This window comes from Mesorhizobium sp. M2A.F.Ca.ET.043.02.1.1, assembly GCF_003952405.1.
GTDB lineage: Bacteria > Pseudomonadota > Alphaproteobacteria > Rhizobiales > Rhizobiaceae > Mesorhizobium.
This window is the reverse complement of record NZ_CP034445.1, coordinates 1,861,118-1,971,927: the sequence shown is the minus strand read 5'-3', so window position 1 is coordinate 1,971,927 and position 110,810 is coordinate 1,861,118. Positions and strand designations below refer to the sequence as shown.

At 64.4% G+C, this 110,810-nt stretch carries 116 protein-coding genes and 1 pseudogene (2 of these 117 running past the window's edge); 53 read left to right on the top strand and 64 right to left on the bottom strand.

All coding sequences use genetic code 11. The annotated features are described in order from the left end of the window. Both EJ068_RS09365 and EJ068_RS09360 read right to left on the bottom strand, forming a co-directional pair. A protein-coding gene (locus EJ068_RS09365; protein WP_127252052.1) for a mandelate racemase/muconate lactonizing enzyme family protein crosses the window boundary here: on the bottom strand, positions 1–475 show its 5' portion. 695 nt of this gene lie to the left of the window's left edge; only the first 475 of its 1,170 coding nucleotides appear in the window; its start codon is at positions 473–475; the stop codon falls past the left edge of the window. A 57-nt stretch (positions 476–532) separates the two neighbouring features. Further along, positions 533–1,420, bottom strand: coding sequence for a sugar phosphate isomerase/epimerase (locus EJ068_RS09360; protein WP_042640703.1), 888 nt, complete (start codon positions 1,418–1,420; stop codon positions 533–535). 399 nt (positions 1,421–1,819) lie between these two features. Here EJ068_RS09360 and EJ068_RS09355 point away from each other — a divergent pair, with 399 nt between their 5' ends. The 3 genes from EJ068_RS09355 to EJ068_RS09345 all read left to right on the top strand — a co-directional run bounded on the left by EJ068_RS09355 (position 1,820) and on the right by EJ068_RS09345 (position 5,282). Then, positions 1,820–2,875, top strand: a complete 1,056-nt coding sequence (locus EJ068_RS09355) for a sugar phosphate isomerase/epimerase (protein ID WP_126064313.1) — start codon at positions 1,820–1,822, stop codon at positions 2,873–2,875. A 141-nt stretch (positions 2,876–3,016) separates the two neighbouring features. Next, the gene (locus EJ068_RS09350; RefSeq protein WP_127252051.1) at positions 3,017–4,204 is read left to right on the top strand and encodes a Gfo/Idh/MocA family oxidoreductase; all 1,188 of its coding nucleotides are present in this window, start codon (positions 3,017–3,019) and stop codon (positions 4,202–4,204) included. Between the two features lie 226 nt (positions 4,205–4,430). Beyond that, positions 4,431–5,282: a sugar phosphate isomerase/epimerase gene (locus EJ068_RS09345; protein WP_127252050.1), complete on the top strand. Its 852-nt coding sequence runs from the start codon at positions 4,431–4,433 to the stop codon at positions 5,280–5,282. A gap of 227 nt (positions 5,283–5,509) precedes the next feature. On the opposite strand, the gene phnE (EJ068_RS09335) is transcribed toward EJ068_RS09345, so the two are convergent. The 12 genes from phnE (EJ068_RS09335) to phnG form a co-directional block, all read right to left on the bottom strand. Continuing rightward, the gene (gene phnE, locus EJ068_RS09335) at positions 5,510–6,877 is read right to left on the bottom strand and encodes a phosphonate ABC transporter, permease protein PhnE (protein ID WP_127252049.1); all 1,368 of its coding nucleotides are present in this window, start codon (positions 6,875–6,877) and stop codon (positions 5,510–5,512) included. 1 nt (position 6,878) lies between these two features. Then, a complete protein-coding gene (phnE, locus tag EJ068_RS09330; protein ID WP_127252048.1) occupies positions 6,879–7,835 on the bottom strand; it encodes a phosphonate ABC transporter, permease protein PhnE in 957 nt (318 codons plus the stop codon). A 57-nt stretch (positions 7,836–7,892) separates the two neighbouring features. Next, positions 7,893–8,801 (bottom strand): phosphonate ABC transporter substrate-binding protein, encoded by a 909-nt coding sequence (phnD, locus tag EJ068_RS09325; protein ID WP_127252047.1) that lies wholly within the window; start codon positions 8,799–8,801, stop codon positions 7,893–7,895. 141 nt (positions 8,802–8,942) lie between these two features. Further along, a complete protein-coding gene (gene phnC / locus EJ068_RS09320) occupies positions 8,943–9,800 on the bottom strand; it encodes a phosphonate ABC transporter ATP-binding protein (RefSeq protein ID WP_127252046.1) in 858 nt (285 codons plus the stop codon). Positions 9,801–10,301: 501 nt separating this feature from the next. Further along, positions 10,302–11,012, bottom strand: coding sequence for a DUF1868 domain-containing protein (locus EJ068_RS09315; RefSeq protein WP_127252045.1), 711 nt, complete (start codon positions 11,010–11,012; stop codon positions 10,302–10,304). A 140-nt stretch (positions 11,013–11,152) separates the two neighbouring features. Next, on the bottom strand, positions 11,153–11,770 hold the full coding sequence (locus EJ068_RS09310; RefSeq protein WP_127252044.1) for a DapH/DapD/GlmU-related protein: 618 nt from the start codon (positions 11,768–11,770) through the stop codon (positions 11,153–11,155). Then, positions 11,767–12,474: a phosphonate C-P lyase system protein PhnL gene (phnL, locus tag EJ068_RS09305; RefSeq protein ID WP_127252043.1), complete on the bottom strand. Its 708-nt coding sequence runs from the start codon at positions 12,472–12,474 to the stop codon at positions 11,767–11,769. Before phnL ends, EJ068_RS09310 begins: the two co-directional genes overlap by 4 nt. 69 nt (positions 12,475–12,543) lie before the next feature. Then, complete coding sequence (phnK, locus tag EJ068_RS09300) at positions 12,544–13,320, bottom strand: phosphonate C-P lyase system protein PhnK (RefSeq protein WP_127252042.1); 777 nt, start codon at positions 13,318–13,320, stop codon at positions 12,544–12,546. Next, positions 13,317–14,297, bottom strand: coding sequence for an alpha-D-ribose 1-methylphosphonate 5-phosphate C-P-lyase PhnJ (locus tag EJ068_RS09295; RefSeq protein WP_245463387.1), 981 nt, complete (start codon positions 14,295–14,297; stop codon positions 13,317–13,319). The genes phnK and EJ068_RS09295 overlap by 4 nt, the downstream gene beginning before the upstream one ends. Continuing rightward, positions 14,294–15,406, bottom strand: a complete 1,113-nt coding sequence (locus EJ068_RS09290; RefSeq protein WP_127252041.1) for a carbon-phosphorus lyase complex subunit PhnI — start codon at positions 15,404–15,406, stop codon at positions 14,294–14,296. The genes EJ068_RS09295 and EJ068_RS09290 overlap by 4 nt, the downstream gene beginning before the upstream one ends. 1 nt (position 15,407) lies before the next feature. After that, the gene (gene phnH, locus EJ068_RS09285) at positions 15,408–16,019 is read right to left on the bottom strand and encodes a phosphonate C-P lyase system protein PhnH (protein WP_128315903.1); all 612 of its coding nucleotides are present in this window, start codon (positions 16,017–16,019) and stop codon (positions 15,408–15,410) included. Further along, positions 16,019–16,480 carry a phosphonate C-P lyase system protein PhnG gene (phnG, locus tag EJ068_RS09280; RefSeq protein WP_127252039.1) on the bottom strand — a complete coding sequence of 154 codons (462 nt, stop codon included), beginning with the start codon at positions 16,478–16,480 and terminating at the stop codon, positions 16,019–16,021. The genes phnH and phnG overlap by 1 nt, the downstream gene beginning before the upstream one ends. A gap of 134 nt (positions 16,481–16,614) precedes the next feature. On the opposite strand from phnG, the gene phnF reads away from it, so the two are divergent. Next, positions 16,615–17,352: a phosphonate metabolism transcriptional regulator PhnF gene (phnF, locus tag EJ068_RS09275; RefSeq protein ID WP_245463449.1), complete on the top strand. Its 738-nt coding sequence runs from the start codon at positions 16,615–16,617 to the stop codon at positions 17,350–17,352. A gap of 173 nt (positions 17,353–17,525) precedes the next feature. On the opposite strand, the gene EJ068_RS32545 is transcribed toward phnF, so the two are convergent. The 8 genes from EJ068_RS32545 to EJ068_RS09240 form a co-directional block, all read right to left on the bottom strand. Next, complete coding sequence (locus tag EJ068_RS32545; RefSeq protein ID WP_189512684.1) at positions 17,526–17,687, bottom strand: hypothetical protein; 162 nt, start codon at positions 17,685–17,687, stop codon at positions 17,526–17,528. Continuing rightward, positions 17,656–18,453 carry a transposase gene (locus tag EJ068_RS09265; protein WP_129554518.1) on the bottom strand — a complete coding sequence of 266 codons (798 nt, stop codon included), beginning with the start codon at positions 18,451–18,453 and terminating at the stop codon, positions 17,656–17,658. Before EJ068_RS09265 ends, EJ068_RS32545 begins: the two co-directional genes overlap by 32 nt. Before the next feature lie 295 nt (positions 18,454–18,748). Beyond that, positions 18,749–19,765, bottom strand: coding sequence for a zinc-binding alcohol dehydrogenase family protein (locus EJ068_RS09260; RefSeq protein WP_127250056.1), 1,017 nt, complete (start codon positions 19,763–19,765; stop codon positions 18,749–18,751). Between the two features lie 66 nt (positions 19,766–19,831). Next, complete coding sequence (locus EJ068_RS09255) at positions 19,832–20,797, bottom strand: ABC transporter permease (protein WP_127250055.1); 966 nt, start codon at positions 20,795–20,797, stop codon at positions 19,832–19,834. Further along, positions 20,794–22,347 carry a sugar ABC transporter ATP-binding protein gene (locus EJ068_RS09250; RefSeq protein WP_127250054.1) on the bottom strand — a complete coding sequence of 518 codons (1,554 nt, stop codon included), beginning with the start codon at positions 22,345–22,347 and terminating at the stop codon, positions 20,794–20,796. Before EJ068_RS09250 ends, EJ068_RS09255 begins: the two co-directional genes overlap by 4 nt. A gap of 157 nt (positions 22,348–22,504) precedes the next feature. Beyond that, the gene (locus tag EJ068_RS09245) at positions 22,505–23,500 is read right to left on the bottom strand and encodes an ABC transporter substrate-binding protein (RefSeq protein ID WP_127250053.1); all 996 of its coding nucleotides are present in this window, start codon (positions 23,498–23,500) and stop codon (positions 22,505–22,507) included. Between the two features lie 75 nt (positions 23,501–23,575). Next, a complete protein-coding gene (locus tag EJ068_RS32540; RefSeq protein ID WP_189342381.1) occupies positions 23,576–23,746 on the bottom strand; it encodes a hypothetical protein in 171 nt (56 codons plus the stop codon). A gap of 89 nt (positions 23,747–23,835) precedes the next feature. Further along, on the bottom strand, positions 23,836–25,341 hold the full coding sequence (locus EJ068_RS09240; RefSeq protein WP_126081154.1) for an altronate dehydratase family protein: 1,506 nt from the start codon (positions 25,339–25,341) through the stop codon (positions 23,836–23,838). 257 nt (positions 25,342–25,598) lie between these two features. Between EJ068_RS09240 and EJ068_RS09235 the strand changes: the two genes are divergently transcribed. The 6 genes from EJ068_RS09235 to gndA all read left to right on the top strand — a co-directional run bounded on the left by EJ068_RS09235 (position 25,599) and on the right by gndA (position 31,435). Continuing rightward, a complete protein-coding gene (locus tag EJ068_RS09235) occupies positions 25,599–26,534 on the top strand; it encodes a GntR family transcriptional regulator (RefSeq protein ID WP_127250052.1) in 936 nt (311 codons plus the stop codon). Positions 26,535–26,658: 124 nt separating this feature from the next. Continuing rightward, positions 26,659–27,006, top strand: a complete 348-nt coding sequence (locus tag EJ068_RS09230; protein ID WP_127250051.1) for a DUF2946 family protein — start codon at positions 26,659–26,661, stop codon at positions 27,004–27,006. Between the two features lie 90 nt (positions 27,007–27,096). After that, a complete protein-coding gene (locus EJ068_RS09225) occupies positions 27,097–27,651 on the top strand; it encodes a copper chaperone PCu(A)C (RefSeq protein ID WP_245463386.1) in 555 nt (184 codons plus the stop codon). 30 nt (positions 27,652–27,681) lie between these two features. Continuing rightward, positions 27,682–28,200, top strand: a complete 519-nt coding sequence (locus tag EJ068_RS09220) for a YcnI family protein (RefSeq protein ID WP_127250050.1) — start codon at positions 27,682–27,684, stop codon at positions 28,198–28,200. Positions 28,201–28,251: 51 nt separating this feature from the next. After that, complete coding sequence (locus EJ068_RS09215) at positions 28,252–29,880, top strand: copper resistance CopC/CopD family protein (RefSeq protein ID WP_245463385.1); 1,629 nt, start codon at positions 28,252–28,254, stop codon at positions 29,878–29,880. A 127-nt stretch (positions 29,881–30,007) separates the two neighbouring features. Next, positions 30,008–31,435 carry an NADP-dependent phosphogluconate dehydrogenase gene (gene gndA, locus EJ068_RS09210; protein WP_127250049.1) on the top strand — a complete coding sequence of 476 codons (1,428 nt, stop codon included), beginning with the start codon at positions 30,008–30,010 and terminating at the stop codon, positions 31,433–31,435. Here gndA and EJ068_RS09205 read toward each other — a convergent pair. Further along, complete coding sequence (locus EJ068_RS09205; protein ID WP_127250048.1) at positions 31,432–32,475, bottom strand: LacI family transcriptional regulator; 1,044 nt, start codon at positions 32,473–32,475, stop codon at positions 31,432–31,434. The two genes, gndA and EJ068_RS09205, sit on opposite strands and share 4 nt — an antisense overlap. A 385-nt stretch (positions 32,476–32,860) precedes the next feature. On the opposite strand from EJ068_RS09205, the gene EJ068_RS09200 reads away from it, so the two are divergent. The 8 genes from EJ068_RS09200 to EJ068_RS09165 all read left to right on the top strand — a co-directional run bounded on the left by EJ068_RS09200 (position 32,861) and on the right by EJ068_RS09165 (position 40,793). Beyond that, on the top strand, positions 32,861–34,099 hold the full coding sequence (locus EJ068_RS09200) for an ABC transporter substrate-binding protein (protein ID WP_128315351.1): 1,239 nt from the start codon (positions 32,861–32,863) through the stop codon (positions 34,097–34,099). Positions 34,100–34,177: 78 nt separating this feature from the next. Then, positions 34,178–35,071 carry a sugar ABC transporter permease gene (locus tag EJ068_RS09195; protein ID WP_126081162.1) on the top strand — a complete coding sequence of 298 codons (894 nt, stop codon included), beginning with the start codon at positions 34,178–34,180 and terminating at the stop codon, positions 35,069–35,071. Then, positions 35,064–35,996, top strand: coding sequence for a carbohydrate ABC transporter permease (locus EJ068_RS09190; RefSeq protein ID WP_126081163.1), 933 nt, complete (start codon positions 35,064–35,066; stop codon positions 35,994–35,996). Before EJ068_RS09195 ends, EJ068_RS09190 begins: the two co-directional genes overlap by 8 nt. After that, the gene (gene ugpC / locus EJ068_RS09185; protein WP_127250058.1) at positions 35,996–37,093 is read left to right on the top strand and encodes a sn-glycerol-3-phosphate ABC transporter ATP-binding protein UgpC; all 1,098 of its coding nucleotides are present in this window, start codon (positions 35,996–35,998) and stop codon (positions 37,091–37,093) included. Before EJ068_RS09190 ends, ugpC begins: the two co-directional genes overlap by 1 nt. Positions 37,094–37,124: 31 nt before the next feature. Continuing rightward, positions 37,125–37,877 (top strand): sugar phosphate isomerase/epimerase, encoded by a 753-nt coding sequence (locus EJ068_RS09180; RefSeq protein ID WP_127250046.1) that lies wholly within the window; start codon positions 37,125–37,127, stop codon positions 37,875–37,877. Between the two features lie 5 nt (positions 37,878–37,882). Then, positions 37,883–39,025 carry a Gfo/Idh/MocA family oxidoreductase gene (locus tag EJ068_RS09175; protein WP_128314685.1) on the top strand — a complete coding sequence of 381 codons (1,143 nt, stop codon included), beginning with the start codon at positions 37,883–37,885 and terminating at the stop codon, positions 39,023–39,025. 167 nt (positions 39,026–39,192) lie between these two features. Continuing rightward, on the top strand, positions 39,193–40,239 hold the full coding sequence (mgrA, locus tag EJ068_RS09170; RefSeq protein WP_127250044.1) for an L-glyceraldehyde 3-phosphate reductase: 1,047 nt from the start codon (positions 39,193–39,195) through the stop codon (positions 40,237–40,239). 149 nt (positions 40,240–40,388) lie between these two features. Then, a complete protein-coding gene (locus EJ068_RS09165; protein WP_042640862.1) occupies positions 40,389–40,793 on the top strand; it encodes a Fur family transcriptional regulator in 405 nt (134 codons plus the stop codon). Positions 40,794–41,015: 222 nt separating this feature from the next. Here EJ068_RS09165 and polA read toward each other — a convergent pair whose 3' ends face one another. Further along, on the bottom strand, positions 41,016–43,979 hold the full coding sequence (gene polA, locus EJ068_RS09155; RefSeq protein ID WP_189341935.1) for a DNA polymerase I: 2,964 nt from the start codon (positions 43,977–43,979) through the stop codon (positions 41,016–41,018). A 424-nt stretch (positions 43,980–44,403) separates the two neighbouring features. On the opposite strand from polA, the gene EJ068_RS09150 reads away from it, so the two are divergent. From EJ068_RS09150 to EJ068_RS09120, 7 genes are all read left to right on the top strand, one after another. After that, positions 44,404–45,789, top strand: coding sequence for a M20/M25/M40 family metallo-hydrolase (locus EJ068_RS09150; protein WP_128314686.1), 1,386 nt, complete (start codon positions 44,404–44,406; stop codon positions 45,787–45,789). Between the two features lie 147 nt (positions 45,790–45,936). Next, on the top strand, positions 45,937–46,557 hold the full coding sequence (locus EJ068_RS09145) for a ribonuclease D (protein WP_127250041.1): 621 nt from the start codon (positions 45,937–45,939) through the stop codon (positions 46,555–46,557). Positions 46,558–46,634: 77 nt separating this feature from the next. Further along, positions 46,635–46,835 carry a hypothetical protein gene (locus tag EJ068_RS09140; RefSeq protein ID WP_127250040.1) on the top strand — a complete coding sequence of 67 codons (201 nt, stop codon included), beginning with the start codon at positions 46,635–46,637 and terminating at the stop codon, positions 46,833–46,835. Between the two features lie 111 nt (positions 46,836–46,946). After that, on the top strand, positions 46,947–47,201 hold the full coding sequence (locus EJ068_RS09135) for a GlsB/YeaQ/YmgE family stress response membrane protein (RefSeq protein WP_042640778.1): 255 nt from the start codon (positions 46,947–46,949) through the stop codon (positions 47,199–47,201). Positions 47,202–47,228: 27 nt separating this feature from the next. Further along, positions 47,229–47,375 (top strand): hypothetical protein, encoded by a 147-nt coding sequence (locus EJ068_RS09130; RefSeq protein ID WP_126064347.1) that lies wholly within the window; start codon positions 47,229–47,231, stop codon positions 47,373–47,375. A 209-nt stretch (positions 47,376–47,584) separates the two neighbouring features. After that, positions 47,585–49,849, top strand: a complete 2,265-nt coding sequence (locus EJ068_RS09125; RefSeq protein WP_127250039.1) for a transglycosylase domain-containing protein — start codon at positions 47,585–47,587, stop codon at positions 49,847–49,849. 150 nt (positions 49,850–49,999) lie between these two features. Beyond that, a complete protein-coding gene (locus EJ068_RS09120; protein WP_126081172.1) occupies positions 50,000–50,749 on the top strand; it encodes an SDR family oxidoreductase in 750 nt (249 codons plus the stop codon). A gap of 11 nt (positions 50,750–50,760) precedes the next feature. Here EJ068_RS09120 and EJ068_RS33815 read toward each other — a convergent pair. Continuing rightward, positions 50,761–51,679: pseudogene (locus EJ068_RS33815) on the bottom strand (zinc-binding dehydrogenase). Between the two features lie 122 nt (positions 51,680–51,801). Here EJ068_RS33815 and EJ068_RS09110 point away from each other — a divergent pair. Then, positions 51,802–52,608, top strand: coding sequence for a helix-turn-helix transcriptional regulator (locus EJ068_RS09110; RefSeq protein WP_127250038.1), 807 nt, complete (start codon positions 51,802–51,804; stop codon positions 52,606–52,608). A gap of 6 nt (positions 52,609–52,614) precedes the next feature. Here the strand turns inward: EJ068_RS09110 and ybaL are convergent, their stop codons facing one another. Then, on the bottom strand, positions 52,615–54,414 hold the full coding sequence (gene ybaL / locus EJ068_RS09105; RefSeq protein WP_245463383.1) for a YbaL family putative K(+) efflux transporter: 1,800 nt from the start codon (positions 54,412–54,414) through the stop codon (positions 52,615–52,617). A 216-nt stretch (positions 54,415–54,630) separates the two neighbouring features. Continuing rightward, positions 54,631–55,071, bottom strand: coding sequence for a host attachment family protein (locus EJ068_RS09100; protein ID WP_127250037.1), 441 nt, complete (start codon positions 55,069–55,071; stop codon positions 54,631–54,633). A gap of 418 nt (positions 55,072–55,489) precedes the next feature. On the opposite strand from EJ068_RS09100, the gene cysG reads away from it, so the two are divergent. The 7 genes from cysG (at position 55,490) to EJ068_RS09065 (ending at position 62,984) form a co-directional block, all read left to right on the top strand. Beyond that, positions 55,490–56,938: a siroheme synthase CysG gene (gene cysG, locus EJ068_RS09095; RefSeq protein WP_127250036.1), complete on the top strand. Its 1,449-nt coding sequence runs from the start codon at positions 55,490–55,492 to the stop codon at positions 56,936–56,938. After that, on the top strand, positions 56,935–57,237 hold the full coding sequence (locus EJ068_RS09090; RefSeq protein ID WP_127250035.1) for a DUF2849 domain-containing protein: 303 nt from the start codon (positions 56,935–56,937) through the stop codon (positions 57,235–57,237). Before cysG ends, EJ068_RS09090 begins: the two co-directional genes overlap by 4 nt. Before the next feature lie 43 nt (positions 57,238–57,280). Further along, positions 57,281–58,951, top strand: a complete 1,671-nt coding sequence (locus tag EJ068_RS09085) for a nitrite/sulfite reductase (RefSeq protein WP_127250034.1) — start codon at positions 57,281–57,283, stop codon at positions 58,949–58,951. After that, the gene (locus EJ068_RS09080) at positions 58,926–59,690 is read left to right on the top strand and encodes a phosphoadenylyl-sulfate reductase (protein ID WP_042641022.1); all 765 of its coding nucleotides are present in this window, start codon (positions 58,926–58,928) and stop codon (positions 59,688–59,690) included. The genes EJ068_RS09085 and EJ068_RS09080 overlap by 26 nt, the downstream gene beginning before the upstream one ends. A 170-nt stretch (positions 59,691–59,860) precedes the next feature. After that, positions 59,861–60,400 carry a DUF934 domain-containing protein gene (locus EJ068_RS09075; RefSeq protein WP_127250033.1) on the top strand — a complete coding sequence of 180 codons (540 nt, stop codon included), beginning with the start codon at positions 59,861–59,863 and terminating at the stop codon, positions 60,398–60,400. Positions 60,401–60,563: 163 nt separating this feature from the next. Then, positions 60,564–62,171: a GMC family oxidoreductase N-terminal domain-containing protein gene (locus EJ068_RS09070; protein WP_129554517.1), complete on the top strand. Its 1,608-nt coding sequence runs from the start codon at positions 60,564–60,566 to the stop codon at positions 62,169–62,171. Between the two features lie 192 nt (positions 62,172–62,363). After that, positions 62,364–62,984, top strand: a complete 621-nt coding sequence (locus EJ068_RS09065) for a DJ-1/PfpI family protein (RefSeq protein WP_126081180.1) — start codon at positions 62,364–62,366, stop codon at positions 62,982–62,984. A gap of 74 nt (positions 62,985–63,058) precedes the next feature. Here the strand turns inward: EJ068_RS09065 and EJ068_RS09060 are convergent, their stop codons facing one another. Then, a complete protein-coding gene (locus EJ068_RS09060) occupies positions 63,059–63,259 on the bottom strand; it encodes a hypothetical protein (RefSeq protein WP_127250031.1) in 201 nt (66 codons plus the stop codon). Between the two features lie 218 nt (positions 63,260–63,477). On the opposite strand from EJ068_RS09060, the gene grpE reads away from it, so the two are divergent. Both grpE and EJ068_RS09050 read left to right on the top strand, forming a co-directional pair. After that, positions 63,478–64,110, top strand: a complete 633-nt coding sequence (gene grpE, locus EJ068_RS09055) for a nucleotide exchange factor GrpE (RefSeq protein WP_042641032.1) — start codon at positions 63,478–63,480, stop codon at positions 64,108–64,110. A gap of 124 nt (positions 64,111–64,234) precedes the next feature. After that, positions 64,235–64,867: a trimeric intracellular cation channel family protein gene (locus EJ068_RS09050; RefSeq protein WP_126083706.1), complete on the top strand. Its 633-nt coding sequence runs from the start codon at positions 64,235–64,237 to the stop codon at positions 64,865–64,867. A gap of 70 nt (positions 64,868–64,937) precedes the next feature. On the opposite strand, the gene EJ068_RS09045 is transcribed toward EJ068_RS09050, so the two are convergent. The 6 genes from EJ068_RS09045 to EJ068_RS09020 all read right to left on the bottom strand — a co-directional run bounded on the left by EJ068_RS09045 (position 64,938) and on the right by EJ068_RS09020 (position 71,860). Further along, on the bottom strand, positions 64,938–65,813 hold the full coding sequence (locus tag EJ068_RS09045) for a GNAT family N-acetyltransferase (RefSeq protein WP_042641035.1): 876 nt from the start codon (positions 65,811–65,813) through the stop codon (positions 64,938–64,940). A 195-nt stretch (positions 65,814–66,008) separates the two neighbouring features. Next, positions 66,009–68,282: a PAS domain-containing sensor histidine kinase gene (locus tag EJ068_RS09040; protein WP_127385996.1), complete on the bottom strand. Its 2,274-nt coding sequence runs from the start codon at positions 68,280–68,282 to the stop codon at positions 66,009–66,011. A gap of 113 nt (positions 68,283–68,395) precedes the next feature. Further along, positions 68,396–69,385, bottom strand: a complete 990-nt coding sequence (locus EJ068_RS09035) for an MDR family oxidoreductase (RefSeq protein WP_126081182.1) — start codon at positions 69,383–69,385, stop codon at positions 68,396–68,398. Positions 69,386–69,442: 57 nt separating this feature from the next. Further along, complete coding sequence (gene lspA, locus EJ068_RS09030; RefSeq protein WP_127249532.1) at positions 69,443–69,925, bottom strand: signal peptidase II; 483 nt, start codon at positions 69,923–69,925, stop codon at positions 69,443–69,445. 23 nt (positions 69,926–69,948) lie between these two features. Beyond that, positions 69,949–70,806 (bottom strand): RNA methyltransferase, encoded by an 858-nt coding sequence (locus tag EJ068_RS09025; RefSeq protein WP_127249531.1) that lies wholly within the window; start codon positions 70,804–70,806, stop codon positions 69,949–69,951. Between the two features lies 1 nt (position 70,807). Further along, a complete protein-coding gene (locus EJ068_RS09020; RefSeq protein ID WP_127249530.1) occupies positions 70,808–71,860 on the bottom strand; it encodes a class I SAM-dependent rRNA methyltransferase in 1,053 nt (350 codons plus the stop codon). A gap of 108 nt (positions 71,861–71,968) precedes the next feature. Between EJ068_RS09020 and EJ068_RS09015 the strand changes: the two genes are divergently transcribed. From EJ068_RS09015 to EJ068_RS09005, 3 genes are all read left to right on the top strand, one after another. Continuing rightward, positions 71,969–72,679: a YafY family protein gene (locus EJ068_RS09015; RefSeq protein WP_128315244.1), complete on the top strand. Its 711-nt coding sequence runs from the start codon at positions 71,969–71,971 to the stop codon at positions 72,677–72,679. A 70-nt stretch (positions 72,680–72,749) separates the two neighbouring features. Beyond that, positions 72,750–73,130 (top strand): VOC family protein, encoded by a 381-nt coding sequence (locus EJ068_RS09010; protein ID WP_127249528.1) that lies wholly within the window; start codon positions 72,750–72,752, stop codon positions 73,128–73,130. Further along, positions 73,127–73,564 carry an EVE domain-containing protein gene (locus tag EJ068_RS09005; RefSeq protein WP_127249527.1) on the top strand — a complete coding sequence of 146 codons (438 nt, stop codon included), beginning with the start codon at positions 73,127–73,129 and terminating at the stop codon, positions 73,562–73,564. The genes EJ068_RS09010 and EJ068_RS09005 overlap by 4 nt, the downstream gene beginning before the upstream one ends. Here EJ068_RS09005 and EJ068_RS09000 read toward each other — a convergent pair. From EJ068_RS09000 to sppA, 4 genes are all read right to left on the bottom strand, one after another. Further along, positions 73,557–74,519, bottom strand: coding sequence for an ornithine cyclodeaminase family protein (locus EJ068_RS09000; protein ID WP_127249526.1), 963 nt, complete (start codon positions 74,517–74,519; stop codon positions 73,557–73,559). The genes EJ068_RS09005 and EJ068_RS09000 overlap by 8 nt on opposite strands. 18 nt (positions 74,520–74,537) lie before the next feature. Continuing rightward, on the bottom strand, positions 74,538–74,870 hold the full coding sequence (locus EJ068_RS08995; protein WP_095819479.1) for a DUF1049 domain-containing protein: 333 nt from the start codon (positions 74,868–74,870) through the stop codon (positions 74,538–74,540). A gap of 118 nt (positions 74,871–74,988) precedes the next feature. Beyond that, the gene (locus EJ068_RS08990; protein WP_027165368.1) at positions 74,989–75,273 is read right to left on the bottom strand and encodes an integration host factor subunit beta; all 285 of its coding nucleotides are present in this window, start codon (positions 75,271–75,273) and stop codon (positions 74,989–74,991) included. Between the two features lie 78 nt (positions 75,274–75,351). Continuing rightward, positions 75,352–76,308, bottom strand: a complete 957-nt coding sequence (gene sppA, locus EJ068_RS08985; protein WP_127249525.1) for a signal peptide peptidase SppA — start codon at positions 76,306–76,308, stop codon at positions 75,352–75,354. A gap of 293 nt (positions 76,309–76,601) precedes the next feature. Here sppA and lptC point away from each other — a divergent pair, with 293 nt between their 5' ends. The 6 genes from lptC to ptsN all read left to right on the top strand — a co-directional run bounded on the left by lptC (position 76,602) and on the right by ptsN (position 81,849). Further along, a complete protein-coding gene (lptC, locus tag EJ068_RS08980) occupies positions 76,602–77,315 on the top strand; it encodes an LPS export ABC transporter periplasmic protein LptC (protein WP_127249524.1) in 714 nt (237 codons plus the stop codon). Next, the gene (locus tag EJ068_RS08975) at positions 77,302–77,898 is read left to right on the top strand and encodes an LptA/OstA family protein (protein ID WP_126081191.1); all 597 of its coding nucleotides are present in this window, start codon (positions 77,302–77,304) and stop codon (positions 77,896–77,898) included. The genes lptC and EJ068_RS08975 overlap by 14 nt, the downstream gene beginning before the upstream one ends. Then, a complete protein-coding gene (gene lptB, locus EJ068_RS08970) occupies positions 77,898–78,716 on the top strand; it encodes an LPS export ABC transporter ATP-binding protein (protein WP_042641058.1) in 819 nt (272 codons plus the stop codon). Before EJ068_RS08975 ends, lptB begins: the two co-directional genes overlap by 1 nt. Before the next feature lie 189 nt (positions 78,717–78,905). Next, positions 78,906–80,432 (top strand): RNA polymerase factor sigma-54, encoded by a 1,527-nt coding sequence (gene rpoN, locus EJ068_RS08965; protein WP_127249522.1) that lies wholly within the window; start codon positions 78,906–78,908, stop codon positions 80,430–80,432. A gap of 303 nt (positions 80,433–80,735) precedes the next feature. Continuing rightward, a complete protein-coding gene (gene raiA / locus EJ068_RS08960; protein WP_127249521.1) occupies positions 80,736–81,323 on the top strand; it encodes a ribosome-associated translation inhibitor RaiA in 588 nt (195 codons plus the stop codon). Between the two features lie 61 nt (positions 81,324–81,384). Then, on the top strand, positions 81,385–81,849 hold the full coding sequence (gene ptsN / locus EJ068_RS08955; protein WP_042641064.1) for a PTS IIA-like nitrogen regulatory protein PtsN: 465 nt from the start codon (positions 81,385–81,387) through the stop codon (positions 81,847–81,849). 191 nt (positions 81,850–82,040) lie between these two features. Here ptsN and EJ068_RS08950 read toward each other — a convergent pair whose 3' ends face one another. Then, a complete protein-coding gene (locus EJ068_RS08950; protein WP_126081194.1) occupies positions 82,041–82,298 on the bottom strand; it encodes a DUF1150 family protein in 258 nt (85 codons plus the stop codon). 63 nt (positions 82,299–82,361) lie between these two features. Then, positions 82,362–82,787 carry an Hsp20 family protein gene (locus tag EJ068_RS08945; protein ID WP_127249520.1) on the bottom strand — a complete coding sequence of 142 codons (426 nt, stop codon included), beginning with the start codon at positions 82,785–82,787 and terminating at the stop codon, positions 82,362–82,364. Positions 82,788–82,928: 141 nt separating this feature from the next. Between EJ068_RS08945 and EJ068_RS08940 the strand changes: the two genes are divergently transcribed. Beyond that, entirely contained in the window at positions 82,929–83,870 is a 942-nt protein-coding gene (locus EJ068_RS08940) for a nucleoside hydrolase (RefSeq protein ID WP_127249519.1), read from the top strand. 152 nt (positions 83,871–84,022) lie between these two features. Here EJ068_RS08940 and EJ068_RS08935 read toward each other — a convergent pair whose 3' ends face one another. From EJ068_RS08935 to EJ068_RS08890, 9 genes are all read right to left on the bottom strand, one after another. After that, the gene (locus tag EJ068_RS08935; protein ID WP_127249518.1) at positions 84,023–84,637 is read right to left on the bottom strand and encodes a LysE family translocator; all 615 of its coding nucleotides are present in this window, start codon (positions 84,635–84,637) and stop codon (positions 84,023–84,025) included. 93 nt (positions 84,638–84,730) lie between these two features. Next, positions 84,731–86,182 carry an amidase gene (locus tag EJ068_RS08930; protein ID WP_127249517.1) on the bottom strand — a complete coding sequence of 484 codons (1,452 nt, stop codon included), beginning with the start codon at positions 86,180–86,182 and terminating at the stop codon, positions 84,731–84,733. A gap of 2 nt (positions 86,183–86,184) precedes the next feature. Then, positions 86,185–87,090, bottom strand: a complete 906-nt coding sequence (locus EJ068_RS08925) for a ribokinase (protein ID WP_127249516.1) — start codon at positions 87,088–87,090, stop codon at positions 86,185–86,187. A 195-nt stretch (positions 87,091–87,285) separates the two neighbouring features. Then, the gene (locus EJ068_RS08920) at positions 87,286–87,765 is read right to left on the bottom strand and encodes a hypothetical protein (RefSeq protein ID WP_189342061.1); all 480 of its coding nucleotides are present in this window, start codon (positions 87,763–87,765) and stop codon (positions 87,286–87,288) included. Then, on the bottom strand, positions 87,743–88,294 hold the full coding sequence (locus EJ068_RS08915; protein ID WP_127249514.1) for a hypothetical protein: 552 nt from the start codon (positions 88,292–88,294) through the stop codon (positions 87,743–87,745). Before EJ068_RS08915 ends, EJ068_RS08920 begins: the two co-directional genes overlap by 23 nt. Beyond that, on the bottom strand, positions 88,261–88,653 hold the full coding sequence (locus EJ068_RS08910; protein ID WP_126081201.1) for a hypothetical protein: 393 nt from the start codon (positions 88,651–88,653) through the stop codon (positions 88,261–88,263). The genes EJ068_RS08915 and EJ068_RS08910 overlap by 34 nt, the downstream gene beginning before the upstream one ends. A gap of 38 nt (positions 88,654–88,691) precedes the next feature. Next, positions 88,692–89,162 carry a hypothetical protein gene (locus EJ068_RS08905; protein ID WP_126081202.1) on the bottom strand — a complete coding sequence of 157 codons (471 nt, stop codon included), beginning with the start codon at positions 89,160–89,162 and terminating at the stop codon, positions 88,692–88,694. A 238-nt stretch (positions 89,163–89,400) separates the two neighbouring features. Beyond that, complete coding sequence (locus tag EJ068_RS08900) at positions 89,401–90,306, bottom strand: methylated-DNA--[protein]-cysteine S-methyltransferase (protein ID WP_127249513.1); 906 nt, start codon at positions 90,304–90,306, stop codon at positions 89,401–89,403. A gap of 305 nt (positions 90,307–90,611) precedes the next feature. Next, positions 90,612–91,106 (bottom strand): DUF2244 domain-containing protein, encoded by a 495-nt coding sequence (locus tag EJ068_RS08890; RefSeq protein WP_126081204.1) that lies wholly within the window; start codon positions 91,104–91,106, stop codon positions 90,612–90,614. Positions 91,107–91,129: 23 nt separating this feature from the next. Here EJ068_RS08890 and nth point away from each other — a divergent pair, with 23 nt between their 5' ends. After that, positions 91,130–91,936 (top strand): endonuclease III, encoded by an 807-nt coding sequence (gene nth / locus EJ068_RS08885; protein WP_127249512.1) that lies wholly within the window; start codon positions 91,130–91,132, stop codon positions 91,934–91,936. Between the two features lie 117 nt (positions 91,937–92,053). Here nth and EJ068_RS08880 read toward each other — a convergent pair whose 3' ends face one another. After that, complete coding sequence (locus tag EJ068_RS08880; protein ID WP_126081206.1) at positions 92,054–92,509, bottom strand: DUF2214 family protein; 456 nt, start codon at positions 92,507–92,509, stop codon at positions 92,054–92,056. Between the two features lie 277 nt (positions 92,510–92,786). Between EJ068_RS08880 and EJ068_RS08875 the strand changes: the two genes are divergently transcribed. Further along, positions 92,787–93,341, top strand: a complete 555-nt coding sequence (locus EJ068_RS08875) for a GNAT family N-acetyltransferase (RefSeq protein ID WP_127249511.1) — start codon at positions 92,787–92,789, stop codon at positions 93,339–93,341. Between the two features lies 1 nt (position 93,342). Here the strand turns inward: EJ068_RS08875 and EJ068_RS08870 are convergent, their stop codons facing one another. The 8 genes from EJ068_RS08870 to EJ068_RS08835 form a co-directional block, all read right to left on the bottom strand. Next, positions 93,343–95,829 carry an EAL domain-containing protein gene (locus tag EJ068_RS08870; RefSeq protein WP_127249510.1) on the bottom strand — a complete coding sequence of 829 codons (2,487 nt, stop codon included), beginning with the start codon at positions 95,827–95,829 and terminating at the stop codon, positions 93,343–93,345. 280 nt (positions 95,830–96,109) lie between these two features. Beyond that, positions 96,110–96,508, bottom strand: coding sequence for a DUF1801 domain-containing protein (locus EJ068_RS08865; RefSeq protein ID WP_126081209.1), 399 nt, complete (start codon positions 96,506–96,508; stop codon positions 96,110–96,112). Positions 96,509–96,586: 78 nt separating this feature from the next. Beyond that, complete coding sequence (locus EJ068_RS08860) at positions 96,587–97,030, bottom strand: DUF1801 domain-containing protein (RefSeq protein ID WP_127249509.1); 444 nt, start codon at positions 97,028–97,030, stop codon at positions 96,587–96,589. Further along, on the bottom strand, positions 97,030–97,263 hold the full coding sequence (locus EJ068_RS08855) for a hypothetical protein (protein ID WP_126081211.1): 234 nt from the start codon (positions 97,261–97,263) through the stop codon (positions 97,030–97,032). The genes EJ068_RS08860 and EJ068_RS08855 overlap by 1 nt, the downstream gene beginning before the upstream one ends. Positions 97,264–97,302: 39 nt before the next feature. Next, on the bottom strand, positions 97,303–97,695 hold the full coding sequence (locus EJ068_RS08850) for a VOC family protein (RefSeq protein ID WP_127249508.1): 393 nt from the start codon (positions 97,693–97,695) through the stop codon (positions 97,303–97,305). 87 nt (positions 97,696–97,782) lie between these two features. Then, on the bottom strand, positions 97,783–98,187 hold the full coding sequence (locus tag EJ068_RS08845; RefSeq protein ID WP_127249507.1) for an SRPBCC domain-containing protein: 405 nt from the start codon (positions 98,185–98,187) through the stop codon (positions 97,783–97,785). Continuing rightward, positions 98,184–98,507 carry a metalloregulator ArsR/SmtB family transcription factor gene (locus tag EJ068_RS08840; RefSeq protein ID WP_126081213.1) on the bottom strand — a complete coding sequence of 108 codons (324 nt, stop codon included), beginning with the start codon at positions 98,505–98,507 and terminating at the stop codon, positions 98,184–98,186. The genes EJ068_RS08845 and EJ068_RS08840 overlap by 4 nt, the downstream gene beginning before the upstream one ends. Positions 98,508–98,587: 80 nt before the next feature. Beyond that, complete coding sequence (locus EJ068_RS08835; RefSeq protein ID WP_127249506.1) at positions 98,588–99,340, bottom strand: IclR family transcriptional regulator; 753 nt, start codon at positions 99,338–99,340, stop codon at positions 98,588–98,590. Between the two features lie 206 nt (positions 99,341–99,546). Here EJ068_RS08835 and EJ068_RS08830 point away from each other — a divergent pair, with 206 nt between their 5' ends. The 5 genes from EJ068_RS08830 to EJ068_RS08810 all read left to right on the top strand — a co-directional run bounded on the left by EJ068_RS08830 (position 99,547) and on the right by EJ068_RS08810 (position 104,721). Beyond that, complete coding sequence (locus tag EJ068_RS08830; RefSeq protein WP_127249505.1) at positions 99,547–100,524, top strand: tripartite tricarboxylate transporter substrate-binding protein; 978 nt, start codon at positions 99,547–99,549, stop codon at positions 100,522–100,524. 108 nt (positions 100,525–100,632) lie between these two features. Then, on the top strand, positions 100,633–101,169 hold the full coding sequence (locus EJ068_RS08825) for a tripartite tricarboxylate transporter TctB family protein (RefSeq protein WP_127249504.1): 537 nt from the start codon (positions 100,633–100,635) through the stop codon (positions 101,167–101,169). A 4-nt stretch (positions 101,170–101,173) separates the two neighbouring features. After that, on the top strand, positions 101,174–102,697 hold the full coding sequence (locus EJ068_RS08820) for a tripartite tricarboxylate transporter permease (protein WP_127249503.1): 1,524 nt from the start codon (positions 101,174–101,176) through the stop codon (positions 102,695–102,697). Positions 102,698–102,703: 6 nt separating this feature from the next. Next, positions 102,704–103,888, top strand: coding sequence for a CoA transferase (locus EJ068_RS08815; protein ID WP_127249502.1), 1,185 nt, complete (start codon positions 102,704–102,706; stop codon positions 103,886–103,888). Next, positions 103,885–104,721 carry a citryl-CoA lyase gene (locus EJ068_RS08810; protein WP_127249501.1) on the top strand — a complete coding sequence of 279 codons (837 nt, stop codon included), beginning with the start codon at positions 103,885–103,887 and terminating at the stop codon, positions 104,719–104,721. The genes EJ068_RS08815 and EJ068_RS08810 overlap by 4 nt, the downstream gene beginning before the upstream one ends. 6 nt (positions 104,722–104,727) lie before the next feature. On the opposite strand, the gene EJ068_RS08805 is transcribed toward EJ068_RS08810, so the two are convergent. Beyond that, the gene (locus tag EJ068_RS08805) at positions 104,728–105,195 is read right to left on the bottom strand and encodes an NUDIX hydrolase (protein ID WP_127249535.1); all 468 of its coding nucleotides are present in this window, start codon (positions 105,193–105,195) and stop codon (positions 104,728–104,730) included. Positions 105,196–105,443: 248 nt separating this feature from the next. After that, positions 105,444–105,749, bottom strand: a complete 306-nt coding sequence (locus EJ068_RS08800; RefSeq protein ID WP_127249500.1) for a hypothetical protein — start codon at positions 105,747–105,749, stop codon at positions 105,444–105,446. A 202-nt stretch (positions 105,750–105,951) separates the two neighbouring features. On the opposite strand from EJ068_RS08800, the gene EJ068_RS08795 reads away from it, so the two are divergent. Beyond that, the gene (locus EJ068_RS08795; RefSeq protein ID WP_127249499.1) at positions 105,952–106,530 is read left to right on the top strand and encodes an invasion associated locus B family protein; all 579 of its coding nucleotides are present in this window, start codon (positions 105,952–105,954) and stop codon (positions 106,528–106,530) included. Between the two features lie 49 nt (positions 106,531–106,579). On the opposite strand, the gene EJ068_RS08790 is transcribed toward EJ068_RS08795, so the two are convergent. The 4 genes in view from EJ068_RS08790 to kdpB are tightly spaced (at most 53 nt apart) and all read right to left on the bottom strand, a layout consistent with a single transcriptional unit that may run on beyond the window. After that, complete coding sequence (locus tag EJ068_RS08790) at positions 106,580–107,281, bottom strand: response regulator transcription factor (protein WP_127249498.1); 702 nt, start codon at positions 107,279–107,281, stop codon at positions 106,580–106,582. Further along, positions 107,278–110,001, bottom strand: coding sequence for a sensor histidine kinase KdpD (locus tag EJ068_RS08785; RefSeq protein ID WP_129554994.1), 2,724 nt, complete (start codon positions 109,999–110,001; stop codon positions 107,278–107,280). The genes EJ068_RS08790 and EJ068_RS08785 overlap by 4 nt, the downstream gene beginning before the upstream one ends. Positions 110,002–110,054: 53 nt before the next feature. After that, positions 110,055–110,618: a potassium-transporting ATPase subunit KdpC gene (gene kdpC / locus EJ068_RS08780; protein WP_127249497.1), complete on the bottom strand. Its 564-nt coding sequence runs from the start codon at positions 110,616–110,618 to the stop codon at positions 110,055–110,057. Between the two features lie 12 nt (positions 110,619–110,630). Continuing rightward, positions 110,631–110,810, bottom strand: the final stretch of a protein-coding gene (kdpB, locus tag EJ068_RS08775; protein WP_128315065.1) for a potassium-transporting ATPase subunit KdpB. Its footprint extends 1,914 nt past the window's final position; the window shows 180 of its 2,094 coding nt (coding positions 1,915–2,094); its start codon lies beyond the right edge, outside the window — the gene reads right to left on this strand; its stop codon occupies positions 110,631–110,633.

The following is a 110,810-nucleotide window of genomic DNA, read 5'->3' as shown; positions in this document are numbered from 1 at the left end:
CCCAGCCGCCCGAAGCGTAGGCCTGCATGCGCTCGACCTTGCGGCCGCCGAGCAGCCGCCATACGGGCTGCCCGAGCGACTTGCCGAGGATGTCCCACAGCGCGATGTCGACGGCGCTGATCGCCGCCACGCTCATGCCGCGCCGCGCCAGCTGCGGCATCGCATGGCCGGCATGTGCCGCCGTCTCGTGCCGCACGCCGTTATAGAGCATTTCCCAGATGATGCCGATGTCGGCCGGATCGCGGCCGATGAGTTGCGGACCGATCTCGTGATTGAGCATATGGACGAGCGCGCCATAGCTGCCGGCGCTGCCGGCGGCGTTCTTGCCTTCGCCCCAGCCGACCAGGCCGTCGTCGGTCTCGATGCGCAGAATGGCGGCGTCGAACGTCGTCACCTGCCCGAAGTCGCTGCGATGCTGCCTCGCGACTTCGATCGGGACACGGACCCACCAGGCCTGAACGCTTTTGATGCGCATATTTTCCCTTCGGCCCCTCCGCCCGCCAGGCGGAAGGGACAAGCTTTGATCGGAGGTCTACTTGATCAGCGGCAGCAGCGTTTCGGCGGTTATGCGCATCTGGTCGGTGTAGAATTTCTCCGTAAGCACGCTGGAGCCGTGGTCCTGGATGAATTTGAGCTGCTCGGGCGAGATGTCGACCGGATTGCGTTCGACCATCTCCGGATAAGGCGCGGCGGGCGTGCGGTCGACGGGGGCGACGAACTCGTTGGTCAGCGCGCCGTCATAGCCGACTTCCTTCAGCGTGCGCACGATCTTCGGCCAGTCGATCTGGCCAAGGCCGGCGGCGAAGCGGTTGTTGTCGGCGACATGGAAATCGAACAGGCGCTTTCCGACCTGGCGGATCGCGTCATAGACGTTAAATTCCTCCATGTGGATGTGGTAGGCGTCGAGGCAGACGCCGCATTCGGGGCTCACCGCGTCGGCGAGCGCGAGCGCCTGGGCGCCGCGATTGAAGAGATAGGTCTCGAAGCGGTTGAGCGGTTCGATGGCGATCCGGACGCCGACCTTCTTGGCATGGGTGAAGCATTCGCGCGTGGCATCGACCACCCAGCCCCATTCCTCCGCCTCGGTGCCGTCCGGCACCACCTTGCCGACGGTCGCGGGCACCAGCGTGATGATCTCGCCGTCGAGCTCGCTCACCATGGTGAGCACGTCCTTGACATATTGGACGGACCGCTCGCGCTGGCCCTGGTTCTTGGCGGCGAGGTTGCGTTCGCCGAGCATCAGCGTCACCGAACCCCAGCAGCGGATGCCATACTCCTTGAGCAGCGCGCGCGTCTCCTTGGTCTTGTACTGCTCGGGCTCGCCGGAAATCTCGATCGATTCGTAGCCGAACTTCTTGATGCGCTTCAGCGTCACCTCCAGCGGCTCCGCCCGCATCCAATTGTGCGTCGAAAGATGCATGGTCTATCCTTCCCAGAATTCGCCTGTCACATTTTACCCGCGACGCCTCGAACAGAGGCGGCCGCACGTTTCCTCCCCAAGGCGTTGCCAGGTTTTCCTCGAAACTGGTTCGACCAATTGGGCCTGTCATGACGTCTACAGCAAATTTTCGCGCGCGGCAAGAAGTGGGCAGAGGAAGGCGACCGCGCCGGACAATGCTATGATTTAATAAGGTAATTTCGCATTTCCAATTGCGGGTCCGCGGCTTCTTCCAGCTTTTCAGGCGCTTGACCGAACTACGGGATTTGGTAATACCAGAATGACATGGCGTTCAGATGCCGTCAGGACTGACCAAACAGGCTGGCCCTCGCTCCAATTGGCGCTATGCTTGGTCACGAAAACAAGAGAGGGAGGATGCCGATGCCGACGACGATGAAGGGTCCCGGCCTGTTTCTGGCGCAGTTCGCGGGCGATGCCGCACCGTTCAATTCGCTGGCTTCGATCACCAAATGGGCGGCCGGGCTCGGCTACAAGGGCGTGCAGATCCCGACCTGGGACGGACGCCTGTTCGACCTCGCGAAGGCGGCCTCGTCGAAAGCCTATTGCGACGAGGTGAAAGGCATCTGCGCCGACGCGGGCGTCGAGATCACGGAACTGTCGACGCACCTGCAAGGGCAACTGGTGGCGGTGCATCCTGCCTATGACGCGCAGATGGACGGCTTCGCGCCGCCATCGGTGCACAACAATCCCAAGGCGCGCCAGCAATGGGCCGTCGAACAGATGAAGTTCGGCGCCAAGGCGTCGCGCAATCTCGGGCTGAACGCCTCGGTGTCGTTCACCGGCTCGCTGGCCTTCCCCTACCTCTATCCGTTCCCGCAGCGGCCGGCCGGACTGATCGAGGAAGCCTTCGGCGAGCTCGGCAAACGCTGGAAGCCGATCCTCGACGTCTATGAGGACAATGGCGTCGATGTCGGCTACGAGATCCACCCTTCCGAGGACGTGTTCGACGGCGCGACCTTCGAGATGTTCCTCGACGCGGTCGGCGGCCACAAGCGCTGCAACATCAATTACGATCCGTCGCATTTCCTGCTGCAGCAGCTCGACTATCTGGAATTCATCGACATCTATCACGAGCGGATCAAGGCCTTCCACGTCAAGGACGCCGAGTTCAATCCGACCGGACGGCAGGGCGTCTATTCCGGCTATCAGGGCTGGGTGAACCGGGCAGGCCGCTTCCGCTCGCTTGGCGACGGCCAGGTCGATTTCAGCGGCATCTTCTCCAAGCTCACCCAGTACAATTACGATTCCTGGGCGGTGCTGGAATGGGAATGCTGCCTGAAGCATCCCGAGGACGGCGCAGCCGAAGGCGCGCCCTTCATCCAGCACCACATCATCCGGGTGACCGAGAAGGCTTTCGACGATTTCGCCGCCGGCACGACCGACAAAAAGCTGCTGCGGGCGATGATGGGGATTTGACCCGCGAACTTCCCTGGAAGATCGACAGCGGGTCCGGGCGGGGTTGAATTCAAAGCCGCGGCGGACCCTTATACCCCGCCCGACGCCGTGCGTCGGCCCTCCGCAGGGGGAGGGTGAGCAGCCAAGAGGAGAGGACGAAAAATGGTCGGCGCATCGAAGTCGGAAACGGGAGGCGGCCCGATCCGCTACGGCATGGTTGGCGGCGGGCAGGGTGCCTTCATCGGCGCGGTGCATCGCATCGCGGCGCGCATGGACAATGATTTCGTGCTGGTGGCCGGCGCGCTGTCGTCGGACCCGGCGCGTGCCAAGGCTTCCGCCGCCGAGCTCGGGCTCGATCCAGCGCGCAGCTACAGCTCCTACGCCGAGATGGCCAAGGCCGAGGCCAAGCGTCCCGACGGCATCGAGGCGGTGGCGATCGTCACCCCCAACAACGTGCATGTGCCCGCGGCCAAGGCCTTCCTCGAGGCCGGCATCCATGTCATCTGCGACAAGCCGCTGGCAACGTCGCTCGCCGAGGCGAAGAAGCTTGCCGCGCTGGTCGAGAAGACCGGCAAGGTGTTCGTGCTTACCCACAATTACACCGCCTATCCGATGATCCGGCAGGCGCGCGAGATGGTGGCCAAGGGCCAGCTCGGCGACATCCGCATCGTGCAGTCGGAATATCCGCAGGACTGGCTGACCGAGGATCTCGCCGCCACCGGCCAGAAGCAGGCCTCGTGGCGCTCCGATCCCAAGCAGGCGGGCGCCGGCGGCGCGCTTGGCGACATCGGCACGCATGCCTACAATCTTGCCCGCTTCGTGTCCGGGCTGGAGCTGGATTCTCTGTCGGCCGACCTCGATGCCTTCGTGCCTGGGCGCCAGCTCGACGACAATGTCAATGTCATGCTGCGCTTCAAGCCAGTCGGCAACAAGCATCCGGCCAAGGGCATGATCTGGGCAAGCCAGGTGGCGCCCGGCCATGAGAACGGGCTGAAGCTGCGCATCTATGGCTCGAAGGGCGGGCTGGTATGGGTGCAGGCCGACCCGAACTATCTCTGGTACACGCCTTTCGGCCAGCCGAAGCAGCTGCTCACCCGGGCCGGCGCCGGCGCGATGCCGGTCGCGGCGCGTGTGACCCGTGTGCCATCCGGACATCCGGAAGGCTATCTCGAAGGTTTTGCCAACATCTACCAGGAGGCCGCCCGCGCAATCCGGGCGGCACGCAGAAGGGGCGGCAAGCCGGGCAAGGATGTGATTTTCCCGACGATCGAGGACGGCGTCGAAGGCATGGCCTTCATCGAGGCCTGCGTGAAGTCGTCGAAGAAAAATGGGGCGTGGACGAAGCTCTAGGGACGGCTGCGTCGTCTGAGGGGGAGTCCCCCTCACCCGGATTGCCAGCCGAATTGCAAACGCAATTCGGGGCAATCCGACCTCTCCCCGAGGGGAGAGGAGGGCGCCGGCGCCGACGACAACCTCTTTCTCCCCGCCGGGGAGAAGGTGGCAGCGAAAGCGGCCGGATGAGGGGGAGTGCGGCCCGCCAACGCAAATGGCTGGCCGCAAGCGGGGAGGGGTGTCGATGAAAATCGGCATGTGCATGTTCTTGTGGACCACCAGCGTCTCGAAGAAGGATGTGACGCTGTTGAAGGACATCAAGGCGACGGGTTTCGACGGCGTCGAGATACCGGTCTTTGCCGGCGCGCCTGACGACTACAAAAGGTTGGGCGAGATGCTCGACCGCATCGGTCTGGAGCGCACCGCGGTCTCGGCGATGGGCGATCCGGCGATGAACCTGATCTCGCCGGATGCCGCCGCGCGCAAGGCCGGTATCGATTACATGAAATGGGCGATCGACTGCAGCGCGGCGCTTGGCTCCAACACGCTGAGCGGGCCGCTGCATTCGACGCTCGGCGCCTTTTCCGGCAGCGGGCCGACTTCTGCCGAGAAGAAGCGCTCGATCGCCTCGCAGCGCGCCATCGGTGACCATGCCGGCAAGAAGGGCGTGACCATCGGATTGGAGGCGCTCAACCGCTTCGAATGCTATCTGGTCAACACCATGGCCGATCTGTGCGAGCATATCGATGCGATCGACCGGCCGCACATCAAGGCGATGTACGACACGTTCCATGCCAATATCGAGGAGGCCGATCCGATCGGCGCCTATACGAAGCATCGCCGCAATATCGTCCATGTCCACATTTCGGAGAACGACCGCGGGGTGCCGGGGCGCGGCAACATTCCATGGAAGGAGACTTTCTCCGCCATCCGCAAAAGCGGTTATGACGACTGGCTGACGATCGAGTCCTTCGGCCGCTCGCTGAAGCATCTGGCTGCGGCGACGAAGGTGTGGCGGGATTTCGCGGAGAGCCCGGAGGCGGTTTATCGCGAGGGGCATAGGCATATCAGGGACGGGTGGAAGGGGGCGGCTTAGGTGCACCGTCCGATCGGCGTCGCGATCCTTCGCGCCCCCCTCTGTCCTGCCGGACATCTCCCCCACGAGGGGAGATTGGCAGCTCCGTTCGCTCCGCTGAACCTTGCAGCGTCGACGATTGGCGAAAGCCGCGATGACGGCTGATCTCCCCCCAAGTGGGGGAGATGCCCGGCAGGGCAGAGGGGGGCGCTGTCCCGCCGACCTCTCCTTAAAAGGCAGCAGTCCAACTACCCCTGCTCGGCCTGCAGCCGGTTGTAATCATGCAGCGTGCGGCTGAGCCTTCGGCGCAGGAAATTCGAGATGTTGTCGAAGATGAAGACGACGAGCAGGGTCAAAAGCACCATGTAGAAGACGTTGGCCCAGTTCGAATTGGTGCGCATCGCTTCCCACAATTTCAGGCCAATGCCGCCGGCGCCGACGGCACCGATGATGGTGGCGCCGCGGGTGTTCGATTCCCACTGGTAGAGGGTCTGGCTGATGAAGACCGGCACCACCTCAGGCAGCACGCCGTAGCGCTGCACCAATATCTCGTTGGCGCCGGTCGAGAGCACGCCTTCGCGCGGCTTGTCGTCGATGTTCTCCAGCGCCTCGGAATAGGTTTTGCCGAGCGTGCCGATCTCGGTGAAGAAGATCGCGGCGCTGCCGGCCAGCGGTCCCGGGCCGAAGGCGCGGGTGAAGAACAGCGCCCAGATCAACATGTCGACCGAGCGCATGAAATCGAAGAAGCGTTTCAGCACCTGGCTCAGAACGCCGCTCGGCGTGATGTTGCGGGCGGCGAAGAAGGCGAGCGGGAAAGCGACGATGCCGCCGAGCAGCGTGCCGAGGAACGCCATGACGATGGTCTGCAGCAGCTTCGTCCAGACATCACCGTGCTGCCATTGGGCGTTGTTCCAGAAATTGTCGGCGGCCAAAGCGAGGTTCGACGTGCCCGGCTTGAGTTCCGGCCCGGAGACGATCAGCGAGATGACTTCGCTATAGGGTTTGCCGAAGAACGGCGAGCGCGTATCGAAGACGAAATTCGCCCAACCGAGGAAGCGCTTGCGCACCTTGACGCGGTCGACGGTGACGCGCACCTCGCCGGCAAAGCCCAGCTTGGCGACGATCTCGTCATCATGGACGGTGATCCAGTCGGGCATCGGACCAGTGACTATCGGCTTGCCGCCGGTCAGCGCTATGGGCACGGTCAGGCCGTTGGCCGTGATCGTCGCTTTGGTCTTGTCGAAGGTGACGGATTTGGCGTTGCCGTCGATCTGGACGGTGTAAGTGCCGTCGGGATTCTTGATCACCCAATCGGGTTCGGGGTTTTCGCCGAGCGCCGAGAAGCGCGGATATTTCGGCGTGATCTCGGGCTGGTCGAGGCGGAATTCCGGCTGCAGATCGTAGCTGATCCATTGCGACAGGAAGAGCGGCAGGCGCTCCCAGTGCGACTCGCGCAGCACCTGCGGCAAGCTGAAGAACCACAGGGCGTAGCCAAGATAGAGCACCGTGCCCGCAACCAGCAGCAGCGGCCAGAAGCGCTTGTAGGCCGGCCGCTGGAAGATCTGCGGGTGGCGATCTTCGATGGCGCTTAGTTCGTCGGCGGTCATAGCAGCCATGTCAAGCGCTCATCAGGAAAGCCTGCTCGCCGACGAGCTTGCGGCGCAGCCAGGCGGAGAACTGGTCGACGATGATGATGGTGACGAAGAGCAGGAGCACCAGCGCCAGCGTCTTGGCGCCGAAGCCGCGCGAGATGGCAAGCTTCAGCTCCTCGCCGATACCGCCGCCGCCGACCGCGCCCATGATGGTCGAGATGCGCACATTGATCTCGATCCGGAGCAGCGTGTAGGACATGAAGTTGGGCAGCACCTGCGGCAGGTCGGCGAAGCGCACGCGCTCGAACCAATTGGCGCCGACCGCGCGCAGGCCCTCTTCCGGGCGCATGTCGATGTTCTCGTTGATCTCGTAGAAGAGCTTGCCCAGCGCGCCGATCGAATGCAGGCCAATGGCGATGATTGCCGCGACGGGGCCAATCGAGACGATCGCCGCGAACAGGCCGGCAATGACGATCTCCGGAAAGGCGCGCAGCAGTTCCATGAAGCGCTTGACGACGAGCCGCAGGATAGGGCTCGGCGTCAGGTTGCGCGCGGCGATGAAGGAGAAAGGTACGGCGAAGACGAAGCCGATGAAGGTCGAGACCAACGCCACGTTCACCGTCGTCAGCATCAGCTCGAAATATTCGGGGATGTAGAAGCCGCCCCAGATGTAGACCCGGCCGAGCGGGAAGTTGAACTCCTGCGTGCCCTTGTCGCTGGGCGAGGCGATGTCGAACAGCGCACGCCAAACATCGTTCCAGTCCTTCGGGATCAGCCAGCTCAGGAAATCGAGGATATGCGGCAGGCGGTCGAAGAAGTGGCCGGCATTGGCCTCGTCGGCGAACCACATGGTCGCGAACATGGCGACAAGCAGCAGGCCGACGCCAAGCGCGGTGTAGAAGCGGCGCAGCGAGGTCTGGCGCCGCCAGGCGTCGGCCTGCTGGCGGGTCGCATCGGAATGGATCGTTGTCGAAAGGGTCATGATTGTGAATGCAAAAAGGGCGGCGTTTTTTGCGACGCCGCCCTTTTCCTGATGCCTTCAGCCGCCGATAGCGGCTTTGCGGGCTTCGACGATGACGTTGTAGAAGTCAGGCTTCACCGGGACGTAGCCGGTGAAATCGCCGCCTTCGATGCCTTCGAAGCAGGCCTTGTCCTTGGCCGGCAGGGCGGTGAAGAAGGCGGTGAGCTTGGCGGTCATGTCGTCGCCGAGCGCGGTGCGGACAACCAGCGGACCGTTCGGGATCAGGCCCGAGCGCCACACTTCGACGAAGTCGTTCGGGTCGACCGCGCCCTTGGCGACTTCCTTGTGGAAGGTGCCCGAGGTGTAGCCGTTCTTGAAGTCGCCGATGCCCGAGGAGTCGTCCACCGCCACGTCGACCTTGCCGTCGCGCACGGCCAGGATGTTGTTCTCGTGGCCGCCGTTGAACTGGGTCGAGGCGAAGTAGGTCTCGTTGGAAGCGCCAGTGTCCTTCGGAATCTGGGTCAGCGGGATCAGGTAGCCCGAGGTCGAATCCGGATCGGCATAGCCGAGCTTCTTGCCCTTGGCCGACTTGATGTCGGTGATGCCGGAGGTCTTCAGCGCCAGGCCAACCGAATAATAGCCGGTCGAGCCGTCGGTCTGCTTGGTGGTGAGGATCGGGGTGACCGCCTTCGGGTCCTTGAGATAGATGCTGGCGTAGCCGGACGCGCCGAGCTCGGCGAAATCGAGCGTGCCGCCGAGCAGGCCCTGGATGACGCCGTCATAGTCGGCGGCCGGGAAAAGCGAAACCTTCTCGAAGCCGAATTCCGACTTCAGGTGGTCGGCGAGGCACTGATAGTTGCGCAGACGGTCGGTCTCATTCTCGCCGCCGAGGATGCCGACGCGGAATTCCTTGATATCGGCGGCGTGCGCGGCGCTTGCGGCCATGGCGAGCAGCGAAACCGCTCCAAAAACCATCTTCCTGAACATTTGCTCTCTCTCCTGTTGTTCCGGCTGCGCGCCGGCGGCGTTCTGATTTTTCAAGTCTTGCCTTTGACGCTGGCGGGCGATCCGGGTTGCTCTGCCGAAATCCACGATTTGCCCGGACCGACTGGGGGCGGGGCAATGGACTCAGTAGCCAGGGAAGGCGGGTTCGAGCGGTCCGGCGGATGCGATGATCTTCGGCTTGATGGTCACGCTGGTCGACGTGATGGCCTCGGAGATCTCGGCGCCGCTGGCATCGGCGCCGTAGACCATGCGCACGGCGTCGCGATCGAGGTCTTGCGGGGCGCCATCGAAGACGACCTTGCCGGCGGCCATGCCGATGATGCGGCTGCAATAGGCGCGGGCGGTGTCCAGCGTGTGCAGATTGGTGACGACGGTGATGCCTTCGCGCAGATTGATGTCGCGCAGCGAATCCATCACCATCTTGGCGTTGAGCGGGTCGAGCGAGGCGATCGGCTCGTCGGCCAGAAGCACCTTCGGCTGCTGCATCATGGCGCGGGCGATCGCGACGCGCTGCTGCTGGCCGCCGGACAGCGTGCCGGCCGGCTGAAGCGCGATGCGGGCGATGTCGAGGCGCTCGAGCGCGGCGACCGCCTCGGCGCATTCGGTGCGCGTGAACATGCCGAGCAGGTTAGAAACCGTCGAGCGGTGGTTGAGGCGGCCGAGCAGGACATTGGTCAAGACGTCGAGGCGCGGCACGAGGTTGAACTGCTGGAAGATCATGGCGCAGTCGCGCTGCCAGCGGCGCAGCGGCGAGCCCTGCAGGGAGGAGACCTCGGCGCCGTCAAAAAAAATCGATCCCTGGCTGGGATCGATGAGACGATTGATCATGCGCAGCAGCGTGGACTTCCCGGCGCCGGAGCGGCCGATGATACCGACCATCTGACCGCGCGGGATCGAGATGTTGATGTCGCTGACAGCGGTGTTCTTGCCAAATCGTCGGGTTACGCCGCGGATTTCGAGCGTGGCCGATGATGCTGACATGGCAAAACTCCGGTACGTCGCGGTTTCGAGGGTCCGTTAACCTTCGCTAGCGCAGCCCGATGAAGCTGGGGTGTCGGATTGATGTCAGTTTTGTTACGAGTCACAGGCTTGACGGGGTTAATTCCCGGCACAGGGATTTTGATCGGGCCGGCTATGTTTCTGTTGGGCAGCGGCATACCTTGGAGATTGGCTGAAACGCCCATTCCCGTCGTCATCCACGGGCGGAGCAAGGAGCGCAGCAACGCGCGCAGACCCGAGGATCCATTCCGTGACGCATGAGCGCTGCCGCGGAGCAGAATTCTGCTCCGCTGCACGCTTCGATCAGGGTCACGGAATGGATCCCAGGGTCTCCGCGACGCCGCTTCGCGGCTGCTTCGCCCAGGGATGACGAGGTTGGAGGGCTTCAGCCAATCCCCGGCGTTTGTGCTGATTTCACGCAAAGGAACGGTGAAACCTTGCCCGCCGACAAGCGGCAACTTCCACAATCCCTGCGCAGAACCACTAGCCAAGCACCAGCAATTCCTCGAAATGCTTCATGTCCTTGAAGCTGCAAAAGGCCGGAGCCTTCAGCTCGATCACCTGAGCTTCGCGCTTGAGGAATGACAAGCAGTCGTCGAACAATTCCTGCCAGGCCGCGGCCCGCTGGTCGGCGAGGCGGCGGATCTGGTAGGCGAAGGTGATGTGGAAGACATAGGTGTCGTGGTCCGGATGGCGGTAACCGAACGGCACCGAAAGCGCATCGCGCCAGGCTTTCAGGATCCGGCGATCCTCCTCAGTGGCGCCGGCGACGGTGAGGCCCGTCGGCACGACTTCGACAATCTTGACCTTGAAGGGACCGTGGCCCTCGAAGCCTTGCAGGCGCTCGAGATAGAGGCGGGTCATATCGTCGATGCTGGTGTCGAGCGGCACGTCCGACCGCCAGTAGGGAAGGCGACGCCGGTATTCGATGATGCCCTGGAAGAGCGTCATATGCAGGCTGGAGATGGGGGTGAAGGCGAGCCGATCGGCATCCGGCATGGCAAGCATGCGCTCGCGTACCTCGATGATCGCCGCTTCGGAAGGCGAGCCCTTGACCAGATGGCAGACGACCGTGTTGCCCGGTTCAGGGAGGAAGTTGCCGGCTGTGTCGTAACGGGTACCGAGATGCGTGGGCAGAGCCGGGTCGGTACCTTCGAAAAATCCGGCGAGCGAAGGTCTGACTGTGTCGAGCATGGCGATCTCCTGGGGAGATCGGCTCTTGTCCGAGTCATGTGTCAAGGATGTGAATGGTGAATGGTGAATGGTGAATGGTGAATGGTGAGAAAGAAGGGCGTCGTTACCATTCGCTATTGACCATTCACCATTCACCGAAATCAGCCGCCGTATTTCTCCAAAAACGCCTCGGCCGACAGCTCTCGGAAATCGTCGAGCGCGGCGCGCAGTGTTGCATGGTCCCAGTCCCACCAGGCTAAGGCCTGGTACCGCTCGGCGGTGCGGCGGTCGAAGCGCTCGCGGATCGGTTTCGCCGGCACGCCGCCGACGATGGTGTAGGGCGCGACGTCCTTCGACACCACCGCCCCGGCGCCGACCGCCGCGCCGTCGCCGACGGTGACGCCGGGCAGGATGGTCGAGCCGTGGCCGAGCCAGGTGTCGTGGCCGATGGTGACGCGTTTGGCGCGGCGCTGAGCGAAAAACTCGCTTTCATGCTCGGCGTCGTCCCAATAATCCGACGCGCGGTAGGTGAAATGGTGCAGCGTCGGCCGCCAGGTCGGATGGTTTGTGGCGTTGATGCGCACGCTTGCCGCGATGTTGGAGAACTTGCCGATGGTGGCGCACCAGACCGCGCAATCCTGCATCATGTAGGAATAGTCGCCGAGCTCGCATTCGGCGACGCGGCTGCGCTCGGCGATCTCGGTCCAGCGGCCGAGCGTCGAGTTTTCGACCTGCGCCGTCGGATGGATCAGCGGCGCCTCCGAGAGTTTTTTGCTCATGCGGCGATCTTTCCAGGGGCGAAGGCGGTGACGTCGATGACGCGATCGGCGACCGCGCCGCGCACGTCGAGGTCATGGAAGATGCCGAGCAGCGCAACGCCGGCCGCTTTCTTGGCGGCGATGAGTTCGACCACAACATCGCGATTCCGGGCGTCGAGCGAAGCGGTCGGCTCGTCGAGCAGCAGGATCGGATGCTCGGTGATGAAGCCGCGCGCGATGTTGACGCGCTGCTGCTCGCCGCCGGAGAAGGTCGCCGGCGGCAGCGCCCAGAGCTTTTCGGGCAGGTTGAGCTGCGCAAGCAAGGAGCGAGCCTTCGCCCGCGCGGTCTCGCGATCCCCGCCGCGCTCGACCAGCGGCTCGGCGACGACGTCGAGCGCCGAGACGCGCGGCACGGTGCGCAGGAACTGGCTGACATAGCCTATGGTGTGGCGGCGCACGGAAAGCACGGTGCGCGGGCTGGCGGAGGCGAGGTCGATCAACCCGCCCCCATGCTGGACGATGATCTGGCCTTCGTCTACGGCGTAGTTGCCGTAGAGCATCTTAAGGATCGAGCTTTTTCCGGCGCCCGACGGACCGCCGAGCACGGCGCATTCGCCTGCGCGGATCGCGAAAGAGACGCCCGCCACCACCGGCAGCGTGACGCCATCGCGCAGATGCATGGTGAAGCTTTTCGCGACATCGGAAACAACAAGCGGCGTGGCCATGATTAGAGTCCTTTATTTTGCCGCATGGTCTGGTCCGAAAACCGGCTTCCACTTTTCGGGACCATGCGGCTAGACCTGCAAAATCGAAGAAACGAGAAGCTGGGTGTAAGGCGCGCGCGGATCGTCGAGCACGCGGTCGGTGAGGCCGCTCTCGACGACGCGGCCGTCCTTCATCACCATCATGCGCTGCGACAGAAGCCGCGCCACCGCGAGGTCGTGAGTGACGACAATCGCCGCCAGCCCCAGATCGGTGACCAGACCGCGCAACAGGTCGAGCAGGCGCGCCTGCACCGAGACGTCGAGACCGCCGGTAGGCTCGTCCATGAAGACGAGCTGCGGCCCGGTCACCAAGTTGCGGGCGATCTGCAGGCGCTGGCGCATGCCGCCGGAAAAGGCGCGGGGCTCGTCGTCGATGCGGTCCTCGTCGATCTCGACGCGCGACAGCCAGTCAACGGCGGTGGCGCGGATCCTGCCATAGTGGCGGTCGCCGACCGCCATCAGCCGCTCGCCGACATTGGCTCCGGCGGAGACCGTCATGCGCAGCCCGTCGGCCGGGTTCTGGTGGACGAAGCCCCAGTCGGTGCGCATCAGGAAGCGGCGCTCGGCCTCGCTCATGCGGTAGAGCTCGCGCCACTGGCCGTCGCGCATCCGGTAGCTCGCGGTGCCGGAAGAAGGCAGCAGCCGGGTCGACAGGCAGTTGAGCAACGTCGTCTTGCCGGAGCCGGACTCGCCGACGACAGCCAGCACCTCGCCCGGCCAGAGATCGAAGGTGACGTTCTCGCAGCCGACGCGCGAGCCGTAGAATTTGGAGAGCGCTGAAACGCGCAGCAGCGGTTCGTCGGTCATTTCGCCTCCTTACCCTCCCCCTTGTGGGGAGGGTCGGCGCGCAGCGCCGGGGTGGGGGTTGAAGAAAGAGAAGATTGGCCGTTCCCCCCACCCGCGCCTTCGGCGCGACCTCCCCACGAGGGGGAGGTAGAGTCGGCCCGCCGCTTCTCGCAATGGTCGGTGTCCGAGCAGACGAACATGTGGCCGCCATGGTCGTCGAGGATGACCTCGTCGAGATAGACATTCTCGGCGCCGCAGAGCGCGCAGGGCTGGTCGAAGGTCTGCACCTCGAAGGGATGATCCTCGAAGTCGAGGCTGACGACGTCGGTGAAGGGCGGCACCGCATAGATGCGCTTCTCGCGGCCGGCGCCGAACAATTGCAAGGCCGGCGAACGATGCATCTTCGGATTGTCGAATTTCGGCGTCGGCGAAGGGTCCATCACATAGCGGCCTTCGACCTTGACCGGATAGGCATAGGTGGTGGCGATGCGGCCATGCTTGGCGATGTCCTCGTAGAGCTTCACATGCATGAGGCCGTATTCCTCCAGCGCATGCATTTTTCGCGTCTCGGTCTCGCGTGGCTCGAGGAAGCGCAGCGGCTCGGGGATCGGCACCTGGAAGACCAGCACCTGGCCGGCAGTCAGTGGCTGCTCAGGGATGCGGTGGCGAGTCTGGATGATGGTCGCCTTAGCGGTCTCGGTGGTGACGTCGACCTTGGCGACCTTCTTGAAGAAGGCGCGGATCGACACGGCGTTGGTGGTGTCGTCGGCGCCCTGGTCGATGACTTTCAACACGTCGTCGGGACCGATGATCGAGGCGGTGACCTGCACGCCGCCAGTGCCCCAACCATAAGGCATCGGCATCTCGCGCGAGGCGAAAGGCACCTGGTAGCCGGGGATGGCGATGCCCTTCAAAATGGCGCGGCGAATCATCCGCTTGGTCTGCTCATCGAGATAGGCGAAGTTGTAGGTGGCTATGTCGGTCGATTGGGCGTTCATTCGGCGGCCTCCCTTTTCTCTTCAGCCTTGTCCTCATTTTCCCGCGCTTCGTATTCGGCGCGCATGCGGCGCACGAGGCCGAGTTCGGCCTGGAAGTCGACATAATGCGGCAGCTTCAGATGCTCGACGAAGCCGGTCGCCTGCACATTGTCGGAATGCGAGATGACGAATTCCTCGTCCTGCGCGGCTGCGACGACATCCTCGCCGAGTTCGCCCGCGCGCAGCGCCCGGTCGCACAACGCCATCGCCATCGCCTTGCGCTCGCTCTGGCCGAACACCAGGCCATAGCCGCGGGTGAACTGCGGCGGCGCCTTGGCCGAGCCCTTGAACTGGTTGACCATCTGGCATTCGGTGACGCGGATGGAGCCCAGCGGCACGGCGAAGGGCAGCTCCGGCACATCCAGCTCCAGCTCGACCTCGCCGATGCGGATCTCGCCGACAAAGGGGTGGTTGCGCGCATAGCCGCGCTGCGTCGAATAGCCGAGCGCCAGCAAAAAGCCCTCGTCGCCGCGCGACAGCGCCTGCAGGCGGATGTCGCGCGCCATCGGGAATTGCAGCGGCTCGCGGGTGATATCGCCCGGCACATGGTCCAACGGCATCTCGCCATCGGCCTCGATCAGGCCTTCATGGGCGAGGATCGCCGAGACGCGCGGCATGGCCTCCGGCTCGACCGGGCGCTGCGCCGGCGTCTCGACCTCAGCGCCGGCGGCGAGCTCCGGATCGAGCAGGCGGTGGGTGTAGTCGAAGGTCGGGCCGAGCACCTGGCCGCCCGGCAGGTCCTTGTAGGTGGCCGAGATACGACGCTCGACCTGCATCGCGCCGGTATCGACCGGATTGGCGTAGCCGAAGCGTGGCAGCGTGGTGCGGTAAGCGCGCACCAGGAAGATCGCCTCGATCATGTCGCCGCGTGCCTGGACGATGGCCAGAGCCGCCAACTCGCGATCATAGAGCGAGCCTTCGCTCATCACCCGGTCGACGCCGAGCGCCAGCTGCTCGACGATCTGGTCGAGGCGCAGCGCCGGCACCGAGCGGTCGCCGCGGCGGCGGTCGGCCAGCAGGCGGTGGGCATTGGCAATGGCGGCTTCGCCACCTTTCACCGCGACATACATGTCATGCCTCCATCGACTTGATGCGGGTGGTGCGCGGCAGGCAGGCGAGGCTGCCTGGCGCTGCCAGGATGATGTCGACGCCGCGCGGGAAACGCTGGTTGTTCTGCTTCCACTGCTCGACGAAATGGCGCGGCATGCCCGGAGGCGCGATCATCGACGTTTTTTCGATCCCGGGGCCCTCAAGCAGCAGCGACGGGCCCGAAGCGAGGTCGTCGACCAGGAGGATCAGCGTCGTCGAGCGGTCGGGGTATTCCTGCGTGCCTTGCGCAAAACCGTCTAGCGCGGCCATCTCCTTCGGATTGGCGATCAGGGCGAAATGCGCGTCGGCCGGCGTGTTGGCCAAGGGCGCGCCGGTGTGGAAGCCGAGCCAGGCCTTGACCGAAGCTTCCGCCTGCAGCGGCGGATCGAGCCAGAGCGGGGTGTCATTGTCGCAGAGCGAGAGCGCCACGGCCCCGGCCGTCGCCGACAATGGCGCCGGCGGGCGGGTGAGTTGCGGCAGGGCCTGCACGGAGCCTGGGCGCGCCATCGCGTCCATGATGGCGCGGAAGACGGTTTGCGCGTTGAAGACTGGCTCGGCGAAGCCGCCGTCGATCGATTGCGTGGCGATATCCATCAGTCCTCTCCGCGCACCATGGTGAAGAAATCCACTTTCGTGGCCGCCGTCTCGACGCGCCGCGTCTCGCGCGCCGCATCGAGCGCCGCGCGCAAAGGCGCGGCGAGCTTCGTCTCGACTGCTTCACGCTGCGGCGGGTCCTGCCACAGCGCGTCGGCGATTGCGGCGAGCCTGGCCTTGTCCTTGTCGCGGCCGAGCGCGTAGGAATGGCCGACCTGGCCGGAGTGCAGCCGCACCGTGGCGCGGGTGACGGTCGCCTCGCCGACATTGAACGGCGCGCCACCGCCGCCGATGCGCCCGCGTACCGTCACCAGTCCGGTCTCGGGGCCGCGCAAGAGCTCGGCCTCGGAAGGCAGGCCCGCTTCGTTCCACAGGCGCGCGATCTCATCGGCTTCGGCATGCGCCAGCGTCTCCATCAAGGCTTTCCGCCCGGCCTGCTCGCGCGCTTCCTGTCCTCGCATGGCATTGCTCCCTGCATGCGTAAAATTTGTCTATTGATATAGACAACTATACAAATTATACTTATCTGGTAACGGGAGTCCATGACGGGTGGATGACAACCCGGAAAAATGCTTGGGGGCGATGGGTGACCGGACTGGCGAGCAGCATCGAAAGGCGCAACGGCGTGTCGCTGTGGCGGCAGATCGCCGACCGGATCCTGCAGGGGATCGCGAGCGGCGATTTCGCCGAGAACGCGGCGCTGCCGCCCGAAGTCGCGTTGGCGGAACGATACGGCGTCAACCGCCACACGGTGCGTAGCGCCATTGCAGCATTGGTGCAGGAAGGCGTGCTGAAGGCCGAGCAGGGCCGCGGCACCTTCGTCCTGTCGCGCAAGCGGCTGTCCTATCCGATCGGCGCGCGCACGCGCTTCTCGACCGGGCTGCAGGGGCAGACGAGCGAGCGGCATATTGCGCTGTTGTCGTCCTCGACGGAGCCGGCCAGCCGGCGCATCGCCGAGGCGCTGGGCCTTGCCAAGGGCGCGGCCGTCATCCGGCTGGAGACGCGCGGCGAGGCCGACGGTCACGCGGTGTCGCGCGCGACGACCTGGTTCGACGCCAAGCGCTTCGCCGGCATCGAGGCGGCAATGGCGGAAACGGGATCGATCACCGCCTCGCTGAAGCGCTTCGGCGTCAATGATTATCTGCGGCACTCGACGGTGCTGTCGGCACGCCATGCCGACGCCGACGACCTCGCAGCGCTCGATCTGCAGCCGGGCGCCATCTTGCTGGTCACCGTCGCCGTCAACGTCACACTCGGCGGTGAGCCGATCCAGTTCGCGGAGTCGAGGTTCCCGGCGGAGCGGGTGGAACTGAGGCTGTCGGCTGGCGATTAGTCCCGCCCATCATCACTCCAGTGCGATAATCTCGGGGTCGTCATCCACGGGCGGAGCGACGCGAAGCGGAGCGCAGACCCGAGGATCCATTCCGTTACCTCGACCGTGGAATGCGACAGAGCAGAATTCTGGATCGTCGCAGAGCTTCGAAGGTCACGGCATGGCAACTGTGTTCACGCGAATGCGGTTTTGTCGCGCATGATGGCGTTGAGGACGACCAGGAGCTTCCTTGCGACGGCGATGATGGCGAGTTTCTTGGACCCTGAGCGGGCAGCAAGTGCGGTATAGAAGGTCTTGAAGCGCTCACAGGTTCTGATGGCGGTGAGGGCAGCCATATAGAGGGCGCGACGCACGCGTGATCGCCCGCCCTGGATCTGGCTCCTGCGGCTGAGCTTGCCGCTCTTGTTGTCGAACGGGGCAAGGCCGGCGAGCGCGGCGATTCGCCTTGGGTGAGCGCTGGCCGAGCTCGGGCAGGAGCGCCAGCAAAGAGAGCGCGCCGACATTGGAGACACCGGGCACGGAGACCATCAGCGCATGGTCGCGAGCGGTGTCCTGGTTTTGACGAATGACTTCGGCAATCTGGCTCTCGAACGCCTTGATACGCGTGTCGAGGAAGGCGATCGTCTCTTCCAGATCGGCAATGACGGCCTCCTCGAAAGCCTCGGCGAGGTGCTTGTTCAGCGCTGCCCGCATCTCGACCAAATGGTCGCGGTGGCCGGCAAGCGATTGAAGCCGCTCGACTTCTTCGCTCGGCGCCGGCTCGGCCTCAGGGTTATAGCGGCGGCCATAGTCGCTCAGCATCCTGGCATCGAGAGGATCGGTCTTGGCGCGCCGGCGCGTCGACTTCGAATAGTGGTGGGTGTGCGCCGGGTTGTGCCGCGAGAACGGCACGCCGGCCTTGGCCAGCGCATGGCGCAGCAGCCGGTCATGGACACCTGTCGCCTCCATGACGACGAAGTCCCGACTGGGATCAAGGCCTGCCACATAGGCGGCGATCGCATCGGCCTGGTTGTCGATGCGCCGAAGACGGCCGCTTGTCTCATCAAAAAAGTCGAGCCACTGCTTGGAGATGTCGCAGCCGACATAGTTCTGGGCTATCATGTCCACGCCTCTTCCTGTGGTGCGGGGTCTGCTTCGAACAGCCCCGTGCAACTGTTCAGGTTGATGGTTCACCGGTGGGAAGGGACCGGGCCATGCCGAAAGGACGACCACGATCCACTCGGTCTCCTTCCCACCTCAACCATACACCAGAACCAACACACAGGATCCCAGGGTCTCCGCGACGGAGCTGCGCTCCTGCTTCGCCCTGGGATGACGAAGGGGTAGGCGCTTCGGCCAATCACCAAGGCTGTGATTGCCAGATATCCAGGGCCGGAAATCTCTATGCCGGCGTCTCTCACCCCACCTCGATAACCGCCTTGATCAGCCCCGACTTCTCATGCGTCCATCGCGCCAGATCGCGCGGCGTTGCGGCGAGCGTGGTGCGATGGGTGACGAGCTTGCCCAACGGCACGGCGCCGTTGCGGATCGAGGCCGCGACATGCTCGAAGTCGGCCTTGAGCGCATTGCGGCTGCCGACCAAAGTCATCTCGCGCTTGTGGAATTCGGGGTCGGAGAAGGCGATGTCGTCCTTGACTACGCTGACCAGCACCAATGTGCCGCCATGCGCGACATGGGCGAAGGCGGACTGCACCGACGTCGTGTTGCCGGTCGCGTCGAAGACGAGGTCGAACCCTTCGCCGAAGGTCGCCTGCCGCACCAGGTCGGCGGCCGATGCCTTGGAGGTGTCGAGCGGGGCAAAGCCGAGTTCCTTTTCAGCGAAGCCAAGGCGCTCACTGCTCATGTCGAGCAGGCTGACATCCAGGCCGGCGATGCGGGCGAATATCGCCGTGCCGAGCCCGATAGGGCCGGCGCCGATGACCAGTGTACGCTGGCCGGGCTGCCCGAGCGATCGGCGCACCGCATGCGCGCCGATAGCCAGGAATTCCACCGCAGCGGCGTCGGCCAGCGACAGGCCATTCGTCGGGTAAAGGTTCTGCGCCGGCACCAGGATCTCGTCGCACATGGCGCCGTCGCGATGGACGCCCAGCACCTCGATCCTCACGCAGCAATTCGGCTTGCCATGCCGGCAGGCGATGCATTGGCCGCATGAAAGATAGGGGTTGATGATGACCGCCTCGCCGACGGCAAGATCGATGCCTTCTCCCTTCTCGACGATGATGCCGGAAACCTCATGGCCCATGATGCGCGGATAGGCGAGGAAGGGATGCTTGCCTTCGAAGATGTGATAGTCGGTGCCGCAGATGCCGACATGGCTGACGGCGACGCGCGCCCAGCCGGGTGGTGGCGCCCCGGGCGCTGCGCGGTCTTCGAGGACAAGGTCGCCGGGCGAGCGGCAAACGACGGCTTTCATTGAACAGATCCAAAAAGGGCGCCGGCCTCGGTCCGGCCGGGCCGGCGCGTTAGTTTCTGGGAGGAGTCACTTGCCGCGACGGCGCAAGCCGTCGAAGTAGACGATGACGATGATCAGTGCTCCGGTGATGACGCGTTGCCAGAAGGTGTTGACGTTGAGCAGGTTGGCGCCGTTGTTGATCGTCGACAGGATGAAGGAGCCGATCAGCGGCCCGTGCACGGAGCCGATGGCGCCGAACAGCGAGGTGCCGCCGATCACCGACGAGGCGATGGCCTGCAGTTCATAGGTGTCGCCCTGCGTCGGGTTGCCGATGCCGATGCGCGAGGCCAAGAGCACGCCGACGAAGGCGGCGAGCAGACCGGAGAGGATATAGGCCATGAAGATGGTGCGTGGCACGTTGACGCCAGACAGGCGCGCGGCTTCGGCGTTGGAGCCGACCGAGAACAGATAGCGGCCCCAGCGCGTGTGGTGCAGGAAGATGTAGGACGGAATGGCGACGAGGATCACCATCCAGAACAGATAGGGGATGCCGAACAGCGAGCCGCGGGAGAAGGCCTGGAACGGGTCGCTGTTGATCGAGATCGAGTTGCCGTTGGTCATCAGAAGGCCAATCCCGCGTAGCGAGGTCATGGTGGCCAAGGTGATGATGAAGGGCGGCAGGCCCATTTTGACGATGCCGAAGCCGTGGAAGAGGCCGATGGCGACGCCGACTAGCAAGGTGATCAGCACCGCCGCCCAGATCGGCCAGCCGGCATTGATCAGAAGCGCCACCACAACAGTCGTGAAGCCGACCACCGCGCCGACCGACAAGTCGATGCCGCCGGTGATGATAACGAAGGTTTGGCCGACTGCGAGGATGGCGATCAGTGAGCCCTGGCGCAGAAGATTGGTGATGTTGAGGGCCGTGGCGAAGGAGGGCGTGGCGACGGCCAGTACGATCCACATCAGCAGCAGAAGGCCAAGCAGGGTCAGGCCGAAGAGCGCGTTGAAATTGCGCTTGGTTTTTTCGGCGGGGATCGCCTCGGTGCTCATTTTTGTCCTCCCGTTTTTTCTTGTTTCTCGGCCAGCGCCTGACCCAGAATGTCCTCGTGGCTTGCCGTGCGGAACCCATGCGTGGCGACCAGTTTGCCGCGCCGGAACACATGCAGCGTGTCGGCAAGCTCATAGACCTCCGGCAGATAGGACGAGATCAGGATGATGCCGGCCCCCTTCGACAACAGCGTCGAGAACAGGCGGTAGATCTCGGCCTTGGTGCCGACATCGACGCCCACCGTCGGCTCGTCGAAGATGAACAGCTTGGCGCCATGCGCCAGCCATTTGCCGATGACGATCTTCTGCTGGTTGCCGCCTGAGAGGCTGGAGGCGAGCGCGCTGCGTGTCGGCGTCTTGATGCGCAGGTCCGCGATCTGGCGATCGGCTTCGGCCTTCTCCTTGGCGCCCGAGATCAAGGCGTTGCTGGAAATGCGCTTGTAGATCGGCAGGTTGAGGTTCATGCCGACCGACAGGTTGAGGCACAGGCCTTGGTCGCGGCGGCTTTCCGGGGCAAGGGCCATGCCGAGCCTTATGGCGTCATGCTCGGAATTGACCTGGACCTCCTTGCCCTCCCACAGGATCTGGCCGGCCGATTTCCTGTGGCGGCCGTAAAGCGTGGTGACGAACTCGCTGCGGCCTGCGCCGATCAGGCCGTAAAGGCCAACGATCTCGCCGGCGCGGACGGTCACCGAGACATTCTCGAAACCTTTGCCGGAAAGGTTCTTCGTCTCGACGATCGTGGCGCCGGGCGTGAAATGCTCCTTGTGGTAGATCTGCTCGATCGAGCGGTTGATCATCAGCTTGACCAGCTCGGCCTCGTCGGTCTCGGCGATGTTGCGGGTGCCGACCAACGTGCCGTCGCGCAGTACGGAAACGCGGTCGGCAAGCTCGAACACTTCCTCCATGCGGTGGCTGATGTAGATGATGGTGACACCTTCGCCCTTGAGCCTTCGGATCAGCTTGAACAGCTGGTCGGCCTCCTTGCGGGTGAGATAGGCGGTCGGTTCGTCAAAGATCAGGAATTTGGTGCCGCGCACGGTAGCCCTAGCTGCGGCGATCAACTGCTGCTGGCCGATGGTTAGGTCGCCGAGAACGACATGCGCCGGCAGGTCGAAGCCCAGCCCGTCGATGATCTTCTGCGCTTCCTTGACCATGGCGCGTTGCTGCAGCAGGCCGAAGCGGGACTCCTCCTCGCCGAGGAACATGTTGGCGGCGACGGTGAGATGGCGGCAAAGCACCACCTCCTGGTGGACGGCGTTGATGCCCAGCGCCATCGCCTCATGCGGTGTGGCCAAGGCCGCCGGCTTGCCCTCCCAGATCACCTCGCCCGAGGTGCGCGGCATGACGCCGGTCAGAAGTTTTATCAGGGTCGACTTGCCGGCGCCGTTCTCGCCGACGATGGCGTGGATCTCGCCGGCCTTGAAGGCGAGATGCACCGGCTTCAGCGCATGCGTGCCGGGATAGCGCTTTTCCAGCCCGTTGAGCTCGAGGATCGTCCTGCCCGGGGCCAGCGTGGGGGCGGGGTGCAGTTCCTGCGCCGTCGACGTCATGACAATCCTCCCAGATTGGTCTCAACCATTGGGTATGCAGCGATGCGTCTGACGCGCATCTTGGAGTCAAAACCTAGATCAGGCCCGCGGATTTCCAAATCGCCTGACGGATGTTTCCGGGGCGCGAGGCCCCGGAAACGAGTGCAAGCGACACTGCTCAGTTGAGCTTCGGGTTGAGCAGCGCGTCGATCTTGGGATCCTTCATGTTGTCCTTGGTGACGAGGTTGGCGCCGGTGTCGACATTGGCCTCGACCTTCTCGCCCTTCGAGGCAGCCAGAGCGGTCTTGATGCCGTCATAGCCCATCCGGTACGGGTCCTGGACGACAAGGCCGGAGATGACGCCGTCATTGAGGAACTTGATCAGCTTCTCGTCGCTGTCGAAGCCGATCAGCGCCACCTTGCCGCCAAGGTTGTTCTCGGCGATGGCCTGGCCGACGCCCTGCGCCATGATCAAGTTCGAGGCGAAGATGCCCTTGAGGTCCGGATTGGCGGTGATCAGGTCGGTGGCGATGTTGAGGCCGGTGGTGGCCTGGCCGTCGGCGTATTTGTCGGCGACGAGCTCGAGGCCCGGATATTTGGCCTTGATCTGTTCGATGAAGCCCTGCTTGCGCTGCTCGAGCGAGCCGGCGCCGGGAAGGGCCGTGATCAGCGCGACCTTGCCTTCAACCTTGCCGCCATTGGCGGCGCCGATCGCGGCGGCGAGACCGTCAGCGGCGACGCGGCCGCCCTGGACGTTGTCGGTGGTGAGGAAGGAGGTGAAGGCCTTGGAGTCGGCGCCGGAGTCGATGCCGATGACCTTGACCTTGGATGCCGCCTCATCGATCGGCTTGCCAAGCGCCTTGAACTCGGTTGGCGAGATCACGATCGCCGCCGGGTTGCTGGCGACGGCGTTTTCGAGGATCGAGACTTGGCCATTGATGTCGGTCTCGGCCTGGGCGCCGAGCTCCGGCACGTTGATGCCGAGGTCCTTGCCGGCCTTGCGGGCGCCGGCCAGCACGATCTGCCAGTAGAAGGAGGTGGTGTCCTTGACGATGATCGGAATGGTCACGTCGGCCGCCGAGGCGGGTGCGGAATGCATGGCGCCGGCAAGCATCGACGCCGCGGCCAGGGCCACGAAAGCACGGCGGTTGAGAAGGCTGGTCACGAATTTCATTAGGTTCCTCCCTAAGTCGCCTGGTGAAGGTTTCGGAAGCTCCATCTGGATAGGCGCGGCCCAAACAGAACTTTATCAATAAAAAACAGATACCATTTTTTGATAGAGCATTGCCATGGCCGATGCAAGCGGTGTCTGCTGCCGTTTGTTTGATGCGGGTGAGGTCTGTTCTGCCATACCGGCTCCACCTTGGCGGCAGATGGATGCTTCCCGTTCCTCCTTATCGACATGGAACAATAATTCCATTATTATGTCAATATGGAATATTTATTCCCTCACAAGGTCGCAGATGGAAGGCCGGGTTCCCGGCTTCCGCCGCAATATTGACTTTCGGACTAAAGCGTCGCGCCGAGATGCCAGGGCACGAACTCGTTGTCGCCGTAGCCGAACGCCTCGCTCTTGGTCTTGCGGCCGGACGCCGTCTCGATGATCAGCTCGAAGATCTCGCGGCCCATGCCGGCAATGGTCTTCTCACCCGAGGCGATGACGCCGCAATTGACGTCCATGTCCTCTTCCATCTGGTGGTACATGGTCGAGTTGGTGGCGACCTTGATCGACGGCGTCGGCCGGCAGCCGAAGCAGGAGCCGCGGCCGGTGGTGAAGACGATGACATTGGCGCCGCCCGCCACCTGGCCGGTGGCCGAGACCGGGTCGTAGCCGGGCGTGTCCATGAACACCAGGCCGTGGCCCGAAACCTTCTCAGCATAGCCGAAGACGCCGTTGAGCGGGGTCTGGCCGCCCTTGGCGACGGCGCCCAGCGACTTCTCGAGGATCGTGGTCAGGCCGCCGCGCTTGTTGCCGGGCGAGGGGTTGTTGTCGATCGAAGCGCCGTGCTTGGCGGTATGGTCCTCCCACCATTTCACGAAGCCATCGAGCTTGGCGGCGATCTCGGGCGAGGCGGCGCGATAGGCGAGCAGGTGCTCGGCGCCGTAGATCTCGGTCGTCTCCGACAGGATGCCGATGCCACCGACGCCGGCCAGGATGTCGACAGCGGCGCCCAATGCCGGGTTGGCGGTGATGCCCGACATGCCGTCCGAGCCGCCGCATTGCAGGCCGACGACGATCTCGCTGACCGGGATGGGCTCGCGCTTGAGGTGGCCGACTTCCTCGGCGATCTCGGTGAGCACGCCCATCGCCTTCTCGACCGATTTGCGCGAGCCGCCGGCCTCCTGGATGTTGAAATGGCGTTTTCCCGCCGCGACACCCTTCTGGCCGTAGAGGGTGAGCTGATTGACCTCGCAGCCCAGCCCGACCATCATCACGCCGCCGAAATTCGGATGGCGGGCATAGCCCGCAAGCGTGCGGTGCAGAACCATCATGCCGTCACCGGTGCCGCTCATGCCGCAGCCCTGGCCATGGACGATCGGAACGAAACCGTCGATGCCGGGATATTTTGGCAGAATCGTGCGGTTGGCCTCGTCGGCGATGGCGTGGCAGACGGTGGCCGAACAATTCACGCTGGCGATGATGCCGATGAAGTTGCGCGTGCCGGCGCGCCCGTCGGCACGGCGGTAGCCCATGAAGGTGCGCTTGCGGTCGGCTTCGGTGGCGTGCTCGGCCTCGCTCGGCGGAACCACCGGCAGGCGGCCGCTCTCGAACACCAGATTGTGCGAATGGACATGCTCGCCGGGCGCGATGTCCTGGGTGGCGCGGCCGATCGCCTGCGCGTATTTCACCACGGCTTCGCCCGCCGTGATCGGCCTGATCGCAACCTTGTGGCCAGGCTCGATCACCGCGATCGCGGTGGCGCCACCCGGCAGCGCCGTGCCGATCTCGATGCGGCCGTTGGCGACCGCGACATTGTCGGCGGGGGAAAGAAGAATGGTGTTTGCGGGGTTCACGAGCGGCTGTCCTGGGTCATCCTGGGAATGCGGGCGGATTGACATGCGCCCGTTTGGGGGTAATGTCTTTTATCGTGAAAAAACATTTTTGCGTCAATTGTTTTTTCATCAGCGGCGGCTGGCGCCCCTTGTTCGATGCGCGACCGCCCGTTTGGCAAGCCGGCGAAAAACGATTCCGCTTTTCGGGGCCGTGCGCTAGGAGACACCGATCATATCGCGCTTTCGGCTTTCCGCTGCGAGCGTTGGGGGATACAGGCATGTCGAAGAGCAACAACGTCTACAAGGACGCGTTCAACCGCTGCCTGCGGCTGCTCGACGAGACCCAAAGCCTGCCGTCCGAGCCGGAACTCGGCACGCTGCTCGGTGTGAGCCGGACCACTGTGCGCAGCATCCTTTCGCGCATGGAAGAGACCGGGCTGATTGCCTGGAACAAGCGTAACAAGACAGTGCTCAGGGGACCGCTGCCGGAGGATTTCTTCCCCGAGGAAGAGACAGATTCGCTGGCCGAGATCATCGAGCGCTCCTTCATGCGCAGGCTGCTTGCCGGCGGCGCCGAGGCCGGCATGCAGATCAACGAGCTGGAACTGGCGCGCGAGATCGGGGTGGGCACCACCAGCGTGCGCGAATTCCTGATCCGCTTCTCACGCTTCGGGCTCATCGAGAAGCGGCGCAACAGCCACTGGGTGCTGAAGGGTTTCACGCGCGCCTTCGCGCTGGAGCTGACCGAGATCCGCGAGATGTTCGAGCTGCGCTCGGCGGCGGCCTTCGCCGCCCTGCCGGTGGACAGCGCGGTGTGGGCCGATCTCGACCGGCTGGAGGTCGAACATCGCCAGCTTGCCAGCGACATAGCCACGCGCTTCAACGAATTCTCGGAGCTCGACGAGCGTCTCCACCGGCTGATCCACCGCGCCTCGCACAACCGCTTCATCGTCGACTTCTATGACGTGATCGCGATGATCTTCCACTACCATTATCAGTGGAACAAGGCCGAGGAGCGCCAGCGCAACGAAGTCGCGATCCAGGAGCATCTCGCCTATATCGCGGCGCTGAAGTCGCGCGATCCCGCCAAGGTAGACGTCGCCTGCCGCAAGCACCTGAAGTCGGCGCGCCAGACGCTGCTGAGCTCGATTCCCGAGGGACGGCAGGCGCAGCCCGCCGACGGTACGTTGTCAGGCACATTTTCCCGGGCATGAACGGGTATCGCGCCGCGTTGCCGCAGCGCGGTTTTGCCGATTTTCCCGCCTTATCGTCCGTGTTACGGTCGATCGAATTTCCGGGAGAGGCTTTGCGTTGCATATCCGGCTGAGACGATGGAGCATGCCGGCCGCGTTCGTCGCGGCGCTGCTCCTGTTGCTTCAGTCCTCCCTCGGCGCCTTCGCCTTCGGCGCGCCGTCGCAGCTCGATGCCTTCGGCAATGTCATCTGCACGCATGAAGGGGCCGTAAAACTCCCCGGAGGGGATCCGCACCAGCAGCATATGCCGGCCTGTTGCTCGCTCGGCTGCAGCATGGTTTCGCCAGCGCATCTGCCGCCGCCGGAAGCAGGCGCGCTGGCCGGAACCCGGCTTTTAGAGGCGGTCACCTTCCAGCTTCCGGCCTTCCGGCACCAGGATTTCGCCCGCGACCGTTCTCCGGCCAATCCGCGCGCGCCGCCGGCAATGGTCTGATCCGCGGAACCATCCGCGGACCCATTCATCCAAAGACCAGACTGTTCGCGGCCGCAAAGGCGGCGCGATCCTCATATTCATGGAGCACCCATGTCCAATCTTCTACCCCGGGCGCAAGCCTTCGTCCTTCGCGGCACGCGGCAGCTCGACTTCCAGCGGCGTCTCGCCTTCGCCGCGCTTTTCGTTGTTCTTCTCCTGGCGTGCATTCCCGGTGCCCTCGCGCATGAGTTCAAGGTCGGCGACCTCGAGATCGAGCATCCCTGGTCGCGGGCGACGCCGCCCGGCGCCAAGGTGGCCGGCGGCTATTTCACCGTGGTCAACAAGGGCAGCGCGCCCGACCGGCTGCTGTCGATTTCCTCCGACATCTCCGACAAGGCCGAGCTGCATGAGATGGGCGTCAAGGACGGCGTTATGACCATGCGGCCGGTCGAGGGCGGGCTGGAGATCCCGGCCGGCGGCAAGGTCGCGCTGAAGCCCGGCGCCCACCATCTGATGTTCACCGGCTTGAAGCGGCAGCCGAAGCAGGGCGAGAAATTCCCGGCGACGCTGACCTTCGAGAAGGCCGGCAGCGTCAAGGTCGAGTTTGCCGTCGAAGGCATGGGCGAGACCGGCAGTGGCGACATGGACATGGACCACGCCGAATAATCCGCCAAATCGAAATCAGAGGGACAATTCATGATGAAGTATCTTCTGGCGGCGGGCGTGCTTTGCGCGCTCGGAACCAATGCCGCGCTCGCCCATATCACGCTGGAAACGCAGGAAGCGGCTGTCGGCTCCACCTACAAGGCGGTCCTGCGCGTGCCGCATGGCTGCGAGGGCAAGGCGACGACGGCCGTGCGCGTGCAGATCCCCGAAGGCGTCATCGCGGTGAAGCCGATGCCCAAGCCCGGCTGGACGCTGCAGATCAAGAAGGGCAAATACGAGAAATCCTACCAGCTCTATGGCGAGACGCTGACCACCGGCGTGAAGGAAGTGGACTGGAGCGGCGGCAATTTGCCGGACGAATTCTATGACGAATTCGTCTTCCGCGCCTCGCTGGCGGCCGACCTGCCGGCCGGCCAGATGCTCTATTTCCCGGTGGTGCAGGAATGCGGCGACGCCACCGACCGCTGGATCGAGATCCCGGCGGCGGGCCAGGATGAGGACGCCTTGGAAAGTCCGGCGCCCGGCATCAAACTACTGCCGAAGAAATGATCTTTGTTGGCGCGCTCCATCGGGGCGCGCCACCATCTCCTGTAAGACGGCATGAACGCAGCACAATCTTCCCCGACGATGCGCCTGCATACCGGCCCGATTGCCTGGCTGGTGGCACTGCTCGTGGCGATGGCGGTGTTGGCCATGCCCGGGCGAGCCTTCGCGCATGCTGCGCTGGTCGCGACAGATCCTGCCGACGGCGCCTTGCTGGAGCAAAGCCCGGCGCAGTTTTCGCTGATCTTCAGCGAGCCCGTCTCGCCGCTGGTGCTCACTCTTGTGCGGCCGGACGGCTCGCAGCTTGCTTTGACATCCTTCCGTCTCAACGACCAGACGGTTGAGATCGACAATCCCGAAACGCTTAAATCCGGCACGCATGTTCTGAGTTGGCGGGTGGTGTCGGTCGACGGCCATCCGGTCGGCGGTTCGGCGCTGTTTTCCATCGGCGCGCCAAGCGCGGCACCGACCGCGGGCGAAGCCGTGGACTGGACGCTGCGCGCGGCGATCTGGATCGCCAGGTTGTTTTTCTATGCCGGCCTCTTCCTCGGCGTCGGCGGCGCGTTCGCTCTCGCCTTGCTGGCTGGGGACGGGCCCCGCGGCCGGCGCTTTGTCGCCGTGGCCCTCATTTTCGGCCTCGCCGGCGCGCCGGTGTCGCTTGGGCTGCAAGGACTGGATGGGCTTGGCGCCCCGCTCGCGCGCTTTGCAGCGCCGGCCGTCTGGAAGACCGCGCTGGAGACGAACTATGTCTGGACCGTGCTGATCGGCCTGATCGCTCTTGGTCTCGCTTTGCTGTCGCTTGCCGGGCCGTCGGGTCTTCGCAAGCCGTCGGCAGGCGCAGCACTGCTTTGTGTCGGCGGCGCTCTTGCCGCCAGCGGCCACGCCAGCGCCGCCGAACCGCAATGGCTGACGCGGCCGCTGGTGTTCCTGCATGGCACGGCAATCGCCTTCTGGGCCGGCGCGCTGGCACCGCTCGGCCTGGCATTGCGGCGGGAGCCGGCGGAAGCAAAAGTCTTTCTGCGGCGCTTCTCCCGGGCGATCCTGCCGGTCGTCATCCTGCTTGCCGCAAGCGGCATCGTGCTTGGAGTCATCCAGGTGCAAGAGCCGGCTGCGCTGGTCCACACCGCCTATGGCCGCCTGCTGCTGCTCAAGCTGGCGCTGCTGCTCTTCCTGTTCACGCTAGCCGCGGTCAATCGCTGGACGTTGACGGCGCCCGCCGAGGCCGGTGACACGGAAGTGCAGCGACGGCTGGTGCGCTCGATCGGCATCGAGGTGGTGATTGTGCTCGCGATCTTCGGCGTCGCCGCCGGCTGGCGCTTCACCCCGCCGCCGCGCGCGCTGGCGATCGCCGCGGCGCAGCCGGTGTCGATCCATATCCACACGCTGGAAGCTATGGCCGATCTCAGCATCACGCCTGGACATGCGGGCGCGGTCGCTGCGTCGATGGTGATTATGACGGGTGATTTCGGACCGCTCGACGCCAAGCAGGTGACGCTGGTGCTGTCGAAGCCGGATTCCGGCATCGAGCCGATCAAGCGGCCGGCGAGGAAACCCGGCGACGGCACCTGGCGCGTCGATAATCTCGTCATTCCGCTGCCCGGCCGATGGAACGCCCGGCTCGATATCCTCGTTTCGGATTTCGAGGCGGTAAAGATCGAGGCGCCGATCGACATCCGATCCGATTGAGATCCAGTCCATATAGAATACGGCGAGGCGGTTGACGGCGCCGCCAAGGCCCGTCATTCATCTTGCGAAACAGTGGGCATCGCCCGGAACGCGGCCACAACAAGCATTCGAAAGCAGGGAAGAAACGATGGAAAAAGCCGAAATCGGCCTAATCGGCCTTGGCACGATGGGCTCCAACCTGGCGCTCAACATCGCCGAGCACGGGCACCGCATCGCCGTCTTCAACCGCACGCCGTCGCGCACCGACGCCTTTGTCGAGAGCGCCGGTCCGCTGAAGGACATGGTCGTTCCCTGCTACAGCCTGGAGGAGCTTGCCGCGGCGATCCGGCCGCCGCGGCCGATCATCATCATGGTGCTGGCCGGCAAGCCGGTCGACGAGCAGATCGCGGCACTGCGCGGCGTGCTCTCCGACAACGACATCGTCATCGATGCCGGCAACGCCAACTTCCGCGACACAATGCGCCGCTTCTCGGAACTCTCCGGCTCGGGCCTGACCTTCATCGGCATGGGTGTGTCCGGTGGCGAGGAAGGCGCCCGCCATGGGCCCTCGATTATGGTCGGCGGCACTGAAGAATCCTGGAAGCGCGTCGAGAAGGTGCTGACCGCAATTTCGGCCAAGTTCAAGGACGAGCCTTGCGCGGCTTGGCTCGGGCACGACGGCGCCGGCCATTTCGTGAAGACCATCCACAACGGCATCGAATATGCCGACATGCAGATGATCGCCGAGATCTACGGCATATTGCGCGACGGGCTCGGCATGGCGCCCAAGGAGATCGGCAGGGTGTTCGAGGAATGGAACAAGGGCCGGCTCAACTCCTACCTGATCGAGATCACCGCCAAGGTGCTGGCCGCCGACGATCCCAAGACCGGCAAGCCGGTGGTCGATATCATCCTCGACCGCGCCGGGCAGAAGGGCACCGGTAAATGGTCGGTCATCGAGGCGCAGCAGCTCGGCATTCCGGCCACCGCCATCGAGGCGGCGGTCGCGGCGCGCGTGCTGTCCTCGATCAAGGACGAGCGGCAGGCGGCTGAAAAGGCTTATGGCGATATCGGCGTCGAGAAGATTGCCGGCGACAAGGCCGCGCTGCTCAAGGATCTGGAGCTGGCATTGTTCGCCGGCAAGATCGCGGCTTACGCGCAAGGGTTCGCGGTGATGAGCGGCGCATCCAAGGAGTTCAACTGGAACCTGCCGATGCCGACCATTGCCAAGATCTGGCGCGCCGGCTGCATCATCCGCTCGCAGATGCTGGACACGATGGCCGAGGCTTTCGGCTCGGGCAGCGCGTCCACCAACCTCCTGATGGCGCCGGCCTTCATCGCGATGATGAAGGAAGCGCATCCGTCGCTTCGGCGTATCGTGGCAAGGGCGTCCGAGGCCGGCTCGCCGGTGCCGGCGCTGTCTTCGGCGCTGGCCTATTTCGACAGCTATCGCCAAGGACGCGGCACGTCGAACCTCATCCAGGCGCAACGCGACTTCTTCGGCGCGCATGGTTTTGAGCGCATCGGCGAGCAGGGCGCCTTCCATGGCCCGTGGGGGAGCGGCGCGGGGCACTAGCCCCGATAGGGCATGACCTCACTCGGCTTGCTCAGCGACTGCAGCGAGCCGGGTTCCTTGCCTGCAATCCAGCCAAGCACGGCGCGGGCGAGCTCGTAGCCGGCCAGCCGGAAATCCTCGTTGACGACGAGCAGCTCCCGCCGAAATAGGTGCAGCACCTCCGAGGACTGTTTCGACACCACGTCGACATCGCGGCCGAGCTTCAGGCCGGCATCCTCGATGCCAGCGACGACGGCGAGCGTTGCCGCGGCGGCGCTGCTGATGATGCCGTCCGGGCGGTCGTCTCGGCGCATGAGCTGGGCGGTGCGCATCCTGATCTGCTCGATCGTATGGTCGATCGAGACGGTGTTGAAGGGCACCTCCGAGGCGCCGACCTCGCTCAGCGCATCGGCAAAGCCGTTCACCGTATAGCGGAAATAGGTGAGGCCAACCGGGGGCGTCACGAGGGCAAGCCGGTTGCGGCCTTTGGCGGCCAGCGCGCGGACGGCTTCGCCGGCAAAGGCGTAATTGTCGAAGTCGTGATAGGGATGCACCAGCCCCATGTCGGTGCGGCCATGCGTGGCGAAGGGAACGCCGTGCTCCAGCATGTAGCGCGCCCGCGGATCGTTGGGCTGCGTGCGCGATATGATGACGCCGTCGGCCGAGCCCGTCTCGACCAGATAGCGCACCGGGACGAGCGGATCCTGCGAGCGCGAATAGGGCGTGACGATCAGGTGATAGGGCGTGTCGGCGATGACCTCGGTGACGCCGTAGATGATGTCCGAGACGAAGCTCATCAGCTCGTGCTCGGTGTTCAGCACAAGCGAGATGACGTTGGTCTTGCCGGTCCTCAAGCGCACGCCGGCGCGGTTCGGACGATAGCCGATCTGTTTGGCGACGAGCTGGACGCGGCGCCTGGTCTCAGCGCCGATCTCGGGCGCATCCTTCAGCGCACGCGACACCGTCGTGACGCCAAGCCCGGTCATGAAGGCAAGCGTCTTCAGCGTCGGCCGCTCCTTGCCTGACGCGTCGTCGCCCTTCTTCGTTACCCGTCTATCCATTCGTCCCGCCCGCCAGGCGCATAGCAGCCGCGGGGCCAGCCGGCAATCGTGCGGCGTTGACGACTGCGCGACTTCTGCCCGCGGCGAGCGCCAGTATACTGAAACGTTACAGATTGCCAATCTTCGTGATTGGCCGGCAAGGTCACGACCTTTGCAGTCCGCGGGCGGAGATGAACCCAAAGTCCCTGGAATCAAAAAGAAATATCGATCTGGGACCAGTTTTAGCCACGATCAATCACTTTGGCACCAGCTTTGGCGCTTTGAGAGAAGGATTTTGTTCGCGCCTCGAAAAAATCTTAGGCCGCTTTAAGACAAGGGGTTGCCTATGCCGGCCATTTGCCGTATCGAAAATCTGTAACGTTTCAGATTCTGGGAGGAAGCCGAAATGCGATACAAATTCCTGACTGCCGCCTTTGCCGCGACGGTTGCGCTCAACTTTGCCGGTCAGGCGGCCGCGACCGACCTCGAAGTCACCCATTGGTGGACTTCGGGCGGTGAAGCGGCGGCGGTGGCCGAGCTTGCCAAGGCATTCGATGCCACGGGCAATCACTGGGTCGACGGTGCCATCGCAGGCTCCGGCGGCACGGCGCGGCCGATCATGATCAGCCGCATCACCGGCGGCGACCCGATGGGCGCCACTCAGTTCAACCACGGCCGCCAGGCCGAGGAACTGGTCCAGGCCGGGCTGATGCGCGACCTCACCGACATCGCCACCAAGGACAAATGGACCGAGATCGTGCGGCCAAAGAGCCTGCTCGACTCGTGCACCATCGAGGGCAAGATCTATTGCGTGCCGGTCAACATCCATTCCTGGCAATGGCTGTGGCTGTCGAATGACGCCTTCCAGAAGGCCGGCGTGCCGACGCCGAAGGACTGGAATGAATTCGTGGCCGCCGCTCCGGCGCTCGAGAAAGCCGGTATCATCCCGCTCGCGGTCGGCGGGCAGCCCTGGCAGGCATCGGGCGCCTTCGACGTGCTGCTGGCCGCGGTTGGCGGCACCGACGCCTTCCTGAAAGTGTATAAGGACAAGGACGCCAAATTCGCCGCCGGTCCCGAAATCGCCAAGGTGTTCAAGGCGGCGGACGACGCCCGCAAGATGGCCAAGAACACCAATGTGCAGGACTGGAACCAGGCGACCAATCTCGTCATCACCGGCAAGGCCGGCGGCCAGATCATGGGCGACTGGGCGCAGGGCGAGTTCCAGGTCGCCGACAAGACCGCCGGCAAGGACTATACCTGCCTGCCCGGCCTCGGCCTGAATGAGGTGATCGCCACCGGCGGCGACGCCTTCTACTTCCCGCTGCTCAAGGACGCCGACAAGTCCAAGGCGCAGGAAGTGTTGGCCGAAACGCTGCTCGATCCCAAGACCCAGGTCGCCTTCAACCTCAAGAAGGGCTCGCTGCCGGTGCGCGGCGACGTCGACCTCAACACGGCGAACGACTGCATGAAGAAGGGCCTCGCCATTCTCGCCAAGGGCGCCGTCATGCCGTGGACGGACCAGCTGCTCTCGCAGGACAGCCAGAAGCAGAAGGAGGACCTGTTCTCCGAATTCTTCGCCAAGCCCGACATGACGCTCGAAGACGCGCAGAAGCGCTTCGCCGACATCATCGCGTCGGCCGACTGATCGACGGCGCCCCCGCCAACTCCCGACCCCAGCCTATCCGGGGCCGGGAGCCTGACGTCTCATTGCCCGGCTGCCGAGATGAGCAACAGCGAACGCCCGAATCAGCTTTTCCGCAACCTGAACGCCAAGATCGCGTCGATCCCGATGATCCTGACGGCTCTGGTGGTGTTCGTCGGCGGTACGGCCTGGACGGTGCTCTATTCCTTCACCAATTCGAAGCTCCTGCCTCGGCTCAACTTCGTCGGGCTCGACCAGTACCACCGGCTCTGGTCGACATCGCGCTGGCTGGTCTCGATCGAGAACCTCTTGATCTATGGCGCGATCTCGCTGGTGTTCTCGCTGGTCATCGGCTTTCTGCTGGCGGCGCTTCTCGACCAGAAGATCCGCTTCGAGGACACGTTCCGCACCATCTTCCTCTATCCCTTCGCGCTGTCCTTCATCGTCACCGGGCTGGTCTGGCAATGGCTGCTCAATCCGGATTTCGGCGTGCAGCGCGTGGTGCGCGACCTCGGCTGGACAAGCTTCAGCTTCGACCCGCTCTACAATTCCAGCATCGTCATCTACGGCATTTCGATCGCGGCGCTCTGGCAGGGCACGGGGCTCATCATGTGCCTGATGCTCGCCGGCCTGCGCGGCATCGACGAGGATATCTGGAAGGCGGCGAGGGTGGACGGCATCCCCGCCTGGAAGACCTATCTCTTCATCATCATCCCGATGATGCGGCCGGTCTTCATCACCACGCTGGTGATCATCGCCGCGGGCATCGTCAAGGTCTATGACCTCGTCGTGGCGCAGACCAGCGGCGGCCCCGGCATCGCCTCGGAAGTGCCGGCCAAATATGTCTATGACTACATGTTTTTCGCCCAGAATCTCGGCCAGGGTTTCGCCGCCTCGACCATGATGCTGCTTTCGGTGGTGATCGTCATCGTGCCCTGGGCCTATCTCGAATTCGGAGGCAAGAAACGTGGCTGACGTCGCCTCCCTATCCCCCGGCGCCGAAGCGCTCAGGCGCGATGCCGCCGGCCCCAGCGGCCCGAAGCCGCGGCATGTGCTGTCGCGCCGCAACATCTTCCTCTACGGCACGCTGATCGTGGTGGCGCTCTACTATCTTCTGCCGCTCTACGTGATGATCGTCACGTCGCTGAAGGGCATGCCCGAGATCCGCCTCGGCAACATCTTCTCGCCGCCGATGGAGATCACCTTCGAGCCCTGGGTGAAGGCCTGGGCCACCGCCTGCACCGGGCTCAATTGCGACGGGCTGTCGCGCGGCTTCTGGAATTCGGTGCGCATCACCGTGCCGTCGGTGCTGCTCTCGATCGCGATCGCCTCGGTGAACGGCTATGCCCTGGCCAACTGGCGCTTCAAGGGCGCCGACACCTTCTTCATCATCTTGATCGTCGGCGCCTTCATTCCCTATCAGGTGATGATCTATCCGATCGTCATCATCCTGCGCGAGATCGGCATCTACGGCTCGCTGACCGGGCTGGTGATCGTGCATTCGATCTTCGGCATGCCGATCCTGACGCTGCTCTTCCGCAACTATTTCACCTCGATGCCGGAGGAGCTGTTCCGCGCCGCGCGCGTCGACGGCGCCGGCTTCTGGGGCATCTACCTGCGCATCATGCTGCCGATGTCACTGCCGATCTTCGTCGTCGCCATCATCCTGCAGGTGACCGGCATCTGGAACGACTTCCTGTTCGGCGTCGTCTACACGCGCCCCGACACCTATCCGATGACGGTGCAGCTCAACAACATCGTCAATTCGGTGCAAGGCGTGAAGGAATACAACGTCAACATGGCCGCAACCATCCTGACCGGGCTGGTTCCGCTCATCGTCTACTTCGTTTCCGGCAAGCTCTTCGTGCGCGGCATTGCCGCCGGCGCGGTGAAAGGATGATGATGGACATCGCCAATCCCAGCGTTTCGATCCAGGACTTGTCGCTCAATTTCGGCGCCGTCTCGGTGCTGCAGACGCTCAACCTGGATGTCGCCGAGGGCGAGTTCATCGTGCTGCTCGGACCGTCCGGCTGCGGCAAGTCGACCTTGCTCAACTGCATCGCCGGTCTGCTCGACATTTCGGACGGCCGCATCTTCATCAAGGGCAAGAACGTCACCTGGGAAGAACCGAAGGATCGCGGCATCGGCATGGTGTTCCAGTCCTACGCGCTCTATCCGCAGATGACGGTGGAAAGGAACCTTTCCTTCGGCCTGCGTGTCGCCGGCGTGCCGAAGGACGAGATCGCCAAACGCATCGCTCGCGCCGCCGAGATCCTGCAGATCGAGCCGCTTTTGCAGAGAAAGCCCTCGGCGCTTTCGGGCGGCCAGCGCCAGCGCGTTGCGATCGGGCGGGCGCTGGTGCGCGACGTCGATGTCTTCCTGTTCGACGAGCCGCTCTCCAATCTCGACGCCAAGCTGCGTTCGGAATTGCGCGTCGAGATCAAGCTGTTGCACCGCCGCCTGCAGAACACGATGATCTACGTCACCCACGATCAGATCGAGGCGATGACGCTGGCCGATCGCATCGCGGTGATGAAGGGCGGCGTGATCCAGCAGCTCGATGCGCCGCAGACGATCTACAACCGCCCCGTCAACCGCTTCGTCGCCGGCTTCCTCGGTTCGCCGGCGATGAATTTCATCGACGGCAGGCTGGAGAAGGACGGCGGCGACTGGCACTTTGCCGTGGAGGATGTACGCATCCCGCTTGCGACCTATGCCTTCGAGAAGGAGCCGGCGCCAGGCCCCGCAGTGTTCGGCATCCGGCCCGAGCATGTCGCCTTCAACAGCGGCACGGGCTGGCCCTTCGCCGCGACGGCTAATGTCGAGGTCGTGGAGCCCATGGGTTCCGATACGCTGGTGTGGCTGAAACTCGGCGGGCAGAACTTCACCGTGCGCGTCACCTCCGAACGCACGCCGAAGAACGGGGATCCGATCAGCGTCGGCTTCGATCCGATGCGCGCCTCGCTCTTCGACGCTCAAACAGGCAACCGAATTTAATCTCCCAGGACCAACCGAACGGACAGGACAGATGAACTGGTCATTCCAACTCTACAGCGCCCGCAATTTCCAGCCATGGGACAGCGTGGTGAGAATGCTCGGCGAGCTCGGCTACAAGCAAGTGGAGGGTTTCGGCGGCGTCTATGACGACCCGAAAGCCTTCCGCGCCGAGCTCGACAAGAACGGGCTGGCGATGCCGACCGGGCATTTGTCGATCGACGCGCTGGAAAACGACTTCGGCGGCGTGCGCAAGATCGCCGACGCGCTCGGCATCACGCTGCTGGTCTGCCCCTATCTGATGCCCGACCAGCGTCCTTCCGACGCCGCCGGCTGGCGCGGCTTCGGCGAGCGCCTGGCCAAGGTGGGCGAGACGGCGAAAAAGGCCGGCTACGGCTTTGCCTGGCACAACCATGATTTCGAGTTCAAGGCGCTTGCCGACGGCTCGCTGCCGCAGGACCACATCCTGTCCGCCGCACCCGACATCGGTTGGGAAATGGACGTCGCCTGGGTGGTGCGCGGCGGCGCCGATCCGCTGCCCTGGATCGAAAAACACGGCAAGCGCATCGTCGCGGTGCACGTCAAGGATATCGCCAAGCCGGGCGAGGGACTGGACGAGGACGGCTGGTCCGACGTCGGCCACGGCACGATCGACTGGGCGAGCCTTTTCAAGACATTGCGCGCAAAAAGCGCGGCGCAGTATTTCATCATGGAACAGGACAACCCCAACGACATCGAGCGCTATGCCCGTCGCTCGATCGCGGCAGCCAAGAGCTGGCAGGAGTAATCGAAATGGCAGACAAGCTTGGCGTTGGCGTCATCGGCTGCGGCAACATATCGAAGGCATATTTCTCGCTGGCGCCGCTGTTCCGTGGCATCAAGATGCGCGCCTGCGCGGACATCAACATGGATGCGGCCAAGGCACGGGCGAAGGAATTCAAGCTCCGTGCCGAGACGGTCGACGATCTGCTCAAGGACGACGAGATCGACATCATCGTCAATCTCACCATTCCGGCGGTGCATTACGAAGTGTCGAGGCAGGCGCTCGACGCCGGCAAGCATGTCTATTCGGAAAAACCTTTCGTTCTGTCGATCGAGGAAGGACTCGACCTCAAGAAACGGGCCGAGAAGAAGGGCCTGCGCATCGGTTCGGCGCCGGATACGTTCCTCGGCGGCGCGCACCAGCTGGCGCGCGAGCTGATCGACAGCGGCAAGCTCGGCAAGATCACCAGCGGCACCTGTCATGTGATGGGCCACGGCATGGAGCACTGGCATCCCAATCCGGACTTCTTTTTCCAGCCGGGCGCCGGCCCGGTGCTCGACATCGGACCTTACTACGTCACCAACCTGATCCAGCTGATCGGGCCGGTGAAACAGGTGGCGGCCTTCGCAACGACCCCGGCGAAGGTGCGGACGATCAGCTCCAAACCGCGCGCGGGCGAAAAAATCCCGGTCAACACGCCGACCACGATCCATGCGCTGCTCGAATTCGCCAACGGCGCGGTGATAACGCTCAACACCTCCTGGGACGTCTGGAGTCATGGCCACGCGCCGATGGAGCTCTATGGCGAATTGGGCACCGCCTTCGTGCCGGACCCGAATTTCTTCGGCGGCGAGGTACGCTTCACCGACGCGGCCAAGCCGGTGAAGAAGCTGCCGAAATGGAACCACCCGTTCGGCGTGCCGAACGAGATGCACGGCCAGGGCATGATGGCCAATTACCGCACCGCCGGTCTTGCCGACATGGCGATCGCAATCGCCGAAGGGCGGCCGCACCGCTGCTCGATGGAGCTGGCGCTGCACGCCGTCGACGTGATGACCGGCATCCTGCGTTCCGGCGAAAGCGGCAAATACGTCACCATGCAGACGACCTGCGAGCGGCCGGCCGCGCTCGGCGTCAAGGACGCGAAGGCGCTGCTGGCCAAGAAAAACTAGGTGGCAACCCCTCCCCGTTTCGGCGGGGAGGGGGTAAGGGTAGGGGCAAGCATCGATTCAATTGACCCCTGAGCCGAGCATGAAGTCGCCCGAAAACCGCTCCGCACTTTTCGGCTTCATGCTCTAGCGGCGCTCGCGGCGCCGCTTCGATCCCGAGGATTTTTCCCATGCCCTATGTCGCCGCCGAGAACCGCTACGAAAAGATGATCTATAACCGCTGCGGCCGCTCCGGCCTCAAGCTGCCGGCGATCTCGCTCGGGCTGTGGCACAATTTCGGCAACGATACGCCGCACCGGACCAAGCAGGCGATCGTGCGCAAGGCCTTCGACCTCGGCATCACGCATTTCGATCTCGCCAACAATTACGGTCCGCCGCCCGGCTCGGCGGAGACCGCGTTCGGCGAGATCCTGCGCACCGATTTCGCCGCCTATCGCGACGAGATGATCATCTCGACCAAGGCGGGCTACGAGATGTGGGCGGGTCCCTATGGCGAATGGGGCAGCCGCAAATATGTGCTGGCGAGCCTCGACCAGAGCCTCAAGCGGATGGGGCTCGACTATGTCGATATCTTCTATTCGCACCGCTTCGACCCGGAAACGCCGCTCGAGGAAACCATGGGCGCGCTCGACCACGCGGTGCGCTCGGGCAAGGCGCTTTATGCCGGCATCTCGTCCTACAACTCGCAGCGCACGCGCGAGGCGGCCGATATTCTGCGGCAGCTCGGCACCCCTTGCCTGATCCACCAGCCGAGCTATTCGATGCTCAACCGCTGGGTCGAGGAGGACGGGCTGCTCGACACGCTGGAGGGGCTGGGCATCGGCTCGATCGTCTTCTCGCCGTTGGCGCAAGGCATGCTGACCGACAAATATCTCGGCGGCCTCCCCGAGGGCAGCCGCGCATCCCAGGGCAAGTCGCTCAGGCCGGCCTTCATCAACGACAAGTCGATCGCCAACATCAAGGCGCTCAACGCCATTGCCACTCGCCGCGGCCAGACGCTGGCGCAGATGGCGCTGGCCTGGGTGCTGCGCAAGGGCCGCGTGACCACGGCCCTGATCGGCGCCAGCCGGCCGGAACAGGTCGAGGATTGCGTCGGCGCGCTCAAGGCGCTCGAGTTCTCCGATGCCGAGCTTGCCGAGATCGATACTTACGCGCGTGAGTCCGACATCAACCTCTGGGCGGCTTCGGCCGAACGCAAAGGGCCGCCGCGCAAGTAGCGGTTAGCCGGCGAACCGTCTCGCCCGACCTGTGCCTGAGGAGACGCGCTGCGGAAACAGTGGCAAAATCGCTCGTTCGTCGCTATCTCAGGGGAAATTGAAGTCCTTGGCATGCGGTCGCGCGTGCAAGCGTCGATTGGGCGAACAAGATGACGGCAAGAGATGCGCTGACCAAGAACCAGCTCTGCGTGCTCGAGAAGCTCGAGGCGTCCAGCGGGCCGCTCAGCGCCTATACGCTGCTCGACCAGCTGCGCGAGCGCGGTTTCCGCGCCCCGCTGCAGGTCTACCGGGCGCTCGACACGCTGGTGAAGTCCGGTTTCGTGCATCGGCTGGAAAGCCTCAATTCCTTCGTCGCCTGCGCCGAGCCGCACGACCACAGCCATTCGATGACCGCCTTCGCCATCTGCGACAATTGCGGCCAGGTCACCGAGATGTCCGACCACGACGTCGGCCACCGGCTGGACGAATGGGTGCGCTCGACGGGCTTCGCGGCCAAGAAGGCGGTGATCGAGTTTCGCGGCGTGTGCGCGAAGTGCAGGGCCGAGGCTGCGTAAGTATCAGCTAGCCGGTTGACGCCGGCGCGGAGCCCCCCTCTCTGTCCTGCCGGACATCTCCCCCTCAAGGGGGGAGATCAGCCGTAGTCACGGCTTTCGCCAATCTTCAAACGTTGCAAGACGAGCGCCGGCGCCGGAACCGCCAATCTCCCCCCTTGAGGGGGAGATGTCCGGCAGCACAGAGAGGGGGGCGACGGATCGCGGCGCCTCTCGGCATGCCGCCTAATGCGCCTCGTCCCAGTTATCCGCCGCCCGGGCGTCGACATGCAGCGGCACCGACATTGAGACCGCCGGCATCGGCGCGTTTTCCATGACCCGGCGCACGACGGGAATAGTCGCTTCGACTTCCGCTTCCACCGTTTCGAAGATCAGTTCGTCATGCACCTGCAGCAGCATGCGGGCCGAGAGTTTCGCTTTCTCCAGCGCCTCTTCCATATGCACCATGGCGCGGCGGATGATGTCGGCTGCGGTGCCCTGGAGCCTGGCGTTGATCGAGGCGCGCTCGTTGAAGGCGCGGACCGACGGGTTGGAGGATCGTATCTCCGGATAGTGGATGCGCCGGCCGAAGATGGTTTCCACGAAGCCGTTTTCCCGCGCGTAGGCCTTGGTTTCCTCGATATAGTCGCGGATGCCGGGGAAGCGCTCGAAATAGCGCTTGATATAGGCGCCGGCCTCGTCGCGCGGGATCGACAGCTGGTTGGCGAGGCCAAAGGCCGAAATGCCGTAGATGATGCCGAAATTGATCGCCTTGGCGCGCCGGCGCACCTCCGAAGGCATGCCCTCGACCGGCACGTTGAACATTTCCGACGCGGTGATGGCATGGATGTCGGCGCCGTCGGCGAAGGCCTGCTTGAGCTGCGGGATCTCGGCGACATGGGCAAGCACGCGCAGCTCGATCTGGCTATAGTCGGCCGAGACCAGCTTGTGGCCCTTCTCGGCGATGAAGGCGGTCCTGATCTTGCGGCCCTCGGCCGTGCGCACCGGAATGTTCTGGAGGTTGGGATCGGAGGATGACAAGCGGCCCGTGGTCGTCGCGGCGAGCGAGTAGGAGGTATGCACGCGATTGGTGCCGGGGTTGATGAAGCCGGGCAGCGCGTCGGTATAGGTCGACTTCAGCTTGGTGAGCTGACGCCAGTCGACGATCTTGCGCGGCAGCTCATGGCCTTCGGCGGCCAGGTCCTCAAGAAGCTGCGCCGAGGTCGACCACTGGCCGGTCTTGGTCTTCGAGCCGCCTGGCAGGCCCATCCTGCCGAACAAGATGTCGCCGAGCTGCTTCGGCGAGCCGATGTTGATGCGCTCGCCGACGATGCCGTAGATCTCTTCCTCGACGCGGGCGGCGCCCTGCGCCAGTTCGCCCGACAGCCGCGACAGGATCTGGCGGTCGACCGAGATGCCGCGCTGCTCCATGCGGGCAAGCACCGGCACGAGCGGCCGTTCCAGCCGCTCGTAGACGGAAACGAGGCCCTTGGCGGCGAGCCGGGGCTTCAGCAATTGCCACAGCCGCAGAGCCAGATCGGCCTGCTCGCCGGCATAGGCGGTCGCGCGCTCGATATCGACCTGGTCGAAGCCGATGGCGCTCTTGCCCGAGCCGGCGAGCTCCTTCTTCGAGGCCGGCGCGTGGCCCAGCCACTTCTCCGACAGCGAGGCGAGGTCGTGACCGCCGGACGTGCCTGCATCGAGCACGTAGGAGATCAGCATCGTGTCGTCGAATGGTCCGACCTCGATGCCGTGCCGGCTCATCACGACGATGTCATATTTCATGTCCTGCACGATCTTCAGGACCGACCGGTCCTCGAGCGGCGGCTTGAGCAGCGCCAGCGCCTCGCGGACCGGGATCTGGTTCTCCAGCACCCCGCCGCCAAGCAGGTCGCCGTTGCCGTTTCTGTGGGCAAGCGGCACGTAGACGGCGCGACCGGGCGCGATCGCCATGGACAGGCCGATGAGATCCGCCTGCATCGGGTCGGACGAGCTGGTCTCGGCGTCGAAGGCGAGGATGCCAGCGTCGCGGGCTTCGCCGATCCAGGCTTTCAGCGCGGCCGCGTCGCGGATGGCGCCATAGGCCGAAGGGTCTATCTTGCGCGCCGTCGCCTGTTCCAGCCGCAGCGCGGAGAGGAGCGATGGGGTGTCGCCTTGCGGCGGCGCGTCCTCGCCTCTTGTGACAGGCGCGGCGGATTTTGCGTTGCCGTTTGATTGAGGCGCCGGCTGTCGCGGTGGCGCTCCGGCGCCGATATCGGGGCCATGCGCGGCATCGGCTCGTTCGACGATGACGGCGGAAGCCTGGACGTCGCCGATCTCGGTCGCGGTCGCCTCGGCGACGCGTCGCGTCAGCGTGGTGAATTCCATGGTCTTCAGGAAGCCGATCAGCTTCGGGCCGTCCGGCGCGTGCAGCACCAGGTCGTCCAGTTCCTCCTTCAGCGGCACATCGTTCTTCAGCTTCACCAGCTGACGCGAGATGCGCGCCTTGTCGGCATTGGCTATGATGGTCTCGCGCCGCTTGTCCTGCTTGATCTCGGAGGCACGCGCCAGCAGTCCGTCAAGGTCGCCGAACTGTTCCAGAAGCTGCGCCGCGGTCTTCGGCCCGATGCCGGGCACGCCCGGCACGTTGTCGACCGAGTCGCCGGTGAGCGCCTGCAGGTCGATCATCTTTTCCGGCGGCACGCCCCATTTCTCGATCACCTCGGGGATGCCGATCTGGCGGTCCTTCATCGGGTCGTACATGCCCACCGTCGGGCCGACCAACTGCATCAGGTCCTTGTCGGAGGAAATGATGGTGGTGTCGGCGCCGACCTCGCATGCGAGCCGGCAATAGGTTGCGATGATGTCGTCGGCCTCGAAACCCTCCATCTCGATGCAGGGCAGGTTGAAGGCCACGGTCGCCTGGCGGATCAGTCCGAATTGCGGGATCAGGTCTTCCGGGGGCGCCGAGCGGTTCGCCTTGTATTCCGGGTAGAGATCGCTGCGGAACGTCTTCGAGGAATAGTCGAAGATGACGGCGAAATGCGTCGGCACGATGCCTACATTGGTGTTGCGGGCGTCCTGCATCAGCTTCCAAACCATGTTGCAGAAGCCAAGCACGGCGCTGGTCGGCAGGCCGTCGGATTTGCGGTTGAGCGGCGGCAGCGCGTGGTAGGCGCGGAAAATGTAGCCGGAGCCGTCGACGAGGAAGAGGTGGTCGCCTTTTTTCATGCCGGCAGGGATAGCGCGGCCAGCCTTCGCGGTCCATGCCAAAGGCTTCGGAACCCACCGGTTCGGGCAACACCCCTGACAGATCCTGTCCGGCCGGAATTCGGGCGCTCACGGGCATGTTACAAAAGTGTAAGTTTCATGCCCTTGAATCGCCACGTTCACAGACCCAAATACACGTTATCGGCAGTTTTCGCCGAAGTCCGGAGCAAGGCCCGTCCCCCGCCTATCCCGGGCAAACTGCGGCAGCCTATCCCCCCTCTCCGGGCTGCCGCAACGTTTCGAGTAAAGACCGCCGTGGTTCCCCCTCCACCACGGCGGTCTTCTTTTGTGGTGCGGCAGCGATTGCCCGGGTTGGTCCAACAATCACGGCTTTTCGTTTTCGGCGTGGCCCTTTAGGGTCTGGCCAAAATCGAAAGGCAAAAGCATGTCCAGAATCTCCCCCGTCCTTGAGCGTCTCGACCAGAATCTCGATCGGAGCCTGGAGCGGCTGTTCGGCCTGCTCGGCATCAAGTCGATCTCCACCGATCCGGCCTTCGCCGCCGACTGCCGCAAGGGCGCGGAATGGCTGGTTGCCGAGCTCAAGCTGATCGGGTTCGACGCGAGTGTGCGCGACACGCCCGGACATCCGATGGTGGTGGCGCATCACGAGGGACCGGCAGGCGCGCCGCATGTGCTGTTCTACGGCCACTACGACGTCCAGCCGGTCGATCCGATCGAATTATGGGACACCGACCCGTTCGCGCCTTCGATCAAGGAGATCGAGCCTGGACGCAAGGTGATCACCGGCCGCGGCTCGGCCGATGACAAGGGACAGTTGATGACCTTCGTCGAGGCCTGCCGCGCATGGAAGCAGGTGCACGGCAATCTGCCGTGCCGCGTCACCATCCTGTTCGAGGGCGAGGAGGAATCCGGCTCGCCGTCGCTGAAGCCGTTCCTGGAAGCCAACGCCGCCGAGCTGAAGGCGGATTTCGCGCTGGTCTGCGACACCAGCATGTGGAACCGCGAGACGCCGTCGATCTGCGTGTCGCTGCGCGGCATGGTCGGCGAGGAGGTCACCGTCAAGGCGGCCAGCCGCGACCTGCATTCGGGCCTCTATGGCGGCCCGGCCGCCAACCCGATCCGCATCCTGGCCAAGGTGCTTGCCGACATCCACGACAAGGATGGCCACGTCACCATTCCAGGCTTCTATGACGGGGTCGAGGAGACGCCCAGCCAAGTACTGAAATCCTGGGAAGGCCTCGGCGAGACGGCCGAGACCTTCCTCGGACCGGTCGGTCTTTCCATTCCGGCCGGCGAAAAGGGGCGCTCGGTGCTCGAAATGACCTGGGCAAGGCCGACGGCGGAATTCAACGGCATCATAGGCGGCTATACCGGCAAGGGGTTCAAGACGGTGATCGCGGCGGAAGCTTCGGCGAAAGTGTCGTTCCGGCTGGTCCACAAGCAGGACCCGAAGAAGATCCGCGCCGCCTTCCAGGCCTTCGTGCGCGAGCGCATCCCCGGCGACTGCTCGGTCGAATTCCATCCGCATGGCGGCTCGCCGGCGATCCAGCTTTCCTACGACTCGCCGTTCCTGGCCAAGGCCAAGGACGCGCTGTCCGACGAATGGGACAAGCAGGCTATCACCACCGGCGGTGGCGGCTCCATCCCCGTGGTCGGCGATTTCCAGATTTATCTCGGCATGGAATCGCTACTGGTCGGTTTCGGCCTCGACGACGACCGCATCCACTCGCCGAACGAGAAATACGAGCTGACCTCCTTCCACAAGGGACAGCGGTCCTGGGCGCGCATCCTCGATGCTCTGACCCGGTGAGGCGGAAATCGCGCAAGATGTGAGATTCAACTTTCTGTTGATTTTTCTCCGGATCGCGGCGAGGACGAATGACCAGCGCAACGCGCTGCTGCTGCTGACGCATCCCAGGCGATGCGCGGCGCCGCGGGCCGCGATCCGGAGAAGAGAATGACCGATATCCGTTTCCACAAGAACGACCTGCCCGACCTCACCCGCTACAATGTCGGGGCGGTTGCCATCGACACGGAAACGCTGGGTTTGAACCCGCATCGCGACCGGCTCTGCGTTGTGCAGATCTCGCCCGGCGACGGCAGCGCCGACGTCATCCAGATCGCGCCTGGCCAGAAGAAAGCGCCGAATCTCGTCAGCCTGCTTCGCAACCGCGCGGTCACCAAGCTGTTCCATTACGGCCGCTTCGACATCGCCGTGCTCTACAATGCCTTCGGTGTCATGGCGGAGCCGGTGTTCTGCACCAAGATCGCCTCGCGGCTCGTCCGCACCTACACCGACCGCCACGGGCTGAAGGATCTGTGCAACGAATTGCTCGGCATCGGCCTGTCCAAGGCGCAGCAATCCTCGGACTGGGCAGCGGAAACGCTCTCGCCCGAACAGCTCGACTATGCCGCCTCCGACGTGCTCTATCTGCACCGTCTGCGCGAGGTTCTGGCGGCGCGCCTGGCGCGCGAAAACCGCACCAAGGAGGCCGACGCCTGCTTCCGTTTCCTGCCTACGCGCGCCAAGCTCGACCTTATGGGCTGGGCGGAGGAAGACATTTTCGCGCATAGCTGACGGAACCCGGCGCGGCGGCGGGCGTTCTTGCCGGTTCGGCCGGTTCACGGAGCGGGCCGGTTCGTGGAGGGAGTGAGATGGCAGAGCGCAAACCGATAGAAAGCGCGCCGAAGGACGGGTCGAAAGTCACCATTCTGTGGAAGGACGGCGACGGCGTCGTCAATGAATCCGTCGGCCAGTATCGCGATGGCGGCTGGTGGGTCTACACCGACAGCGACACGCAAAAGAAGGTCGATCCGACGAGCTGGCGTCCGGCATCGGGTGACGACGACGAATGAAGCTGGCGCTGGCGAGGCCGGCCGCTTTCCAATAGGTTCCATCCGTCACAGTCGGATGGCCGATTCGGGGGGCGTGGCTTCGTTGGTCCTCCGCTCACTGAGGGATTGGCAATGGGAATTGAAAGCCTGCTCGTTTTCATCATCATCGGCGCGATCGCCGGCTGGCTTGCCGGCCTGATCGTCAAGGGTTTCGGCTTCGGACTGGTCGGCAACATCGTCGTCGGCATCGTCGGCGCCCTGATTGCCGGCTGGATATTCCCAAGGCTTGGCTTTGCCGTGGGCGGCGGGATCCTTGCCGCGATCATCCACGCCACGATCGGCGCGGTGGTCCTGCTGGTGCTGATCAAGCTGGTGAAACAGGCCTGATCTTCCAGCAGGCATCGGGGACGCGCCATGAAGCAGAACATGCTCTATGTCATCATCGGCGCTCTCGTGGTCGTGGTCATTGCGCTCGGCGTCTATGTCTATCGCGAGCAGACCAGGCCGAAAGGCGTCGAGCTCAAGATCGACGACAAAGGAATTTCGATCCAGCAGAATTGATCACGGTGGCCAGCCGCCGGCGCCGTCAGGAGCCAGAGTGCGCCGGATGAGGCGGCTGCTGCCCGCGGCGATCGGTTAGAAGCTGGATTCAGAAAACCCTAACGGTTTTCAAAATCCTGCATAAACCCTGCTTTAACGCGCCTTTAAACCGCCGCATCTACTCTTCAACCCGAACGCCATCGGTACCGGGGACAGACAGACTAGAGCGCATGGCGAACCGCAGGGACAGTCGCATCGAACCGAGCTTCGAGGGATCGCCGCGCGCGAAATCCTCCGAGGGCTTTTCGGTGAGCGAGGAGGATCGCGTCGTGCCGCGCACCCGCAAATCCGCTGCAAAGGGCAAATCCGCCAAGGCGAAATCACGCGGACGTGGCCGCGACCGCAAACGGCGCGGACTGCTCGGCATCGCCACGCGGCTTGCCTACTGGTGCTTCGTGCTGTGCATCTGGGGCGGCATCGCGGCGGCCGGCGTCGTCGTCTATTACGGCGCCAAGATGCCGGCGGCGACGACGTGGTCGGTCCCCGACCGCGCGCCCAACATTAAGATCGTCTCGGTCGATGGCGCGCTGATCGCAAATCGCGGCGCGTCGGGCGGCGAGGCCGTCGGCCTGGACGAAATGTCGCCCTATATCCCCGAAGCGGTCGTGGCCATCGAGGATCGGCGCTTCTATTCGCATTTCGGCATCGACCCCATCGGCCTGTCGCGCGCCATGGTCACCAACCTGCTCGGAGGGCATTTCTCGCAGGGCGGCTCGACGCTGACGCAGCAGCTGGCCAAGAACCTGTTCCTGACGCCGGACCGCACGCTGGAGCGCAAGGTCCAGGAAGTGCTTTTGGCGCTGTGGCTCGAGCACAAGCACACGAAAGACCAGATCCTCGAAATGTACCTCAACCGGGTCTATTTCGGTTCGGGCGCCTATGGCGTCGAGGCGGCCTCGCGACGCTATTTTGGCAAGAGCGCGCGCGACGTGTCGCTTTCGGAGGCAGCCCTGCTGGCGGGGCTGCTGAAGGCGCCGTCGAAGCTTTCGCCGGCGCGCGACCCGAAGGCGGCCGAAGAGCGGGCGCAGCTCGTGCTCGCGGCCATGCGCGAGACCGGCAAGATCGGCGACAAGGAATACAAGACGGCGCTGAGCGCGCCGGCGACGCGCGCGCCGTCCTACTGGACCGGCTCGGAGAACTACGTCGCCGACACGGTGATGGACGAGCTTCCCGACCTGATCGGCGACGTGCGCGGCGACATCGTCATCACTACCACGGTCGACCTCAACCTGCAGAAGCTTGCCGAACGATCGATCCGCCGGCTGATTGACGAGAGCGGCAAGAAGCTCAACGTCACCCAAGGGGCGTTGGTGTCGATCGACGATTCTGGCGCGGTGCGCGCCATGGTCGGCGGCTATGATTATTCGACCAGCCAGTTCGACCGCGCCTCGGAAGCGCGCCGGCAGCCAGGCTCCGCCTTCAAGCCCTTCGTCTATATGGCGGCGTTGGAGGCCGGCCGCACGCCGGACAGCATCCGCAACGATGCGCCGATCAAGATAGGCAAATGGACGCCCGACAATTACGGCGGCAAATATTACGGCAAGGTCACGCTGGCGACGGCGCTCGCCAAGTCACTCAACTCGGTAGCGGCGCAGCTCACCATGGAAGTCGGCCCCGACGCCGTGGTCGAGGCCGCGCATCGCATGGGCATCCAGTCCGACCTGCAGGCCAACACCTCGATCGCGCTGGGCACCTCGGAAGTGACGCCGCTTGAACTGACCTCGGCCTATGTTCCTTTCGCCAATGGCGGCTACAAGCCGGACATCCACTTCATCCAGCGCATCACGACAGCAAACGGCAAGGTGCTCTACGCGGGCAGCACCGGCAGCGCGCCGCGCGTCATCAAGGCCGATATCGTGGGCATGATGAACTCGATGATGACCGGTACCGTCGAGGCCGGCACCGCCAAGAAGGCGGCGTTCAACTGGCCGTCGGCCGGCAAGACCGGCACCAGCCAGAACTCGCGCGACGCCTGGTTCGTCGGCTACACCGCCAATCTCACCACCGGCGTGTGGTTCGGCAATGACGACGGCAGCCCGATGAAGAAGGTTACCGGCGGCGTGCTTCCGGCGCAGGCCTGGCACGAATTCATGGTGGCCGCGCATGAAGGCGTGCCGGTCAGGCCGCTGCCTGGCACCTGGAAGTCGACGCCGTCCGATACGATCGTGCCGGACGAGATCCCCTCGGCGGATGCCTCGCAGCCGTCCGCGCCGCCCGCGGCCGTCGGCCAGTCGCAGCCCGCCGCCCCGCAACCCGTTGCCCAGGCGCCCGCGCGGCAGCCGCGTCCAGCCCAGACGGTCGATGCAGATGGCTTCGACATGCCCAGCGACAGTGAGTCGACCGCCTCGATCAAGCATCCGGTGCCGCCCGGCGATGTCGGCGGACCGAAGAAAAGGCGACAGACCTCGATCCTCGATATTTTGGGCGGGGGTTGAAGCCCGTTCGCCAGATCGGACGGCTCCAGTTTTTTTCCGTCACGATCCCGAAAACCGGAAGCCCCTTTCCGGGATCATCGCTGCGGCGGCAACTCGCCCTCTCGCAATGATTGCCGCCTTCGGCTACATGTCCGGCCGGAGACAAAGTTCATGGCCGAAACCGACAGCAGAAAAACCATCGTGCTTACCGGCGCCAGCCGTGGCATCGGCCATGCGACGGTGAAGCGTTTCTCGCGCGAGGGCTGGCGCGTCATCACCTGCTCGCGCCAGGCCTTCGCCGAGGATTGCCCGTGGCCGGCCGGCCCCGAGGATCACATCAAGGTCGACCTCGCCGACCAGGAAGATGTCGGCATCGCCGTGTCGGAGATCCGCCACCGGCTCGAGGCGCATGGCGGACAGCTGCACGCGCTGGTCAACAATGCCGGCATCTCACCGAAGCTGAAGGACGGCAGCCGGATGAACTCGATCGAGACGCCGATGCATGTTTGGCGCGACGTCTTCCAGGTCAATTTCTTCGCGCCGATCATGCTGGCGAGGGGCCTGTTCAAAGAGCTCGCCGCCGCCAAGGGCTCGATCGTCAACGTCACCTCGATCGCCGGCACGAGGGTGCATCCTTTTGCCGGCACGGCCTATGCGACGTCGAAGGCGGCGCTCGGCTCGCTGACGCGCGAGATGGCGCATGATTTCGGTCCGCATGGCATCCGCGTCAACGCGATCGCGCCGGGCGAGATCGACACGGCGATCCTGTCGCCAGGCACGGACAGAATAGTCGAGACGATCCCGCTGAGAAGGCTGGGCGGCACCTCGGAAGTGGCCGACATCATCTACTTCCTGTGCTCCGGCCAGTCGTCTTACGTGACCGGCTCGGAAATCCACATCAATGGCGGCCAGCACGTCTGACCTGGCTGATTTCAAGCCACAGTGAGGACGGCCTTGCCGCTGAAGCTGCGCTGTCTGAGCGCGTCCAGGGCCTGGCCGATGTCCGTCCACGGCACGGTCATGGCCACGCGGGTTTCCAGCCTGCCGGCCGCGACGAGATCGAGCAGGGCGGCGATGTCGGCGCCGATGGCTGAACCGGATGAGTAATAGGCGAAGGTCTGCAGCTTGGCGCCTTCGCTGGCCAGGAACGAACTGGCGAAACCCTACAGGCGTGAGCTCGCCGCTGCTCGAGCCGAACATGACGATCGTTCCACCCGGGGCGACATGTTCGATCGCGGCGGCGAGGCTCTTGCCGCCGACCGACTCGGTGATCAGCGAAAACGGCCCCTCGGCCAGTTCGATCGACTCGACGACCTGCCCGGCGCCCAGATTGCGAAGGTCATCGTGATGCCGGGTTGAGGCGATCGCCGCCACGGAAGCGCCTTGCTCGCGGGCGATCTGGATCTGGAAACGGCCGACAGCGCCGCTTGCGCCGGTGATCAGGATCCGCTGGCCGGCGAGATCGCCACCATGGCGCAAAGTCCTCAGCGCCGTCGTGCCCGCGACCGGAAGCGTGGCGGCCGAGGCGAAGCCGACCCCGTCAGGTATGACGGCGAGGCGGTCGGTCGGAACAGCGACGTGTTCGGCCCAGCCGGCCTGGTCGACCAAGGCCGCGACGCGCGTGCCCGCGGCCGGGCCTGAGCCGTCGGCCGCCGCGCGTTCCACGATGCCGACGATATCCTGGCCGGGGATCCAGCCGTCGGGGCGGATGGCGAGCAGGCGCAGCTCGCCACGATTCAATGATGTTGCATGAATTGCGACCAATGCTTCGTTCGCATTGCAGTTTGGCTCGTCGGCCTCGGTGAGGTTCAGCCGGCTGGGGCTGTCGGAAGAAATGGCGAGAGCGAGCATGGCCCACCTTTGAATTGACGTCTGAGACGCGATCGATTGCGAGGATATCGTCGCGAACCTATCGACTTTCGTGACTGGAGAATCTAGAGGTAAAGCCAAATGATCGCTAAAAACATTCAATCATGAGACAGCCACTCCGCTGGCCCTGGCTGGATTTCGATGTCGACGACGTGGCCGTGCCGGCGATCGCCGTTGGCGTCGATGTCACCGAGACCAGGGCCGAGGTGCGCGCGCATTGGCATCGCAAGGGGCAGCTCGTCTTCGCGCTCGGCGGCGCCGTCACCTGTCGGGTTCCGACCGGGCTCTGGATGGTGCCGCCGCATTGCGGCGTGTGGGTGCCGAGCCGCATAGAACACAGCAACATCGCGACGGCGAATGCGCGGATTTTCTTCGTCTATATCGAGCCAGGCGCCGCCGACCTGCCGGATCGGTGCTGCACGCTTTCGATCTCGCCGCTGCTGCGCGAAGTGATCATCGAGCTGTCGGAATGCGCGCCGGACGACCCGCGCTGCGACTTCCTGGGAAAGGTCCTGCTCGCCGAGCTGCCGCTCATGCCGGTGCAGCAATTGCATTTGCCGATCTCGGCCGAGCCGCGGCTGCGCCGGATCGCGGAAGCATTGGCCGACAACCCTGCAGATCGCAGCACGCTGGCGGAATGGGCCAACCGGGTGGCGCTCAGCGAAAGCAGCCTGGCGCGCCTCGTCGTCAAGGAGACGGGCCTGAGTTTCGGCCGCTGGCGCCAGCAGTTGCACCTGATCGTGGCGCTCAGGGAACTGTCCGCCGGCGCCAGCGTGCAGCGGGTGTCGGGCGATCTCGGCTATGAATCCGTCACCGCCTTCATCACCATGTTCAAGAAGGCGCTGGGCAAGCCGCCGGCGAAATATCTCAGCGATATCGCGCAGAATGGCGGTTCCGCGTTCAACGCCTGAAAGGCATCAAGCGGGCTGCGGATTGATCGCCATGGCGGGCCCGGACGCACCGGTGTTTTTGCCGGTTACCACCTCGAGGATGCCGCGCGCGATCTGGCGCTCGCCCATGATCACCGTGTCGGCGCCGAGGCTTTTCAGATGCTCGACCTCGGCGTCGGAGTGCGCGCGGGCGATGATATTGCTCGCAGGATTGGCGGCGCGGGCTCGAAGCACGATCTGGCCGGACTCGAAGGCATTGGGGATGGCGAGGATCAGCCGCTTCGCGCCTTCCGGATTGGCGGCCGCGAAGACATCCGCATTGGCGGCATTGCCGGCCACCGTCTCGATGCCGTCGTCACGCAGCTTGGCCAGCGTCTTGTCGGCATCCTCGATCACCAGGAAGGGCAGGGCGGCTTCCTTCAGCGCTACGCCGACGAGGCTGCCGACGCGGCCGTAACCGATCAGGATGGAATGGCCGGCAAGCGCGGTCTTGGGCGGCGGGCCGTCTTCCTTTCCCGGCGTTGCCTGGACCGAAGCAACCTGGCCGGGCTCGGTGGCCGGGCCGATCGGCCTTTGCTCTTCGACAGGTGCCGTCTTGCCGGCGCGCTTTTCCAGCCACGGCTTCATCCAGTCGACAAGGAGGAACATCAGCGGATTGAGCAGGATCGAGAGGATCGCGCCGGCCAGGATCAAGTCGCGGCCCTGCTCGGGCAGCAGTTTCAGGCCGACGCCCAGCTCGGCCAGGATGAAGGAGAACTCGCCGATCTGGGCAAGGCTCGCCGAAATCATCAGCGCGGTGGCGATCGGATAGCGGAAGGCGATGACGATGACGAAGGCGGCGAGCGACTTGCCGACGACGATGATGGCCAAGGTGGCGAGGATCGGCAGGCCGTTGCTGATCAGGCTGAGCGGGTCGAACAGCATGCCGACCGAGACGAAGAACAGCACCGAGAAGGCGTCGCGCAGCGGCAATGATTCTTCCGCCGCGCGGTGGCTGAGCTCGGACTCGCTCATGATCATGCCGGCGAAGAAAGCGCCGAGCGCCAGCGAGACGCCGAACAGCTTCGCCGCGCCGAAGGCGACGCCGAGCGCGATAGCCAGCACCGACAGCCGGAACAGTTCCCGCGAGCCAGTGTGGGCGACATAATGCAGGATCCAGGGAATGACCCGGCGCCCGACGACCAGCATGACGACGACGAAGGCTGCGACCTTGGCCAGCGTGATGCCGACAACGCCCCATATGCCGTAGCTGGCGGGCAGCGAGAGCAGGCTCGTATGATCATCGACCTGCGGCTGGCCGCCGAGCACGCCGGCTAGCGCGGGCAATAGCACCAGCGCCAGCACCATGGCGAGATCTTCGACGATCAGCCAGCCGACCGCGATGCGGCCGCGTTCGGTCTCGATCAGCCGCTGTTCCTGCAGAGCGCGCAAAAGCACCACGGTCGAGGCGACCGAAAGCGCCAGTCCGAAGACCAGGCCGGCGCCCAGCGGCCAGCCGAGCAGCCAGGCAAGCCCGACGCCAAGCAGGGTCGCGAAGCCGATCTGCACGATCGCGCCCGGCACCGCGATGGCGCGGACGGACAGAAGGTCCTTCAGCGAAAAATGCAGGCCGACGCCGAACATCAAAAGGATGACGCCGATTTCAGCGAGCTCGTTGGCAAGGCTGGCGTCGGCGACGAAGCCCGGCGTGTTCGGCCCGACCAGGACGCCGGCGACGAGGTAACCGACAAGCGGCGGGATGCGGAAACGGTTGGCCAAAGCCCCGAAGACGAATGCCAGCCCCAGACCGGCGACGATGGTGGCGATAAGGGGCGTGTCATGCGGCATTGTCTTTTTGCGCGCCTTTCGAAAATTCACGATTTCGGATGGGCGCCCGCCGAGGCCGTCGCCTTCGGCAATATGGTGGACGGAGCGGCGATCATGCAACCGCCGCCGCGCAGAAATCGACCTAGAAACAGGGTGCAAACCGGAAAATCGGCGACGCGCCGACAAAGAGACGGTCGCGGAACGCATTTGGTCCCGAAGCTGCTTTGCCTCGGCCGCTTATGCCGCTTGCAAGAGGGTCTCGATATCGGGAATCGTGTGGTTGGTGAGCGTCTTGGGAATTTCGGCCTGCACCTTCTCGCTCACTTCCTTGTGCAGTTTCTGGCGCATCTCGCCAAGCACCTGCGGCGGCGCGACCAGCACGACCGCGTCGAATGCGCCGCGATGCGCGAGCTTGTAAAGCCGGTCGGCGATCTCGACAGCGAAACGTTCCTTGCCGAGACGGTGCCAATCGGTTTCCTCGACGGCGCTGCGGGGGCCTTCGTTGCTCTGGCGGCCCGGTTTGTCCGTGCCTTGCTCGCGCGTCGCGGGGTTCTCCTGCTCCATCTCGTGCACCACCTCCAGGTTCGGGAACTTGTTGTCGCCCTGGTTGCGCAGGAAAAGCGCCTTTTCACCATCGGCCACGACGACCCACAATCCGTGCTTCAGCTTGATGTTCATGGTGTTCCTCCTTTGCTTGCGGGTTGCCGACCGGTCGAGCCCAGGATCGACAGAACGGATTGCTAGCCAAACGAGCCGCGCAGCAGGATTGTTCCGAGCTGCCGGTGGCGCTCTCATCTGCTCCCGCCTGACGAGACTGGTCGTCGAGCGACAAGGTCGGCTTTAATCTACCAAGTTAGTAGAATTTAGAAAAAACTGTTTTGCCGCATTCCAGAGCCGGTGCTAAAAACGGCGGTAGATCAAGGTGGTTTCTCACGCCGTTCCGGCTCTCTCATTCTCAAAGTAGAATTTTTTTCTCTTGCTCTTCGCGGCTGCGAAAAAGCGATTGCCTGCCGTTCGGCGACGCGCGAGTGATTGCCTTCTGGTTTTTGGCCAGTCCGCGTAAAACTGCCAAACTGTTTCACTATTGCTCGTCGCCATGTCGCCAGCCAACGCCAAGCTCAATGCCTTCCCGGTCTTCATGCGGATCGACGGCGAAGCCGTGGCCATCGTCGGCAATCGCGAAGAGGCGCTTGCCAAGGCCCGGCTGCTCGCCCAGTCGAGCGCGGCGCTGCGCATCATTGCCGACGACGCCGATCCCGACCTGCTCGCCTTCGTCGCCGTGTCCGGTGCCGTTCACGTCGATGCCGCCTATGAGGCGGCGCATCTCCAGGATGTCGCCCTGGTGTTCGCAGCCAGTGGCGACAAGGCGCTCGACCGCCGCGTCGCCGAGGACGCGCGCCGATTGGGCATTCCGGTCAATGCGGTAGACCAGCCGGACGTGTGCGATTTCTTCACTCCGGCGTTGGTCAACCGCGCGCCGGTTGCGATCGCCATCGGCACCGAGGGCGCCGGACCGGTTCTGGCGCAGATGCTGCGCGTCCGCATCGACCGCATGTTGTCGCCTTCGCTCGGCCGGCTGGCGGCGCTTGCCGCGTCGTTCCGCGCCGCCGCGGAGAAACTGCCGAAGGGCAACCGCCGTCGCCGCTTCTGGAGCGATTTCTTCGCCGGCGCGCCGGCCAAGGCCATCGAAACCGGTGACCACGCCCAGGCGCATGGCGCGGCGCTCGAACTCCTGAGCGCGGATGCGCCGGCCGGGGGCCATATCGCGCTGGTCGGCGCCGGTCCGGGCGCGGAGGACCTGTTGACGCTGCGCGCGCACCGCCTGCTGATGGAAGCCGATGCCATCGTCTATGATGCGCTGGTGCCGGAGGCGATCGTCGCCATGGGCCGCCGCGATGCGGAGCGCCTACCGGTCGGCAAGCGCAAGGGCTGCCATTCCAAGAGCCAGGAAGAAATCAACGCGCTGCTGATCGAACTCGGCCAAGCCGGCAAGCGCGTGGTGCGGCTGAAGTCAGGCGATCCGCTGGTGTTCGGCCGGGCCGGCGAGGAGATGGCGGCGCTGCGCGAGGCCGGCATCGCCTATGAGGTGGTTCCGGGCGTCACCGCCGCCTTCGCCGCCGCTGCCGATTTCGAGTTGCCGCTGACGTTGCGCGGTGTCTCGTCCTCGATGGTGTTCACCACCGGCCACGACCTCAAGGGCAACTCGCTGCCCGACTGGGCCAAGCTCGCCATCTCGGGCGCGACGGTCGCCGTCTATATGGGTCGCTCGGTCGCGGCGGAAGTCGCTGGCCGGCTGATCGAAGCGGGGTTGTCGTCGGACACGGCCGTCGCGGTGGTCGAGAATGCCAGTCTCGGCAGCCGGCGCCGTTTCCACGGCACACTCGCCGACCTGCCGTCGCTGGAAGAGCGCGCCGACCTCACCGGTCCGGTCATGACGATCATCGGCGATGCGGTCGCTGGCGCCAATTTCGAACGATCGGAGCCGCTCGCGGCACATAAGCGTGAGGGCGCGGCTTCAGCCGTCGCCGAAGGAGTTCAATCATGAAGGTTCTGACCGCGAACAGGCTCTCCGACGGCATCGCCGTCTGGTACGCCGATGGCGGCTGGGCGGAGACGGTCGGTCATGCCGATATCGCGCATGACAAGGCGGCGGAGGACCGGCTGGAAGCGATCGGCGCCGCAGCCTACGCCAACAATGAGGTGGTCGACGTCAACCTGATCGACGTCGAAGTGGTCGACGGTTTGGCCGAGCCGGTGCGGCTGCGCGAAAAGATCCGCGCCGCTGGCCCGACCATCCGCACCGATCTCGGCAAGCAGGCCGCCCCGGAAGCCATCGGGGCGTAGAGTTTTAGAAAGCAGCGGGCGGACGCGCCCGGAAAGACAAAGCATGTACCGTTACGACGAGTTCGATCAGGATTTTGTTCACGCCCGCGTCGCCGAGTTCAGCGACCAGGTGCAGCGCCGGCTTGCCGGCGAGATCACCGAAGACCAGTTCCGGCCGCTCAGGCTGATGAACGGCGTCTATCTGCAACTGCACGCCTATATGCTGCGCATCGCCGTGCCGTATGGCACGCTGAACAGCAGGCAGTTGCGCATGCTCGGCCACATCGCGCGCAAATACGACAAGGGCTACGGCCATTTCACCACGCGCCAGAACATCCAGTTCAACTGGCCGGCGCTGTCGGACATTCCGGCGATCCTGGCTGATCTCGCCAGCGTCGAGATGCATGCCATCCAGACCAGCGGCAACTGCATCCGCAACGTCACCGCCGATCATTTCGCGGGCGCCGCCGCCGACGAGGTCGCCGATCCGCGCCCCTATGCGGAAATCCTGCGCCAATGGTCTTCGGTGCATCCTGAGTTTTCGTTCCTGCCGCGCAAGTTCAAGATCGCGGTGACGGGTGCCGAGCGCGATCGCGCCGCCATCCAGACCCATGACATCGGCCTGCACCTGAAGAAGAACGCGGTCGGCGAGCTTGGCTTCGCCGTCTATGTCGGCGGCGGCCAGGGCCGCACGCCGATGGTGGCAAAGAAGATCCGCGACTTCCTGCCGGAAGCCGATCTTCTGTCCTACTGCACGGCGATCCTGCGCGTTTACAATCTCTACGGCCGCCGCGACAACAAGTACAAGGCGCGCATCAAGATCCTGGTGCACGAGACCGGTGTCGAGGAGATCACCCGCCAGATCGAGGCGGAATGGCAGGAGCTCAAGGACGCCGAGCTGAAGCTGCCGGAGGCCGACATCCAGGCCATCAACGCCTATTTCGCGCCGCCGGCGCTGACCGCCCGGCCCGAGGGCGACGATGCGGTGAAACAGGCGCGGCTCGACTCCAAGAGCTTCTCGGAATGGCTCGACCAGAATGTCGTGACGCATCGCCATCCCGACTACGCGGCGGTGACGATCTCGCTCAAGGGCATCGGCGAGGTGCCCGGCGACGCCAGCGACAGCCAGATGGAAGCGGTGGCCGACATCGCCGAGAGATACGCCTTCGACGAGCTGCGCGTCAGCCATGAGCAGAACCTCATCCTGCCGCATGTGGCGCGCGCCGATCTCAAGGCGGTCTATGACGCACTGGTCGAGATCGGCCTCGCGACCGCCAATTCCAACTTGATCAGCGACATCATCTCCTGCCCCGGCCTCGACTATTGCGCGCTGGCCACGGCGCGCTCGATACCGATCGCGCAGGAAATCTCGCAGCGCTTCGCCTCGCTGGAGCGGCAGCGCGAGATCGGCGAATTGAAGCTGAAGATCTCCGGCTGCATCAATGCCTGCGGCCACCACCATGTCGGCCATATCGGCATTCTCGGCGTCGAGAAGAAGGGCTCCGAGCTCTACCAGGTGACGCTCGGCGGCTCGGCCGACGAGAACACCTCCGTGGGCGAGATCATCGGCCGCGGCTTCTCATCGGAAGAGATCACCGATGCCATCGAGCAGATCGTCGATACCTATCTCGGCCTTCGGCTCAGTCCCGACGAACGTTTTATCGACGCCTACCGCAGAGTCGGTCCCGCGCCGTTCAAGGAGGCGCTCTATGCTGGCGAAACCAAGGCCGCTTGACCGTATTGTCGACGTCGAGGCCGGCATCGCCGCCGAAGCGGCGGGGCTCGACGCGCTGCTCGGCCATCTGAAGCCGATCGAGATCATCGAGCGCGCGGCGCGCGAATCCTTCCGCGGCGAGGTCGCGGCGGTCTCGTCCTTCGGCGCGGATTCGGCGGTGCTGCTGCACATGATCTCGGAGATCGACCGCACGCTGCCGGTGATCTTCCTCGACACCGGCAAGCATTTCGAGGAGACGCTCGGCTATCGCGACGCGCTGGTCGCCGATTTCGGCCTGACGGATGTAAGGGTGATCAAGCCGGACGAGGCGGCGCTCGAACGCGTCGATCCGACCGGCCAGCTCAACGAGACCGACACGGACGCCTGCTGCAATGTGCGCAAGGTGGAGCCGCTGGCGCGCGGCGTCGAGCCGTTTCGGGCCTGGTTCACCGGGCGCAAGCGCTTCCAGGCGTCGACGCGCGCGGCGCTGCCCGTCTTCGAGGCGGTCGGCTCGCGCATCCGCATCAATCCGCTGGCGCATTGGACGACGTCGGATCAGGCCGACTATATGCGCGCGCACGCGTTGCGCGAAAATCCGCTGGTCGCCTATGGTTATCTCTCGATCGGCTGCTTCCCGTGCACACAGCCGGTGCAGCCCGGCGAGGACGCGCGCAGCGGCCGCTGGGCAGGCCACGCCAAGACCGAGTGCGGCATTCACTTGTCGGGCCTGGAGAAATCGCTGACCGACGCCTCTCTTTAGGATACGCCGATATTCAGGTGAGGCCGGCCTGCAAATGGCGACTTCCTGCGCTTCCGGTGCTCACGTACTTCAAGTACGCTCCGCTCCGGTTCTCGGAGACCACCATTTTCGGCTCGGCCTGACCTGAATCTCGGCATATCCTTGCAATCGTTAGGACTTTAGGATTTTTGATGACTGGATCGACTTCAGCGGGGACCCGCCTCTGGACCCCGGATGGTTTTCGCGAGGACGAGTGGACGCATGCCGAAAGCGCCGAGGCGCTTGCCGGCAATGGCCGCTTCATCCTGCCGTTGCAGGCTTTTCTCGGGCTCGATGAAGAAATCCGCAAGTCAGCCAAAGAGCGCCTTGGCGTGCTGCTGCAGCCCGGCGACGAGCTCGACAAGATAACCGGCCTGCTGGACCAGCTGTCGCTGGTGGCGCTCGCCTTCCCAGCCTTCAATGACGGCCGCTCCTTCTCGAAGGGCGAGTTGCTGCGCGCCCGGCATCATTTCAAGGGCGCGGTGCGCGCCACCGGCCAGGTGCTGGTCGACCAGCTGCCGCATATGATGCGGCTCGGCTTCGATGAGTTCGAAGTTTCCAACCCGGTGCTGTTGAAGCGGCTGGAGGAAGGGCGGACCGGCGGGCTGCCGGTCTATTACCAGCCGGCCGTGGAGCATGAGCCTAAGGGTCCGAAATATTCCTGGCGGCGCAAACGCGCTGGATCAGAATGACGTTTGGTTGACCGTCATCCTGGTCCAGTCCTTTCTGGGGCATGAACTTTTCCGAACCCTCGGTTCGGGATCATGCTCCGGCTGACGCAGCGGCATCTTTACAAGCAGCGCAAGCAGGCATTCTCTCCAGACAACGGACGGAAAGATCCGCCGGGAGGGAACCATGCGTTACGACTATGTGATTGCCGGCGGCGGCTCCGCCGGCTCGACGCTTGCCGCGAGACTTTCCGAGGACCCATCGAAGACGGTCTGCCTGCTCGAGGCGGGAGGCGCCGGCAAGGATCTCTTGGTCCGCGCGCCGGCCGGCATCATCGCGCTGCTGCCTGGACGGCCGAAGATCAACAATTGGGGCTTCCAGACGGTACCGCAGGAAGGTCTCAACGGCCGCAGGGGCTATCAGCCGCGCGGGAAGGGCTTGGGTGGCTCCAGCGCCATCAACGCCATGCTTTACACGCGGGGCAATCGCCGCGACTATGACGAATGGGCCGAGCTTGGCTGCGACGGCTGGTCGTGGGACGAGGTGCTGCCCTATTTCCGGCGCGCCGAAGGCAATCAGCGAGGGGCCGACACGCTGCATGGCGGCGACGGGCCGCTCAGGGTCTGCGAGCAGCAGGAGCCGCGCGCGATCTCCAGGGCTTTCGTCGAGGCCTGCGGCGAAATCCAGATCAGGCTGAACGACGATTTCAACGGGCCGGAGCAGGAAGGGGCCGGCCTCTATCAGGTGACGCAGTTCTGGGGTGAGCGCCGCAATGGCGAGCGCTGCTCGGCGGCGGCGGCCTATCTGCATCCGGCGATGAACCGGCCGAACCTCACCGTGGTCACCGGCGCGCATGCGACGGGCGTGGTGCTGAACGGCAGGCGCGCCACTGGCGTGCGCTACCGTAGCGGTAAAAGGGAAGACGTGGCGGAAGCCAGGCGCGAGGTCATTCTTTGCGGCGGGGCGTTCGGTTCGCCGCAAATGCTCCTGCTCTCGGGCATCGGACCGGCGGTCGAGCTTGCGGCGCACGGCATTCCGCTTGTCCACGAATTGCCGGGCGTCGGCAGGAACCTGCAGGATCATCTCGATTTCATCCTCGCCTGGAAGTCCAGGCAGACGGATTTGATGGGCATCGGCCCCAGCGGCATGCCGGGCCTGATCCGGCACATGCTGCGCTGGCGCAGGGACGGAACCGGCATGATCGCCACCCCCTATGCCGAAGGCGGCGCTTTTCTGAAATCCGACCCGGCGATCGAGCGGCCCGACCTGCAATTGCATTTCTGCATCGCCATCGTCGACGACCATGGCCGCAAGCTGCATATGGGCTATGGGTTTTCCTGCCATGTCTGCGTGCTGCGGCCGCATTCGCGCGGCGAGGTGGGTCTGATGAGCCGGGATCCGCTGGCGGCGCCGCGCATCGATCCGCACTTCCTCGAGGACGAGCGCGACGCCGAGCTTCTGCTCAAGGGCGTGCGAATGATGCGCGCCATATTGGAGGCGCCGGCGCTGGCGAAATATCGCGCCAGGGAAATCTACACTGCAGGCGCGTCGAGCGATGCCGAGCTGATGGCGCATATCAGGGCGCGCGCCGACACGATCTACCACCCGGCCGGCACCTGCAAGATGGGCGTCGACGACATGGCCGTGGTCGACCCGCAGCTCAAGGTGCGCGGGCTGGAAGGGTTGCGTGTGGTCGATGCCTCGGTGATGCCGACCCTGATCGGCGGCAACACCAATGCGCCGACGATCATGATCGCGGAGAAGGCCGCGGACATGATCCGGGCTGCGGTCTGATCGTCGGTCTTGGTCGGACCAGCCATCTTCGGTTCTGTCGCGATGATCTCGCCTTTGCACGCCTTCCGATAGGATCGAATCCATCTGGTCAGACCAATTTGGCGATTTGCGCTTCCCCTTTTGTCGTCCTCACCTTAGGATAGGGCTATTATTTTCACCCCGAAATAAATAGCCAGCTAAGGGAGGAACGGCATGGCCGGCAAGAAGATATTGATGCTCGTTGGCGAGTTCAGCGAGGAATACGAGATTTTCGTCTTTGAACAGGCCATGCACGCGGTGGGGCACACCGTCCATGTCGTATGCCCCGACAAGAAGGCGGGCGACGTGCTTAAGACCTCGTTGCACGACTTCGAAGGCCACCAGACCTATACCGAAAAACTCGGCCACGACTACATCCTCAACAAGACCTTCGCCGAGGTGAACCCGGCCGACTATGACGCGGTTTACGCGGCGGGCGGGCGCGGACCGGAATATATCCGCATCGACAAGCGCGTGCAGGCGCTGGTCAGGCATTTCCACGAGACCGGCAAGCCGATCTTCACCATTTGCCACGGTGTGCAGATCCTGATCGCGGTCGACGGCGTGGTGCGCGGCAAGAAAGTGGCGGCGCTGCAGTATTGCGAGCCGGAAGTGACGCTTGCCGGCGGTATCTATGTCGACGTCGCCCCGACCGGCGCGCATGTCGACGGCAATCTGGTGTCGGCGAAAGGCTGGCCGGGCCTTGCCGCTTTCATGCGGGAATGCCTGAAGGTGCTCGGCACGGAGATCCGGCATGGCGAAGCGCTGATGCGCGACGACCGAAAGGCGGCCTGAACTTGTTCATTGCGCAATTCCGGACGGAAAACCGCTACACACTTTTCCCGGAATTGCTCTAACCGCGCGCGCGGCTATCGACGCCGCTCGCCACCTGCTTTCCTGGCATTCGCGGCGTCCAGGCGGTCAAGCAGGTCGCTCAGTCGCCGAGGCACCTCTTTTTCCAGGCGAAACGCCGGCAAGGTGCGCAGAAAGCGCTTCGTCGTTTCGCTGCCCGCCTGCCGCCTGATATCGTTGGCCAATTCGGCGCGCCGGTTGCCGTTGTTGCCGTTCATCGTCCCAAAATCCTGTGTCGGCTTCGAAACTCCTCCAGCCCGTTTATGGTTCCCGCAACGGCATTCGAGGGCAAGCAAAGCCGCGTGATACGGTAAAATTTGAATTAATTTGGAACGAAGGTTCGGCATCGGCGGCGAGCGCTTACCCCTTGATTTTTGGCCTCCAAACCTCGATATCGGGCGCAAATCCAGACCAATCCGAATGACGGGAAACGGCGATGAGCGACCAGGCAAAAGACGAACGCACGCCCGAAGATATGGAAGCCACCCAGGCTTCCGGCGAGCGCGCGGAAGGTGGCGTCGACGGCGACTATGAAGCGCTCGTGCGGCTGCTGAAGGAAAACGAGGAACTGAAGGACCGCGCGTTGCGCGTCGCGGCCGAAATGGAGAATTTGCGGCGGCGCACCGCGCGCGACGTGCATGACGCGCGCACTTACGCGGTGGCCAATTTCGCGCGCGACATGCTGTCTGTATCGGACAATCTGCGCCGCGCGCTCGATGCCATTCCGGCCGAGGCCAAGGCTTCCGGCGATGCCGGCTTCAAGGCGCTTATCGAGGGTGTCGACCTCACCGAACGCGCCATGCTTTCGGCGCTGGAGCGCCACGGCGTGAAGAAACTCGCGCCCGAAGGCGAGAAGTTCGATCCGAACTTCCACCAAGCGATGTTCGAAGTGCCCAATCCGGAGGTCCCGGCCGGCACCGTCGTGCAGGTGGTGCAGCCCGGCTATTCGATCGGCGAGCGCGTGTTGCGGCCGGCGATGGTCGGTGTTGCCAAGGGTGGCCCGAAGGCAACCGCCGAGGCGAAGGTCGAGCCCGGCCCGGTGAACGAGCAGGCCGAGAAGGATGCGTGAATAGGGGAGTAAGGGAGTAGGGCACTAAGGGAGTAGGGGAAGCGGAACCGTACTTTGACGCGGTTCTATGCTATTCAACTTTCCCTATTGCCCTACTCCCTTACTGCCCTACTCCCCTATGTCCTTGAACCCCATCGCCTTGCTCGACTATGCCGGCGTCGCCGTCTTCGCGGCGACGGGCGCGCTTGCCGCATCGCGCAAGCAGCTTGATATTATCGGCTTCCTGTTCCTGGCCAGCATCACCGGCATCGGCGGGGGGACGCTACGCGACGTCATCCTCAACCTGCCCGTATTCTGGGTCGCCAACAGCGGCTATGTGCTGATCTGCGCGGTCGTCGCGGTGCTGGTCTTCTTCAGCGCCCACCGCTTCGAATCCCGCTACAAGCTGCTGCTCTGGCTCGATGCCGTCGGCCTTGCCGCGTTCTCGGTGATGGGCGCGGCAAAGGGGCTGGCCATCACCGGTTCGCCTGTCGTGTCCGTCATCACGGGCGTGCTGACGGCGACCTCCGGCGGCATCTTGCGCGACCTGCTTGCCGGCGAGCCTTCGGTGCTGCTCAGGCCCGAAATCTATGTCACGGCCGCCCTGGCGGGCGCCGCCATCTTCACCCTTGGCGATCTTGCCGGCCTGCCGACGCTGGCGTCCAGCCTGCTCGGCTTCGCGGGCGCGTTCGTCGTGCGCGGCGGGGCGCTTAAATTCGGCTGGTCGTTTGCGGCCTATCGGAGTCGGCCGGGGCGAAGGCCGGAAGACATTCCGTGAGCGAGTAGCGAATAGGGAGTAGCGAGTAGAGATTACCCGAGATGGCGTTCTATTCGCTATTCGCTATTCGCTATGCCGCGAAGCGCTGCCCTTCGCCGCCATAATAGTTGACATAGCGGGCGCCGATCTCCTTGACCGGCATGACGACGAAGACGTCGACGGTCGAGAATTCGTGGTCGATGACGCAACCGTCGCCTATGCGGGCACCGACGCGCAGGTAACCCTTGACCAGCGGCGGCATGGCGGCGATCGCCGCCTTGGTGTTCACCGCCTCGATCGGCATCAGGTCCATCGAGCAGTAGCGCCCCGGTACCGCGCGGACATCCCAGGCGGAGTTGGTGCGGCAATGATGGGCAAGATAGGTCAGCGCCTCGGCATGCGCCGCCGGCACGATGCCGTGGAAAGAGGCGCAGCCGGTCATCACGCCGATGCCGTAATGGTTGATATAGGCCCAGATGCCCTGCCACAGCGCCTCGATGGTGCGCTTGGAACGGTATTCGGGCAGAACGCAGGAGCGGCCGAGCTCCAGGAAGCGCTGGCCGGGGTGGCGCGCGATCAGCTTGGTGAGCTCGAACTCGCCCTCGGAATAGAAGCCGCCGGCGGTCGCGGCGATCTCCTGCCGCAGCAGGCGATAGGTGCCGACGATGCGGCGGTGCTCGGGGCCGGGAAGGGACGTGTCCAACACGAGAAGGTGATCGCAGAGCGGGTCGAAACGGTCGGCATCGCGCCGGTCCTGCGCCTGGAACAGGTCCTTCCTCGCGCCAAGCTCGTCATAAAATACCCGATAGCGGACTTCCTGGGCGGCGGCGATCTCAGCCTCGTTGCGGGCGAGCCGCACCTCGAGGTTGCCGATCCGGCCCAGCGGAGCGCCGCTTGCGACGGCGTCGGCGGTACGGGCAGCGAGCAGGGCGCCGCCGGCATTCGGCCGAGTGTCACATTCAGGCATGACTGTATGCACGAGTGATTCTCCTTCGAGCCATCCCTCTTGGCACGGGGATACGGTGTAGGTGCAACAGGATTGTGACAGTACCGTGATACGGCGTGGCGGGCAATACTTTGTCGGCTGGACAATACCCTCAACCGGCTATCTTACGGTCGCGAAAGCCAGGCAATTCATGGCTTTCAAGGGCTCAAAATTTCGTCAGGCGGCGACCTGGCCCTCAACCGCCTGGACGAGCGCGTCCGGGTCGAGCGGCTTGGTCACGAAGCCGCTGGCGCCATGGGCGAGCACGGCATGCCGGGTCTTTTCCTGGCTGTCGGCCGAAAGCACCATGATCGGGATCGGCGGCATGGCCAGGGACTCTTCATGGCGGCGGATGGCGGCGATCGCATCCAGGCCATCCATGACAGGCATATGCAGGTCCATCAGCACCACATCGAAGCGGAACTTGAGGCCGGCGTCGGTAACGGCATCGACCGCGGCCTTGCCGTTGCCGACAACCTTGACGCGATGCCCTGCCTTGAGCAGCGTGGCGCGGGCGAGCATGGCGTTGATGTCATTGTCCTCGGCGATCAGCACCGACAGGCCCTGGTCGCGCTTGCGCACCGAGGCGGCGCCGCGCGGCTCCGGCCGCGGCTGGGTGAGCGCGGAGCCATGGCTGGTCAACAGCACCCGCAAAAGGGTCTCGCCGCGCACGGGTCTCGCGAGAAAGGTGGCGTAGCCGCTGGCGCGGAATTCGCCGAGCATGCCCCGGTCCGTCGGCGCGATCAGGGTGATGGCTTCACAATCGGCGAAGCCTGAGTCGCGCAACCGCTTGAGCAACCTGCCGTCACTGTTTTCGAGCGCGGCGTCGACCAGCAGCACGTTGCAGCCGGCAGCGAATGGAGCGGCCTGGCCTGGCGTCGCCGCAACCTCGACGATGCCGCCATAGGCCCTGATGGCGCGGGCGATGGCATCGGCCTCGATGGCGTTCTTCGAAACGATTACCGCCCGCCGGTCGGCGAGGATGTTGTTGCGGTGCGGCGGCGGCTCGGTCGCGGCAACCGCCGGGATCTCGAGGATAAATTCCGAGCCTTCGCCGAGCCGGCTCGAAACGGAAATCGTGCCGCCCATCGCCGTCACCAGCCGCTTCGAGATGGCAAGGCCAAGGCCGGCGCCGCCATGCACCCTGGTCGAGGTGCCGTCGGATTGCTCGAACTCCTCGAAGATGCGCTCCATGTCCTCTTCACGCAGTCCGGGGCCGGTGTCGGCGACGGTGAAGCAGATGCAGTCGCTGGTTTCGGTGCGGGCGCGCGCCACAGTGAGCAGCACGCCGCCCGTGTCGGTGAACTTCACCGCGTTGCCGATGAGGTTGAGCAGCACCTGGCGCAGGCGGCCGGGGTCGGCGGTGATCATCTGCGGCACGTCGGGTTCGACATGGCAGCCGAGACCGATATTCTTGGCGAAGGCCTTCGCGGCCAGAAGTTCGATGATGTTGTCGGCGATTTCGCGCAGCGAAGTCGGCTGCGGCTCGGGCTCGAAGCGGCCGGCCTCGATCTTGGAATAGTCGAGCAGGTCCTCGATAAGCGCGAGCAGCGCGCTGGCAGAGGTCGAAACAGCGCCGACATAGGTCCGCTGTTCCGGCGACAGATCGGTGTCGGCAAGCAGCTTCGCCATGCCCATGATGCCGTTCATCGGCGTGCGGATCTCGTGGCTGACAGTGGCGAGGAAGCGCGACTTGGCCTGGCTCGCATATTCGGCCCGCTCGCGCGCGGTGATCAGTGAGGATTCGGCGCGCTTGCGGGCGGTGATGTCGCGCGCGATCGCCCGATGCGAGACGGCGCCGGTATCCTTGTCGCGCACCGACAATTCGATCCAGGAGAACCAGCGCGGGCCATTCGGCGTGCGGATCGCGACATCGGTGGAGCTCAGGCATTCATGGTCGGAGAAGGCGGCGTCGGGAACGATGCCGACGTCGATGCCAAGCTCCGACAGGGTCTTGCCGGCGAGATTGCGAGGGTCGACCTCGACAAGCGAGGCAAAGACGCTGTTGGCATAGACGATATGGCCGTCGCGATCGCGATGGACGACGAGGTCGCCGAGCGCGTCGATCAGGCCGCGGAAGCGCTCCTCGCTCTCCTGCATCTCCCACATGCGATCGGCGAGGGTCTCGATCTCGGCGCGGCTGCGGGCGGCGGTCTCGTCGAGAAGCGCCGCGGTGCGCCGCTCGTCGCGGCGGTTGCGCAGATGCATGGCAAGGCCGGCGAAGGCCACGGCGGCGAGCCCGATGGTGACGATGATCGGCGCCCCGGTGAGATGCGCCAGCCCGGCCAGGACGACGATGCCGACGATCGTCAGGAAAGGCAGGCCTTCGTGGCTGGCGGCAGGCAAGTCGGGAGCCAGCGGCGGCGCGACGAGCACCTGCCGCTTCGGCGCGTCGGGCCTGTCAGCGCCCGCGGCTTTGCTGTCCTGCCTGATGTGGGAGTCCGCGACCATGCGCGGAACCATGCCAGACAGAAATTATGGAAGATTGGGGCGGATCGTTCGAATTTTAGCGATCGGGCGGATTCCGGCCGCGCTGCGGGCGCAGGCGGAACCGCGACCTCCGGCTACATGTCGACGACGACGCGGCCCCTGATCTTGCCTTCGACGATGTCGCGTGCGGCGGCGACAATGCCGTCGAAACCGATGGTGCGCGACAATGTCGACAGCTTCTTCAAGTCAAGGTCGGCGCCGATGCGTCGCCATGCCTCGAGGCGTACCGGCTTCGGCGCCATCACAGAATCGATGCCCAGCAGCGAGACGCCGCGCAGGATGAAGGGCGCGACGCTTCCCGGCAGGTCCATGCCGCCGGCCAGGCCGCAGGCGGCGATTGCGCCACCGTAGGAGGTCATCGACAGGACATTGGCCAAGGTATGGCTGCCGACCGAATCGACGCCACCTGCCCAGCGTTCCTTGGCGAGCGGCTTCGCCGGCTGGCTGAGCTCCTCGCGCGAGATCACCTCGGCCGCGCCGAGGTCGATCAGATAGGGGCTCTCGGCGTTGCGGCCGGTCGAGGCGATGACGTGGTAGCCCAGGCTGGAGAGGATCGAGATGGCGACCGAGCCGACGCCGCCGGCCGCGCCCGTCACCACCACCGGACCGCGATCCGGCACGATGCCGTGACGCTCCAGCGCCATGACGGAGAGCATGGCCGTGTAGCCAGCCGTGCCGACGGCCATCGCATCGTGCGCGCTCATGCCCTCGGGCAGCGGCACCAGCCAGTCGCCCTTGACGCGGGCCCGGCCGGCATAGGCGCCGTAATGCGTCTCGCCGACGCCCCAGCCGTTCAAGATTACCTTGTCGCCCTTGCGCCAATCGGCATGGGAAGAGTCGATCACGGTGCCGGCGAAATCGATGCCCGGAACCAGCGGCCAGCGGCGCACGACCGGCGCCTTGCCGGTGATGGCGAGCCCGTCCTTGTAGTTGACCGTCGTCGCCTCGACTGCGACGGTGACATCGCCCTCCATCAGGTCGGCCTCGGTGAGGTCGACGACCTCGACCGACTGCTTCTTTTCGGCATCGCGCGAAACGAGGATGGCTTTGAAGGTGTCGGACACTTTTTTCTCCTCTGGTTCCGGCGATGGAGCTGACTGTGGGGCGGCAGCCGCGCGCCGTCAATCTTGCGAAGGTTTAGGCTCGCGCCCCCAGCCGATCAGCTCGTCGAAGACCACAAGCGCCGCGCCGACCGAAATGAAGGCGTCGGCGAGATTGAACACAGCGAAGGACCAGACCGGCGTATGGAGCAGGATGTAGTCGATGACGTGGCCGAAAATAGCGCGATCGATGAGGTTGCCGAGCGCGCCGCCGATGATGAGCGCAAAGCCGATGCGGGCGACGACATGGCCGGCCGGGGTGCGCGTGGCGAGATAGAGCACGAAGGCGACGACCAGCACGGCGATCAGCACAAGGCCGGTATCGCCGAAGGACTGGAACATCGAGAAGGCGATGCCGGTGTTGTAGGTGCGGAACAGCGCCAGAAAGGGCAGGAGATCGACCTTTTCTTGAAAGGCGAGACCGTTCTCGACCAGCTGCTTGATCCACTGGTCGAGCGCAATGGCGATGATGACCAGCAGGGCATAAGGGGACCAGGATTTCACTTATCAGTCCTCATGGGCAGTCCTCATCGCGTCTCGATCGTGTCGAGCTTCAAGGCGCCACGCCTTATCTCGAACAGCATCACGCCGGTGGCGACCGCCAGATTGAGGGAATCGGCGCGGCCGGCCTGGGGGATCCGGAGCAGCCGGTCGCAGCTCTCGGCGAGGCTGTCGGGCAGCCCCTGCTGCTCGTTGCCCATCAGCAGCAGAACCGGCCCTCTGGAAAAATCGACGGACCGATAGTCGACGGCGCCCTTGAGGTGCGTTCCAACGACCAGTCCCGAAAAATCGCGCCGCCAGGCGAGGAAAGCCTGCTTGGTTGCTCTCGCGACCGGCACGGCGAAGATCGAGCCCATGGTGGCGCGCACCGTCTCCAGCGAGAAGGGATCTGTGGTGTCGCCGACCAGAATGACGCCCTTGGCGCCGACGGCGTCGATCGTGCGGATCACGGTGCCGAGATTGCCCGGGTCGCGGACCCGGTCAAGCGCTACCCAGACGTCGCCGTCCCTGGCGCGGATGTCCTTCAACGGCACGGTCTGCTGGGCGAAGACGCCGACCACCATTTGCGGGTTTTCGCGCCGGGTGATGGCGGCCAGCACCTTTTCGGAGACCTCCAGCACTGTGCCGCCGGCGGCGATGGTCCGCGCGGCGACCTTTTCGACGGCGGCGTTGCCGCGTCCGGCCTTGGCGAAGACCAGAGTCTTTATCGACCAGCCGAGGTCGAGGGCATCGATGACCAGCTTCAGGCCCTCGGCCATGAAGGCGTTCTGCTGGTCGCGAAATTTCTTCAGCGCCAGCGCCTTGATGTCCTTGACCAGAGGATTGGCAAGGCTGGTGACTTCCTTGACCTGCCCGACAGGGCGAGCGCCGTCATGTGCGTTCATTTCAAGCCACCCAGCGCGAGAACAGCGAGGTCGACAGCGCGCGGCCGGCGGATTTCTCGCGAATGATCAATTCGCCGGATTCGACCGTGCCGCCCATGCCGGCGAAGGTATCGCGCATCAGCGCATGGATGGCGAAGAAGGAGGCGCGGATCGAATAGGCGGTGAGGACGACGGCCAGCGGCTTCGGCGTCAGGATCGAGCGGCAGAGGTCGGTGAGGCCCGGCAGGTCCTCGAACAATTGCCAGACCTCGCCCTTGGGACCGCGGCCATAGGCCGGCGGGTCGAACAGCACGATGTCGTAGCGGCTGCCGCGGCGTTCCTCGCGCTCGGCGAATTTCACCGCGTCCTCGACGATCCAGCGGATCGGCTTGTCGCCAAGTCCGGCCATTTCCTGGTTCTCGCGCGCCCAGCCGATCGCCTTCTTCGAGGCATCGACATGGGTGATCTCGGCGCCCGCGCGGGCCGCCACCAGCGAGGCCAAGCCGGTATAGCCGAAGAGGTTCAGTACCTTGACAGGGCGCTTCGCCGCCGCGATCAGCCCCGCCATGTGGTCCCAATGCGAAGCCTGTTCCGGAAAGACGCCGACATGGCGAAACGAGGTGAAGCGGCCGAGATAGTCGATGCCGTCATGCTTCATCGGCCAGGTCTCGCCGAGCGGCGCCTTCGGGAAGCGCCAGCGGCCGATGCCTTCCTCGTCGGTGTCGCCGGTGAAGACGGCGTCGGCGCGCTCCCATTCCTTCGCCGGAAGGGCGCGCTGCCAGATCGCCTGGCCCTCGGGGCGCACGATGCGGTAGGGACCGTATTGCTCGAGCTTTTCGCCCGCGCCGCTGTCCAGCAGCGCGTAGTCGGCGTTGGGCGCGACTTCAAGGATCAGCGGCAGGCGCTCGGCGGGCAAGGAGCCCTCGCGACGCGCAAGCACGCGCGGCGCCGGTTTGGCGTCCTGCCTGTGTTCCGGCCTCGCTTCGCGCCGTTCGTCTGGACGCGGTTGGACACTGCTGGCTTTTACGGGCTGACGCAGGCGGTTGTCGCGGTTTCGATCGCGAAAGGATTTCAAGAACGGTCTCCGGAACGGCAGGCCGCTTTTGACATAGGGATTCGGGCCGCGCAACAAAATGGTCCCGCATCTATGATGCACCCAGCTCTGGAGACACGCAAACCGACCATGTCCCGTTCTGAACGCCTGCTCGACCTTATCCAGATCCTGCGCCGCCACCGCCGGCCGGTGAGCGGCCGCACGCTTGCGGACGAGATGGGTGTGTCGATCCGCACGCTCTATCGCGATATCGTGTCGCTGCAGGGGCAGGGCGCGCCGATCGAAGGCGAGGCGGGGCTTGGCTATGTGCTGAAGCCAGGCTTCATGCTGCCGCCGCTGATGTTCTCAGACGAGGAGATCGAGGCCATCGTGCTCGGCTCGCGCTGGGTGGCAAAGCAGCCGGACAAAAAGCTGGCCGCCGCCGCGACCGATGCGCTGGCCAAGATCGCGGCGGTGCTGCCGGATGATCTGCGCGAGGACCTCGATGCCACGACGCTGCTTGTCGGGCCGCGCTCGGACAATCTCGAAGCGATCGACCTCGGCGTTGTGCGGCAGGCGATCCGCGAGGAACGCAAGCTGGGCTTCCTCTATCGCGACGCCGAGGGTGCGGCCTCCGAGCGGCTGGTCTGGCCCTTCGCGCTCGCTTTCTTCGACAAGGTGCGGGTGATGGCGGCGTGGTGCGAAACGCGCCAGGATTTCCGTCATTTCCGCGCCGACCGGATGTCCGACCTGACTCCGACCGGCGTCCGTTACCCACGCCGCCGCCAGGCGATGCTGAAGGAGTGGCGGGCGACGCTGGACGCGCCCCGCTCAAACGCCAGGAAGGGCGATTCCGCCTGATCGCTGCTGCCAGAATCTGACAGTAGGTCCGCATATGGTCCCCAAGGTTCAGATGCTTTGGAGATCAGACATGACCACGCCGAATTTCGTCATCCTCTATGTCGACAGCCCCGAAAAGAGCAGTGCGTTCTACGCTTCGCTGCTCGGGCGCGAGCCGGTCGAGTCCTCGCCGACCTTCGTCATGTTCGTGCTCGACCAGGGCTTCAAGCTCGGCCTCTGGTCGCGCCATACCGTGGAACCGGCGGCCGCGGCGGCGGGCGGTGGCGGCGAGCTTGTGATCGGGGTGGCGGATGCGAGCGCCGTCGATGCAACCCATGCCGATTGGGTCGATCTCGGCCTGAAGGTCCTGCAGGCCCCAACCGATCTCGATTTCGGCCGCACCTTCGTTGCGCTCGATCCCGACAATCATCGCCTGCGCGTGTACTGGCCTTTCGCAGGAGCGCAGGGATGAGCGCCTTCTGGGTTGCGGTGGCGTCGGCCGAGCATGTGCGGATCGGCCGCAAGGACGGCTTCATGCAGGTCAACCACGGCAAGGCAGCACCGCTGCGCCGCATCAAGCCGGGCGACGGCATCGCCTACTACTCGCCGAGCACCGTGCTCGGCGAGAAGGACGGGCTGCAATCCTTCACGGCCATCGGCACGGTCCGGCAAGGAGAGGTTTATGAGGGTGTCATGGGCGGCGGTTTCACGCCGACGCGGCGCGACGTCCACTGGCGTGAGGCCATGCAAGCGCCGATCAAGCCGCTGCTGGCCAAGTTGGACTTCACCGCCGGCAAGCCCAACTGGGGCTACCAGCTTCGCTTCGGCCTATTCGAGATCAGCGAAGACGATTTCCAGCTGATCGGTGAGGCGATGGGAGCCAGGCTGGAGAGCGCTGCTATTTGAGCGCCTCGTAGACGGCGATGCCGGCGGCGAGGTCTTCAAGGGCCGCGCCAACCGACTTGAACAGCGTGATCTCGCTGTCGGTTTGCCGGCCCTGTTTCTCGCCGCGCGCGAGCTCATGCAGATCGGCGATGATCGCTTCCGGTTTCAGCAGGCCCGAGGTCAGAGGCTGGACGATGTCGCCGGCCTCCTTGGTGGCGCCGCCGCGGGTGTCGACATAGACGCGGGCGCGCTTGATCGCATCGTCATCAGCCTCGCGCATGTCGGGCGTGAAGCCGCCGACGAGGTCGACATGGGCGCCCGGCTTGAGCAGCGCGCCCTTGACCAGCGGCGTGTTGGAGATGGTCGCGGAGGCGATGATGTCGGCCTCGGCAAGCTCCGCGTCGAGATCGCCGGCGGCATTGGCCGGAAAGCCTTCGGCGCGCAAGGCGGCCGCCACCTTTTCGGCATTGGCCGGCGTGCGGTTCCAGATGCGGATGGAGGTGATCGGCCTGACCGCCGAATGCGCCTTGGCAAGGAATGGCGACAGCGCGCCGGCGCCGATCACCAGAAGCCGCGAGGCGTCCTTGCGGGCGAGATAGGAAGCGGCGAGCGCGGAGGCGCAGGTCGTGCGCCACTGCGTCAGCCGCTGCCCGTCGATCATCGCCTGCGGCTCGCCGGTGACGCCGTCGAGCAAAAGATAGAGGCCCATCACCGCCGGCTTGCCTTTTGCGTTGTTGTCCGGCGACACGGTGACAATCTTGACGCCGATATGACCTCCCGCCGAGGTGCCTGCGGCGTTGAAGTCGGTCCAGGCCGGCATCAAAAGCAGGGTCGAGGCCGCGCCGTCCGGCCGCTCCACGCCATGATGGTGACGAACCGGCTGCACGGCGCCCTCGCGAAAGGCGGTGCGCAATGTCTCGACCAGGCCGGGAAAGGTCAGCGCGCGATCGACCTCGGCGGCCGAAATGGTCAGCATCGAAGGCTCCGGATTCCTTTAATTGGTCGGCTTGGGCAGCGCCGGTCCATTCGGCGCGGCCGGCGCGCGGCTCACCGCCTGGCGCAGGTTTTCAGCCTCCAGGCCGCGCTGGCGCGCGAGCTTGCGGTAGCGGCCCTGCTTCACCCAGGTCGCCATGCTGCCGACGACCATGCCGATGGCCAGGGCCAGGAACAGGAAGATGAAAAGCGGCAGGTTCAGCGTCAGCGCGGGATTGCCGGGATGGAACGGATCGAGCGTGAAGGCGACGGCGCCGCGATTGGCAACGGCGAGCGCGATCAGGATGATGGCCAGCGGCACGAAGACCACGACGAGGATGAAGCGATTGAACATCAGATCTCCGTATAGAGAAGCTTCCTAAGCGCGCATGTCTTTGTCCCGAAACCGGCCTTCCCTTTCGGGAGACATGCTTTAAGCGCCAAGATGCCGTCTCGACCCGCCGGCGCGGCGCCTATTTGCCGCCGTTCAGCCTTTCGCGCAACTCCTTGCCGGTCTTGAAGAACGGCACCCACTTTTCCTCGACCTCGACCGACTCGCCGGTGCGCGGGTTGCGGCCGGTGCGGGCGGGACGGTTTTTCACCGAAAAGGCGCCGAAACCGCGCAACTCGACCCGGTTGCCCTCGGCAAGCGCGTCGGTGATTTCGTCAAAGATCGCACCGACGATGTTTTCGACGTCGCGCAGGAAAAGGTGCGGGTTGCGTGCAGCAATGATCTGCACAAGCTCGGATTTGATCATGGAACGTTCCCCGTGAAACCACTGCAGACGATTATCAGGATGATTTTTATTGCTTTTTTGGCTCGCGCCAACGGCATGTCAAGGGTGCCAGACCGAAACGAGACCGTCAAGAAACAAGCGGTCGGCGCCGAGCTCGTGAATGATATCGCCACCGGCATCCGGCAGGCCAAGCGCCTTGGCGGCCAGTTTTGCCATCGACTGCGAGAACAGGAAGCCGCCACGCCTGTCCTTGTCCTTCCACTCGACGACCTTGAGCTTGGCATCCACGCCCTTCGTCGCCAGCCAGTCGATCGCCTCCTGCTCGCCGCCGACAGCGTCGACCAGATGATTGGCCAAGGCCTGGCGGCCGGTGAAGATCGAACCGTCGGCCAGCGCCAGCGCCTGCTCATGCGTCATCTTGCGGCGGTCCGCGACGATGCCGACGAACCAGTCGTAACTGTCGAGGATCAGCTTGCGCACCATGGCACGCTCATCGTCATTGGTCGGCTTGAAGGGCGAGGGCGAAGCCTTGAGCGGCGAGGATTTCACTTCCTCCAGCTTGATGCCGAGCTTGTCCATGAGACCGCTGACGTCAGGATATTGGATCAGCACGCCGATCGAGCCGACGATCGAGGTCTTCCGGGCAACGATATGGTCGGCAGCACTTGCGATCATATAGCCGGCCGACGCCGCCAGAGTGCCGACCTCGGCCACCACGGGCTTGTCGCCGGCAAGCTTGCGCACGGCTTCGAATGTCGACTCGCCGCCGACCGTGGTGCCTCCGGGCGAATCGATCGACAGGATGACGCCCTTCACCTCCGGCGACTTGCGGATCGTTTCCAGCCTTTTGAGCAGTTCCTCGTCCTCGGTGATGGTGCCTTCGATCTTCACCTTGGCGATATGGGGGACCGCCTGGCCGGTGAAATTGTCGTCATAGACCCATGCCGAGAAGGCGATCACCGCTGCCGCCAGAACCACAAAAGCAGCCACGCGCCAGAAAGTCAGCTTGCGACGCAAGCGGCGGCGGTCGATCAGGTCGTCGGCTCTCATTGCCATCGTCAGCCTCATGGGTCGGCGGGAAAGCAAGCTTTTAAAGCAAGCCTCGGCGCACGGCTACCGTTTCCTGAACGCCGGCTTCGAGCTCGGCGTTGATGGCGACCTCACGAAAAATTAACCCAGTCCCCTTCTGTATCTGCTATGAAGTGCGGGTCGTCTCCCCGAATTCCTCCCGATTTTGTGGGCGGCAGCCGTCACATTTTTGCAGTTTTCGTCCCCTTGTGCTTGCGTGTAGGTGCCGGCATACCACCTATAGGCGATGTTTGGGCGGACAAAGGTCCATTAGAAAAGTCATGTTGGCGCGATCTGACGAAACGAGCGATGCCGCTGCGGCACCGGCTCCCGCGATCCAAGAGGGCACGCGCGGCGAGGCGTTCAACCGCGCGCAACGGCACTCGCGCCGCGTGCGCGTGCTGAAATTCGCGGTGCCGCTGCTCGCGGCCGCGATTGCGATCGCCTTTCCAGTCTATTCCTACCTCAAAGCGCCAGTCTCCATTTCCGTGCAGGCCGACGGCACGGCGTTTTCGAACGGCAAGCTGGTGATGGCCAATCCGAAGCTCAACGGCTTCACCAAGCAGAAGCTGCCCTATTCGCTGACGGCGAGCAGGGCCACGCAGGATGTCGGCCAGCAGGCCGTGATCGACCTCGAAGGCATCAACGCCAAACTGCCCGTCGCCACCGACAATATCGTGTCGGTCGATGCCGAGCACGGTATCTACAATCGCGACGCCAATACGATGGACCTCACCAGCGACGTCAGCGTGACGACTACGGACGGCCTTGCGGCGAAATTCAAATCGATCTTCCTAGACATGGGGAAAGGCTCTATGAAGACGAGCAATCCGGTCGACGTCAGCCGCGGCGGGTCGCGCATCACGGCGGACTCGATGTCGGTCGAGGATAATGGCAGGCTCGTGGTCTTCGAGAACCGGGTTCGCGTCAACATCGATCCGACTGCGCTGAAGGCGGCAGGGGTAAACAGTGGAGAACAGAATGCGTCGCAGTAAATCCGCGTGGGCTCTGGGCGCAGCCTCCGCATTGCTGTTTCTGGGGACGGCGCATTCCTTCGCGCAGTCGAGCGCGACCAGCCAGATGTCCGGGCTCAAGCTGTCCGGCGACCAGCCGATCCAGATCGAGAGCGACAAGCTGGAGGTCCGCCAAGCCGAGAGCATGGCCATATTCAGCGGCAATGTGACCGTCAATCAGGGGCCGACCCTGCTAAAGGCCGGCAAGATGACGGTCTACTATGTCAAGGACCCCAAGGCTGACAAAAGCGCGGCTGCCGGCGCGTCGGCAATGACGGGCGCCGCCAATATCGATCACCTGGAGGTCGAGAACAAGGTCTACGTCAAATCGAACGACCAGGTCGCCACCGGCGACAGCGGCACGTTCGACATGAAGACACAGGTGCTGGTGCTCAAGGGCAAGGAAGTGGTGCTTTCGCAAGGCGACAATGTGCTCAAGGGCTGCAAGCTCACCGTGCAGATGAAGAGCGGCCTCGCCAATGTCGACGGCTGCGGTGGCCGCGTGATGATGTCGTTCACGCCCCAGAAGCAGGGCGCGCAGCAACAGGGAGCGTCGGGCAACTAATGGCCGGCGTATCCTCGCTGCTTGCCCGTCTTCCGGGACGGGCGGCCGCAAAGCCGGCTGCCCCGGCGACGGTCGGCACCGACAAGGCGAAGTTCAAGGGCACCCTGATCGCCAAGGGCCTGACCAAAAGCTACAAGGGCCGTAAGGTGGTGAGTGGGGTGACGCTCGGCGTGCGCGCCGGCGAGGCCGTCGGCCTGCTTGGCCCCAACGGCGCCGGCAAGACCACGTGTTTCTACATGGTCACCGGCCTTGTTCCCGTCGATGAGGGCTCGATCGAGATCGACGGCTTCGATGTCACGTCGATGCCGATGTACCGGCGCGCCCGCCTTGGTATCGGCTATCTGCCGCAGGAAGCGTCAATCTTCCGCGGGCTGAACGTCGAGCAGAATATCCGCGCCGTGCTGGAAGTGGTCGAAAAGGATCGCAAGGTGCGCGAACGCAACCTCGACGAGCTGCTCGAGGAGTTCCATATCAGCCATCTGCGCAAGGCGCCCTCGATGTCGCTGTCGGGCGGCGAACGGCGTCGCCTTGAAATCGCGCGGGCCCTGGCGACGCGGCCTGCCTATATGCTGCTCGACGAGCCCTTTGCCGGCATCGACCCGATTGCCGTCGCCGACATCCAGCAGCTCGTCCGCCACCTCACGGCGCGCGGCATCGGCGTCTTGATCACCGACCACAATGTGCGCGAGACGCTCGGCCTGATCGATCGCGCCTATATCATCCATGCCGGTCAGGTGCTGACGCATGGCCGGGCCGACGAAATCGTCGCCAACGCCGATGTGCGGCGTCTCTATCTCGGCGAGGGTTTCACGCTCTGAGCGTAAAATACCTTTCTCCAGAGTGAATTTGAGCCCAATTCGACTGGTTTGCCGCGATTTTTCGGCCCAATAACGCTCCGGTAAGCCGATCCTGCTAGCGTTTTCCTTGACAAGCAAAAGCCGGGCCAGTTTCTATGCCCGACCGGAATGCAAGAGTGCGACGCGTAGACGAGGCGTTTGAATCCCACCATGGCGCTGGCAGCCAAACTGCAGCTCAGACAATCCCAGTCGCTGGTGATGACGCCGCAGCTGATGCAGTCGATCCGGCTGCTGCAGCTCACCCATGTCGAGCTCGAACGCTTCATCGACGAGGAGATCGAGCGCAACCCTCTCCTGGAGCGCGCCGAACCGCAGGATGACGCCGCCAGCGACCAGGCCCAGAAAAGCGAGGCCGCGCCGGAGCTGGATAGCGCCGGCGACTGGTTCGAGGGCGAGACGGAGTGGAGCGCGGAAGCGATCTCGCAAAAGCTCGACTCTTCCCTGGAAAACCTGTTCCCCGACGATCCCGGCACCAGCGAGCGGCTGGGGCCGGATCTCACGGCTCAGTGGAAGTCTGCAGCGGGCAGCGCCGGCACAGCCTCATCCGAGGGATTCGACGTCGGCGACATGGCCGCGGCCGCAGTCACATTGCGCGAACATGTCGGCGAGCAGATCGCACTTGCTTCGCTGAGCCCCGGCGAACGTCTCATCGCGGGCGAGCTTGCCGATGGGCTCGACGAGGCCGGTTATCTGCGCACCGACCTGATGGAGATCGCGGTCCGGCTCGGCACGGATGAAGCGGCGGTGGCGCGTGTGCTTGGCTCCTGCCAGAGCTTCGAGCCGGCAGGGCTCTTCGCGCGCGACCTTGCCGAGTGCCTGTCGCTGCAGCTTCAGGCGCGCGACAGGCTCGATCCGGCAATGAAAGCGCTGGTCGCCAACCTCGAGCTTCTGGCGCGGCGCGATTTCCAGACGCTGAAACGCATCTGCGGCGTCGACGAGGAGGACCTCCTCGACATGCTTGCCGAGATCCGCGCTCTCGATCCGCGCCCCGGCCTGGCGTTTTCGGGCGGCGCAAGCGACGCAATCGTCGCCGATGTCGAGGTCCGCGCGGCCAATGACGGCAGCTGGGCAGTTGAGCTCAATGCCGACACGCTGCCGCGCGTGCTGGTGGACAATGTCTACTTCGCCCGTGTCTCGAGCCACGCCAAGGACCAGGCGGAAAAGGATTTTCTCGCCGAATGCCTGCAGAACGCCAACTGGCTGACGCGCAGCCTCGACCAGCGGGCCAAGACTATTCTCAAGGTGGCGTCGGAAATCGTGCGGCAGCAGGACGCCTTTCTCGTCCATGGCGTGCGCCACCTCAAGCCGCTCAACCTGCGCACGGTGGCCGATGCCATCGGCATGCATGAATCGACCGTCAGCCGCGTCACCGCCAACAAATACATGCTGACGCCGCGCGGGGTTTTCGAGCTGCGCTATTTCTTCACGGCGTCGATCGCCTCGGCCGAAGGCGGCGAAGCGCACTCTTCCGAGGCCGTGCGCGACCGCATCAAGCAGATGATCGACGAGGAAAAGCCCGCCGACGTGCTTTCCGACGACGCCATCGTCGACATGCTCAAGGAAAGTGGTGTCGATATCGCGCGCCGCACCGTCGCGAAATACCGCGAAGGCATGAATATCCCATCGTCTGTGCAAAGGCGGCGGGAGAAGCGGGCGCTCGCGAACGCCGGCCGCTAGGCCCGCCGGTATTCGGGCGATGCCGGCCCGACCCGAATCCCGATGATTTCCCGCAATCCCCAAGCTTGATTGACAAGCCGCAATGAAGTGTCTAGAAGCCCGCCCGCATGAGCAGGGCGGTAATGCCCGCTTGCAAATGGGTCCGTCAGACAAGGCCATGGACGGCCAAGAAGGCGACTTGTGATCAACCGGAAAGTTCGGGTCTAAAATCGGCGCGCATGCCGCTGCGAAGCTTGTGCGCGCGCACCACGGGTATAAACTCGGGACCAGTTTGAAGCCTGGGCAAGGAAGGTCAGTTTTCAGATGAATCTACGCATTTCGGGAAAACACATGGACATCGGCGATGCGTTCCGCACGCGCATCAACGACCGGGTCGGCGAGGCGATCGAGAAATATTTCGATCGGGGTTTTTCAGGACATGTCACGGTCATCAAATCGGGGTCGCGTTTCTCCGCCGACTGCATGATCCGGCTCGATTCCGGCGCTTCCTTGCAGGCGACCGGCGACGCCCAGGACCCGACGCTTGCCTTCGAGGCGGCCGCCGATCGCCTGGAAACACGGCTGCGCCGCTACAAGCGCCGGCTGAAATCGCGCAACACCGGCAACGGCAATGGCGAAGAGCCGACCGACATCGCCTACACGGTGATGGCTCCCCTCACAGATGAGGAGGAAGACATTCCGGAGGACTTCGCTCCGGCCATCGTCGCCGAATCAAGCATGACGCTGCGGACCATGTCGGTGGCGTCGGCTGTCATAGAGCTCGACAACAGCGACAGCCCGGTATTCCTGTTCCGCAACGCCGGGACCGACCATCTCAACATCGTCTACCGCCGGCCGGATGGCAATATCGGCTGGATCGATCCGTCGACGACCAAAGTCGCACAGGCATAAAAAGCCGGCCGCGCGAGGGGGCGACGACTGGCGCGGCAGGCGAGCAAGGGATTTTTCAAGCATGGATCTCAGCGATCTCATCAGCGTCCCGGCGATCATGCCGGCGTTGAAGGCGAATTCCAAAAAGCAGCTTCTGCAATTGCTGTCGGAGAGGGCGGCGGCGATTTCGGGAATTCCGGAGCGGGAGGTGTTCGACACCATCCTGCAGCGCGAACGGCTGGGATCGACCGGCGTCGGCAACGGCATCGCCATTCCGCACGGCAAGCTCGCCGGCGTGAAGCGGATCGCCGGTGTCTTCGCGCGGCTGGAAACGCCCGTCGATTTCGAGGCATTGGACGACCAGCCGGTCGACCTCGTCTTTCTGCTGCTGGCGCCCGAAGGCGCAGGCGCCGACCATCTCAAGGCGCTGTCGCGCATCGCGCGCGTGCTGCGCGATGCCGACACGGTGGCCAAGATCAGGGGTACGCGCGACGCGGTGGCGATCCACGCCCTGCTGTCCGACACGCAGGCCTCGCACGCAGCCTGAAGTTTTGGGATAGAACTCTAGTTTGAGAAGAAACCCTAGAGGGACCGCCGGGAGCGGCCCTTTCCATTTCGAACTGCCAGCAATCGCCCTAAAGCGCGTCGCGATCTTTCAGATTCGCTCCATGCGCTTTAGGTTTTGATTTTACGCATGTCTTTATCCCGAAACCGGTTCCCACTTTCGGGAGACATGCCTTAGTGGATGGCGACAGTGGTCAGGTCGTTCTCCAACGCACCCGCCAGCGCCCGGTCACGGGCATCGGAAAGCAGGATCGGCTGGCCGTTGGCGGCAAACAAAGCCCACAGCTCCAGGCCGGGCGCGATTTCGCCGAGGCCGGGGAAGCGGCCGCGCAGGTCGTCGCTCGACACTTTCCGCAGATAAGCGACAGAGCCTTCGCCGAGATGGGCGAGTTCGCCGCTGGTCATGGTGATCATTTCGTCAGTTCTGGTCATTTCAAGCCTCCTTGGCGCGAGGACGCCAGGATTGGCCGCCTCGCATAGAGCCATCGGCAAAGATCAGTCTTTCACCGATATGTTTATTTTCCGTACCAGCCGCTCGGCCTCCGGCCGGTCGAGATCGATCGACAGCAGGCCGTTCTTCAACTCGGCCGCTATCACCCGCATGCCGTCGGCCAGCACGAAACAGCGCTGGAACTGGCGCGCGGCGATGCCGCGGTGGAGGAATTCGCGCTCGGTGTCGTCGGTCTGGCGACCGCGCACGATCAGCTGGTTTTCCTCCGTGGTGACATCGAGATCGCTCTCGGCGAAACCGGCAACGGCCAATGTGATGCGCAGCCTTTCGGCCTCGCCGTCAGCGGCGCTGAGGCGTTCGATGTTGTATGGCGGATAGCTGTCGCCGGTCTTCGCCAGACGCTCCAGCGTCTTTTCCATGGCATCGAAACCCAAAAGAAGCGGGCTGGAGAAGGGCGTCATTCGACTCATTGTTACACTGTCCTCTGAAGAGCGACACAAACTGGAAAAACCCGGATGGCATTTTTCTCGATGGTCTTGATATGGTCCGCCGCGCGATCAAGTTCAAGCCATTAAACCCCGCCCAAAAAGACTCCCCAAAAAGGAATTGAAATGCCCCAGTCCAGAAAGATCATCATCGACACGGATCCCGGCCAGGACGACGCCGTCGCCATATTGCTGGCGCTCGGCAGTTCCGAGCTGGAGATCGTCGGCATCACCGCCGTTGCCGGCAACGTGCCGCTGAAACTGACCCAGAACAACGCCCGCAAGATCTGCGAGCTGGCCGGCAGGCCAGACGTGAAGGTCTATGCAGGCGCCATCCGGCCGCTGACGCGCGAGTTGGTCACCGCCGAGGAAGTGCATGGCAAGACCGGGCTGAACGGCCCCCAGCTGCCCGAGCCGACCATGCCGTTGCAGGAACAATACGCGGTCGATTTCATCGTCGAGACGCTGATGCGCGAAGAAAGCGGCACGATCACGCTGTGCCCGCTCGGACCGCTGACCAACATCGCGCTGGCGCTGATCCGCGAGCCCAGGATCGCGCCCCGCATCAAGGAAATCGTCCTGATGGGCGGTGGCTTCTTCGAGGGCGGCAATGTCACCCCGGCCGCCGAATTCAACATCTATGTCGACCCGCAGGCCGCCGATCTGGTGTTCAAATCGGGCATCCCGATCGTGATGATGCCGCTCGACGTCACCCACAAGGCGCTGACCTCGTCAAAGCGCATACAGGCTTTCCGCCAGCTCGGCACCAAGGTCGGCACCGCGACCGCCGAGATGCTGGAGTTCTTCGAACGCTATGACGAGGAGAAATACGGCACCGATGGCGGGCCACTGCACGATCCGTGCGTGATCGCCTATCTCCTGAAGCCGGAACTGTTCAAGGGTCGCCGCTGCAATGTCAGCGTGGAGACCGCGTCGGAGCTCACCATGGGCATGACGGTGATCGACTGGTGGGGCGTCACCAAGCGGGAAAAGAACGCCACCGTGATGCGCGACATCGACCATGACGGCTTCTTCGCGCTGTTGGTGGAGCGGCTGGGGCGGCTCTGAAAGCTTCCTTCTCCCCGTCTACGGGAAGAAGGTGCCGGCAGGCGGATGAGGGGCGGCGCGAATGTTGGTGTTTTGCCTGCAACCCCGGCGCTGCCCATCACCCGGTCGCTTCGCGACCACCCTCTCCCCGTGAACGGGGCGAGGAAGACTGCTCACTTCGCTTTCGTAAACGCCAGCCAGAGCCCGCCGCCGACGAGAAAACTGCCGCTGATGCGTGACATCAGCCTGACGCGGCTGGCCGACAGCAGCCGGCCGGCGCGGCCGGCGGCAAGGGCGTAGGTCGAGTCCGACATGGCGGCGAAGATCATCGCCGTCAGGCCCATGACCACGATCTGCAGCGTGTAATTGCCCTGCGGCGCGATGAACTGCGGGAAGAAGGCGCCGAAGAACACCAAGGTCTTCGGATTGCTGATCGCCACCAGAAAACCCTGCAGGAAGAAGCCGCCGCGCGGCTTCTTCGCCGACCCGTCCGGGTTCAGCGCGCCTTTTGCGCGAAACATCTGGATGCCCATCCAGATCAGGTAGGCGGCGCCGAGCAGCCGCACCCATTCGAACCAGTGGCCCATGCCGGCGATCAGCGTGTTGAGGCCGATGCCGACGATGGCGATCATGATGGCGAGCCCGGCCTGCGTGCCGGCGACATTGGCCAAGCCCGCGCGCGAGCCGTGGCGGATGCTGTTGGCGATGATCAGCGTGACCGTGGGACCCGGCACCAGGATGATGACGATGCAGGCGACGACATAGGTTGCGTAGAGTTCCAGCGACATGATTTCCCTCGAACAGGACGGCGCCGACTTGGGCGGAGCGCGATCAATGCACGAGATTGGCGCTGGCGCAAGCTGGCCGGACAGAGCGGCCCGTCACGCGGCCCCCACCGGCCAGGGCAGCGTCGCCTCGTAGGCGGCGCCGGCCTTGAGCACGGCGAGGTCGCCGCGCGGGCGGCCGATCAATTGCATGCCCATCGGCCGGCCTTTTGCGTCGAAGCCGGCCGGCACGTTGAGCGCCGGGCAGCCGCCCAGCGTTGCAAAGGCGGAGACCTGCATCCACCGATGATAGCTGTCCATGGTCCGCCCCGCGACCTCGCGCGGCCAGTGGGTGGTTACGTCGAACGGGAAGACCTGCGCGGTCGGCAGAGCGATGAGGTCGAAGCGCTCGAACAGCGACAGCAGCGTGCGATGCCACGCGGTGCGCTGGACGCTGGCGGCATGGATCTGCGGCGCGGTAAGGCGTATCGCCTGTTCCACTTCCCAGACGGCCTCAGGCTTCAGAAGCCTGCGCTTTTCCGGGTCATCGTAATGCGCTTTCAACCCGCAGCCGCTGCTTGCCTGGCGCAAGGTGACGAAAGCCTGCCACAACGCCTCGAAATCGACATCCGGCACCAGCGCTTCGCTGGGGAACGACGCGTCCGCAAAGCGGGCAAGCGCGGTCTCGCAGAGGTCGAGCACGCCCGGTTCCGTCGGCAGATGGCCGCCGAGATCGCCCAGCCAGGCGACGCGGCCGCCGGAGGCTTTCGTCCCCAAGCCGCCGAGGAACGAGCCCTCCTTGGCATAGGACAAGGGTGCCTGCGGATGGTAGCCCGCCTGTTCGTCGAGCAGCAGCGCGATGTCGCGCACGCTGCGGCCCATCGGTCCCTCGACGGCCATTTGCGAATAGAAGACGTCGATGTCGGGGCCGGCGGGCACAAGCCCCTGCGAGGGACGGAAGCCGTAGACATTGTTGTAGGCGGCCGGATTGCGCAGCGAGCCGCCGAAGTCGCTGCCGTCGGCGACCGGCAGCATGTCTAGCGCCAGTGCCACCGCCGCGCCGCCGCTCGAGCCGCCGGCGGTCAGCGCCGGGTCGAAGGCGTTGAGAGTGGGTCCGAAGACCGGATTGTAGGTGTTGGAGCCAAGGCCGAATTCCGGAACATTGGTCTTGCCGATGATGATGGCGCCGGCCTTGCGGATGCGCTCGACGAAGAAGTCGTCCGTGTCAGGGATGAAATCGGCGAAGATCGGCGAGCCGAAGGTGGTCCTCAGCCCCTTGGTCAGGGCGAGGTCCTTGATGGCGATCGGCAGGCCGAACAGCGATCCGGCCTCGCCGCCGCGGGCCAGATGAGCATCGGCGTTGTCGGCTTCGGCCAGGATGTCGGCGCGCTCGCGCAGCGACACGATCGCATTGACCAGCGGGTTGACGGCCTCGATGCGGTCAAGGAAAGCCCTGACGACTTCACGCACCGACAATTGCCGTTGCCTGATCCTGTCGGCGAGCGCGACGGCGGAGAGACGGCAGATATCGCCGGCCGGCGGCAGGGCATGCTTGGTGACGGGACGCATGCTTAATGCGTTCCCGCCAGGGCAGCGTCGACATCCTTGGCCAATGGGATCGCCGGCTGCGCGCCTGGCTTCAGGCAGGCAAGCGAGCCGGCCGCGGCGGCGCGGGTCAGCGCATCCCCAAGCGACAAGCCGGACGAGAGGCCGGCGCCGAAATAGCCGCAAAAAGTGTCGCCGGCGCCGACGGTGTCGACCGGCGTGATCTTCAGCGCCGGGATTGTGAGGAAATCGTCCGGCGTTGCGGCCAGCACGCCGTCGCCGCCCAGCGTGACGACGATGGCGCGGCTGGTCTTTTGGGCATAGTCGCGCATGCGGGCCGGGCGGTCGCGCCCCGAAAGCGCCAGCGCCTCGCCATAGAGATCGAATTCGGTCTCGTTGGCGACGGCATAGTCGGCTTTGGCGACGAAGCCGGCTGCCTCGGCACGGAAGGGTGCGGTGTTGAGCACGCTGACGGCGCCCGCCGCGCGCGCCGCGTCAAGCGTGGCTTCTACCGTCTGCAGCGGGATCTCATGCTGCAAGAGCACAACATCGCCCTTTTTTAGATAGGCCTTGGTGACATCGCCCGGCACCACCGAATCATTGGCGCCCGGCACGACGGCGATGACGTTTTCGCCGTCGGCGCCGACCAGGATCAGCGCCGTGCCGGTGGAGGCGAAGCTTTGGCCGACACCGGAGAGATCGACATTGCCGGCCTTGAGAAGGGCGAGCGCTTCGGGGGCAAAGCTATCCTTGCCGACCGCGCCCACCATGCGCACCTGGGCTCCCGCGCGCGCCGCGGCCAGTGCCTGGTTGGCGCCCTTGCCGCCGGGGGCGGTGGCGAAGCTCGAGCCGCGCACCGTCTCGCCGGGTTCCGGCAGGCGGTCGACATTGGCGATGAGATCGAGGTTGATCGAGCCGACAACGATAATCACAAGAACTGCCTCCCGTTGAAGCGGCCCGGCCCGTGCTTGATAAGCGGGCCCGCTCCAAGATTCTGCTTGTTACAATTCCTGGCGAAATGGGCGGCGAAGCGCCAGTCCTGGAATTGCATGCTGGGCGCGAAGCTAGCCGCAAAGACCGCCAGTTGCCAGATCACGCTGGTTGCGCAGGCTCTCGGCCCACAGGCATCATTCGCAGCGCACCGTAACCGTGCCTTGATAGTTGCCCGCCGGGAAGATGCCGGGCGACTTGGTGGCGGTGAGATCGACCTGGATGGTGTGGGTGCCGTTGGTCACCCGCTGCGGCGAGCTGCCCGGTATGTCCACGCCTGAGCCGTCGAGGCGGAAGACGGAGGCGAAGGAGACATTGGTGTCGCCGCCGCTCGGTGCCGAGGTGAAGGCGATCGGCGCCGGCGCGGAAATGGTATAGCAGTCCAGCAGGTTTAGGATGGAACACAGCGTCGAGTTCGCTGTGATGGTGGCGCCGGCGCTCGACCCGCCTGCCTGCTTTGAGCCGAAGATGTTGATGGCGGGGTTCGATTTCATCGTCCCCGAGGCGCCGATCATGATCGTGCAGGTGCCGATGATCGCCGCCTGCGCCGGAAGGCAGAGACCGGCAAGCGCCGCTATCGCCAACAGCGCGCTTCTATTTCCGCTTCTTCTTCTCATTGCCGGTCGTGCCTCTGATGGTCCAGCCTTCATTGGCCCATCCCGCTGATTTGACTTGGGCCGCGCTGGCTTGGGACGCAGCGTCCTGGGGTGGCGAGGCGGGCACACTTCCCGTCGTCTGGCCGTCGGCGCCGAGGCCCATTTTGAGCAGCTTCAATTCCATCTGCAGGCGCTCGACTTCCAGCTCGTAGAGGCGGCTGCAATCGACGCGTTTGGGCGTCCGCCCGATCGGAATCACCACGCGGCCATAGGTGGCGATGTCGCTGTTGGTCTGGTTGCTTGAGTTGTTGCCGCGGATGACGCCGAGGTCGAGATAGGCGCCGCTGCCGGAAACGGCTGAGCGGCAGGTCGTGCCGTCGCTGGCATGAACTTCGTCCTGGCCCTGGGGCAAGGTGACGCCGGGCAGGCTGAAACCGGTCTGGTTCTGATTCAGGTTCAGGATATCCTCGGCAAGTCCCCGACCGACGACAGCCAGGGCGGGCAGCAAGGACAAGGTCAGAACCTGCGATGCCCGAAGAACTTTCCGCATATCTGTGCCCTTATCTGGGTCTGCTCGCTTGGAAAGGGGATACTCTCGGTACAGATACGCACTTTACGCTCGTTCGCGCCGTCGAACGGGACGACCACCAGGACCGGGCGCGACGCTTGGCCGGCCAGAAGGAACGCGCTCGGCGTGATCCTGGCCGCGACAGGCTGGAAATCCTGGTCGTAGACATGGACCTCGACGCGGATGCGCTGGTTGTACGGGTTGCCCGGAAAGACACGGACAGCAAAGGCATCGGTGAAGGATCGCACCTCGCCCCGCATCGGCGTCATCGACTGGCCGGTCGCCGCTACGGGAGGCAGCGCGGCGATCAGGCCTGCCGCCAGGATTGCAATTCTTCTCAATGCGATTCTTCTCAAGGACCGCTCCTTTCGCGTGAGGACTATTCGCAGCGCAGCGTCACCGTTGCCTGGTAGTTGCCGGCGGAGAACCGGTTCGTGCCGCTCTTGGTGCCGGCGAGATTGACCGCCACCGTCGATGTGCCGGGCACCGTCAGCGCGGTCGCGGTGCCGGTTTCGGCAATCGTCTGCGCGCCTGAAGTGGCGAAGGTCGGAGTCCATGTCGTCGCCGTCGTGTCCGAGGCCGGCACGGTCGTCGTTGTCACCGGGTCCACGCTGAGCGAGACGCCGCCCGTCGTATCGACCTGAGCGCTGCCTGCCGAGCCGCCGGCATTGTGCGAGCTCAGCGACTGAAGATTGCTGCTCACGGTCATCGTGCCGTTGGAGTTGATCGTGATGGTGCAGGTCGCGGTGATCGTGCCGTTGAAAAGCACGTTTCCGGTAGCGGCCGATGCCGTCTGGCAGGCGCAGGCGGCCAGCAGGCCTGCTGCCATTGCGGCCCGAGCGATTTTCATTGAGATCCCTCCTTCGAGCCGGATGGTGCCGGCTCAACGTCGGGTCATCTTCCCTTTATCGTGGTTAATTTAGCGTTAAGTGAAATAACGCGGGGAAGCAACTTACAAGAAAACCGACTGTAACCATAGGTTGTCGCCGGTTGCATTTCGCAAATGAATCGATCAATTATTTAGAATGTACCGATTTATATTACGATAAGCGGTTTTTTCGCAACGGCATACGAAAAAATCGAATGTTTCAGGACGTCACTTGTCCCGCTTCCCAACCGAGGATGGCGCGCTTGCGCGTCAGACCCCAGTGATAGCCGGTGAGCGCGCCGGACTTGCCCAGCGCCCGATGGCAAGGCACCACGAAGGACATCGGGTTTGCGCCTACCGCCGCACCGACGGCCCGGCTGGCGCTTGGCGCGCCGATGCTCGCCGCGATCGAGGAATAGGTGCAGGCCCTGCCCATCGGGATGCGCAGCAAGGCTTCCCAGACGCGCAGCTGGAAATCGGTGCCGATCATCACCACGCGCAGCGGCTGGTCGGCGCGCCACTTGGTCGGGTCGAAGACCCGCGCGGCGTAAGCCTGGGTGGCCGACATGTCCTCGACATAGGTCGCGTTCGGCCAGCGGCCGGACATGTCGGCGAAGGCAGCCCGCTCGCCGCCGGCATCGCAGAAGGCGAGGCCGGCGAGGCCGCGGTCGGTGACCATGATCAGCGCGATGCCGAAAGGCGAGATGTGGTAGCCGTAGCGGATGGTGAGCCCCGCGCCTCGCGTCTTGTAGTCGCCGGGCGACATCGCCTCATGGGTGATGAAGAGGTCGTGCAGCCGGCCGGGGCCGGACATGCCGAGCTCGAACGAGGTTTCCAGCAGCGGCATGCCGGAATCGAGCAGCTTGCGCGCGTGGTCGAGCGTCACCGCCTGCAGAAAGGCTTTCGGTGACAGGCCGGCCCAGCGGGTGAACAGCTTCTGCAGGCCGGTCGGCGTCTCGCCGACTTCCTCGGCCAGCACCTCCAGCGAGGGCTGGTCGCGATAGTCGAGGCTGATCTTCTCGATGGCGCGGCGCACGACATCATAGTCGCTGCCTTCCGGGGTGATATCGTTCTCAAGGATCGCGATCGGCTTCATCTGCGTATTCATGGTCATCTGCGCGTTCATGGCAATGTCTCCTTGGCCGCGAATATCGGTCTTCCAGAGCTTTGCAACCACCCGAAACTTGCCTTCCTGACGCAGGCACCCAGACCATCCTAGAAACCGGAACAAGGGGCGCTGGGCTGGTCCGCATGCTTGTTCGTCGGCCTCTGGAGGCTTATCCCCGCCATGCGCAAGGTCGGCAGGCTGCTGCGCTACCGCTTCTGATTTGCTTGACTTGCTCGGAGCATGATCTTGTCCGAACCGCAGCTCAGCGAAAGCAAAACCGGCGTCCACTTTTCGCTGACGCGGACTTCGGTTCGGGATCATGCTCAGCGCGTCTTGGCGGTCGCCAGCGCGCGCGAAAAGGCGGTGGCGAAGCTTTCGCGGTCGTCGGGATTGAGGAAGCCGCCGATCGCCACGCTCTTGCCCTGCGCTTCGACGGCCATCCTGGTGATGCCGATTTCGCTGTGGCGGGCGATCGAGAACCGCGTCCAGAACGGGTTGAAATGATGCGCCTCCGAGCGTCCGGAAGGTGCTGTCTTGCGGATGTCGAGGCTGGTGCGCGATACCGAGATTTCCTCGCGGGCGCGCGCGGCGCGATAGTTGGCGCGGAAAGCGATATAGACGGCGATCACATCGAGGCCGAAGAAGCCGAACACCGGCCAGGCGCCATGCGCCAGGAAAAAGGCGCCGGTGACCGCCCAGCCGAAGACAAGCGCCCCCATCAGGATCAGGAAACCGGTGCGGCCGAGCGAGCGGTGCGGCGTCAGCAGGGCCTGGAAAAATGGCTGGTCGGCTTCGAATGACGCGTTTGTGTCGCTCATGAGGGGATATTATAGGAAGGGACATGGCGCCTCCCAAGTCCAAAAAATCCATCGCTGTCAAAAAGCCTCAACCCGCCCCTGCCGGCGGCGGCCCGGCGGCTGGTACACGGCCGCGAAAAGCGGCTTCCCGGTCGCTCTACAGTGCCGCCGAGGTGCATGAGATCTTCAGGCGCTTTTCCGTGCAGCGGCCTGAGCCGAAAGGCGAGCTCGACTATGTCAACGCCTTCACCCTGCTGGTCGCGGTGGTGCTGTCAGCGCAGGCAACCGACGCGGGCGTCAACAAGGCGACCAAGGCATTGTTCGCGGCTGCCGACACGCCAGCCAGGATGCTGGCGCTGGGCGAGGCCAAGGTCGGCGACTACATCCGCACGATAGGGCTGTGGCGGAACAAAGCGAAGAACGTGATCGCGCTGTCGAAGGCGCTGATCGATGATTATGCGGGCCAGGTGCCGCAGGATCGAGACGAGCTGGTGAAGCTGCCGGGCGTCGGGCGCAAGACCGCCAATGTCGTGCTCAACGTCGCCTTCGGCCAGCACACGATGGCGGTCGACACGCATATCTTCCGCATCGGCAATCGGATTGGGCTGGCTCCCGGCAAGACGCCGGAACAGGTCGAGCAGGGGCTGCTCAAGGTCATCCCGGCCGAGTTCATGCGACATGCGCATCACTGGCTGATCCTGCATGGCCGCTATGTCTGCAAGGCGCGCAAGCCCGATTGCCCGGCCTGCGTGATCGCCGATATCTGCAAGTCGAAGGAAAAGACCACCGACATTCCGGCGCCGCTGATGCCGATCGCGCCGCTGGATGAGACGTTTCCGGCCGAGGCCTAAAGCGCGTCGCGATCTTTCAGTCTCGCTCCATGCGCTTTAGGTTTTTTATTTTGCGCATGTCTTTACCCCGAAACCGGTAACCACTTTCGGGAGACATGCTTTAGAGCGGGTCTGGCTCTAATAGCCGTAGCCGCGCGCCATGGCCGCGGCAAAGACCGGAATGAGCAGGAAGATGAAGCCTTCGGCGCGGACATAGTTCTTCACCGAGGCCAGTTCCGCCGCCGGCACGGCGAAAGACGGATTGCCGTTCGCCTGCCTGTTCCAGGAGAGGAAGCGCGTGGTCGGCACGATCGACAGCAGGCCGACGATGGCGAAGGCCGCCATCTTTGCCCAGAACACCCAATTGTAGACATAGAATTCCCAACCCTTCAGGCCGAAGAACACCCGGCAGATGCCGACGATGATGATCAGCGCGGCGATGATGCCGTAATGGCGGTCGATGCCGGCAAGGCGCTTCAGCGTCGCCGCACCCAGATCGTCGCGCACCAGCACGAACTCGGCCCCGATGATGCCGGCCAGCGAGAACACCAGCAGGTGATGGAGAATGGCCAATACAAGGTCAGTGGTGTCCATGTTCTTCCCTGCGCCTGGCGGCCGCGACGCGGCTGGATACTGTGTCAGAAGAGTAGCATCATCGGTCAAGATTCCCAGACGGCGAAATCGTTGCGCTGGAGGATGATCCCGGCCAGTCCTGGCCCTTGCCAGAGACGCCGGTTTGCTAGAGCAATTCCAGGAAAAGTGTGAGCGGTTTTCCGTCCGGAATTTCGTGAAAACAAAGAGTTAGTGTGTTTCACCATTTCGCGAAACGGTGAAACACACTAAGCGCTGCCGCCTCAACGAGAGGAGTGCCATGAGCATCAAGACGGAAGCTGGCGTGCCGATCCTCGAGACGGCGCGGACCATCCTGCGGCCCCATCGTCCGGGCGATTTCGAGACCTATGCCGCCATGTGGACGGAACCTGCCGTCACCCGTTTCATCGGCGGCAAGCCGCGCACGCGCGAGGAAAGCTGGATGCGCTTCCTGTGCCATGCCGGGCTGTGGTCGTTGATCGGCTACGGTTTCTGGGCGATCGAGGACAAGGCGACGGGGCGCTTCATCGGCGAGGCCGGCTTCCATGATCTGAAGCGCGAGATCGAACCTTCGATCGAAGGCGTGCCGGAAGCCGGCTGGGCCCTGGCTTCGGAGGCGCACGGCCGGGGGCTTGCGAGCGAGGTCGTCGGGCGGATCGTCGCCTGGAGCGACGAGGCGTTGGGACAAGCGAGAACCGTCTGCATCATCGATCCGGAAAACGGCGCTTCGCTGAAGGTCGCCGAAAAGAACGGTTATGGAGAGATTTTGCGGACCACCTATCACGAGAAGCCGACGATCCTGCTGGAACGGCGGGCCGGAGGGGTTGTCGCCTAGATTAGCTGGCTTTGCGGCGCAGCGTCCGCGCCAAAGTCTCCCATCCATCCGCCGTTGCATCGCGCTCGCTGCGATTGCCGCGCAGCACCGTGGTTGCGTCGAATGGCTGGGGCAGCGCGATCGCATAGCCCTGCGCGTAGTCGACGCCGATCGCTTTCAAGGCGTCGAGGATGCCTTCGCTTTCGACGAATTCGGCGATGGTGCGTTTTCCCGTCACCTTGCCGATGTGATGGATCATCTCGACCATCGCGCGGTCGATGCGGTCGTCGAGCATGTCCTTGACGAAGCTGCCGTCGATCTTGAGGTAGTCGACCGGCAAATGCTTCAGATAGGCGAAGGACGACATGCCGGAGCCGAAATCGTCGAGCGCGAAGCGGCAGCCAAGCCCGCGCAGATCGGCGATGAAGCGCATGGCTTCGGAAAGATTTGCAATGGCGCTGGTCTCGGTGATCTCCAGACAGATCGTTTCGGGGACGATGGCGTGCGCGGCGAACTGCTCGCGCATGAAGCCGAGGAAGGTCTCGTCGCCGAAGGTGGCGCCGGAGAGATTGATCGCGCAGGTGGATATCGGCGTCGCGTGCGGGTCGGCGCGCCTGGCCGCCAAGGTGGCGAAGGTGTTGCGCACCACCCAGCGGTCGATCGCCGGCATCAATCCGTAGCGCTCCGCCGCCGGGATGAAGCTCTGCGGCGTGACGAAGCTGCCGTCCTCGTCGGTCAGCCTGAGCAGGATTTCGATATGCGCGCCCTGCTCCGGGATATCGTCGCGCAGGGGCGCGATCTCTTGCGCATGCAGCCTGAAGCGGTTCTGATCCAGCGCGGCGTGCAGACGCTGCACCCAGGCCATCTCGCCGAAGCGCTCGCGCAGCGCGGTGTCGCCCTCGCTGTGGAAATGGATGCGATTGCGGCCCTTTTCCTTCGCCATGTAGCAGGCGACGTCGGCTGCGCGCAGCACCTCCTCCAGCGTCATGCCGACGTTGGCGACTTCGACCATGCCGATGCTGACGCTGATGTTGAAGGGACGCCCGTCCCAGGAGAAATGCAGGTCCTGGACCGTGGCGCGCAGCCGTTCGGCGGTTGCGGCGGCACAGTCGGCATCGCAATCGAAGAGCAGCACGCCGAACTCGTCGCCGCCGAGCCTGGCCAGGATGTCGCCGGGCGGCAGCTCGTTGGCGAGCAGCACCGAGATCTGGCGCAGCAGCTGGTCGCCGGCGGCATGGCCGCATGTGTCGTTGACCAGCTTGAACTGGTCGAGGTCGAGATACATCAGCGCATGCCTGCGCGACCTTTCCGGCGCTTCGGAGATCGCGCCCGCCAGCCGGTTCTCGAAGTCGCGGCGGTTGACGAGACCGGTCAGCGCATCATGCGATGCCTGCCACGACAGGCGCTCGATATAATCCTGCTCGCGCGTCATGTCGTGCAGGGCCAGGACACAGCCGAGGATCTGGCCTGAGACGATCAGCGGCGCGCCGTTCAGCGCCACCGGCACGACCGAGCTGTCGGGACGCTCCAGGAGCTGCGGGCGCACATTGGAGCGGCGTGGCTCGCCTGCCAGCAGGCGCGCGATCAGATCGGTCTCCTCGACGCCGCTGTCCTTGTCGACAAGCCGGAACAACGAGGCGATGGGCCTGCCCCTGGCTGCGGCCAGCGAGCAGGCAAGCAGCCGCTCCGCCCCGGCATTCATATAGTCAAGCCGCCCCTCGGCATCGGTGCTGATGACGGCCTGGCCGATCGAGGCCAGCGTGATCTGGGCACGCTCGCGCTCGGCGTTGAGGGCGCTCTGAAACGCCTGGCGCTGTATCATCAGCTTGCGCGTGCGCCAGACGACGAGCAGGATAAGCAGGGCGGCGGTGGCGAGATTGGCCGCCGTCAGCGCCATCTTGATGAAGCGCGATCCCTCGCCGAGGCTGTCGGAAAAGGCCTTGGCCAGCGGCCCGATCTGGCGGTCGAGCTGGTGGATTTTCGCCTTCCAGAGGCTGATCTCGGCTGGCGTTGCCGGCTCTTTTTCCAGCCTTCGATTCATCTTGTCGCCAAGTCCCTCGATGGCGAGGATCATCTCGTCGGCATCCCTCCAGTGGCGGATCGCGGTGTCGAGATAGCTGACGCCGCGGAAATTCCGGAACAGCCAGATCAGGCCGTCAACATCGTCGGGATGGTTGTTGCCGCCGAGAAAGCCAAGCCGGGCCGCATTCGTGTCGGGCTCGGCCTGTTCGAGCGCCAGCCGCGCGGCGCGATCGGCGAGCGGCACGGCGATGGCTTGACGATGTTCGTTGAAATATTCCTGCCGGCCGGTATCGGCATAGAGGTTCAGGAAGTAGATGGCGTGCTTCTGGCCTTTCGACCATTGGCTTTCGCCGCCGACATAGGCGCGGACCGCCGATAATGTGTGGAGGCTGAGGGTTGCGACCAGCGCCTGGGTCAGGACCACCGCGACGAAGGGCCAGACCAGCCCTATCAGACGCGGACCGGCATCGGTCGACGAGAACTTCATCCCATTCCCATGGAGCTCGTTCTGCTCCCCCGGCGTCTGTCCGACTAGCTCATCCGTCGGTTGAGACGATATTTTTCTCCGCATGTCGCCCCGTTGCCGGCGACATCGATCCAGATAGCGCGCCTGGCTTAACGGCCGATAAACTTGTCCGGTACTTGTTTCATGAATTGTTGCCTGGCAGACGCTTACGCCGGGTGATGCGATGTATTGATCCGTGTTGCCGGTGCGCGGAAGAAAAAGCCGGCAAATCAACCCGATAGCGTTATACCGCAGTCCTCTCTCAGCGCTTGGCCCTCGATCTGTTGAGGGTCACGGCTTCGCGTACGAGCGCCTTCAGCGCATCGGCGTCGATCGTGTCGCCTTGCTTGAAATCGATGGCGCGCCTCGTGTTGCCTTCGAGGCTGGAGTTGAAGAGCTTCTTGGGGTCGGGCAGCGCCGCGCCTCTGGCGAAGGTCAGCTTGACGACGGCCTTGTAGGTCTCGCCGGTGCAGATGATGCCGGCATCCTCCCAAACCGGCACGCCGCGCCATTTCCATGTCTCGACGGCTTCCGGCGCGGCCTGGCGGATCAGGGCGCGGAGCCGGGCAAGCATCTCGCCGCGCCAGTCGCCCAGTTCCTCGATCCTTCTATCGATCAGCTCGGACGCAGACCTGCCGTCCTGCTCGCCGTCTTTTTGCATGTCTGGTTTCTCCTCAATGCCGGATATCACTCGCCGCCGTGGTCCTTCGGGAGGGCGGCGCTTGATCCTTCCTTGCGCTTACATCCGTTCGCCGGGCAGCCGGCTCGCCTGTTTCACCCAGGAAACGAACCGCTTCTCGTCGAGCCGATCGTCCTCATGGATATGCAAATAGCGCGTGTCCCCGCTCTTGGATTCGACCGGAGGCACGGGGTCCAGCGACAGGCCGCGGAAGAACGCCACCTTGATGTAGCTGGCGAAGCAATGGATGCCGAGAAACCAGCCTTCGTCCTTCATGCCGTAGAGTGGCGAATTCCATTTGACGGCCTTCTGCACGTTGGGAATGGCTTGCACGATGAGCTGGTCGAGCCGGCGCCCGACCTCGCTCTTCCAGCCCGGCATCGCCGCGATATAGGCCTGCACGGGAGCGTCGCCATGGCCCTTGGCGATCTGCGGATTGCCGCCTGAAAGCAGGACCGGCTTCTCGTGCGGAGATGCGTCGGCTTTCGATTTCGCCTTCGCCATCAGGCCGATCCCGTGCGCTCGGGCGACGGCTCGCCGCGCCTTCTGGCGGCATAGGGCAGCACGAACATGTAGAGTCCGCTGAACAAAAGTAGGAAAAGCGGGATCAACGGCGAATAGACGATCCAGGCGGGCGGCGGGCCCATGGCCATGGCGGCGAAATTGGCAATGACGGTGACGGTGAAGATGATCGACAGCCAGCGATGAAGCTGCCTGATCCACTTGCTCCAGCTCAATGTAACCTCCCTTGCAAATGACGAGACGGATCGAGGCGCCTACCAGCGCGCCAGCTGCGAAAGCTGGACGAGGTTGCCGCAGGTGTCGTTGAGCTGCGCGATGGTGGCGCCGGTCACCGCCGTCGGCGCCATGGCAAAATTGCCGCCCTTGGCCTTAATGCGCTCGTGGTCGGCCTTGATGTCGTCGCCGAACAGCATCAGCGCCGGCTGGCCCTGCTTGAAGATGGCCTGCTGACAGGTCTTTGCCGCCGGATTGTCGTTGAGTGCCAGCTGCAGTTCGGTGCCATCCGGATCGTCGGGCGAGGTGACGGTCAGCCAGCGGAATGGACCGTTGGTGAAATCCGCCTTCCTGGTGAAGCCCAGAACGCCGGTGTAGAAGGCGAGGGCCTTCTCCTGGTCGTCGACATAGATGCTGGTCAACTTGATCTTCATTTCGATATCTCCATGGCTTACGCCTGCGGTGTGCCGCCCCGCCAAACAGTGTGTTGTTCCGAGCAGTCCTGCTGTTGGCGGCGACCTTCAGTCGAGCCGCGAAAGGACCTCTTCCAAGGTCGCCAGGTATCTCTTCCAGCCGACGGTGGCGCCGCGGTAATACGGCTCCTGATCCGTGCGGAAGCCGACCTGCTCCATACGCAGATGCGTGCCCGTGCCCGTCGGGGTCAGCGTCCAGGTGACCACGCTCTCGAGGTCCTTGGTGTCCCAACTGTAGGACAGCGTCCGGTTCGGTTCGACCGTCCGCACCTGGCAGTCGACGCCGCCCCATTCCGCGCTCAGATTGAAGCGATGGTCCACGACCGGCTTGAAGTTGTTCTTCATCAGCCACTCCTCGATGAGATGCGGTTGGGTGAGCGCGCGCCAAATCTTTTCCGGCGCAAAAGGTATCTCGCGCTCGACGATGACGGAGCGCGTTGCGGCTTCGTTCATTGATCCATCCTTTTGAGCAGGTCTTCGAGATCGTCGAACCGGCTTTCCCAAAACCCCGCCATGTCGCGCGTCCAATCCATCAACGGCGCAAGCGCCTTGAGCTGCGCGCTGTAATGGGTCTGGCGCCCTTCATGGCGGTCGCGCACCAGCCCCGCTTCCTTGAGCACGCCCAGATGCTTCGACACCGCCGGCTGCGACACACCGGCCTGCGCGGTGAGGGCTCCGACCGTCTGCTCGCCCTGGCGACAGAGACGTTCGAAGATGGCGCGCCGCGTCGGATCGGCAAGCGTCCTGAACAGCATATCGTGCGTGGCCGGCATCTCAGATCGATAACCCGTTGGCTATTGATTGACGTATAACCATCGGGATATATGTGAGTCAAGCAGAAACCTGGACGGCGCTAGTTGCCGGCGCCCGCGTTGAGGGCTGCCACGTCCAGCATGAAGGCATCCTCGCCGAAGGCGCGGGTAGCGCGCGCGGCGGCTTCCAGCAGCGGGCGTTTCATGCGCTCGAGAAAGGCCGCGTCGACGCGCGTGCTCGGCCCTGCGAGCGTCAGCGCGCCGAGCAGTGTGCGTCCTGGTCCGAAGACGGGCGCGGATATGCCGGCGGTCTGCGGGTCGCGGTCGCCGATCGAGATGTAGTTGTAGGTGTTGCGGATCGTTTCGTAGGGCTCGCCCTCCTGGCCCGAAAAGGCGGCAAGCACCCGGCCGCCGGAGCCGACAAGCAGAGGCAGCACATCGCCTTCGCGGATCGTGTAGCGGATCGGATGCTTGGATTCGACACGGTAAAGGCAAGTGCGCAGATCACCGGAGCGCACGTAGAAAGCGACGCTTTCCCAGCTCTGCTCGGAAAGATCGCGCATGATTGGCAGCAGGACGTCCATCGCCACGACGGACCGCTGGTAGAGCGCGCCAAGCCGGAATGCGGCAGGCCCGATGCGATAGCGCCCATCATCCAGGCGCTCCAGCAATTGCCCGCGTATCAGGGAATTTGCCAGCCGCAGGATCGTGCTCTTGTAAAGGCCGGTACGGGCGGCGATTTCGGCCAGACCGAGCGAGCGGTCGGCAGCGGTGAAGGCATCGAGAATGGCGATAGCGCGTTCAAGCGCGGCGACGCCGTCGGCCCGTGCCGAGCTGGGAGGCGTGTCTGTCATTGCAACGGTGATTTCATCGCAGTCGCCCATCCGGAACTGATCCAGACACGAGATTTAATCCCGACGCCGCCGTTCTGTCTAGCAGAATGGTATTCCTATTGACAGAACGAGATAACATTTGCTTGAAATCGAAGTGAAGGCCTGTGTCGGGCCTCGTCTTGGCAGGGCACCTGGAGGAGAGGTGTCGTGATTTGGAGGAAATCCCCATGCTGAACAGACGCAAATTCCTGACGAGCACGGCAGCCGTCGGCGCCGCTGGTTTCACCGCGCTGCATTTTACCCCCGCCTTGGCGCAGGACGTGCCGCAGATCCAGATTTTTGTTCCGGCGGCGCCCGGTGGCGGCTGGGACCAGACGGCGCGCACGATCGACCAGGTGCTGCGCTCCGAGAAGCTCATATCCGGCTCGCAGATCACCAATGTCGGCGGCGCCGGTGGCACGGTCGGCCTGCCGCAATTCGTTAATCAGTGGAAAGGCAAGGGCAATTCGCTGATGGTCGCCGGCATGGTCATGGTCGGCGCCATCATCGCCAACCAGGCAGCCAACAATCTTACCGAGGTGACACCGATCGCTCGCCTTACGGGTGAGTTCGAGGCGCTGGTGGTGCCTGCGGAATCGCCGTTCAAGACGGCCGGCGATTTCGTCGCCGCGCTGAAAGCCGATCCGACCAAGGTTCCGGTCGCCGGCGGCTCGGCAGGCGGTTCCGACCACATCCTGTTCGGCCTGATCGCCAAGACGGCCGGCGTGCCGGCGGCGAACCTCTCCTATGTGCCGTTCGCCGGTGGCGGCGAGGCGCTGTCGGCGCTGCTCGGCAACCAGGTCGCGGCCGGCATTTCCGGCTACGGCGAATTCTCCGAGCAGATCAAGGCCGGCGCGCTCCGGCTGCTCGCCATCTCGGCCGACAAGCGCCAGGACGGCATCGATGCGCCGACGCTGAAGGAGGCCGGTTTCGATGTCGAGCTGTTCAACTGGCGCGGCGTTTTCGCGCCGCCCGGCGTGTCCGACGACGACAAGGCGGCGATGATCAAGCTGATCGAGACCATGGCCAAGAGCGACGCCTGGGCGACAGAGTGCAAGAACCGCAACTGGACGCCGATCCTGCTCACTGGCGACGACTACGCCAAGTTCGTCACCGAGGACACCGCCCGCATCGGCGCCATTTTGAAGGATCTCGGTCTCGCCTGAGGCCTCCACCGGATCACGGAGGCGGCACCGCCTCCGTGACAGCATGCAAGCAGGAAATGGACTGCGGCGATGCCGGCAGCCGCGTGCCGGCCATCCGGCGAGGAGATCATGAGCACCAGCGACCATCAGGCGTCACCGCCGGGTCTTGCCTTACCTGAATTACTGATCGGCGTCGGGCTTCTCGCCTGCGCCTGCGCCGTCGCCTGGCAGACGCTGGCGATCCCGGTCTCGCCGCTCTACTCCAAGGTCGGCCCGACGGTCTTCCCCTATATCACCATGGCCGGGATGATCTTGCTGTCGCTGCTGCTCATCCTCGCCGCCATTCGCGGCGGCTGGCAGCCGGAGGAGGAAAAGGAAACGCCGACCGATTGGAAGGCGATGGGCCTGGTGGCGGCGGGTCTCGTTGCCAACCTCGTGCTCATCCAGCCGCTCGGCTTCACCGCGGCCTCGGTCATCATGTTCGTGCTGGTCTGTTTCGGCTTCGGCAGCCGGCACCCGCTGCGTGACGCGCTGCTCGGCCTCGTGTTGGCGCTTGCCGCCTATTTCGGCTTCGCCAAGGCGCTCGGCGTCAACATCGGTGCCGGCCTGATCGAGAACCAGCTCAACGCGCTGATGGGCGCCATGCTCGGCGGCAAGGGGGGCTGAGATCATGGACACGCTCAGCCATCTCGCGCACGGGTTCGCTGTCGCCTTCACGCCGACCAACCTGTTATGGTGCCTGGTCGGCACGACGCTCGGAACGGCAATCGGCGTGCTGCCCGGGCTCGGGCCGGCGCTGACCATCGCGCTCTTGTTGCCGATCACCTACCAGGTGGCGCCGGAGGCCTCGTTCATTTTGTTTGCCGGCATCTATTACGGCGCGATGTATGGCGGCTCGACGACGTCGATCCTGCTCAACACGCCTGGCGAAAGCGCCACGATCGTCACCGCGCTCGAGGGCAACCGCATGGCGCGTTCGGGGCGCGGCGGGGCGGCGCTCGCCACCTCGGCGATCGGCTCCTTCGTTGCCGGCACGCTCGGCACGCTGGGTGTCGCCTTCCTGGCTCCGACCGTGGTCAAATACGCGCTGAAGTTCGGGCCGGCCGAATATTTCTCGCTGATGGTGCTGGCCTTCATCACCGTCTCGGCGGTGCTCGGTTCGTCGTCGGTGCGAGGACTGACCAGCCTGTTCGCCGGCTTTGTCGTCGGCATGATCGGCGTCGACCTGCAGACCGGACAGCCGCGCTTCACCTTCGGCACGGCCGAATTGCTCGACGGTGTCGACGTCATCATCGTCGCGGTCGGCCTGTTCGCCGTCGGCGAGACGCTCTACATGGCCTCGCGCCGCTATGCCGGCAAGGACGAGATCGTGCCGCTGAAAGGTTCGCTCTACATGACGGCGGCCGAATGGGCCCGCTCGTGGAAGCCTTGGCTCAGGGGTGCCGCGATCGGCTTTCCGATCGGCGCCATGCCGGCCGGAGGCGCCGAGATCCCGACCTTCCTGTCCTATGCGATCGAGAAGAAGCTTTCGAAGCATAAGGACGAGTTCGGCACGGTCGGCGCCATCGAAGGCGTCGCGGGGCCGGAAGCCGCCAACAATGCATCGGCCGCCGGCGTCCTGGTGCCGATGCTGACCCTCGGCCTGCCGACCTCGGCGACCGCGGCGATCATGCTGTCGGCCTTCCAGAGCTACGGCATCAATCCGGGGCCGCTGCTTTTGACGACGCAGGCCAATCTGGTCTGGGGCCTGATCGCCAGCCTGTTCATCGCCAACGTCATCCTGGTCGTCCTCAACCTGCCGCTGATCGGCCTTTGGGTGCGGCTCCTGAAGATCCCGGCGCCGCAGCTCTATGCCGGCATCCTGGTGTTCGCCACGGTCGGCACCTACGGCATCTCGCAGTCGCCGATCGATCTCGCGATCCTCTATCTCTTGGGCGCGGCAGGCTTCCTGATGCGGCGCTTCGATTTCCCGACAGCGCCGGTGATCATCGGCATGATCCTGGGACCGCTTGCCGAAACGCAGTTCCGCCGCGCGATGACGATAGAAAACGGCGACTGGACGGTGTTCTTCCGGCATCCGCTGTCACTGACGCTTTTGACGCTCGCCTTCATCGGCCTTGTCGGACCGCATATCTGGGCCTGGATCGAGCACCGGCGCAGGCGCGGGCCGGAGCACGTGCCGGGCGATGCCTGATTTATCATGACAGACCTGCTTTCCGGCATCCGCGTCCTCGACCTCACCAATGTGCTGGCGGGTCCCTACTGCGCCTATCAGCTGGCGCTGCTCGGCGCCGACGTCATAAAGGTTGAGGCACCGCCGGGCGGGGATCTGGCGCGCCAGCTCGGCGCCTCGCCTGAACTCAACCAGGCCGGTATGGGGGCCTCGTTCCTGGCGCAGAACGCCGGCAAACGATCTGTTGTGCTCGACCTGAAGAAGCCCGACGATCGCGAGCGTTTCCTCGACCTGGTGGCGACGGCCGACGCGCTGGTCGAGAATTTCCGGCCGGGGGTGATGAATCGCCTCGGCCTCGGCCATGAAAAGCTGAAGGAAGTCCGACCGGGCCTCGTCTATTGCGCGATATCCGGTTTCGGCCAGACCGGGCCGATGCGCGGCAATCCCGCCTACGACCAGATCATCCAGGGCCTGTCGGGGATCATGAGCATTACCGGCACGCCGGAAACGGCGCCGCTGCGCGTCGGCTATCCAGTGGCCGACACGCTGGGCGGGCTGGTCGGCGCCTTCGCCATCGCCGCGGCGCTGGTGAAGCAGAAGACAAAAGGCGAGGGCGCCTTTCTCGACGTCTCGATGCTCGAATGCACGCTGTCGGCGCTGGGCTGGCCGGTGTCGAACTATCTGACGGCCGGCGTCGAGCCAAAGCCGATGGGCAATGAGAACATGACGGCCGCACCTTCCGGCGCGTTCCGCACCGACGAGGGGTTGCTCAACATCGCGGCCAACAAGCAGGAGCAATTCGTGACCCTTTGCGGGTTGATCGGGCGGCCGGAGTTGGCGTCGGATACACGCTTTGCCGAGCGCGAGACGCGCAAGCAGAACCGGGCAGCGCTGAAGGTGCTGATCGAGGACGCGCTTGGCAGCGCTTCGGCGGCGACGTGGGAAGAGAAACTCAACCGTGCCGGCGTGCCGGCAGGGCGGGTGCTGACGATCCCGCAGGTGCTCGAGGAGCCTCAGGTCACCGAGCGCGGCATGGCGACCTCGTTCGAGGGCATGTCCGGCATGGATCGGCCGCTGACGGTGGTGCGCGGCGGCTTCATGGTCGACGGCGTGGCGCCCACGCCAACGGCACCGCCGCCGCGCCTTGGCGAGCATACGGACGAGGTGTTCGCCGCCTTGCCCGGGCGCGGTACGTCGAGGGCGCAGGCATGAGCGAAGATAAAAAGACCGGCCGCGAGCGCGCGGAGGAATGGTGGCAAACGTCCATCATCGAGATGCGGCCGGGCGTCATCCGGCTGCGCGGCTACGAGATCCAGGATCTGATCGGCCGCGTCAGCTTCCCGGCGATGATCTGGCTGATGCTGCGCGGCGAATTGCCAAGCGAAGAGCAGGCGGCACTGCTCGGCATTGCGCTGGGCGCGGCCGTCGACCACGGTCCGCAGGCCCCGTCGATCGCGATCGCCCGCATGGCCGCCACTTGCGGCGTCGGCATCAACAACGCGATGGCGTCGGCCATCAACGTGCTTGGCGACGTGCATGGGGGCGCCGGCGAGCAGGCGCTTTCCTTCTATGGCGATATCGCCGCGGCGATGGATGGCGGCACGCCTCTTGCCCAGGCAGTGAAGACGCGGCTCGATCGTTTCTTCGCCGAGGAGAAAGGCTATGTGCCGGGGCTTGGCCACCGCTTCCACCCGGTCGATCCGCGCGCGCCGCGCCTCATCGAGCTGACACGGGAATTCGCCGCGCGCGGCGTGGTCAGTGGGCGTTTTGCCGACATTGCCGGTGCAATCGAGGCGGAAGTCGCCGCGCGCAAGGGCAAGACGATCCCGCTCAACATCGACGGCACGACGGCCGTCATCTATGGCGAGCTCGGGTTCCCCCCTGCGCTGACGCGCGGCCTTTTCGTTTTGTCACGGTCGGTCGGCATTCTGGCGCATGCATGGGAACAGTCGCAACAAGGCGACCGCAACAAGGGGCCGCTGCCCCGGGAATGGCTGTGGGCCTATACCGGCATGCCGGTACGGCCTTTTCCCGACACCGAATAGGACGGTTTAAGCCGGATCGGCCGCCGGAATGGTCAGATCCCGGAGCAGCGTCGAAAGCTCAGGCTCGTCGATGAGCAGGGCAGCGTCTGCCGGCGGCAGCCATGCGCGTTGCCGGTTCGCGGCCTCCCGCCAATCGGCAAGTTCCTCCGTGACTTGGAGGAGATAGACCGAAACGTCCACCCGAATGAAGCCCTCGGTCATGCGTTTCCAATAGGAATAGGTACCGGCAGGCTGCTTCAGCGACTTGCCGAGAACACCGGCCTCTTCCTGGGCTTCGATCGTTGCCGCCCTGCGTCCGCTCTTGCCTTTCATCGGCCAACCCTTGGGCACGATGAAGCGCCGCGTGGTGCGTGAGGTGACCAGCAGCACTTCGAGGCCACCGTCTTCCCGCAACCGAAACGGAATGGCCGCCACCTGGCGGATCCGTTGCCCTTTCTTGGCCCGGCGAACTGCTTTCTTCTTGGTTGTTGCCATCCCAAATTCCGGTAGGAGCAGCGTCCCGCCGCAAGCTATCCGCGCGGCAAAACCCGTCCCTTCCTGCAAACCCTAGAGCGTCTCACCGTTTCGTGGAAACGGCGAGCCGCTCTATCTTTCTGTCTTGACGCAATTCCTGACGGAAAACCGTGTCACACTTTTCCTGGAATTGCTCTAAAACCACCGCCCTTGCAATCCGGTATCTTGCCGGTAAGTAAGTCGGCTAATAAACCGAAAAAAACAAAATGTCAGCGGCAAACCCGCGAAATCGTGTTGCCGACCGCTTCCATGCGACATGTCTGATCATATACCGGCACGTTGGGCTGAGGCTGGCGTACGGTCGGCCGGTCGAGCTCACGATAGATCTGCTGCTGCTGCTGGTATTGCTGCCGCTGCAATTGGTTCTGCAACTGCTGCAGCTGGTTCTGCTGCACCAATGCGTTGCGGTTCGTCGGGATGACGACCTGGGCCGATACGCCGGAAGCCATGCCCAGCAAGCCGGTGGCCGCCAGGGCAGCTGAAATCAGAAACGTCGATAGGCGGCGGGACGACATGGCTTCCTTGTCCGCATGAAAAACAGAACCTCAGCCTAATATAGGGTATTCGACCGGCGGCGCCATGGTCAGCTGATCGATTGTCATGCCAAAGGAGATCCGGCCCGTGCCTCAGCATTGCACTTGACGGCGGCGGCTGCTGGCGGCTCTAACAGCGGCTTCGCCCGTCCACGCGACTGGCCGGTTGGCAAAGAGGGATTCGATGAAAATCAGGTATGCCATAGCGATGCTGGCCGTCGCGGGCATCGTCGGTCCGCCGGCATTCGCCGCGCAGAACAAGGGCGACAAGGTGGCCGCTCAGCCCGCCGGCGCGGCGGCCAAGCCGCAACTGCCGGGCGGCGCGTCGGCGCTTTCGGAAACGCATGGCGACTGGACGGTGAACTGCCAGGTCACCGGCACCAACAAGGTCTGCAGCCTGTCGCATCAGCAGTTCAACAAGCAGAGCGGCCAGCGGCTGCTGGCGATCGAATTGACGACCAAGACGGGTAAGGACGCCGCGGGCACGCTGGCGCTGCCTTTCGGACTTGCGCTGGCCAACGGCGTCGCGCTCGAAATCGACGACAAAAAGCTCGACGGCACGCTGCAGTTCAACACCTGCCAGGCGGTGGGTTGTCTGGTGCCGGTGACGTTCGACGCCGACACCACGCCGCTGCTGCAGAACGCCACCACGCTGAAGATCAACGCTATCGCCGCGGATACTATGCAGCCGATTTCCTTCACCATCTCGCTCAACGGTTTTGGAAGCGCGCTGGCGCGGACGGCGGATCTGTCGGCGGATTGATCCACAACGAGGGTATTCATTTTGGGGCGATTGGCGAAAGCCGGTCGCCTTATTCGTTTCCGTCCACCTCGCGCAAACGGTATCCCACGCCCGTCTCGGTGATGATGTAGCGCGGCTGGTCCGGGGTTTTCTCGATCTTCTGCCGCAGCTGGCGGACATAGACCCTCAGATATTGCACGTCGGTCGAGTCGTTCCAGATCTGCTTCATCAGGAACTGATGCGTCAGCACCTTGCCGGCGTACTGCACTAACATGCGCAGGATGTCGTATTCCTTGGGCGACAGCTTCACTTCCTTGCCCTCGACCTTGACGATGCGCTTCACTAGGTCGACGGAGAGATCGCCGGTGTGGAACACCGGCTTCTCTCCCTGCTGCTGGAACTTATGGCGCAGCGCCACGCGGATGCGCGCGACCAGCTCGTTCATGCCGAAAGGCTTGGTCACATAGTCGTCGGCGCCAAGCTCGAGCGCCGAGACGATGCCGGCCTCGTCGGTGCGGCTGGACAGGATCACGACCGGAATGTCGAGCCCGTCGCCGCGCCATTTGCCGAGCAGCTCCAGGCCGGTCACGCCGGGCAGGCCGAGATCGAGCAGGATCAGGTCCGGCCGTTCGGTCTGCAGGAGCTCGATCGCCGCCTTGGCGTTCGGCGCCTCGCAGACCGTATAGCCCTGGCTGCCCAAGCCGACGCGCAGCAATTTGCGGATCGGCGGCTCGTCGTCGACAACCAGTATGGACACGGTCTGATTTGTCATGCCGCATCATCCGTAAGGGGCGCGCCGAGCGCCGGCAAGTCAGCCGGCACCGGCATGCGGATGGTGAAGATCGCGCCTGGACGGTCGGTGCGGTTGGCCGCCGCGATCGTGCCGCTCATCGCCTCGATGAAGCCGCGGCTGATCGACAGGCCGAGGCCCGTGCCTGCACGCACCTGGTCGCGTTTGCGCACGCGGTAGAAGGTGTCGAATATCCGCTCCAGGTCGCCCGGTGGGATGCCCGGCCCCTCATCCATCACCTGCAGGATGATGGCGCCATTGTCGACCCAGGCCTGCAGCCGGATGATCGAGCCGGGCGAGGCATATTTGGCGGCATTGTCGAGGAGGTTAAACAGCGCCTGCTCGAACAGCACGGGATCGAGCCGCAGCATCGGCAGGTCGGCCGGAATGTCGGTCTCTATTGTGTGCTCGGCGGTGATCTTCTGCGCCCGGTTCAGCGCCGAGCCGACGACATCGCCGACATAATGGAGCGCGTAATTCGGCTCCATCGCGCCCGACTCGATCCTGGTCATGTCGAGCAGGTTGGCGATGAAGCGGTTCAGCCGCTCCGACTCGCTGACGACCGTCGACAGAAGCTCCGCGCGATCCTTTTCCGGCAGCGCCGGCGCGAATTCCTTCAGCGTGCCGGCCGCGCCCATGATCGCGGCGAGCGGCGTCTTCAGGTCGTGGGAGATCGAGGTGAGCAGCGCCGAGCGCAACCGGTCCGCTTCGGCCGCAAGCCGGGCGCGGTCGACATCGGCGACGAGCTGGACCCGCTCGATGGCCACCGCTGCCTGGTCGACCAAGGCGTCGAGCAGGCGCTGCTGCTCGGGCGTCAGCAGCGGTCCCTGCTTGTCATTGTCGAGGCCGACCACGCCGATCGCTGTCCGCCCAGTCCGCAAAGGCAGATAGAGCCGTTTTGCGCCGGGCAAGGTGTCGGCGCCGCGGCCGGCTGCGCGGTTGTGCTCCCAGGCCCAGCGGGCGGCCGCGATATCGGCCTCGGCCAGGGTATCGTCCGGCGGATAGCCGGCCTTGACGGTGATGGTGCCGTTTTCCGGCAAAAGCAGCACGACGCGGACCTTCAACATCGAGGCGATCTGGAAGGCGGTGGCCCACAGCACGTCGTCGAGCGTGCCGGCGCCGGCGAGCTTCTTGGAAAAGGAATAGATATCCTCGGTGGCGCGCGCCCGCGAGCGCGCGGCGACAGCCTGGCGCTGCACGCGCGCCGTCAGATTGCTGGCGATCACGGCGACGACGAGGAAGACCACAAAGGCAACGATGCTTTCCGGGTCCCGGATCGTCAGCGTGTACCGCGGCTCGAGGAAGAAGAAGTTGAAGGCAAGCGCGCTCACGAAACAGGCATAGAGCGCCGGCCAGAGCCCGAAGGTGACCGCCGACGTCAGCACCGCCAGAAGCAGGACGCTGGCGAGATTGCGGACGTCGAGGAACTGGTCGAGGATCGAGCTGACGGCCAGCGCGCCGGCGACATAGACGGTCGAGATCAGATAGGGCCAGATCTGGAAAGGCTTTTGCTCGGGCGCGGCCTTGAGCCGCGTCGAGGGCGTATCGGTATCACGCTCGGCGCCGGAAATGACATGGACGCTGATGTCGCCGGCATTGCGGATCAGATCATAGGTGAGCGAGCCCTCGATCAGCTCGCGCCAGCGCGAACGGGTAGGCCGGCCGATGACGATATGGGTAAAATTGTTGGCGGTCGCGTGGCGCACGATGTCCTGGGCGACGTTCTGGCCGGGGAGGGTGGTGATCTCGGCGCCGAGCTGCTCGGCAAGGCGCAGGTTCCTGGCCAGGCGATCCTTGTCTTCCTCGGACATGCCGGCCAAACGCGGCGTGTCGATGTGAAGCGCCGTCCAGGGCGCGCGCAGCCGGTCGGCGAGCCGGCGCGCATAGCGGATGCGGGCCGCGCCGCCAGGTTGCGAGTCGACGCAGACGAGCACCCGCTCGCCGGCCGCCCAGGGACCGGGAATGGCGTGCGACTGCATGTGGTTGAGCAACTGTTCGTCGACGCGCTGGGCGGTGCGGCGCAGCGCCAGCTCGCGCAGCGCCGTCAGATTGCCCGGTGAGAAATAATTCTCGATGGCGCGCTGCGCGGTGTTGGGGAAATAGACCTTGCCGTCATGCAGCCGCTTGATGAGGTCGTCGGGGGTGAGATCGATGACCTCGATGTCGTCGGCCTCGTCGATGATGGAATCGGGGACCGTCTCGCGCACCCTGACGCGCGTGATCTGGGCGACGACGTCGTTCAGGCTCTCGACATGCTGGATGTTCAGCGTGGTGTAGACGTCGATGCCCTGAGCCAGGATCTCCTGGACGTCGAGATAGCGCTTGGGATGCCGGCTGCCTGGCGCGTTGGTGTGGGCAAGCTCGTCGACCAGGACGAGGTCGGGGCGGCGCTTCAGGATGGCGTCGATATCCATCTCGTCCAAGGTCTGGCCGCGATAGTCGACCAGTCGGCGCGGGATCACCTCGTAGCCGTCGACCAGCGCCTGGGTTTCCTTGCGGCCATGCGTCTCGACGATGCCGATGACGACATCGACGCCGTCGGCGCGGCGGGCGCGGCCCGCCATCAGCATCTCGTAGGTCTTGCCGACGCCGGGTGCCGCGCCAAGGAATATGCGCAGGCGGCCGCGGCCCTCGCGCTCGGCATGCTCCAGCAGCGCGTCGGGGGAGGGGCGGTTCTCGGAGTCGGTCCGGTCGTCGGGCATCAGTCCAATCATGGATTGCGCCGGGGACCGTGTCGATCCCCGGCGCGCGTGGATCACTTCAGCTCGTCCAGCGCCAGGTTCAGCGCCAGCACATTGACCACTGGCTCGCCGAGGACGCCAAGCTCGCGAGCTTCGACATGGCCGTCGACGAGCGCCTTGACCTTGGCCTCGTCAACACCGCGGGCCTTGGCGACGCGCGGCACCTGGAAATAGGCGGCCTCGGGGCTGATGTCGGGATCGAGGCCGCTGCCGGAGGTCGTGACCAGGTCCATCGGCACCGGCGCGTTCGGGTTCTCGGCCTTCAGCTTCTCGGCGTCACCCTTGATGCGGTCGATCAGTTTCGCGTTTGTCGGGCCGAGATTCGAGCCGCTGGAGGCCGTCGCATTGTAGCCGTCGCCGGCGGCCGACGGCCGGCCGTGGAAATAGCGGTCGCCGGCAAAGGCCTGGCCGATCAGGCTGGAGCCGATGACCTTTCCGTCCTTCTCGATCAGGCTGCCATTGGCCCGGCTCGGGAACAGCGCCTGGGCGATGCCGGTCATGCCGATCGGATAGATCAGGCCGGTCAGCACCGTGAAGAAGACGATCATGACAAAAGCGGGTCTGAGTTGCTTGAACATCGGGATAAATCCTTATGCGAGGCCGAGGGCCGTGACGATCAGGTCGATCGCCTTGATGCCGACGAAAGGCACGATGATGCCGCCGAGGCCGTAGACGAGCAGGTTGCGGGTGAGCAGCGAGCCGGCGCCGATGGCACGATATTTCACGCCCTTCAGCGACAGCGGGATCAGCGCGATGATGATCAGCGCGTT

Bases quoted from the DNA above. Each gene is read 5' to 3' on its own strand.
- EJ068_RS09360 (WP_042640703.1), bottom strand. From the start codon at position 1,420: ATGCATCTTTCGACGCACAATTGGATGCGGGCGGAGCCGCTGGAGGTG.
- EJ068_RS09355 (WP_126064313.1), top strand. From the start codon at position 1,820: ATGCCGACGACGATGAAGGGTCCCGGCCTGTTTCTGGCGCAGTTCGCG.
- EJ068_RS09350 (WP_127252051.1), top strand. From the start codon at position 3,017: ATGGTCGGCGCATCGAAGTCGGAAACGGGAGGCGGCCCGATCCGCTAC.
- EJ068_RS09345 (WP_127252050.1), top strand. From the start codon at position 4,431: ATGAAAATCGGCATGTGCATGTTCTTGTGGACCACCAGCGTCTCGAAG.
- phnE (WP_127252049.1), bottom strand. From the start codon at position 6,877: ATGGCTGCTATGACCGCCGACGAACTAAGCGCCATCGAAGATCGCCAC.
- phnE (WP_127252048.1), bottom strand. From the start codon at position 7,835: ATGACCCTTTCGACAACGATCCATTCCGATGCGACCCGCCAGCAGGCC.
- phnD (WP_127252047.1), bottom strand. From the start codon at position 8,801: ATGTTCAGGAAGATGGTTTTTGGAGCGGTTTCGCTGCTCGCCATGGCC.
- phnC (WP_127252046.1), bottom strand. From the start codon at position 9,800: ATGTCAGCATCATCGGCCACGCTCGAAATCCGCGGCGTAACCCGACGA.
- EJ068_RS09315 (WP_127252045.1), bottom strand. From the start codon at position 11,012: ATGCTCGACACAGTCAGACCTTCGCTCGCCGGATTTTTCGAAGGTACC.
- EJ068_RS09310 (WP_127252044.1), bottom strand. From the start codon at position 11,770: ATGAGCAAAAAACTCTCGGAGGCGCCGCTGATCCATCCGACGGCGCAG.
- phnL (WP_127252043.1), bottom strand. From the start codon at position 12,474: ATGGCCACGCCGCTTGTTGTTTCCGATGTCGCGAAAAGCTTCACCATG.
- phnK (WP_127252042.1), bottom strand. From the start codon at position 13,320: ATGACCGACGAACCGCTGCTGCGCGTTTCAGCGCTCTCCAAATTCTAC.
- EJ068_RS09295 (WP_245463387.1), bottom strand. From the start codon at position 14,297: ATGAACGCCCAATCGACCGACATAGCCACCTACAACTTCGCCTATCTC.
- EJ068_RS09290 (WP_127252041.1), bottom strand. From the start codon at position 15,406: ATGTATGTCGCGGTGAAAGGTGGCGAAGCCGCCATTGCCAATGCCCAC.
- phnH (WP_128315903.1), bottom strand. From the start codon at position 16,019: ATGGATATCGCCACGCAATCGATCGACGGCGGCTTCGCCGAGCCAGTC.
- phnG (WP_127252039.1), bottom strand. From the start codon at position 16,480: ATGCGAGGACAGGAAGCGCGCGAGCAGGCCGGGCGGAAAGCCTTGATG.
- EJ068_RS32545 (WP_189512684.1), bottom strand. From the start codon at position 17,687: ATGGCTGCCCTCACCGCCATCAGAACCTGTGAGCGCTTCAAGACCTTC.
- EJ068_RS09265 (WP_129554518.1), bottom strand. From the start codon at position 18,453: ATGATAGCCCAGAACTATGTCGGCTGCGACATCTCCAAGCAGTGGCTC.
- EJ068_RS09260 (WP_127250056.1), bottom strand. From the start codon at position 19,765: ATGAAAGCCGTCGTTTGCCGCTCGCCCGGCGACCTTGTCCTCGAAGAC.
- EJ068_RS09255 (WP_127250055.1), bottom strand. From the start codon at position 20,797: ATGAGCACCGAGGCGATCCCCGCCGAAAAAACCAAGCGCAATTTCAAC.
- EJ068_RS09250 (WP_127250054.1), bottom strand. From the start codon at position 22,347: ATGACGTCGACGGCGCAGGAACTGCACCCCGCCCCCACGCTGGCCCCG.
- EJ068_RS09245 (WP_127250053.1), bottom strand. From the start codon at position 23,500: ATGAAATTCGTGACCAGCCTTCTCAACCGCCGTGCTTTCGTGGCCCTG.
- EJ068_RS32540 (WP_189342381.1), bottom strand. From the start codon at position 23,746: ATGGAATTATTGTTCCATGTCGATAAGGAGGAACGGGAAGCATCCATC.
- EJ068_RS09235 (WP_127250052.1), top strand. From the start codon at position 25,599: ATGTCGAAGAGCAACAACGTCTACAAGGACGCGTTCAACCGCTGCCTG.
- EJ068_RS09230 (WP_127250051.1), top strand. From the start codon at position 26,659: ATGCCGGCCGCGTTCGTCGCGGCGCTGCTCCTGTTGCTTCAGTCCTCC.
- EJ068_RS09225 (WP_245463386.1), top strand. From the start codon at position 27,097: ATGTCCAATCTTCTACCCCGGGCGCAAGCCTTCGTCCTTCGCGGCACG.
- EJ068_RS09220 (WP_127250050.1), top strand. From the start codon at position 27,682: ATGATGAAGTATCTTCTGGCGGCGGGCGTGCTTTGCGCGCTCGGAACC.
- EJ068_RS09215 (WP_245463385.1), top strand. From the start codon at position 28,252: ATGAACGCAGCACAATCTTCCCCGACGATGCGCCTGCATACCGGCCCG.
- gndA (WP_127250049.1), top strand. From the start codon at position 30,008: ATGGAAAAAGCCGAAATCGGCCTAATCGGCCTTGGCACGATGGGCTCC.
- EJ068_RS09205 (WP_127250048.1), bottom strand. From the start codon at position 32,475: ATGGATAGACGGGTAACGAAGAAGGGCGACGACGCGTCAGGCAAGGAG.
- EJ068_RS09200 (WP_128315351.1), top strand. From the start codon at position 32,861: ATGCGATACAAATTCCTGACTGCCGCCTTTGCCGCGACGGTTGCGCTC.
- EJ068_RS09195 (WP_126081162.1), top strand. From the start codon at position 34,178: ATGAGCAACAGCGAACGCCCGAATCAGCTTTTCCGCAACCTGAACGCC.
- ugpC (WP_127250058.1), top strand. From the start codon at position 35,996: ATGATGGACATCGCCAATCCCAGCGTTTCGATCCAGGACTTGTCGCTC.
- EJ068_RS09180 (WP_127250046.1), top strand. From the start codon at position 37,125: ATGAACTGGTCATTCCAACTCTACAGCGCCCGCAATTTCCAGCCATGG.
- EJ068_RS09175 (WP_128314685.1), top strand. From the start codon at position 37,883: ATGGCAGACAAGCTTGGCGTTGGCGTCATCGGCTGCGGCAACATATCG.
- mgrA (WP_127250044.1), top strand. From the start codon at position 39,193: ATGCCCTATGTCGCCGCCGAGAACCGCTACGAAAAGATGATCTATAAC.
- EJ068_RS09165 (WP_042640862.1), top strand. From the start codon at position 40,389: ATGACGGCAAGAGATGCGCTGACCAAGAACCAGCTCTGCGTGCTCGAG.
- polA (WP_189341935.1), bottom strand. From the start codon at position 43,979: ATGAAAAAAGGCGACCACCTCTTCCTCGTCGACGGCTCCGGCTACATT.
- EJ068_RS09150 (WP_128314686.1), top strand. From the start codon at position 44,404: ATGTCCAGAATCTCCCCCGTCCTTGAGCGTCTCGACCAGAATCTCGAT.
- EJ068_RS09145 (WP_127250041.1), top strand. From the start codon at position 45,937: ATGACCGATATCCGTTTCCACAAGAACGACCTGCCCGACCTCACCCGC.
- EJ068_RS09140 (WP_127250040.1), top strand. From the start codon at position 46,635: ATGGCAGAGCGCAAACCGATAGAAAGCGCGCCGAAGGACGGGTCGAAA.
- EJ068_RS09135 (WP_042640778.1), top strand. From the start codon at position 46,947: ATGGGAATTGAAAGCCTGCTCGTTTTCATCATCATCGGCGCGATCGCC.
- EJ068_RS09130 (WP_126064347.1), top strand. From the start codon at position 47,229: ATGAAGCAGAACATGCTCTATGTCATCATCGGCGCTCTCGTGGTCGTG.
- EJ068_RS09125 (WP_127250039.1), top strand. From the start codon at position 47,585: ATGGCGAACCGCAGGGACAGTCGCATCGAACCGAGCTTCGAGGGATCG.
- EJ068_RS09120 (WP_126081172.1), top strand. From the start codon at position 50,000: ATGGCCGAAACCGACAGCAGAAAAACCATCGTGCTTACCGGCGCCAGC.
- EJ068_RS09110 (WP_127250038.1), top strand. From the start codon at position 51,802: ATGAGACAGCCACTCCGCTGGCCCTGGCTGGATTTCGATGTCGACGAC.
- ybaL (WP_245463383.1), bottom strand. From the start codon at position 54,414: ATGCCGCATGACACGCCCCTTATCGCCACCATCGTCGCCGGTCTGGGG.
- EJ068_RS09100 (WP_127250037.1), bottom strand. From the start codon at position 55,071: ATGAACATCAAGCTGAAGCACGGATTGTGGGTCGTCGTGGCCGATGGT.
- cysG (WP_127250036.1), top strand. From the start codon at position 55,490: ATGTCGCCAGCCAACGCCAAGCTCAATGCCTTCCCGGTCTTCATGCGG.
- EJ068_RS09090 (WP_127250035.1), top strand. From the start codon at position 56,935: ATGAAGGTTCTGACCGCGAACAGGCTCTCCGACGGCATCGCCGTCTGG.
- EJ068_RS09085 (WP_127250034.1), top strand. From the start codon at position 57,281: ATGTACCGTTACGACGAGTTCGATCAGGATTTTGTTCACGCCCGCGTC.
- EJ068_RS09080 (WP_042641022.1), top strand. From the start codon at position 58,926: ATGCTGGCGAAACCAAGGCCGCTTGACCGTATTGTCGACGTCGAGGCC.
- EJ068_RS09075 (WP_127250033.1), top strand. From the start codon at position 59,861: ATGACTGGATCGACTTCAGCGGGGACCCGCCTCTGGACCCCGGATGGT.
- EJ068_RS09070 (WP_129554517.1), top strand. From the start codon at position 60,564: ATGCGTTACGACTATGTGATTGCCGGCGGCGGCTCCGCCGGCTCGACG.
- EJ068_RS09065 (WP_126081180.1), top strand. From the start codon at position 62,364: ATGGCCGGCAAGAAGATATTGATGCTCGTTGGCGAGTTCAGCGAGGAA.
- EJ068_RS09060 (WP_127250031.1), bottom strand. From the start codon at position 63,259: ATGAACGGCAACAACGGCAACCGGCGCGCCGAATTGGCCAACGATATC.
- grpE (WP_042641032.1), top strand. From the start codon at position 63,478: ATGAGCGACCAGGCAAAAGACGAACGCACGCCCGAAGATATGGAAGCC.
- EJ068_RS09045 (WP_042641035.1), bottom strand. From the start codon at position 65,813: ATGCCTGAATGTGACACTCGGCCGAATGCCGGCGGCGCCCTGCTCGCT.
- EJ068_RS09040 (WP_127385996.1), bottom strand. From the start codon at position 68,282: ATGGTCGCGGACTCCCACATCAGGCAGGACAGCAAAGCCGCGGGCGCT.
- EJ068_RS09025 (WP_127249531.1), bottom strand. From the start codon at position 70,806: ATGAACGCACATGACGGCGCTCGCCCTGTCGGGCAGGTCAAGGAAGTC.
- EJ068_RS09015 (WP_128315244.1), top strand. From the start codon at position 71,969: ATGTCCCGTTCTGAACGCCTGCTCGACCTTATCCAGATCCTGCGCCGC.
- EJ068_RS09010 (WP_127249528.1), top strand. From the start codon at position 72,750: ATGACCACGCCGAATTTCGTCATCCTCTATGTCGACAGCCCCGAAAAG.
- EJ068_RS09005 (WP_127249527.1), top strand. From the start codon at position 73,127: ATGAGCGCCTTCTGGGTTGCGGTGGCGTCGGCCGAGCATGTGCGGATC.
- EJ068_RS09000 (WP_127249526.1), bottom strand. From the start codon at position 74,519: ATGCTGACCATTTCGGCCGCCGAGGTCGATCGCGCGCTGACCTTTCCC.
- EJ068_RS08995 (WP_095819479.1), bottom strand. From the start codon at position 74,870: ATGTTCAATCGCTTCATCCTCGTCGTGGTCTTCGTGCCGCTGGCCATC.
- EJ068_RS08990 (WP_027165368.1), bottom strand. From the start codon at position 75,273: ATGATCAAATCCGAGCTTGTGCAGATCATTGCTGCACGCAACCCGCAC.
- sppA (WP_127249525.1), bottom strand. From the start codon at position 76,308: ATGGCAATGAGAGCCGACGACCTGATCGACCGCCGCCGCTTGCGTCGC.
- lptC (WP_127249524.1), top strand. From the start codon at position 76,602: ATGTTGGCGCGATCTGACGAAACGAGCGATGCCGCTGCGGCACCGGCT.
- EJ068_RS08975 (WP_126081191.1), top strand. From the start codon at position 77,302: ATGCGTCGCAGTAAATCCGCGTGGGCTCTGGGCGCAGCCTCCGCATTG.
- lptB (WP_042641058.1), top strand. From the start codon at position 77,898: ATGGCCGGCGTATCCTCGCTGCTTGCCCGTCTTCCGGGACGGGCGGCC.
- rpoN (WP_127249522.1), top strand. From the start codon at position 78,906: ATGGCGCTGGCAGCCAAACTGCAGCTCAGACAATCCCAGTCGCTGGTG.
- raiA (WP_127249521.1), top strand. From the start codon at position 80,736: ATGAATCTACGCATTTCGGGAAAACACATGGACATCGGCGATGCGTTC.
- ptsN (WP_042641064.1), top strand. From the start codon at position 81,385: ATGGATCTCAGCGATCTCATCAGCGTCCCGGCGATCATGCCGGCGTTG.
- EJ068_RS08950 (WP_126081194.1), bottom strand. From the start codon at position 82,298: ATGACCAGAACTGACGAAATGATCACCATGACCAGCGGCGAACTCGCC.
- EJ068_RS08945 (WP_127249520.1), bottom strand. From the start codon at position 82,787: ATGAGTCGAATGACGCCCTTCTCCAGCCCGCTTCTTTTGGGTTTCGAT.
- EJ068_RS08940 (WP_127249519.1), top strand. From the start codon at position 82,929: ATGCCCCAGTCCAGAAAGATCATCATCGACACGGATCCCGGCCAGGAC.
- EJ068_RS08935 (WP_127249518.1), bottom strand. From the start codon at position 84,637: ATGTCGCTGGAACTCTACGCAACCTATGTCGTCGCCTGCATCGTCATC.
- EJ068_RS08930 (WP_127249517.1), bottom strand. From the start codon at position 86,182: ATGCGTCCCGTCACCAAGCATGCCCTGCCGCCGGCCGGCGATATCTGC.
- EJ068_RS08920 (WP_189342061.1), bottom strand. From the start codon at position 87,765: ATGAGAAGAAGAAGCGGAAATAGAAGCGCGCTGTTGGCGATAGCGGCG.
- EJ068_RS08915 (WP_127249514.1), bottom strand. From the start codon at position 88,294: ATGCGGAAAGTTCTTCGGGCATCGCAGGTTCTGACCTTGTCCTTGCTG.
- EJ068_RS08905 (WP_126081202.1), bottom strand. From the start codon at position 89,162: ATGAAAATCGCTCGGGCCGCAATGGCAGCAGGCCTGCTGGCCGCCTGC.
- EJ068_RS08900 (WP_127249513.1), bottom strand. From the start codon at position 90,306: ATGAACGCGCAGATGACCATGAATACGCAGATGAAGCCGATCGCGATC.
- EJ068_RS08890 (WP_126081204.1), bottom strand. From the start codon at position 91,106: ATGAGCGACACAAACGCGTCATTCGAAGCCGACCAGCCATTTTTCCAG.
- nth (WP_127249512.1), top strand. From the start codon at position 91,130: ATGGCGCCTCCCAAGTCCAAAAAATCCATCGCTGTCAAAAAGCCTCAA.
- EJ068_RS08880 (WP_126081206.1), bottom strand. From the start codon at position 92,509: ATGGACACCACTGACCTTGTATTGGCCATTCTCCATCACCTGCTGGTG.
- EJ068_RS08875 (WP_127249511.1), top strand. From the start codon at position 92,787: ATGAGCATCAAGACGGAAGCTGGCGTGCCGATCCTCGAGACGGCGCGG.
- EJ068_RS08870 (WP_127249510.1), bottom strand. From the start codon at position 95,829: ATGAAGTTCTCGTCGACCGATGCCGGTCCGCGTCTGATAGGGCTGGTC.
- EJ068_RS08865 (WP_126081209.1), bottom strand. From the start codon at position 96,508: ATGCAAAAAGACGGCGAGCAGGACGGCAGGTCTGCGTCCGAGCTGATC.
- EJ068_RS08860 (WP_127249509.1), bottom strand. From the start codon at position 97,030: ATGGCGAAGGCGAAATCGAAAGCCGACGCATCTCCGCACGAGAAGCCG.
- EJ068_RS08850 (WP_127249508.1), bottom strand. From the start codon at position 97,695: ATGAAGATCAAGTTGACCAGCATCTATGTCGACGACCAGGAGAAGGCC.
- EJ068_RS08845 (WP_127249507.1), bottom strand. From the start codon at position 98,187: ATGAACGAAGCCGCAACGCGCTCCGTCATCGTCGAGCGCGAGATACCT.
- EJ068_RS08840 (WP_126081213.1), bottom strand. From the start codon at position 98,507: ATGCCGGCCACGCACGATATGCTGTTCAGGACGCTTGCCGATCCGACG.
- EJ068_RS08835 (WP_127249506.1), bottom strand. From the start codon at position 99,340: ATGACAGACACGCCTCCCAGCTCGGCACGGGCCGACGGCGTCGCCGCG.
- EJ068_RS08830 (WP_127249505.1), top strand. From the start codon at position 99,547: ATGCTGAACAGACGCAAATTCCTGACGAGCACGGCAGCCGTCGGCGCC.
- EJ068_RS08825 (WP_127249504.1), top strand. From the start codon at position 100,633: ATGAGCACCAGCGACCATCAGGCGTCACCGCCGGGTCTTGCCTTACCT.
- EJ068_RS08820 (WP_127249503.1), top strand. From the start codon at position 101,174: ATGGACACGCTCAGCCATCTCGCGCACGGGTTCGCTGTCGCCTTCACG.
- EJ068_RS08815 (WP_127249502.1), top strand. From the start codon at position 102,704: ATGACAGACCTGCTTTCCGGCATCCGCGTCCTCGACCTCACCAATGTG.
- EJ068_RS08810 (WP_127249501.1), top strand. From the start codon at position 103,885: ATGAGCGAAGATAAAAAGACCGGCCGCGAGCGCGCGGAGGAATGGTGG.
- EJ068_RS08805 (WP_127249535.1), bottom strand. From the start codon at position 105,195: ATGGCAACAACCAAGAAGAAAGCAGTTCGCCGGGCCAAGAAAGGGCAA.
- EJ068_RS08800 (WP_127249500.1), bottom strand. From the start codon at position 105,749: ATGTCGTCCCGCCGCCTATCGACGTTTCTGATTTCAGCTGCCCTGGCG.
- EJ068_RS08795 (WP_127249499.1), top strand. From the start codon at position 105,952: ATGAAAATCAGGTATGCCATAGCGATGCTGGCCGTCGCGGGCATCGTC.
- EJ068_RS08790 (WP_127249498.1), bottom strand. From the start codon at position 107,281: ATGACAAATCAGACCGTGTCCATACTGGTTGTCGACGACGAGCCGCCG.
- EJ068_RS08785 (WP_129554994.1), bottom strand. From the start codon at position 110,001: ATGCCCGACGACCGGACCGACTCCGAGAACCGCCCCTCCCCCGACGCG.
- kdpC (WP_127249497.1), bottom strand. From the start codon at position 110,618: ATGTTCAAGCAACTCAGACCCGCTTTTGTCATGATCGTCTTCTTCACG.